Here is a 115,343-nt window from a genome sequence, read left to right as displayed (position 1 = left end):
TCGCGTCCTTGAATTCGATGAGAATGGCCAGAGCACCATTAGCAACGACCCATGCAATCGGGTTGAATTGTCCGATATGGTTGTGGTGACCGAAGATGCCCAATTGTCTGTCGGCATGGCCTTGACTGCCACGACAGGTGCTTATGTGCTCGGTGCTTGTCGGGGCCCAAAACCGTGGCAGGGTCGTCTTGCGTTGAAACTGACCCCACAGGTAATGGCTTCGGGACTGGGCATAGAGTTTCTGCCTGATTCGATCGAGTTATCTCGCCCGGATAGCACCCCCGGCCTTTTGAGTAAACCGGTTCAGCTCATTGCCGATAAACTGGTACTGCCGCGCATGAAGCGGGTGCAAATTGACCTGGCCGGGCCGCTGAACAGCCTTGATGGATTGATCGTGCAAATGATGGGGGCGGGGAGTGAGCAAGGTGGTGAGCAGTCCCTGCTTCAGCGAACTCATATTACCCGCCTCCAAACGGAAGAAACAGGCGTCAGAGCCTGGCTGGCGTTTCAGGTTCGCCCCCCTGAACCAGCCGAACAAGCATTTGAGCCAACGTTTGACGACAGTGAGTTGGCACAATGGCAAACGCTTGAAGATGAGTTAGATGGCTTTCTGACCACTATTATTTCGGCGCTGGCCTACTCGACGGAGTCTCGTGCCTTACGTCTGGAATTACTCGCCGTGCTGCTGGACGCGCGACACGCGATTGCTGAAGCGCTGACGGTCGATGATCCTGCATATGATCCGGTTCGAGAACTTTTCCTGACGACATGGGAGCGGTTGCGGCCACTGATGAGCGAACTGGAAGGCCTGAAGACTCCGGGACTGGAAGTGGATTTCAAGCTTGCCGCGTTTATAGCGGGTGGTGACGCGCTGCGAGCACTTGACGCCCTCGGGCCGGAGTATGGTTTTGAAATTACCCGTGACGGACTGCGCCGGCTTGCCCGCTTGCTGCTCGCCGAAGCGGTGCCTCCGAGTTTTACACCTTTGCCGTTGGAGGTTGATCCAGAGTTTCGCGATTTGTTTGGATTTAATGCCAAAGACGAGGCCGTATTTACACCAGCAGAATTGACGGGACAAATCTCCGGTGGTTTTGGCTGGATAGGGTCTTGGCTGATGTCGAACGCTCATGCTGAAAGTATCCAACCAGCCGAGGCTCTAAAGGGGGTGGTCCCGCGACCGGATAACCTTAATGATTACCTTGAGCTGGTCGACAGCTTACTGGAGGAAGAAGCCAGTGCCTGGCTGGCTAAAAATGATAGCGTACCTGAGATGATGGCGGAGCGACTGGATCCTTTGGTTCGTGCCACAGCATGGAAAGAGTCCTGCTGGCGCCACCTCGTAATTTCGAGTGGCGAGCCTCAAGTGTTGCGTTCAGCCGGAGGGGCGGTGGGCATGATGCAGATCAACGGTCGGGTCTGGCGCAAGGTCTACGATCTGGACCGTCTCGTGGATGAGGTTGATTACAATGTGAACGCCGGTATCGATATTTTGACCCATTACATGCTTGATTATGCGATCCGTAAAGGCGAGCACGAACAGCCCGGCGGTGCTGACAATTTGGTAAAGGCAACCTACGCCGCTTATAACGGCGGTCCTGGGCAGTTGGCACGATACCGTCGCGAAGACACCTCAGCCCAATTGAAGGCCATCGACAATGCATTCTGGCAACATTACACGACCATCAAGGCCCATAAATGGCCGGACATCTCAAGCTGCTACTCGGTCGGTGGTTGACACCAGAGTTCAAGGTTTCAGTCAGATTGATTTTGCTTTTCTCAGAGCGGTGCCTTTACTGCAGTAAACTCTGAGCACCTTCAATCAAAATAAAGCCCTGTTTACAGAGAACAGGGCTTTATGTCCTAGCATTTTATTGATTGATTATTTCTGTCTAAAGCTATCAAAACGTGCAATATGTTCTTCCAGATTTTGGTTGAGCATTTCTGCGTAGCGTTGAGTGAAGTATTCAATGGCGGCTTGTTTTTCGGCTTGTAGATTTTCTGCACTTTCAACCGAACGGGCGACACTGAAGGCATTAAAGCGTGCAGCTGAAAATAGAATAGATGTATTGGCGTCGTCTACACTGCTGTCTGATGCTTGTTGATTAGCAAGGGCAATGAATTCATCGACACGTTGTTGAAATGTTTTTGTTGGTGAATTTTCACTCATTCTTTCTCTCTCATTAATGTTATGGGTTTGAAATTTGATAGCAGTCGTGATGAGGTTGTTATTGGCTATGTAAGCCAATTGAACGCAACACATAATATCAGATAGAAAAACCTGAGCAGTTTTAGGTTCACTAAAGACAGTAAAACGCGACAGAGTTTTTGGACTAGCACTCATCAATTAACTCGATCTGTCTTCCTTATGAGTCCTCTATTAAATCATTAGACTGAATATGAACTATGCGTAAAACTGATAAAAAAATTGATAACGAACTTCGACTGAAATTGACCGATGTATGTGAACAAGGATTAAAAAATATCGCTGGTTTCCAGTGGCTAACGCACTTGGTGAACTATGATGATTATCCAAATAGCTTAATGGTTGTTTGTGTATTTGATACCAACGAGAATTTGAAAAATTACCTCCAATCAGATGACAGCCAAGCATTGATATCTCTAATTGAAGCTGAATTTAAAACGATGGATATCAAGCTCAAACGCCTTGGTGATCATATCGCATACGATTCTGAAGATAACTGTAATCAATACCACAATGGTAATTGGGCACTTAGGTTGGGTTAACCAATATCAATCAACTCTTACCTCTATTTATTAGACAAACAAGCAAGCATCAGTCACCAACTAATTTAAACAAGCGGCTGTAGTTTATACTACACGGTATCTTTTACTGGATACGTTTGAGCGATAAAAACCGAATAATGAAAATACCAAAACAAATTCAGCCGCTTGTTGATGATGGCCTTGTGGATGAAGTGATTAGTCGCTTAATGAGCGGCAAAGAAGCCGATGTCTATGTAGTGAGATGTGGTGATGAAATACGCTGTGCCAAGGTCTATAAAGATGCGGTCAAGCGTAGCTTTAAAAAAGCCGTTCAATACCAGGAAGGACGAAAAGTACGCAATAGTCGCCGGGGCCGGGCGATGGAAAAAGGCTCTAAATTTGGTCGTCAGCAGCAGGAAGAAACCTGGCAGAATGCCGAAGTCGATGCACTGTATTTGCTTGCCAGTGCCGGTGTGAGAGTGCCTCAGCCCTATGACTGCCTGAATGGCGTGTTATTGATGGAGTTGATTACGGATGAGGAGGGTAATGTCGCGCCGCGCCTCAACGATGTCTCCATGTCTGCCGAGCAAGCCATCGAAGACCACATGATGGTCATGCATTCGGTGAAAAAAATGCTTTGTGCTGGCTTAGTTCATGGCGATTTGTCAGAGTTTAATGTTCTGGTCGATGCGCATGGCCCGGTGATTATCGATCTGCCACAAGCGGTGAATGCGGTGGCGAATAATAATGCACAAGCTATGTTAACTCGTGATGTGCAAAATATGACCCGTTACTATGCTCAATTCGCACCCGAACTTCGTAAAACGCATTTCGACAAAGAAATATGGTCGCTCTTCGAAAATGGGGAATTACTACCTGATACAGAACTCACTGGTCTGTTTGAAGAAGATACTCAAGCCGCTGATGTGGATGGGGTTATGCTTGAAATTAAAGCGATCCTGGAAGAAGAACAAGAAAGGCAATTGTGGTTACGTGATAAGGATGATTAAGGTTTAACCGTATTATTTTTAGAAAAAATCAAGTTGGCTGATCCTCTGACTGCTTCCCATGCCGCTGAAAATAGTCCCGCGCAGCGCGGTTGACCTTAGGGGCGAGCAGCAGTGCGGAAATCATGGTCGGTATCGCCATGGTCGCATAGAGTCCGTCAATGAGGCCGATGATGGCCGGCAGACTGGTCACGCTGCCAAAAACCACCAGTGCGGCGTAAATCCAGACGTAATGGTGCTGATGTCGCGCCCCAATCAGAAAGCCCAGACACTTGCTGCCGTAATACCAGAAGGTAAAAATGGTGCTCAGTGACAGCAGCGCCACGACAACGGTAAGCAGATAGGCACCGATACCGGGGAAGGCGGTTTCAAATGCTTGTGATGTCAGGGTCACACCATCGATGTCGCCATCAACTTGCCAGCTACCGGTCACCAGAATGGCCAGAGCAGTACAGGTACATACCAACAGGGTATCGATAACTGGCCCCATCATAGCAACCAGACCCTCACGAATGGGTTCATTGGTACGTGCCGCACCATGGGCCATTGCCTCGGTACCAATTCCGGCTTCGTTGGAAAAAGCCCCGCGGCGCACGCCCATCAGAATGACGGTGCCAATAGCGCCCCCCGCGACGGCGTCACCGGAAAAGGCATCGGTAATAATCAGCTGAAAAGCGGCCGGAATTTCGCTGGCGAAACGCATCAACAGCAGGGCGGTCATCCCCAGATAAAGCAATACCATAACCGGTACCATACGTAACGTAACGCGGCCAACGCGTTGGATATGGCCTGTCGTCACCAACAATACCAGGGCGGCAATGAGTACCCCCATCACCAGATCAAATGTGAAATGACTTTGTGACGTGGCCCAGCCGGCAGGTTCAGCCACCACTTCACGGACAATTTGTACCAACTGGTTAACCTGAAAGGCGGGCATGGTTCCCATCAGCCCGGCGACTGCAAACAGCGCGGCCAGTGGCCACCAGCGCTTGCCCAGACCTTCGCGTACGACATACATGGGACCACCCTGAAGGTTGCCCTCACTGTCTTTGCCGCGAAACATTACACTCAGGGAGCAGGTATAAAACTTGGTGGCGACACCGATGATGGCTGTCACCCACATCCAGAATATGGCGCCTGGGCCGCCCATGGTAATTGCCAACGCTACACCGGCAATATTGCCCAGTCCCAGCGTCCCGGACAGGGCAGTGCTCAGTGCCTGAGTATGGGGTATATCACCTTCATCGCCTTCACGATCAAAGCGTCCTGTCAGGATTTGTAAGGCATGTCTGAAATGGCGATAGGGCAGGCCACCCGAATACACCACAAAAAACAGCCCACCTCCTACCAGCAATATAACCAGCGGCAGGCCCCACATAAAATTGGCGAAGGCGGTAAAAAGCGCTTCCATGTTGTTATCCTGATTGTGTTCAGGCTTTTACCCTAGCGCTTTGCCGGTACAGATTCAAAAGACATTCGACAAGAGTGGGGAGGCTTCCCTTCAATTGGTTAATATTCTAGTCTATTGCTATGCTCGAAATAGCCGACATATATTTCAAAATTCCATACCTCATTACCCAGTTAGATAATTGACGTGATGATGTATTTTTTCTTGATGATGACAAGCAACGCTATTTAGAGTGCAACACTTACTCTTGTTAAAACATCAGGTAACGTTTTTTGGCATATTCCTTGATGGATAATAAAAGGGAATCTTCCCTTTTTCGACTGAGAATGAATATAAACAATGCTCTTAGATTATTCATTATGTATGCCTTAATTTCAGCGCATGTTATTTGAATGGCCAGAATATCTACAGGATAAAAATTATTATGGCGAGTTTGGATACTCAGCAGGGGATTATTGAAAACAGCAAGGTCACAATTGGACCATGTACCTATGGTTATGAGTACTTGCAAGTATTCGGCTCGGAAGGCGTTTCGTTGACAATAGGCAGTTTCTGTTCAATTGCAATGAAAACCACTATATTTCTTGGCTCAAACCATCGAACTGATTGGATCACTACCTTTCCATTTGGTCATCAAATGGCTGATGAGTTAGGAGGCCGGGAAATAAAAGGCCATCCGGCTAGTAATGGTGACGTCGTGATCGGCCATGATGTTTGGATTGGCTATGGCTCAACTATTGTATCTGGCGTAACAATTGGAAGCGGAGCTGTTATTGCTGCCAACGCTCACGTTGTTAAGGATGTTGCTCCCTATGAAATTGTCGGTGGAAACCCTGCAAAACACATTCGATATAGGTTCGATGAGGAAATAAGAGCGTTACTTTTGGAGTTAAGATGGTGGGATTTGCCTATCAGCGTAATTAAAGAGCTGAGCCAAACCTTATCTTCAGAGCCGACGGTTGATTTACTGAAGTCACTAGTTGCTTCGTTTAGAGCCTGATTATGTTTGATGTGCATTGCAATTTAAAACCTACTGTTCTGATATAAGGATGCTTTGGTTTGGCGAGAAATTAAGTGGCAGACATCTAACTTACTGGTTATGCGGGGGAAGTTTCTTTCTTTATCAACTTCATCTATTGTTTACTTTGCTTTATAAACGGGGTGAGGTCACTGGACGTCTAGTGGATTCCTTCATCCGAATAAATGCAACAAAACGCGTCAAAGGCGACGCTCATAACTCGCACGCTTTAATGCGAGTGTTATCAACCTCTATTAATGGAAGAGAGACCATGAGCATCATTGAAGCCTTTCCCAACGGAACGCCAATAGATAATCAAAACATCTTTGAAAGTATTTCCAGCCGCATGTCTGGCTTTTTGTATCGTTGCCGCATGGACAATGACTACACCATGCTGAACATGTTCGGCAATGTCCAGGAGCTGACCGGTTATAAACATCAGGAGTTAATTGGCAACAAACTTACTTCCTACGTGAATCTGATCCACGAGGAGGATGCACAGGCTGTCGATGATGCAGTGGCGGCAGCTATTGAAGAGCGTAAGAACTGGGATGTGGATTACCGCTTAAAATGCAAAACGGGTGACCCCATTTGGGTGAATGAAAAGGGCGGCCCGGTATTTGACGACAATAATCAAGTGGCGTTTCTTGAGGGGGTGGTGACCACGATACAAGCCAGGAAATTGCAGGAACTGGAGCGTCAATCCAGAATGGATGAAGTGGAAAGCCATAGCGAGGACATCATCAAGCAAACCCATACCATTTTGGATATGTTGAAAACCCTCCGCCTGCTTAGCTTGAATGCCAGTATTGAGGCCGCACGTGCTGGAGACGCGGGTCGAGGTTTTGCTGTAGTTGCATCCGAGGTAAAAAAACTGGCCGAGAATACGGGGCATGCCACTACCGAAATCACCCGATTAACCAAAGAGCTCGACGCACTGCTTAAGTAATTATTTATCCAGGCGATCAGATAAAGGCAATGCCATAACATGCAACCCGAAGAAATTAAGGACATTTTCGATCAGCAAGCTTCAGGCTACGATCAGCAATGGGCCAGAATGGCGTCCATCAATAATGGTTTATATTTTTTGCTGGAATCTGTTTTTGCGGGGTTAGCTGAAGATGCTCACATTCTTTGTGTGGGAGCTGGCACAGGCAAAGAGTTGATTCATCTTGCCAGGAAATTTCCCAATTGGCAGTTTACGGCGGTAGAGCCTTCAGGTGCCATGCTTGCTGTCTGTCGTCAAAAGGTTGAAGAGGAAGGGATGACGAGTCGCTGTCATTTTCATGAAGGCTATCTTGACTCTTTACCTGACAAACAGCTTTATGACGCAGCAACCTGCTTTCTGGTTTCCCAGTTTATTCTGGATCAACAGCTGCGCACAAAGCTGTTTGGTGAAATTGCTCAAAGACTGAAACAGGGTGGAATATTGGCAAGTGCCGATTTAGCTTCACAATTAGGATCGGATGAATATGAAGCCTTATTGCATACATGGATGACAATGATGGCGGGGGCTGGCATTACAGCTGAAAAACAAACCCAGATAAGAGATGCCTATGCCAAAGATGTAGCGGTTCTGCCTCCCACCAAGGTCGCTGACATCATTAAATCAGCAGGTTTTTGTATGCCTGTGCAATTCTTTCAAGCAGGATTGATTCATGCCTGGTTTGCCAAATTGCAAACGTAAAAATAACTAAAATAGCAGCGTCCTCTTATACAAAAGTCTGAGTAGAAACAGCTTCAGTCGGTAAGTAAATAAACTCAAGTTGCTTAACCATTCTGTTATCACATCTTCAGTTTTCATTTAGCGTCCTGGTTCACATTAATTGCAACATTCATAGAGTTGTCACAATAAATCACTATCTTCAGTCCCGATGTTCATTATCTGACTTGGAGGTAACGTGAAAAATACGCAAAAATTAGTACTCGCTTCAATACTGGCAGCTCTGTATAACGTGCCAGCAATGGCGGCAACCTGTATTCCTGGTGGCACGAGTGATTCACCGACGCTGATCTGCACCCCAACAGACAGCGGCAGTATCAATGACAACAGAGACAACCTATCAGTGACCGTTGAAAGCGGAGCACAGATTGTCCGTGCAACTGGACGTCCGGTGCAATTGGAAGGATCCAACCAGACGCTGAATAATCAGGGCCTGATTGAAAGTGGCGATGATGATGCGATTCGTGGCAAGGGTGTAAACCTCACAATCGACAATTCCGGCACTATACGTGGCGGTGACCGGGGTATCCGTCTTCAGGATGACGCCGATAATTTCACACTGATCAACCGTGAAACTGGAAAAATCTTCGCGGAAAACCAGGCCGTCAGATTGGACAATGATGCCGAACTGGAAAACGCACATATTACCAATTATGGCCTGATTCAAAGTACTGATGGTCGCGCCATTCAGAGCCGTGGACCAGGTGGCACTGTGATTAACTACGGTACGTTGCTTGGCGGTGAGGAAGTGATTGAAGCGAGAGAGAATTTCACGCTTGAAAACCACGGCACTATCGCGTTGAACGGGTTGTCATGGGATGCTGGCACGCAGACTTGGATGAATACAGGTGCCACTGACGATGAAGACGGTGTTCAATTTGCCAGCGGGGAAGCCAATAACTACGGCGTGATCCTCGGTAGCGATGATGGAATCGACATCGACGAGGGTAAGGTGCACAACCACGCCTCGGGCGTCATTGTCTCCACCGGATCGGCGAGTAATCCATTGGAAGGCGGTAATGGCATCGACGTAGATTCATTGTACGAGCCTACGCAAGGTGAGGTTCGCACTGCAGGTCCACTGACCATCGTAAACGAAGGCTATATCGAAGGCGTCCACGCGATTGGTACAGATGTGGCCAGCACTTCTGAGATCACGATTGAGAACAGCGGTACCTTGGTTGGCCGGTCAGGTACTGCAATCCAGTTTGCACCCAATCAGGGTAATAGTAGCTTGCAACTAAGTGGCAACAGCGAGATTATCGGTGATGTTATCTTTGGCGCTGGCGATGACAAGCTGATTGTGGATGGGCTTACTTCAACTTCAGGTATGCTGAGCACCGGCATTTTTGATGGCGGCTTGGGAGAGAATAGTGTTTTCTTCAATGATTTTTCACTGTCTAATATTTTGTCATTTGATATCACCGACACGTTGATATACATGTCCTTCGGTATTGCGAGTGATGAACTGTTCTCAGGAAAATTCACTAACTTTTCATCATGGACATTTGGCACTGATGGCTCTTTCTCGACAGAAGCGCTTGCAAGACAGTTTATGAATCCGAGTGCGGTGCCACTACCTGCGGCATTACCGCTTTTCGCTTTCGGCCTTTTCGGACTTTGGGCTGGCCGAGCACGTCTTTTGAAATAATCATCGACGTAGGGGCAACCCTCATTGCGTCGAGCCAATGTCTTTTGGATCAAAAGGGTCAGAGTCTGACTCTGGCCCTTTTGATTCAGCTGTTTTACACTCGATTTAAGCTATATTTTGCATTAGGATTTTATTGTCCTAGAAGTATCTGAACATCCACAGCCCCATCGCGATCATCATCAGGTTTTCGGTGAGCGATACAAATCCCAGTGGTACATTGCTGCCACCACCTACGCAGGCGCATTTGAGTTCGCGTTTGTCTATATACACTGCCTTGAGCACTGATACCGCGCCGACCGTGCCGATAAATAATGCGACAGGGATAGCCAACCACAGCATTGCTCCTGCCACCATGAGAACGCCTGCCAGCAATTCACCAAAAGGATACACATAGGAGTAGGGCACCACCCGACGTGCCAACAGGTCATAGTTGAGAAACATGGTTGAGAAGCTTTCAACATCCTGTAATTTGAGCAGCGCCAAAATGCTCATGCTAATGGCGATAAACAGCTCGGCAGTACGGATGCTCAGCAGACCTTCGCCCAACATCCAGCTTATCGCCAGAGCCAACAGGGCGGCAACGCCGAATACTGCCAATACAGGCTGATAACTGGTTTCGTCCTTGGCTTTTACCTTCTTGCCGAAGTGCTGCCGCAACGCGTCATATCCACCAATACGGGTTTCGTTGATAAATGTCTGGGGTGTCGTTTCCACATCATGCTGCTCTTTGAACGCATCGGTTTGTTCGCGTGAAGTCAGCCATTTATCTTCCACTTCATAACCTTCACGTTTAAGCAGATCCAGGGATTTCAGGCCAAACGGACAAACATGCTTGTCCATGACCATACGATAGAGCGTTGCTTGTTTTGTTGGATCAGATGACATCGAATTCTTCTCCTTGTTTTTATAAATGGCTTTATCTTTTGGGGGGCTTGCAGAGCGAAGAAGTTCCTTTCGCTACTTGCCCTTTACTATACGGTAAGACTTCTTTGATTGTTTTTTCAAAATAATACCATCCTGTCGGCTCTGATTTTATTAGCGATATTCACTGGAGGGATTAACGGATATCTGTTTCAGGATAGTTGGTTATTGTTTCAAAAGGGTATAGGTTAACTTTTACACAAGAATACTATTTGCGTATTTGGTCGTTAGCCAGGAGCTTTATTTTATATGTTGGCATTCTCAAATCCGGTTGGCTCAGGAACCCTTTGGTTCCACAATCTGACCACTGCCGAAGGTACACCCGTAGCCTATGATCCCCAGGCGCGGGCATTCCTGCCCATGCCGCCATTCTGTGCAAACCGTGAGATTATTGGTTGCAACTGGATAGCACCCGAAGAAGGTGCTTTTTGCCGGTCATGTGCGATGACTGCGTTGGCGCCGGATCCGGAAATTCCCAACGCTATCTCAAATTGGGCAGAAACCGAAGCAGCAAAACGCTGGGTACTCGATAACCTTGGCCGCTGGCACTGGTTCCGGCCGGAAGATCCCGGAACGCGGCCGGTTTTTCATATGCTTGCTGATGGACATACGCTTGCTGCTATGGGGCATGGCAATGGCGTCGTAACCATTAGCGTATCCGAGGCCGATCCAGTAGTGCGGGTTACCCGCAGAGAAGCCCTGGACGAGCCTTACCGAACGATGATCGGCCACATGCGCCATGAAATTGCACACATGCTTTGGTGGCGACTGAGCCTGCGTGAAGACTTTCTGCAGGCGTTTCGGGTGATGTTTGGTGATGAGCGAGAGGACTACACAGCGGCACTTCAGCGACATTACCAGCAAGGTGCACCACAAGACTGGGAGCTGTTTTACCTGACCAGCTACGCCTCGGCGCATCCTCACGAAGACTGGGCTGAAACGACGGCACATTTGTTACATCTGACAGATATTACCGACAGTTTTGTGGCAACTGGCCTAAGTTCTCCAGAACTGCCTCACCATAGCTGGGATCCCTATTCAGAGCCTGACTCTGTTTTGCTAATCAACGTTGCTACCGCCCTCGCGACACGCGTCAATCACATTAACCGCTCAATGGGGTTATCAGACGTCTATCCCTTTGTTCTATCGGAAACTGGCCGGCGCAAGCTTGCATTCGTACACGACTGGTTGCGACGCGGGGCTCAGGGGCGCTGATCTGCTGCTTTTTTGTCACGAATGGCAGGGATACCACCAAACCCTTTTGTCTTTTTGTGTTATGTTTGAACTGACAGTTAGTGGTCAGTTGTAATGAAGCCGACTAGCTCAATTCTGAAATTAGGAAGCTGATAAAGCCTCCCTATCAATGATTTATTCAATCTCCTCTAAACAATACTGACAAGCTCAGTTCATTTTGTGTGCTTTTTCCAGTAAGGCTTCTCTGAGGAGGCTCAACAGGAGAATGTTCTATGTCGATTACCAGTGAAACTGAATTATCTGAAGAAGTATTATCCTGGCGCGATCCCAATATGGACTCCGTTCGCGGAACAGAAACCCCCAAAGATCCGAACAAAGGCTACATCGCACTGCTTGGCTGGAGTGTCAATGCAATAAAAGCTGCGCAGCAGTTTGACCGCCGCTATATCGTTGTTGCGCCTGAATGGGCTGCAGATTTTTGTACCGCTAACAACATACCTTTCATCTCATGGGATTTTATCCGTCTCAATGATAGGTCCCTGGAAATTGCCGAAAAACTGAAGGCGGAAGGAGTCGATGTAGCTATACCGTTATTCGAGGAAACCGTTGAGTGGTCCGGTGCCATCAATTCTGTTCTGCTGAATAATCCGCGCATGTACGGTCAGTCTATTCTGTTCCGTGACAAGGCGTTGATGAAGCGTCGTGCTCAGCTTGGTGGTATTCGCGTGGGGATTTTCGAAGAAGCGCATGAGAAAGAAGATATTGTTCGCTTTATGAAACGCGTTAATCAGACGCTGCTCAAACTTGATGGTGATCCGGATGATCCGATTCACGTTAAGGCATTCGACAAGGCCGGTTGCCTCGGTCACCGAATGATCCGCACGATAGATGAAATCGATAACATTCCGGCCGAAGAGTACCCGTTGCTGATGGAAAGTCACTTGGATGGCTGGGAGTTTGCGGTTGAGGCCTGGATCCACGATGGCAAAATCCAATTCCTCAACATTTCTGAATATGTCACCTTGGGTTACTCTGTATTTGTACCGGCTACCGCGGAACTTGAAAGCTGGCGGAATGCGATCACCAAACAGATCGAATTGCTGATCAAAACCTTCGACATCCAGTTTGGCCTGATTCACCCTGAGTACTTCGTTACGGCTGATGGCGAAATGTACTTTGGCGAAGTTGCCTATCGTCCGCCCGGCTTTAAAGCTTTTGAGCTGATCGAGAGAGCCTACGGATTCAATGCTTATCAGGCTTCGATGCTGGTATTCGATCCGAAAAGCACCAAACAGGAAGTGGCTGCATTCTTCCCCAAAGAAGTGGTCGATGCCAAGGGGTACGCTGGCTGCTTCGGCGTCTACCCACGCCGTCGTGTGGTCAGCAAGCTGGAAATGCCCAAAGAAACCATTGAGCATCCTTATTTTGAGTCACATGAACTGGTGGCACCGGCAGAAGAAACCGTTCCTGACCGGGCGGCTTTTGGTACGCATTGGGGCCTGATCTTCTTCTTTGGTGATGATCCCATCAAAATGCGCGATTTGCTAAAAGCGCAGGAGGAGTTGGACTTCTACGTCTAATTTCATATGCATAGCGACCTGCCTGCGAGGGTAGGTCGCTATGACTTTTTAGGGTTTGACGGTAAGTTGGGCTCTCCATTACAAAATAGCTGCTTTTCTAAGCAGAGGATAATTGTTTAAACTCAGGATTAACCTATAACAAACTTCACGGACGATATACGGTGCCTGCCACTCAGTAAGCCGTTAGGCCTTTGATGGCAGTCAGATTCGATTAATCTACGCAGATCAAAACTGTGAGGAAGATTATGAATGAATCAACTAATCGTAAGACCGTTTCTCTTTCATCGATCAAATATTTGTTGACGCAGATCCATATGGACCTCCGAGGTTTAATTTGGTGTGCGCTGCTGATATTTTCGTACCTTCCCACCGTTGCTTTTGCTCAAACTCCATGTCCTGGAATTCATGTGAAGATTCTCGATATCAGAAATAGCAAAGGAGCTGTCGCGTGCGCGCTTTTCGAGGCGCCAAATGGTTTCCCTACTGAGTTTCTGCGCTATGCAACCAATATTATGATGATAAAAATTCGGGATACAAAGGCACGTTGTGACTTTTTAGATATTCCGCCTGGAACGTATGCCTTGGCTGTTATTCATGATGAAAATATGGACGGCGAGCTTCGTACTAACTGGCTGGGGGTGCCCAAAGAAGGCTACGGTTTTTCAAACGATGCAAAAGCCTCAATGAGTGCGCCTTCATTTGAGGCTGCCAGTTTTACTTACGATGGCCAAAAACTGGATTTGACGATCAAGTTGAATTATTGAGCGATCGTTGAATAAATTCGACCAGAAAATGGATTGAGTTTAATCCTGTGAAAAACCAAGCTTCAGTAGCTGGTATCTTGATGCAGCCTTTGGCCGAAAACCTCAGGAAAGCAGTCGTTCGTTTCAGCAAACGACTGCTTTTGTTTTAAAACTGCAATGTAGGAGTTACCGGGTAGGTGTCGAATCTATTCGTCATTTCCCCAGAATTTCCACCACCTTCTCCGATGCTCTTCTTGTGATTTCTGGCCCTGCTCCGAACCTTTGCCTTGCTGCTTCGGTTCTTGTTCCATTGTACGTTGCCGATCCATGTCTTCCGGATCGTGTTCCCGCTTGCGTTCACGTGTTTGTTCACCTTCGCCGCCATATTGCTGCATCTGTTCTTGCTGCTTTTTGCCTTTACCGTCACCTTGCCCTTGCCCACCGGCAAAGTTAGTTGTCGAGAAAGCTGTTAAGGTCATCAGGGATAGAATTAAAATTAACTTTTTCATGACTTCATACCTCATAAAGATGGAATATGTATGACAGTTAACTTCCTGTTTACTGGATATTTAGTATATGGCTTGGAAATAAACTTACATTGAGCCAGATCAAAGATACGGTTTACAAAATTCTGTCCTAGGGCTAAAAAAAGTAAAAGGGGCGGAGTCAATTGAAAATTTAAGCAAAAAGCACAGATTATTTATGGATTAAAAGGTTTGTCTCCAGTTGCCACGTGCTTTATTCCATTTTGAGAGCTAGTATGCTCTGGTGTCATAAATTTTTATTTAATACTAGTTTGTTATGAAATTCATTCTGTTCTGTTGATTAACTGTTGTTCCTCATTTTGCTATTAATAGCTCAAAGTGCTTTGTAATCGGAGATTTGGATGGATACAGTCGATAAATTGTTTAATGGCAGCTTTATGCCCCATGGCCATTGTTTGCAATGGCTACCGGATCTCCTGTTCCTTCACGTCAGTGGTGATCTATTAACCTCTATTGCTTATTTTGTTATTCCTATTGCCCTTGTCTATTTAGTTAAAAAAAGAACTGATCTCGCTTTTAACTGGATATTTATTATGTTTGCCGCCTTTATTTTTCTGTGTGGTGTTACCCATCTCACTGGTTTAATAAATATCTGGCAGGGTTTTTATTACATTGAGGGGCTTGCTAAGTTTGCAACAGGTTTAGTCTCTATCCTGACCGCAGTTATGATTTGGCGATTAATACCAAAAGCCTTGGCTATTCCAAGCAATGATGAATTTCGAAATAAAAATGCAGCCTTACAGCAAGCTCAACGAGAGTTATTGGAATCCAACCAGTTACTCGAACGACGAGTGTTAGAACGTACCAAAGAGCTTGAACGCTTAACGACAACGGATCCGCTCACGGGTGTGATGAATCGTCGTGGGCTTATAGACAATTTGACAGCAGAAATTGATCGGGCAGAGCGTTACCATCACCACTTAAGTTTATTAATGGTCGACATGGATCACTTTAAAGACGTGAATGATAAATTTGGTCACCTTTCTGGCGATGCCGTTTTAATAGAAGTGGCCAATATTTTGTCTGATACCTGCAGAACCAGTGACTTTCTGGGCCGCTATGGTGGGGAAGAGTTTCTTTTGTTACTTCCCGAAACCGGTACTGAAGAAGCCAGTCAGCTTGCAGAACGTATCAGGGCCGCCATTGAACAGCATCGTTTTTGCCAGGATGATGGCGTCGATATCTCTCTGACATGCAGTATTGGCGTTACAGAGTTTCGAGTTAACCAAACCCAAACCAGCTTGCTTCAAAGCGTTGATCGCATGTTGTATAGCGCCAAAGAGTCCGGTAGAAACAGAGTAGTGGTAAATGATAACTCAGAAAGTTAACCGATAAATGAGCAGCTCTCTCAATCTGCCCAGACGTTCAATATTATTTCCGTCGGAAATAATATTGAGACGAAAACTGAATATAAATATTAAAAGTTTATTTACTTGATACCACTTATCTTATTGCCACATACTCAGTTCTTATCATGACAATAAAACCTTCAGAAAGAGTACTGAATCGCATTTGCCGCATTGCGCTAGCCTTGTTTTCGTTAGCGTTGGTTTGTAGTACCGCAATTCCTTTAATACATACCGATCAATGGTGGATACGAATATTCGATTTTCCTCGCGTACAAATTTCCGTATTGATGGGTTTGGCTTTAGCCGCCTATGTGGCTCTGAGTTTTTGGCGTCGGATGCGGATATGGGAATATGCGCTTGCTGCGATGGTCGTCCTGTCATTGATCTGGCAGCTTATAGCCATTGCTCCATACACCGCGTTTTATCCCAAGGAAATGTCTGAAAGCCGACAGGATAATGATTCCAATCGGATATCGTTACTGATTTATAACGTGCGTTACGATAATCGTGAAGTGAAAGCGCTGCTGAAACTGATACGTGATAACGATCCCGATATAATTTTATTAAGCGAAACGACCAAATGGTGGTTAGAACAACTGGAGGGTCTGGAAGACGACTATCCTTTTACATTATTCCAGCCGCAAGATAATCATTACGGTATGTTGCTTTTCTCCCGACAAGAGCTGGTGAATCCAGAGATCCGCTTTTTAATTGAGTCAGAAATTCCATCAATTCGCACCCAGGTTCGGCTTCCATCGGGAAAACTTGTAACCCTTTATGGTGTGCATCCACGACCTCCTGGTCTTGATCTTTCTGAAGAAGAGGAGGCTGAAGCGGATGGAGATGAACGCGCAGACTCCGATATGCGGGATGCCGAATTGATGTTGGTTGCCAAAGAGGTTAAAGAGTTAGGAGAGGTTCCGGTCATCGTGGCTGGCGATTTTAATGATGTGGCTTGGTCACATACCACACATCTTTTTCAGCGAACGGGTGGTTTACTCGATCCGCGTGTAGGGCGTGGCTTAATGAATACTTTTGATACCAGAAGTCGCCTGTTACGCTATCCACTGGATCATGCTTTCGCCTCAGAACATTTCCTTCTCGTTGAGCTACGACGTCTTCCCGATATCGGATCTGATCACTTTCCCCTATTTGTTGTGCTCGATTACGATCCTGATGCGTCCATTGAAAACGAAGAGCCCCAGTCTGATGCGGATGATGAACAAGAAGCTGAGGAGGCCATCGATAAAGGCAAGAATAGTGAATGAAAGAGTAGCCTTAAGACGTTCTTGAAAAGTTCAGTAACAGCAGATTTGATAGCTATCGTAGTCAGTCATACCAAAATCTGTGGGGATAGATGATGAAGCATGCAACTGCAATTGTTTTAGGGGCGACAGGCGCTGTGGGTAAGCAGTTAGTCAATCAATTAAGCCGACGAGAAGATGTCGTTAATATCATTTTGATTTCGCGTCGCGAATTAGACATATTGAGAGATTTTCCCGATGCGATTGCTTCAAAAATAAACAATCAGGTTGTGGACTTTGAACAGTTGGAACAACAGGTAACTCCCCTGATTCCGCCAAAATCTGTTGCTTTTATTGCATTGGGAACAACGCAAAAACAGGCGGGTAGTAAGGCGGCCTTTCGTCATATTGATCATGATTTGGTGATCGCGTTTGCACGAGCATGTAAATCTGCTGATGTTTGCAGACTCGGTGTTGTCACTGCACATGGGGCCAATGTGGATTCTGCTAGTTTTTATAATCATGTCAAAGGTGAGGTTGAGCGGGATATTAAATTACTGGGTTTACCTAGTGTGTTTTTTGCCCGTCCTTCACTACTGTTAGGCCGACCGGATGATGGTCGTTTTGCCGAGAAACTGGGTGAAAGTTTGCTCGCCCCCATATCCTCATTTATTCCCAAAGCTGTGCGTCCAATTTCAACAAAATGCGTGGCAGCGGCGATGATTAAAGCAGCCTACGATGCTGAAAATAAAAGCTCGTCTTTTGTGCTGTCGAATGCTGATATGCATCAGCTTCAGATTATTGAGTAATGGTTCGATCCTGCCAAAGATTGACCATTCAAAGGCGATCCTTATTTTAGAAACCCCTTCAATTTCGTGGTTGCTACATTAATAGTCAGAATATATGATCTGTATACGTTTCGTATATTAGGATCTGTTATGGGTATTGTGAAAATAAATGATGATTTGCATGAGGAAATTCGAAAGTCCAGCTCGGTTATGGTTCGTTCGATCAATGCTCAGGCTGAGTATTGGATAAAAATAGGTATGCTGGCCGAGGCCAACCCGAGTATGTCTTTTTCGGAAATTATCAGTGCCCAGATGAAACATGCCGACGTTGAAATAAAGAAAATTGTCGGTGGCTAGGGTAACACTCAAAACCACGGACGAATTGCAGGTGATGCGTGAAGCCGGCAGACTGCTCGCATCCGTTTTCAGCTATCTTGATAAGTATGTAACAGTTGGCATATCCACGATGGATATCAACAATTTGGCTGAACGATATATTGTTGATCAACTGGGTGCCCACCCTGCAAGTAAAGGGCAATATGGTTACCAGTATGTGCTCAATACCTCAGTCAATCATGTGGTTTGTCATGGTGTTCCTGCAGACAATCAGAAACTGAAGTCGGGTGATATCATCAATGTGGATATCACGCTGGAGAAAGGTGGCTATATCGCTGATTCCAGCAAAATGTATCTGATCGGTGAAGTCACACCACTGGCAAAACGTTTAGTCGATAAAACCTACGAAGCGATGTGGCAAGGGATTCGAGCCGTGAAGCCAGGTGCCACTCTGGGCGATATCGGTTACGCGATTCAACATTATGCTGAGAAACATGGGTATTCTGTGGTTCGTGAATACTGTGGTCACGGCATTGGTCGAGAAATGCACGAAGAACCTGCAGTTTTACATTTTGGCCAGCCAAAAAAAGGACTGGTTTTACAGGAAGGAATGACCTTCACCATCGAGCCGATGATCAATCAGGGAAAGGCCAAGGTGAAACAAAAGAAAGATGGATGGACCGTGGTAACCAGTGATAAAAAGTTATCTGCACAATGGGAACACACCATTGCGGTTACTTCGAATGGTTACGAGGTGCTTACGCTCCGGGAAGAGGAATGTAACTGACCTGCAGATCACCTGAACAACTCTCTAAAGGCTATTTAGAATGTTGCACAAATCGCTAATGTCATCCAACAAACATGTAAGTCCGGGCACGTTATTTGTGGTGCTGGCGGCAATGTGTTGGGGACTTGCAGGTGGGATAGGTGGCATCCTCACGGCAGAAGGCTGGAGCTCGTTAGTGGTGTCTTTCTATCGAGGTATTATAGGACTTCTGTTCGTTTTCTTATGGCTGATATTACGTCCGAACAACAGCGGATTGGCAAATTGGCGATTATGGTTTTGGTCGGTTATTGCTGGGGTGGGCGTCGCTGGTAACTTCGCTTTTTATTTCAGGAGTATTGCCGAGGGAAGCGTTGCGGTTGCTGTAACGCTGATGTATTGCGCACCTGTGTTCGTTTTTCTAATTTCTTTTGCATTCAAACTTGAAAGAGCTTCTTTATTTAAATGGTGCGCCATGGCAATGGTCATTATGGGGGTGATGTTACTAACGGGGCTATATGATATTGATACCGATGATGTCACACCTGTCGCCGCTGGAGCCGGCCTGCTCTCCGGCCTTTCCTATGCGATATTCATTTTTGGTTTCAAATATGCAGTTCCACACGGTAGCCCGCAGGCGATTCTGTTTATAGCCTTTGGGGTTCTGGTCAGTATACTAATCGGGTTTGTAGATATTGAACAGACAGTGTCAGTATTGAGCTCACCAAATTGGTTTCTGTTTGTGCTGTTGGGAGTGCTTGGCGCAGGGATCTCATTCATTCTCTATATCGTCGGACTGAAATACACCGCGCCAACATTGGTCGCTATTGTGGCTATGGTCGAACCGGTAACAGCATCTCTATTCGGGATAGTGGTTTTAGATGAAAACTTATCGGCACTACAGTTTTTCGGTATGGGACTGATAATTGTGACTGTTACAGTACTGAGCAGATATACAAGCTCGCAGAATGAGCCATCTGAAACAGGCGATCAGCCAACTTAATTTAAACTCACATTTACGTTAAAACAGAAAAGAGAAGACGGGTTTCTTAAGGACATTGAATTTGCCCGGGCCTTTGAAATTAGCGGTGATAACGGCAGGCCGTTACCAGCATCGTCGTCAGGACATCTCTACTTTCCATGCTTCACCTCCGGTTGGGGAATGGTTTGCTCGCTGGAATTTAATAGGGATATTAGTTGTGCATTGGGGCGTTCTGAATGAGAGAAACTAGCTATCCCACAAACGTTAAAGGGATAGATTGTTGTAATCTGAAGTTAACACTACACGTCTTTTGGGTGAGGAATGAATCGACGGCTTGGCAAAAAAGCGATTATTTGGCTGGTCCTATTGTGTATTGCTGTAGCTAGCATTGGTTGGTATTTAGCTTTATCCAATCAAACCTTGTGCGGTGCCAGCACTGAAGACGCTATGGTGATGCTTTCCATTGGTTTGGGGCTGGGGTGTGTGCCGTTTATTCCCGGTACAGCAGGTGCTCTTGGGGGCGTTATACTCAGTTTATTGATTAGTCGACTTAGCACCATAAAACAGTTGGTGGTCATCGCTTTGCTGATTCTTGTCGCTATTCCAATAAGTGAACATGGTGAAAGATTTTTTGCTAGCAAAGATGCTTCAGTTATCGTAGCGGATGAACTGCTTACCTTTCCACTGGCAACTATTGGTCTTCCCGTTCATCAACATCCAGTAATGCTGGCCGGTATTTTTATGACTAACCGCATTGTTGACTGGACCAAGCCACCACCGGCTCGGGCGGCTGAATCCATACCTGGAGGCGTGGGGATAGTGCTTGATGATGTGGTGGCAAGCTTGTGGACATTGCTTATATTCACTATTGGTTGGCGGTGGTATCGTCGACAATAAAAGACGGTTTTAGTAAGGTTGAAAATAAAAACAGCCTATTTATTAAATTGTTTTTATATAATCAGAAAACAACATAAACATTAAAACGTTTAGCTTTACGCTATAAGGAAATTCAAAAGTGTTGAAGAATCGCTCTAATTATTCGCTTGCCGCTGTTGGCCTTATGGTGGCCTTAGGTACAATTACTGCCGCACATGCTCAGCCACAGGACTATGATTGGTCTGGAACATATATAGGTGTAAGTCTTGGGGCGGCTCATAGTCGTGCCTCATTTGATGCTTCAACTTCTGATGGTTTTCCGGGGTCTTATTTTACGACGCCCGATCCTGAGCAAATTGCCGAAGCGGCTGATAAAAGTGCTTCGCAATCCGAGCTAAGTGCGGGTTTGTTCGGGGGCTATGGTCAGCAATTTGATCGTTTATATCTCGGGGTGGAGGCTGGCGTGAACAGTTTAAGCTTTGATGACTCCTCTTCATCAGGCGGCATTTATGAGTCGGCTCCAATAGCGACCTATAACAATAAAATCTCCGTGAAGGCTGACTGGCAAGCATCACTTCGTGCTCGTGTAGGTTGGGCCGAGAAACGCTGGCTTGCCTACCTTACCGGTGGTGTAGCAGCGACTAAAATCAGAATGGATGCAACATTTTCTGATGACTTGTCCGGGACAGGCGCTTTTGGTCGTGATTCAGATAATGAAACCAAACTAGGATGGGTTATCGGTCTGGGTGGGGAATATGCTCTTAGCGAAAGTTGGACAATTCGAGGAGAGTATCTCTACGCGGATTATGGAAAAGCTGATACAACAGCATTGGTCACCAATCCAGCTTTTCCGACGCTTGCGAATGACTTGAAAAGCTCTGTCGAACTTAAAACCCAGATTCTTTCAGTGGGTGTTTCTTATCGTTTCTAATGGTTTGGTAGCTCAGCCTTTGACAGCATAGAATGCCTTGAGGACTCTTTAACAAGCGCTAAGCCCATTATTTCGGTTAGTTATTTACAGGAATGCGTCGGATTCAAACTGTAAATATCGGATGCTATGGCACAAAATGTGAGAAACTCCTTTTATTGCCCGAAGTAAATTGTTGGCATCTTCCTCCCTATTTTCCTACCCGAACGTGAGCCCAAATATGCAGATGAATAATGCGATTAGCTGATTTTATCCGAGCAGAAATAGAGCCGATTCTGCAGGATTGGGAAGCGTTTGCCAAAACACTGCTGAGTGGCAAACATATGAGCAAATCTGGGCTGCGTGATCATGCCAGAGATATGCTGTTGGCGATTGCAGACGATCTTGATACCCCACAGAGCGAAACAGAACAGACTGCCAAATCGAAAGGGCATGAACCTGAAGATGAAGGAGAATCTTGGGCAGAAGTGCATGGTGGTGACCGCCATATCAGCGGTTTCAGCGTGATGGAGACGGTTTCAGAGTTCAGGGCGCTTCGGGCCAGTGTGGTTTCACAGTGGACTAAAGCATATAAAACTACTCAAAACCATGATCTCGAAGATCTCACCCGGTTTCATGAAGCGATTGACCAGGCCGTTGCTGAGTCCCTCGAACATTATGCTACTGCAAAAGAGATGGAAACCCGATTATTTGGTGCCATTCTGTTAGCATCGCCTGATCCGATTTATGTGCTCGATCTCGGAGGCAAATTTATCTATGCAAACAAAGCCACCGCGGATCTTTTCGCGTTGGCACCAAAGGAGATCATTGGCAAATCTACTTTTGATCTTGGGTTTCCGTTTGCATCTGATTTTCAGCACAATTTGGAAAAGGTGATAGCGGATCAGTCAACCTATCGTGGAAAGTTTGTGCATAGGTTTAGCTCTGGTCATGGTGAAAGATTTGAGTATCTTCTGGCACCCGTACTGGATGAACAACAAAATACTGAAGCCACTGTATGCATTGCCCGGGATATCACCGAACAAGCGCTGGCTGAAGAAAAAATATGGCACAACGCTCATCATGACTTACTAACCGGGTTGCCCAATCGACGTCTTTTTCTGGATCGTCTGGAACAAGAGGTCAAACATGCAAAGCGTAGCAAAATTCCCTTAGCTGTACTGTTTATGGATCTTGATGGCTTTAAAGAGGTAAACGACACACTTGGTCACGAAGCGGGAGACCGCGTATTAGAGCTTGTTGCAGAGCGGCTGATTAAATGTGTCCGAGAGGAAGATACCGTGGCCCGGCTGGGTGGAGATGAATTTACCGTCATTCTCACCGGTGCTCAGCAGCAAAAAGATATTGAGCTGGTGGCGCAATCGATAATTGACGCGATTGCTGTGCCGTTTAGTCTTGTGCAAATGCCCGTTCAGATTTCTGCCAGCATAGGGATCTCAACATTTACTGATACGACGATTTCTTCGATTGCTATGCTGGAAGCCGCCGACCATGCCATGTATAAAGCCAAAAAATCCGGTTCAAACCGTATTTATTTTCACGAATAATTAGATTAAACAGACATATAATTGGACTAGATTTGTTGAGCTTATATGGCGACCACTGCTGATTTTGTATGAGTAAAAAACGCAAGAAAATAAAAAATGAATCGATAGTCGATAGCGATAATGTCTTGCTAAAACCAGCGGGAAAGGTGCTGGCAGAGCTGATTCTGGAAAAAGAAGCGGCGTTTCTTGCTTCCTGGATGCATTTTAAAACGGCAGAAAATGATCTGGATGCATTACATAATATGCGTGTTGATCTGCGACGATTACGGGTGTGGGTAAAACTGACACGCGATGAAGTTAAAACCAATCAAAAAGCTAATAAACAGCTCAAGGCCCTGGCAAAGGCGAGTAACCCCTTACGAGATCATGAAGTGATGCTTAGTTGGTTAGCTTTGGCAAAAAATCAGATTGGAGGGGTGTCCGCCCTCGATAACCTGATTGAATATGGCAAACAGGCTTATAAACAACAGTCAACGCAACTGATTTTTTCTACTAAGCAGTCACTTGCACCACAACCCAAACAAAAAATCAGTGTCGGTTTAGAGCAATGGCTTGAAAAAACCGTGGAGCAGCGTATTAAGTTGATTGATCAACTTTTACATACGGGGATGGGGGACGCTCACCTCGCGCGAATTGAAATCAAATATTTACGCTATCTGCTCGAACCCTTCAGTAGTAGCGTTAAAAACTCAAAAGAGCTGGTAAGCTGGTGCAAAGAGGTACAAGAAATATTGGGTGATTTTCACGATTTGCAGGTTTTTCGAAGCCACCTGCCGGATTTTGCTCGATGGGTCATCGACCATGAGTTGGTAGAAGTTACTTTATCATCTGGAAAACAGAGCAGAGCTATTACAAAGGTTTTTGCGAATGCTCGCGAATCAATAATTGCTCTATCCGGCTGGCAGGATCAGGAACTCTCTCGTCAATGGTTTAAATGGCTGGACCGGCGGGATAATTATCTACTTCTGCTACAAACGCTTCGAAAAAATCAAAATTCAACCCACTTGGTTTGAGCTTTAAAAATGTGTCCAATAAAGTTTTTACTGTAACCCATCAAGTGTAGCCTGGATCTGAGTTCAGGCAATTTCCGATAAAAATAGTAATTCACTTGATTATCAAAATAGATTTGCTAGGAGAAAACCATGGATCCCTTACCTGAAAATAGCGGCAGTTGCCTTTGCGGTTCTGTAAAAATCAGTGCAAAACCAAAAAGTAATCATGTTGGGGCCTGTCATTGTGATATGTGTCGGAAGTGGGGTGGCGGACCATTTTTAGTGGTTGAATGTGAAGACGATGTGCATTTTGAAAGTGACAGGGATATCGGTGTTTACAGTTCATCCGATTGGGCCGAGCGGGGCTTTTGTCAGCAATGTGGCACACACCTGTTTTACCGCTTCAAGCAAGGTGGTTTTTATGCCATTCCAGTAGGATTGTTTGATGAAAAGGAAAAATGGCAATTGGCTGAACAAGTTTTTATTGATAATAAACCCAGTTATTACTCGTTTGCCGAAAAGACCAGAAACTTCACCGAAGCAGAGATTATTGCTCAATTCAGTGACAAGTGACTGAGCAATAAATCCTCTGCTTTTAAGAAATAACCATTTGTTCTGACGTTTGTAAAATGCACGTCCAGCTTTTCCACAGACATTGCATTTTGCTTTAGGAATACTATATTTCGTCTACAGCTTCGACACACTCCGGTAAGGTTTGTCCACCATCCACTACCATTTGCTGGCCAGTGATATAGGCCGCTTCATCTGAAGCAAAAAACAATGCAGCATTGGCGATATCTTCTACGGCACCGAGTCGTTTTAATGGAATCGCTGCAGCCATGCTGTTGAGATAATCTTCTCCCAGACTGGCTAAACCTTCAGTAACAATATTGCCGGGCATAACGGCATTAATGGTGGTGTTGTAACGGGCCAGTTCCATTGCTGCAGTTTTCATAAAGCCTAGTTGACCCGCTTTGGTCGCGCCATAATGTGCCCAACCCGGGTAACCGGTAATGGGGCCTGTTATCGATGAGGTGACCACAACGCGACCTTTACCCAGTTTTTCAAAGTGTGAGATACAGGCTTTGACACACAGAAAGGTGCTTTTCAGATTGGTCGACATGATGTCATCCCACTCTTCGGGGGAGAGGTCGACAATTTTCTTTTGCGGGAAGGTGCCGGCATTGGCGCAGAGAATATCGACAAGTCCAAACGTGTTTGCTGTGTGTTCAACCAGTGCCTGAACCTGATCCCAGTTTGAGACATCACATAAATAATATTCAGCGCTGCCACCCGCAGCTTTGATTTCTTCGACGGCCTCTTTTGCTGCGCTCTCGCCACGGGCGGCAATCATCACGTTGGCTCCCTGCTTAGCAAATACACTGGCAATCCCTTTACCAATCCCTTTTGAGCCACCAGTAACAATAACCGTCTTGTCTTGAATGGATGTGAGCATGTAATACCTCCAGAAGTTGATTGAATCAATTAAAGGTATTTTTAGCATAAATCTTTTTCTTTGCAACAAAAATATTGCAAGTCGGACATTTTGGCGTTATAAATAATTTCACCACTGTTTATCTGGGTTTGAGTTATGACCGGTTTATATAACAACGATTATCTGCAGCAATTGTCTGGGGAGGTCGAAAAATTACTGGGGCATTGGAATATCAATGAAACTGCTAATATCTCGCTGCTGACGGTTTCTGAAAATGCCACCTTTATGGTGACCGATGAAAAAAACAATCAACGTTTTATTATTCGTGTACATCGCCCTGAATATCATTCCAAAAATGAAATTCTTTCCGAATTACGCTGGATTCAATCGCTACGCGAGCAAGCATTGCTTAATACCCCAGAACCGTTAACCCGTCGTGATGGTTCAATGGTGGCTTCATTCAGTGATGATGGAGTGGAACGTTATGTGGTGGCTTTCGAGTTTATGCCCGGTACACAGCCGAATGAAGATGAATCACTGATCGAGGGTTTCGAGATATTGGGGGCAACCTCGGCCAGATTGCATCAACATGCAAGACAATGGTCTTTACCGGAAGGTTTTACCCGTAAAAAATGGAATTTTGACAGTGCTTTTGGTGCAAATCCTTTATGGGGAGACTGGCGTGATGCACCGGGGCTAAACAAAGAAGGGCAAGCGGTATTAGAACAGTTATGCGAAGTGCTGGAAGCAAAATTACAGCACTATGGTGAAAGCCCGGATCGCTTTGGTCTGGTGCACGCCGATCTACGATTAGCGAATTTGCTGGTCGATGATAAACAGCTAAGTGTGATTGATTTTGATGATTGCGGGTTTAGCTGGTTTATTTATGATTATGCTTCAGCCGTTTCTTTTCTGGAAACCTCACCTTTATTGCCAGAGTTGGAACGTGCCTGGGTACGTGGTTATAAATCGATAGCGCCGTTATCTGCCGAAGATGAAGCGATGATTTCAACCTTTGTGATGTTTCGGAGATTGTTGCTGACCGCCTGGGTGGCAAGTCACCCTGAAACAGAAACAGCTGCTGAAGCCGGTTATGAACAATTCACCTTCGGCACCATTGAACTGGCAAAAAAATATCTGCAGCAACAGACTGAAGATCGTAATGGATTAACTGAAAAACGTATTCTGGATATGAATGCCTTTGAAGCCAATCAGGGCAAACATCAGCAAAATGTGACGCGGCGTTTGAATAATCTGGGTGCGGCATCGGTGTTGTTTTACCAGGAGCCTATTGAAATGGTTTCGGCTCAGGGAGCCTGGATGCAGGCTTCTGATGGCAAAAATTACCTCGATTTTTACAATAATGTGCCATGTCTGGGTCATTGTCATCCCAGGGTGGTTGAGGCGGTCTCAAAGCAAATTGCTACGCTAAATGTGCATACCCGCTACCTGATTTCGGTAGTGGATGATTATCTTGAATCGTTAAAGGCCACTTTGCCTGACTCTATTACCAATATTGTAATGACCTGCTCGGGCAGTGAGGCCAATGATCTGGCGATGCGTCTGGCAAAACAGGCTTCAGGTGGTGAAGGTTTTATTGTCACTGAAGATGCCTATCACGGTAATACCAGTTTGGTCACCGAGGTGTCACCGTCAATTATCAAACAGGGTAAGTTGCCGGATCATGTTGTGGCAATACCGGCCCCATCTGTTGAGGTATATGGTGACGATATTGAAGCCGGCTTTGCTGCAAAAGTCACTGAATCCATTGAGCTTTTATGGGAACGAGGATATAGAGTCGCGGCTTTATTAGTCGATACCATTTTTTCATCAGACGGTATCTATACCGAGCCCAGAGGTTTTTTAAAAAAAGCTGTGGATGTGGTGCATAACGCTGGTGGCGTATTTATCGCCGATGAAGTGCAGCCTGGCTTTGCCAGATTAGGTGAGACCTTCTGGGGCTTTGAATTCCACGGGGTAACACCGGATATTGTGACGATGGGAAAGCCGATGGGTAATGGTTTTCCAATGGCGGCGGTTGCCACTAGATCAGAATATCTTGATTGTTTTTGTGCTGATGTCGGTTACTTTAATACCTTTGGGGGGAATCCGGTTGCCGCTGCTGCCGGACAGGCTGTTCTCGATACAATCAAACAAGAGAACCTGCAGGAAAATGCCCGGAAAATGGGGCTTTATTTAAAAACGCAGTTGAGCTCTATCATTAAACAATCCGCTTACGTTAATGAAGTGAGAGGGCAGGGACTGTTTCTGGGAATCGATATCGGCAAACGAGATAATAAACACGTTCCCGATCCTGTTAAAACCAAACAGGTAATTAATGATTTAAAAACGGCAGGTGTTTTGATTGGAGCGGCAGGACGATTTGGTGCCACCTTGAAATTAAGACCATTGTTAACCCTGAGGCAATCAGAAGCCGATTTCTTTTTGGAGGCGTTTTCCCAGCAGGTTTAATATGCATCGGCAACAAGCATTATTGGAGCGGCGCCTCAATAATTTTAACCTGTTCGCTGGATAATGCTTTTTTCAATGGCCCACTGGGTTTTTGATCAGTGATTAAATGGTCAATTTCATTCCACTTTGCATACCTTGCCGTTGCCATGCGATCGAATTTGCTGTGATCAGCGACAACCATGTTGTGACTGCTTTGCCGAATCATCTGTCGATAGACATCTGCCGCATCAACTAACGCATCAGTTGGGCCGGTAGGTGCTAGACCACTAGCCCCCAAAATCGCCCAGTCAGCAGTGTAATTTGCCAGAAACTGACAAGTCACCGAACCATGGGTAGCGCCTTCTTCTGCATGATAAACACCTGGCGCCATGATCACCTTAATGGTCGGATTAAATGACAACACCGTGGCGACGCCAAAAGAATGGGTAATAACCGTAATATTGCTCATTTCATAAGCGATACGTTTGGCAACTTCAACCGTGGTTACCCCTGAACCTATCATGAGTACTTTGGCATCTTTTAAGAGTGGAGCCGCTTTTTTTCCAATCGCTGCCCGTTCAGCCAGGTTGGCTTTATGCCGTTCATTGAGTACCGGCTCAACCGCCTGACGCAATAAGGCTCCACCATAAGTGCGGCTGATCAGGTTTTGTTCGGCCAGTTCTTCTAGGTCACGCCGAATGGTTTCTGTGGTCACGTGTAATGCCGAAGCTAATTCACTAACGCGCATTGATGGATGAATTGTCAGTTCATCAATAATTGATTTATGGCGGGCAGCTTTTTTTCGTGACATGACTGGTACTCATTGTTGATGGCTGAAAGGTACCATATTCGTCAGTGATTTCGTACATTCACCGCTGCGGCAATAGCTGTTATTTACGAAGATCTCTCGCACAATAAATGCCCTTATCTAATGCGAGGCATTAGCAACAAAAAACTGACCTGTGATCATTAGAATACAAAGTGTGGCACCAACATAAGGTACCCATAATGGAACACTGAAACCGCTATGGGCTGGTGTCTGCTTTTTAAGGCGGATCAGCGCGAAATTTGATAAGGCAAATACTATCAGGATAATGAATGATGTGGCTTGTGCTAATTTTTCGGTTGGCAGAAACGTTACTAGTAAAATGATAATAAAAACAATGAGTAATGTGGCCATTAATGGTGTATGGGTATGATGGTTGATGCGTGACAGCCACTTTGGAACCCCATTGAGATGCCTGCCCATATCATGAAACACTCTTGAAGCCATCACAATCTGAGCCAGTGCACCATTAACAATAATAAATAACGAAAGTGCGCCCAAGATATTTCCTGAATAACCTTCTGCTTTCATGACATCAACCAATGGTGCTTTAGAGTCAGCAAGTGCTTCAGCAGATAGGGTCAGTACTGCGCCCATCGAGACAGTAATATAAAAGAATAAAGAGACAATCAAAGCAAACAAAATGGCCAAAGGCATGGCTTTACTGACATTTTTAGCTTCTTCGGAGACGTGAACAATATCTTCAAAACCAATATAGGCATAAAAAGCGAGAAAAGCCCCCAGAACAATGCCACTCAAAGCAGTGGTGCTGGATAAAGGTTGTGCTTCAGAAAGTCGACCCGGCAATTCCGAAAAATTACCAGCGGTTACCACGAGTATGATGATTAACCCCGACAGGCCTGCAACAGTGGTGATCCCCATAAACCATGCCGTCCCCTTCATGCCAACAGCGGCAATAGCACCGAGTAACAGAACCAGGCCAATCATCAATGGAAGCTCCGGCCATGATAGAAAAATCTGGAAATATCCCGCAAAACCTGTAGTGATAGTGGCCGCTGAAACAATGCCGGTAGCGGCAATCATCCAACCCGTGGTTATTGAAAGCCATCTGGAGCCAAAAGCGGTACTTACATAGGCAACCGGACCACCACTTCTGGGCACTCGAACAGCCAGTTCAGCAAAAGAAAAGGCAGTAAACGCCGCCACTATGGATGCAACTAAAAAAGTGAGCGGGGCATAGATTCCGGCTTTACCAGCAATCTCGCCTATCAATACATAAATTCCAGCGCCCAATATGGTTCCCAGACCATATAAAGCAAGAAGCGGTGCGGGGACGTTTCGCTTTAATTCTGCATCAGTAGTTTTGTTCATCTAATAGTTTTCCAACAAGAAATGAGTTGAGTCTGGGGGGATAGGCAGATCTCAGCTAAGCGTTTATGGATGTTCAAGAACCTATCATGAGTAAAACCGGTTAGCAAAATGGCTAAAAAGCAATAAATGATATTTTCCTGTTATTTATTATGTTTTATTCCGTATTCATATGTAGTGATGGAGGTTTATTCTGCAAGACCTTTACTGGCTGATTGCCCAACTTGAAATAAAAAAGCGAAACCTTTATGAGTGAGAGAGATAAGGCCTTTTTTGATAGAGCGGATGCTTTTATTAAACTGGCTAATGAACAAATGGAGAAAAGCGTAGAGGCCGGTGAAGTAAGTGCATCGTTTATGTATGGATTAGCCAGGTACAGTGCGTGGTTTAGCGCATCTGGCTGGACCAATGCCAGGGATATGGCGGATGCACGTGATGAAACTGTCGATTTTTTTGTGAATGAATATCGGCGGATGTTGGAATTGAATATGGATGATTATATTCAGAATTTCAACAATTACGTTCAGGCCTCTGAACAATTGCAAAACAAAGGGTAAGTGTTCGCTTACCCTTTTTATTATGACCCAGCTGAGGTCAGTTTTTACCATGGCTTTGACCGCCCTTTACGGTCTGCACTCATAACTGAGTTTTACTCCAGCTCGTTATTTTTATACGTTAATCAGCGATATACCGTGTTCGGGAAAACCGGGCAGAGTTCGGTTAATTTAAAACCTTGAGTTCATCGCCTCAGACTTTTCAGATGAATTCTCATCATCGACCAAATCGTTGTAGTATTCAGTTTCATCCACGCGATCATTTCATAGATGATTTACCTTGTTTTGGGCGAATAACGTAAGGTCTGACCATGAGAATATATTTATCTTTTTGCACTGCATTGGTTTTACTTAGTGGTTGTGATGCTGCTGAGCCGGTAATGGTTTATGAGAGTCGAAATGCGCTGCAATGTGAAACCACAGGAATCTCACCCGCCGACAGTGCAGCGAAATTAGCGGCCGAAAACATTGAGGTGACTGAAACATATTGTGGACGGAGAACCGGTGTTGTCTATCCAGCAGCTTGTGGGATGGGAACAGGCACTATCTTGATTCATCAGATAGCTGAGGCAGAACTGGTTACGGCGAGAAATATTGGCTTTCAGGAAGTATCGGAACTGGTAGATCTCGACGCAGGTACTGGCTATGAATTCGTGGATTGTGAAGATGAATAAAGGCCCGCTGGAAATTCGTTAACAGTTTTTGTCAGCAACTAAAAAGTTAATCGATGCCAAACCGAATTACACCTATATTTTATCTTTTATTGATACTGCTGTTACTGGTGGCAGGTATCGTAATGCTGACGAAGATCGAAGAGGTGCCGGATTCAGCACCATCTGTTGCTGATACCAGCACCACAGAGGTAATTGAGCAGTCGAGATCGATGCCGAATATTTACATCGATCAGATTATTGCGCCTGCTAACGCTGAAAACCGCAAGGAGTTGTATGCCGATTTACTGACTATCTGCCAGGAAGAGGGCGTTTCAATCAAGGCACTGACGGATACTGAAATGTCACAACTGGGTACGATTCGTTTGCAACGCTGGATAGATGAAAACAGAACAGCCTATCGTCTGGAATCATGGGATTATCAGCTGGAAGAACCACAACAGCAACCGCATTGCCACTTTCAGCTGATCAGTAGTGGTCGTCATGTCATGATAGATGCGGAGGGACTGACAGGGATCAATCTGAATGATAATCAGCCTTATGAGATTGCGCCACTAACCAATATGGATGCCAGTTTGTTGTTACGTTCTCCAGCGCGACAAGACAAAATATCGACTGGTCAACTGAGAGAAGTCGCTGGTCAGCCATGTGTTGAATCCACTATTGCCGATTATGAAGAAGCGATAACATGTACATGGACTGGAGGTGTTGCATGGGGCTTTGAACCGGAATCAGATGGTATCGAGTCGGTTTCAGATACGCATCACTATGCCTTATTCAGATCGATTGTTCTGCAGCAGGATCCGGCCGGAAATGTGTTGGATAAAATCAGTACGGTGACTTTCAACATTGGTGACAAACTTGATGAGGCAGCGATGCAACCTGCCCCTGCCACAGCGTCTCCTGCTGAGCAGCCGTAACCCTGAATCTTCCTGCTGTTAACACTTTTTTAACGTGGCACTGTCAAGATGAGACTATTTTGACATATTGGGCGATTCAGTTATTTCGCTGTCGTTTTATGTTTAAATGCATTCGGTTTCAAACCTTGTCGAAAAATGACACTCTATAACGACTATGTCTTTACAAAACGTAGTGAAGGAAACGCAAGTGATGGAAAATCACATCATTGATGTGCGCAATCTGAGTAAAAAATATCCTTCCGGATTTCACGCTTTAAAGCAGGTCAATCTGCAAATCAAACGTGGTGAAATATTTGCCCTGTTAGGTCCTAATGGCGCAGGTAAAACCACGCTGATTAGTATTATCTGTGGCCTGGTCAATGTGGACGAAGGCCAGGTAGTGGTAGGTGGCTTTGATGTGGTTAAACAATATCGGCAGGCGCGTAAACAAATTGGTCTGGTGCCACAGGAATTAGCGATTGATGTGTTTGCCTTTGTCTGGAATACCATGGTGTTCAGCCGTGGTGTGTTTGGTAAGCCGCGTGATGACGCCTATCTGGAAGAAATTTTAAAGGCATTGTCGTTATGGGATAAACGCCATGCCAAAATTCAATTTCTGTCCGGTGGAATGAAACGTCGTGTGTTAATTGCCAAGGCCTTGGCACATGAGCCGGAAGTTTTATTTCTCGATGAACCGACCGCTGGTGTCGATGTGGAGTTACGCCGTGATATGTGGCGTTTGGTGGAAAAGCTACGCCAGCGAGGCACCACTATTATCCTTACTACCCATTACATTGAAGAAGCCGAAGAAATTGCTGATCGGATTGGCATTATTAATCATGGTGAAATTCTGCTGGTGGAAAACAAGCAGGATTTAATGAAAAAACTGGGACGCAAGCAACTTATCCTGCAATTACAGCACCCGATTACACAGCTCCCAGATGAGCTTAACGGGTTTGTTCTGCAACTCGGTGAGAATGGAAAAACGCTCACTTATGACTATGTCGATAATCAACCGACCAATCATGTGACGGAGGTGCTGGCGGCGATCCATCGCTCAGGCATCGAGCTAAGTGATGTGCAAACCAAACAAAGTACACTGGAACAGATTTTTGTCAGCTTGGTGGAGGATACAAAATGAATTGGTATGCCATTAAAGCCATTTATTTATCCGAGCTTCATCGCAGCTGGCGTACCCCGCTACAAAGTATTGCCTCACCGGTTTTGTCTACCTCGCTTTATTTTATTGTGTTTGGTTCAGCAATAGGTTCGGCGATGACTGAAATTAATGGCGTCAGTTATGGTGCCTTTATTATTCCGGGTTTAATCATGCTGATGGTATTAACTGAATCCACTTCCAATGCTTCATTTGGTATTTATATGCCCAAGTGGTCTGGTGCTATCTATGAAGTTTTATCCGCCCCGGTGTCAGCTTTTGAGATTGTAGTGGGATATGTCGGTGCGGCAGCCACCAAATCGATTATTCTGGCAATGTTGATTTTGCTCACCGCCAAATTATTTGTGGATTACTCGATTCTGCATCCGTTATGGATGCTGCTGTTTCTGGTATTGACCTGCATTACCTTCAGTATGCTGGGCTTTATCCTGGGTGTGGTGGCGGATGGTTTTGAAAAATTACAGGTCATTCCATTGATGGTCGTTACCCCGCTGGCGTTTTTGGGCGGTACATTTTATTCAATCAGTATGTTGCCGGAGTTCTGGCAGAAAGTGACCCTGTTTAATCCTGTGGTCTATCTGGTAAGCGGATTTCGCTGGAGTTTTTATGGCACGGCAGATGTCAGCATGACATTGAGCCTGGTGATGATTTCCACTTTTCTGATTATGTTTATGGTGTTTATCTGGTGGATATTTAAAACCGGTTATAAGGTAAAAGTCTGATAAATGGTTTAAATTCATTTCTTTACAGCTAATTGAATTAGTCTATAGCGCCTTAACCTTCACTGCCATAGCTGGTCCAGATGTTTGAAATGCCATTTTGAGGGATCTTCTGGGCCCTCAATGGTCTCCTTACAACTGGGCAAAGCGAGATCGATGACCTGTATTTGAATGGGCGCTTTTGAACGTAATGAAAAAAAGACTTTCACTTTGGGTTTTACCAGTGATGTCACGCCAGGTTCAATCACCACGGCCAACCTCTTGGAGGCGAGACGTACTAATGAGCCAACGGGATAAATGCCCACCATCTTTACAAAAATATTAAAAATTTGTTTATCAAAATGACCTTCCCATTTTGCCATTTCCCGAATGGTTCCAGCAGGATCCCAGGCTTGTTTATAAGCGCGTTCAGACGTAACCGCATCATAGACATCACAAATGGCTGCCATTCGGGAAAACAATGAAATTTCCTCACCTAACAGTCTATTCGGGTAGCCCAAACCGTTGATTTTCTCGTGATGATGTAAAGCGATATCGATGACCTCTGGTGCGGCACCTGAGTTTTCTAATAGCTTGGCTCCGGCAGCTGGATGCTTTTTCATGATGTTGTATTCTGCGTCAGAAAGCTTTCCAGGTTTGTTCAGTATTTCCAATGGCATCAGGGATTTCCCCAGATCGTGCATTAAGCCGCCTACACCAGCCAGCTTAACCTGATCTTCCTCCAAGTTGAGTTGGCGAGACAACGATATCATCAATGCACAAACAGCTAATGAATGCATGTAGGTATAGTCATCGTGGGTTTTCAGGCGAGCGACACTGAGTATGGCCGCTGAATTTTTTTGTACCATCAAATCAATTTCATTCACTAGCGGTAAAGTTGTCTGCGGATCAATTGCTTTGCCGAGCCGGGCATCTTTATACATTGCCATAACCTGTGGTTTAGCATCATTAAAGAGTCGACGTGCGCGATTAATATCGTCTTCCATTGATGATTCAACGACGCTTTGATTTTCAATGGCTTGGGATGTTTCTAAAGCATTCTCTGGGGATTCTTGCGTAGGTGATGGCGTTAAGGTAACTGTATTGTGTAAAGCTTCACCTTTTTCCTCATCGATCCAGACATCTGTAATGCCTGCTTCAAGAATGCTTTTAATATCTTCGGGATTGGTTAATAAAAAACTGCTGCGAAAAAACGGATGCTTTAACCATGAACCACCCAGTTTTTGTATATACATGCCCAGTCGGAGATCAGTTGAGGCAATGCGTCTATTCAAAATTTAATACCTTTCTTGTGTTCATTTTTGAGCGCATTGTATATAGCTTATATGTGAAAAAAATGTGTTTTATCACCAATTTTTTTGTTTTAGCGGTACTTTCAGGAAAATCCCTGGCACCATGATTCGGTATCCTGGATCAAGGATTACCATCAGGGGTGTTAGTGGTATTTCTCTGAACGTTTTTGAACACATTCTGAATGACTATTTGAGATGCTGTCGTTGTAAGACTGAATTCAGCAGTTTACAACGTTAGAATAGACGCAGAGAAATGATGGTGCTACTTTGGGAATGCAATACAAGGCAGGTTTTATCTAGGTCGCCAGGACTCTGGCAAATATTTATTGCTAAGCAGTCTGAATGATGAAAAGTTGTATTAATACAAACATAACAATAGATATTAATTACCGATGGATAGAGAGATGCAAAAAGATAGTCAACACAGCGAAACGGAATTGGAAAATCTCTTAAAGCAATCAATCGCGGAAGGATTTGTAGAGGTTCCTATCCTGCCGGAAATTGCGAATAAAGCTTTTATGCTGGCCAATAATAAAGAGTCAGATGCTAGTCAGATGGCCCAGTTAATTCAAACTGATCCCTCACTGGCCGGTCATGTGATGCGTATTGCCAATTCCGCAGCTTATACGCCGATGGCCAATCTGACTTCGCTGCAACAGGCCATTGCCCGACTGGGCATGACAACTATCAGTGAAATCGCCATTAGCGCCGTCATCAATGCAAAATTATTTAATACCCCGGGCTATGAGGACTATGCAGACCTTATTTGGCAACAGTCACTGGCGACATCACTGTGGGCTAAGGAGGTTGCCAGCCATTGCAACGTGAATGTTGAAGTGGCTTTTCTTGCGGGATTGATTCATTCAATTGGTCGCCCAGCCGTACTCCAAACGCTGATTGATCTTGCCGAGCAACGCAATTTGCCTTTGAACGATGAAATTGTTCATCAGCTGGAAGATAACTATTGGCTGATAGTTTCGCAGATGATCGTTATTCGCTGGCGTATGCCGGCTTTGGTCATTGAGACAATTCAGCATATTGAAACACCATCGACTGACAAAGAGGCAGGTCAATTGGCAGCAGTAGTAAACATGGCCAGATATGCTGCTGATGCTATGCTGAATGATGAGTTGGCGGATAATTTTCCTCAGGCAGCCATCGATATTGTTGAATTTGAGTCAGCAGATATTCAGAAATTATTAACCAAGAAGGAACAGATCAGCGAACGACTCACACAGCTGATGGCTTAATCATGGTGATTTCGGTATTCGTTTTTTAACGCCACATAATTCTGGCAAGCATAGTGAAAATAGTTCAGTTCGTCTTCAGTTAGCGGTCGAATTTGTTTAACCGGCGAGCCCAGATAAAGATATCCGGATTCAAGTTTTTTCCCCGGTGGCACTAAGGAGCCGGCACCGATAACCACTTTGTCTTCCACGACAACACCATCCAAAATGGTCGACGACATACCCACCAATACCTGATCACCGATTGTGCAGCCATGCAGCATCACCATATGACCGATGGTGACATCATTGCCAATGATAAGTGGATGGCCTTCGGGATTAAACTCACTGGCATGTGTAATATGCAGACAGGAATTATCCTGAATACTGGTGCGAGCACCTATTCTGATACGATGCATATCGCCACGAATCGACACCAGTGGCCAGACGGAGCTGTCATCGCCAATTTCAATATCGCCAATCAGTGAGGCCGTATCATCAATCCAGACCCGTTGACCCAGTTTGGGGCTGTTGCCTCGAAACGCTTTGATGACCATCAGACTAACTCAGCAGAGTTATACCGCATAACACTAGTAACGCGACATTCGCCAACAGGCCAATCATGAAAAACCAGGTTCTGGGACTGGGGTTTTGTTCTGTGGCAATCGCGTAATAAAGGACCATGTGAAGAATACGGGCGATGGCAAAGACCCAGACGAAAATACCCGTCCAAAAGCTATTGGCTCCGATAAGAACCGCCATAAAAGTCGTACCGAGCATCAGTGGAAGATTTTCCAGTGAGTTCATAAACGTACGATGTGCTCTGAACACAAAGGATTCATGGCTGAGGTTTTCCGGAATTTTGCCTGGAATAGCACCAGCTTGGGAAGCTTTGGTTTTACTGGCAACAAACCATTGAATCAGCAACGTGAGCAAAATGATAAACAAGCCAAGAAAAGTCAGATAATAAATAACCCCCATAGTCATTCTTTGCCTCGTAAGTTAGTTTTGAGATTATCGGCTTCAGTTGGAATTTATTTTCCCTGACAATCGCCGACCCGTTCCGCTTTATAATCTGTTTTCATGATCATCGGACCTATCGGCGTATTCATTTCACTGGTCATCTTGCCTTCCAGGTGGGTGCCATGAAACGTAGCGTAACCTTTAAATACTGTCGTCATGCCTTCAACATTACAATTTGCGGCGAAATCCACTCTCTCCCGGGTGATATCTGTTTGCGTCACATCACAGCTCTTCGGAATATTCAGTACATTAATACCTTTATCTAACTGTGATTGGGTTAAACACTCCTGATTGTTACTGGTTTGAGGCGGGACATTCATTGGTCCTTCCATTGTCGAAGTACTTTTGTATGACCATAAACCGGGTTTTAAATTTGGGGTTTCAGCCAAAGCGGGCAAAGCCAGGGCTGCAGTGATACATAAAGTTGAAAAATAAATGAAATAACGCACAGTGGTGTTCCCCTGATGTTTTGCTATGGTGGTCGTCATAAACTATGCCGATATTAAAGAATCTTGCCTGTGTGTGAGGGAGAGCGCAATAGCCTTAACAGGATCCAGATACTTATCCGTCTATTGGGATCAGTAGAATAATGCTGCAGAGTGAAAATTATGCGTTTTACTGAAAGTAGTGTTGGTGTATTTTTTTAATTATGTGTATACGCTTTTTTATACTTTCGAATATGCTGACGTCATTGAAAATAAGTCTTCCAGCTTGATAATGACTAAAGCTAAAAACAAGCGTCGCTAATATCGATTCGATTTTACATTGCTCAGGATTTGTTCTCGTATGATTGCATGATGATCTAAAACACAGAAGGGAGATAATTATTATGTCTTCGAAATATGTTTTAACTGATTTTCAACATTTACGTGATGAAATGGTTCGCAAGCAATTAATTAATCGAGATATAAGTTCTTCAAAAGTTCTTGAGGCCATGAGCGCTGTACCCCGCGAGCAATTTTTACCACTTGAAATGCGGGGATTTGCCTACGAGGATTCCCCTTTACCTATCGCTGAAGGCCAGACTATTTCCCAACCGTATATCGTGGCGCTAATGATAGACGCACTCAATTTGCAAGGTGGTGAACGGGTGCTGGAGATAGGTGTCGGCAGTGGCTATGCTTCGGCCGTCCTCGCTGAAATTGCCGATCAGGTTATCGGCATTGAGCGAATACCAACCTTGTCTGACCAGGCCAAAACAGTGCTTAATCAGTTGGGTTATAACAATATTAAGATTATCAATGCGAACGGCACTATCGGCTATGTTGAAGCAGCTCCTTATGATGCGATTCTGGTCTCTGCTGGAGGGCCGGAAATCCCCACAACATTAAAAAAACAATTAAAAATCGGTGGTCGACTGGTCATTCCGATAGGAAACCGTCTGTATCAGCGGTTATTGCGAGTGACACGTATTGATGAAAACCAGTTTGATGAAGAGGTGATTAGTCAGGTTCACTTTGTGCCGCTGATCGGGCAGGAAGGCTGGAGTGATGATCTGAATACTTCCTCAACAAAGCGCAGCTCCAGCGCTAGTCTGTCTGCGGGCAAGGATCAGTCGGAAAATGCTGTTCGTCATAAAACGCAAACAATTGAAGCCTTAATTGCTGAGGCAGCACAACCAATCGATACAATCGAAACGGTGGATCTCAGTCCACTACTCGATCGAATTGGTGAGTCTCGTCTGGTGTTATTAGGGGAAGCCACCCATGGGACATCTGAATTCTATCGGTTCCGTGCCCGCCTTACCCAACAATTGATAGAGCAAAAAGGCTTTAATATGGTGGCAGTTGAGGCCGATTGGCCAGATGCTGCCCGTATCGATCATTATGTTCGTGAACATTCGACACCTCCTTCAGAATGGCGGGCATTTGCGCGTTTTCCGACGTGGATGTGGCGCAATACGGATATGCAGGAATTTGTCGAATGGCTGCGTCGACATAATGCCATGCAAGCTAAACCAAATTTAAAAGTGGGTTTTTACGGACTCGATCTGTACAGCATGTTTTCATCAATTGATGAGGTGATTAACTATCTTGAAGCAGTGGATCCCCAGGCTGCAGAAATTGCTCGTGAACGTTATGGTTGTTTAACACCATGGCAATCGGATCCAGCCACTTATGGCCGAGCAGCTGCTTCGGGAGAATATAACAAGTGTGAAGATTCCGTGGTGGATATGCTGGTGAGCATAATGGAAAAACAGGCCGAATATATGGCAAACGATGGGGAGAGCTTTCTGGATGCGATGCAGAATGCCCGATTGGTGGCCAATGCCGAAGCTTACTATCGCAGCATGTATAAAGGTTATACCTCTTCCTGGAATATGCGCGACAGCCACATGTTTGACACCATCTGCTCCCTGTTGGATTTCAAACAGCAACATGATGAGAAGCCGGCGAAAATAGTGATCTGGGAACATAATTCTCATATTGGCGATGCCCGTGCTACCTCAATGTCAGCGAGAGGCGAGCATAATGTGGGGCAGTTATGCCGCAGTAAATTTGGCGACGACGCTTACCTGATCGGTTTTGGTACGCACGGGGGAACTGTGGCGGCTGCTGATAACTGGGGTGAATCAATGCAAGTAAAAACCATTCGTCCATCAATGGAAGGCAGTTGGGAACGTGTTTGCCATGACACCGACATTCCAGCCTTTATGCTCGGTCTGCGTAAACCTGAATCCAAGGAATTGAAAAAACACCTGCTTGAAGAGCGACCAGAGCGGGCTATTGGAGTGATTTACCGCCCACAAACCGAATTAACCAGCCATTATTTTCAAGCACGTCTCAGAAAACAGTTTGACGAATATATTTGGTTTGATCAGACTGAGGCCGTTACTCCACTGGATTATGAAGCGATGCAGGGTATGCCTGATACCTATCCTTTCGGTTTATAAAACATCTGCTCATACTGACAGATCGGGGTGGAGCCAAGGTGCCAGTGCATTGCTTCATGTAGACGACGACTTACAGACAGGCCACCTTTACAGGAGTACCCGTTTGCAATTGTAGGGATTCAGGTTCTAAAAAAACCAATTAATGGAGGGGGCAATGAGTGAGTTTGTTAAACCCGCAGCTGAATGGATAGCAGCGATTATCGAATTGTTGGGCGTGAGCATAATACTCGTTCTCGCTGTTTATGCTCTGACATCAGCCATTTATCAGCTGACACGGAAAAAAAATGAAATTGAATTCATCTACCGTCAAACACGACAGCGTCTTGGACGAGGTATTCTGCTGGGACTCGAGTTTCTAGTAGCTGCCGATATTATTCATACCGTGGCGGTTGAGCTAACCTTTAAAACAGTAGGAGTTTTAGCCATTATCGTCGTTATTCGGACATTTTTAAGCTTTACGTTAGAAGTTGAGCTTACGGGAAAATGGCCGTGGCAGGAAAACGGTAACAAATAACTTTACGGTATTAATGTCGAATGCTTAAAGCTTGCCAATAATGCCGTGACCAATAGGTATTTTTAAGGCTGGAAATCATTACGCCCCGGGTAGTCGATGCATGTAAAAATTTATGGTCTTCCAGATAAATACCGACATGACGACCATTACGGAAAAATACCAGATCACCAGAACGTAGTTCAGCCCTGGGTATCTTTCGCCCGCTACGAATTTGCTGGTCGGTACTTCTGGGTAAATCGATACCAAACAGATCACGAAAAGTGATTTGTACAAAGGCAGAGCAATCGATCCCTGAGCGACTTATGCCTCCCATGCGATATGGTGTGCCATGCCATTCGTTATGCTGTTGATATAGCAGCAACATCGCCTGAATTTCATCATAATATTGAGCATCAGTCTCAGTTTGAAAAATGTGAGCTCTGTCTGGTGATTTGCTCGAAAATTTGGGGGCCGTTCCACAGCCCGAAAGCATGACAAACATTGGCAAAAAAACTATGCAAAATCGCCAATGTAACGTCATAAAAAATTTGTAATGTATTCTGATCATTAAGTGTATGGCTTCAAATTCTTAACTATTCACATAGATTAAAAACCATATAGTTCTATATTTACAGGATATTTTCATGTTTTTTGGCTAAATAACGGAAAAAGGGGGAGGATGTCTATTGAAAATATGATTAATTCTCTTCTAACACAATGTTAATCTCTCAAAATGAATGGCTGTTGTGTCGGCTTCACAAGACAAATTTGACTATGTTTAGGCAGAAATTTTAGCGCTGTCATAATTTTGCCATGAACTATCAGTAGGTTTTAACTACCAACACTCTATTTGCTGCACAGACAAATCTGTTTATATTTAGTGACTTGAAAAAGGTAATTGAATGACGGATAAATTTGCTGAATTAACGCTGCTAATCCTCATAGTTGGAGCAGCTCTTGCCTTATTTTCCAACATGAGTAAGCGATCTTTTTTAAATGATAATCATTGGAATGGTGAAATTGTTGCACTGACAATTATTACGCTGATCAGTATGGTGAGTTTTCCACTGATTGATGCCACGTTGCCCTGGCTGGAATTTGCAGATCTGCGATATTATAATGGAATAGCATGGCTAGGCCTTATAAAGGGCATTTTAGGATTATGGCTACTACATAGAGCTGTTCGTGATTACAGTGATATAGGCGAACCGCAGAAAAAATTTGTGGCTAAAGGAATTTATCGATTTATACGCTATCCGTTTTATTCTGCGCTTTTAGCCTTGGTTCTTGCCCAGCTTCTGTTAACACAGAATTGGCTGGCCGGCTTGGCCGGTTTAATCACATTCGCTTTGGTTTATTGCTTAAGAGTGCCACGTCAAGAAGAAGATGGGCTTGAGAAATATGGACATCATTATCTTGAATATATGTCGCAAACGGGGGATATCTGGCCAAGGCTCCCTTTTAAACACTAAAGTTGGGATAATATTTTCTTCAGCCTGGATGGCTATAGAAACCAATGAATTTAAAAACTGTTATGGAAAACAGTAATGCTTAATATTCGTCCGCTCTCTAGGGAGCGTTTAGCTTCCCTGATGGAAAATGCGACTGTCATTGAAGCGGACAAAAAAGGTATTAAAGTGGCAGTTTTGCCTGATGGGCAATACTTAAAATTTTTTTACCGCAAACGCTTTCTAAGTAGAGAGCTACTTGCACCAGCAGCAGTTAAGTTTGCCCGCAATGCTTATCATCTGACACAACTCGACATTCCTACATTGCAAGTAAAGGCTTTGCATCGCATTATCGGCGAAGCCCACACTGTAGCTATATACTCTCCCTTACCCGGACGTACCTTACGAGACATTGTTAACTCCAATGAAGCGGATGCAAATTTGATGTATCGCCTGGGAGTGTTTTTGGCGAGGGTACAGCGTCAAGGGATATATTTTCGTTCAATTCATCCGGGAAATATTATTGTAAACGGGATGGATTTTGGGCTTATCGATATTCTTGATATGCGTGTCCATTGGTGGTCTTTAAGTCGCTGGGCGAGACGTCGAAACTGGCGACATTTTTTCCGCTATCCTCATGAGTGGGAAAATCATGGAGACTTGATCCAAGCGCTTATCAAGGGCTATCGGCATTCTGCCGATCTGCCTTTGCGCGAGCTGAATTGGTTAGAACGAATTATTGGTAAACTTATTTCTATCTGATTTTTAGCCCTAACCAACTTATCGGTCAGATAAGGCATTTTTGCGTAAAATGCCCACACATGACGATCCTAAATAAAGCTTCCAACGAATATGATGTAATCATCATCGGTGCCGGTGCGGCTGGATTGATGTGCGCTATTGCTGCTGGTCAGCGTGGCCGGCGTGTGCTGGTAATTGATCATGCCAATAAAGTCGGCAAGAAGATCCTGATGTCTGGTGGCGGACGCTGTAACTTCACCAATATGTACTCCGCTCCGGAAAACTTTATTTGCAGCAACCCTCACTTCGTTAAATCGGCATTGAGTCGGTATACACCCTGGCATTTTATTGAATTGGTCGAGAAACATCAGATTGCCTATCACGAGAAAAAACTGGGGCAGTTATTTTGTGATGAGTCATCGAAAGAAATCGTACAGATGTTGCTGGCAGAGTGTGCATCGGCTGGGGTGAAAATTATGACTGATACGCCGGTTAAGGTGGTTGAAACCGGTGGTCAAAAATTGCTAGAAACCCCTCAGGGTAAATTACAGTGTGTATCGCTGGTGATTGCAACCGGAGGATTGTCGATTCCCAAAATGGGAGCAACCGGTTTCGGTTTTGAATTAGCCAGAAAACTTGATATCCCGGTGTTGCCCACACGAGCAGGGCTGGTACCAGTGGTGTTGGATGATCATAAACTCAAACCGCTTGCGGAGCTTAGTGGTATTTCATTGGATACCATCACAGAGGCTAATCAAAATTCATTTCACGAGAATATTCTGTTTACTCATCGTGGTTTGAGCGGTCCTGCCATATTACAGGCATCAAGCTATTGGCAGCCTGGCGAGACACTGAAAATCGATATGTTTCCTGGAATTGAATTGGCCGGTTATTTAGCTGAAATGCGTGTTGAAAAATCCAAAACAGCCCTGAAAACCATTCTTGCCGAAAAACTGACCCGCCGGGTAGCCCAGCTTTGGTGTGATCAGTGGCTTGAAGATAAACCGGTCGGTCAGCTTTCCGATGCAGATATCGAACATGTTGTATCACAGTGCCAGCCCTGGATATTGAAGCCATCCGGTACAGAAGGTTATCGAACGGCTGAAGTGACATTGGGCGGTATTGATACTGATGCATTATCTTCCAAAACGATGGAGTGCCGTAATCATCCGGGACTATATTTTATTGGGGAAGTGGTCGATGTTACCGGTCATTTGGGAGGGCACAATTTTCAATGGGCCTGGGCTTCAGGCTATGCCGCTGGACAGTTTGTCTGAAGAATATTGTCAGAAGTTTGAGACCCTATCTAAAAAAAGTTAATGTTCTATAACGAAAAGTTGCTTTCAACAGTGATTGAAATCGTTTATCACTATCACACTTATTCAATTGCAGGAGAGCACCATTGCTGGAATTTCTGACAGACGCTCAGGTTGTTACCGTGTTAGTGACCGCACTGGTGGTGGGACTGGTTGTGGTTTTTCATTATGAAGTGATTCAGCAATTGAATCGTTGGTGTCCGAATCATCCTTCCAGGACTGCAAAGCACCGTCACCGGCCGATTATATTGGCTACTATGTTTGTTTTGTTATTTGCACATATCATTGAAATCTGGTTATTTGGCGTGGCCTTTTGGGGTTTACTGAGTCAAACGGGGTATGGGTACATCAGTGGCTATGAGCATATTAGCCTGTTAGATAGCGTGTATTTCTCTGCCGCCACCTATACCACGGTTGGTTGGGGCGATTTGGCCGCTACCGGTCATATTCGATTTCTCGCCGGTACAGAAGCCTTAGTGGGCTTTATGATGATTACCTGGTCAGCTTCTTTCAGCTATCTTATTATGGCGCGGGCCTGGGGGAGTGAAAACGATTAAAATTAGCTAGAAAAATTAAGTATGTTATTTCAACTGTTCTGAAGAATAGTAATTTTTAAGGTGGTCGCTTTCTTTTCCTGCATAATTCTATTTGCTTACGTAGAAAGCTTCAGGAAGCTGATTTATTTTCACCTAAAACAAGCAAGGCTGTTTTGTCTGGATAATGATGGGTGGCCTTAGATAAGATTCTGTTCAGATTGATAATTTAGAATACGACAAAGATAAATTAAGGCTTGCGATACGCTTAAAACTGTGAAATATTTCACAAAAAAGTTTTAAGGATGCGACTGATGCGTATCGAACTTTTCCTTTCAGATGTTGCTGGACCCTGATGGTTCATAACACATCATTTTGGCTGAACAGCCTGCTTTCAACGCATTGGCTATGCCTTTACATACCCATTTCCCCCGATTGTCTGTCAGGACAATTCATCTCTTGCGGTTTTTCCCTGTTCTTTGAAAAGGAGTTCTATAAATGAATCCTAGAAAGCTCTGCGTGATTCTGATGCTGGCGGGTATGGCATTGCTGTTGTTATCACTGGTGTGGTTTTTTGTAGCCTATGCTTCCACTTTGGATACCATGAGCCGTTATGGTGATAGGGATGTCACTTTACAGTTGATGGCTTGCATCTATTCCACACCGCCGATTTGTCAGGGAGCAGCATCTTTAGGTGATGGTCCATCTTATAGTCCTATGTTGTTTTGGTTGGGTCTGCTTTTGTTTATTGCTGGTGTGATTGTATTTTTTGCGTTGAATAAACAGATAAACCAAACGTCTTTTGATCCTAAAACTGGGCAAAACATTACCAGTGACAAACTCTTGGGATTTATCGCGAGAGAAAAATACACCTACTACACTTATATTCTTTTTCTGGTTGGGGCCGGTGGTGGATTGTTATTACCGCCTCTGGCCATAGCGGCACTGCTGGGCTTTGTATTGGCAGTATTAGGTTATTTTCTCTATCCACAACAGTTAACCAGTTTGGATAAAAATCATCTAGCCGCGCTAAGTGTGGTGTATCTCGCATCGACCCTGTTGCTTTTGCTGACTATTGGCAGTGCTTTATTTATTCTGATTGCACTCGCTCAACTTATTTTGTATTACATCGGTTTTAACAGTTATCGGCTTGGCCACATTATCAATGCTAATAACATTAAAGAAGAAGCCATCCTTGCATTTAAACCGATACGAGAGCGTTTTTCCTCTGGGGAGAAAGGCTAATTTTGTCGTTTTTAATGATCGAGTATTAGAGGTAGCTTTATGAAAACTTTAAAAAGCGTATTGCAACCATTCAATTCCACACGTCTAATCCCTTTGCTATTGGCGATAACACTCACGGCCTGTGGTTCTGATTTTCAAGAAGGCGCCTATGTTGATCCACAATATGGCACAGGCTATGAATTTAATGCGGAAGGTCAGGGCCAGTTGATTGGTGGCGTTCCGGGCTCATATAGCTTTACTTATAAAGTGGATAGCGATGAAGTAGTAACGTCTGGTGATATCAATCTCACCTTTAAACGCATTGATACTAAAACCCTGGAACGACCTGATGGCACCCGGCTAATCCTAAAAGAAGATTAAGTCTCATGGAGGTCAGCATGGAAGCTGTTATTCAAATCACAGGTTTGCTGATTTGAGCTGGGTTTTTTCTTCAAATCGTTGGATCCGCCAGACGAAGAAAATGCCAGTGACCATGACCGCTGCTGCCATCCATAATGCTGAAAGATAATTACCGGTCAGCGTGGATAAATACCCCGCCAAAGCGGGGGCGATAAGTTGAGCGATGCCATAACTTATCGTCAGTTTGGCCATGGCTTTAGCGGGGTTATGTGGAAATTTATGCCCGACATAGACCAGCATCAGGCTGACAATTCCAGCAAAGGTGGCACCAAATAACAACGCGCCAATCACATTGAATAGCAGCGATTCACTGAATAAGGGAATCAGGATAGAAAGCAATATAATCGAATAAGCGGCGATGATGGCACTTGTCTCACCAATGCGCTCAGCCACTTTGTCCCAGATTATGCAGGATGGAATGGCGGCTACCCCCAGCATTACCCAGATAAGATTGCCATGTCCCGACAAACTGGGCATCTCTTCCAGAATCGCAACAATAAATGTCGCACTGATAACATACCCCACGCCAGCACAGGCATAAGCTGCGATCATTAATCGCATCCATTTATTGTTGGGCGCTGCAAAATCAGCAGTGGGAGCCTGTTGCGTTGCAGGTGCCGGCATCAGAAACCAGGCGGGCAGGAAAAATAAAATACCGAAAAGCCCCATGATCAGCCATTGCTCAGCCCAATTGAAATAGGGCGTTATCAGAACAATAACGATCCCAGGTATCGCAATACCGAACCCTAAACCGGAAAAATGAATACCTAATGCTGATTTGTAACCATTTTGTTTGAGCCAGCCCATCACAAATCCTGCTGCCAGAATTATTCCCGCAGTACTGGTCAGGCCACCAATAAAGCGCAAAATACTCCATAAAACAATATCCGTGGTAACAGCCATTAAGACCGTGCTTAACACCGCCAGAATCAGGTTGATTCGGTAGAACAGGAACTTGATTTTGAGGCTGGTTAAAAATGAGATCAACACCACGCCTGACAGGTAACCAATGTAATTAAATGTGGCCAGCCAACCTCCGCTTAATGTGTCCAGTGAGGTTTCATTTAACATGATAGGCAAAAAAGGCGTGTAGGCAAAACGGGCAATGCCGACGGTTAAAATCAAAGCACAGATCCCAGCCAGAATGACCTGATGTCGGGGGGAGAGTGGAAATCGATTTGTGCTCATAACCAGAATATTACCTGCGGTAAGTTAATGCCCTACCTTTTACCATAAGTCTTTATTGGATGTGTTGTCGTGATAATTTCAAATAGCGATGTATAAATAAATACAGAGCATTTTTAATTGAAAGATTGTCATCTGCACTATTAATCCCCACTTAATCCTTCTGAGTTACAGTTTCAACGCAAATGCCTTCCGGAGTTATGAATGAAGAAAATTATCGTCCCTGTAGTCTTATTGGTTATCGGATTTGGCAGTTATTTTGCCTTGGCAGAACAACAGGAACCCGAGGTCATCAGCTACATCAAACAGCAGGGAGTGACCATCATTGACAGTTTTGAAACTCCTGCAGGATTGACTGGGTATGCCGCCAGTGTAGAAGGGCAGCCGCTGAGTATTTATCTGACAGAAGATAAAAAATATGCGGTGATTGGAAACCTGATTAACGCTCAAGGAGACGATTTGGGTCAGGAAGCACTTTATGAACTAGTCAGTGCTCCTCAGAATGAAAAGATTTGGCAGCAACTCGACACGGCTAAGTGGGTATTGGATGGTGATAAAGATGCAAAACGAATTATTTATACCTTTACCGATCCCTATTGCCCGTATTGCCAGAAATTACGTGAAATCGCTGATCCTTACATTGCCAAGGGTGAGGTGCAGTTGCGCCACATTATGGTGGGAATTCTGCAGGAGGACAGTATCAAAAAAGCGGCTGCTATTTTAGGGGCTGATTCACCTGAAAAGGCTTTGCAACAACATATCCAACCTGCCGATAACCCTACAGAAAATATAAATGAAGAGGCGTTAGCAAACGGATCATTGCTGGTAGAGGAAAATAACCTGCTGATGGAACAGCTTGGGTTTATGGCAACACCGACCAGCATTTACAAGGATGAAAAAGGTCATGTGCGGCTGATTGAAGGTATGCCGATGCGTGATGATATCGACAAGCTGTTTGAACAGTGATGTCGATTAATCTCGGACCCTTCGCTTTACCTCTCGAGCCGTTATTGTTATTTGGCTGTGCTCTTTTGGGGATATTGGTGGCATCTGTTCTGGCCAGAAAAAAAGCAGGCTCGGTCACCGATCCATTATTGATGATGCTGTTATTCGGTCTGGTTATCGGACGCATCGTGTTTGTCATTAAATTTGCCGATCAATACGACTCTTTCTGGCAGATGCTCGATTTTCGCGATCGTGGGGTGGACTGGGTGTCCGGCACGATAGCAATGGCACTGTTTCTGTTATGGCAAATCAAACGCCTGCCACAGCAACGTGTTGCCTTGTTCGGGGGAGCCTTATCGATTTTGCTGTTTTTTTCGCTAACGTCCTTATTAATGAATGCAGGTCGGGAACAGGTTTCAATACCCGATATTGCCTTAGAGCAATTGGACGGCGAGCAGATTTCACTGGTTCAAGTGGCTGAAAATAACATTACCGTGGTGAATTTATGGGCAAGTTGGTGCCCACCTTGTCAACGTGAAATGCCTGCCTTTGAAAAGTCAGCACAACAGTATCCTGATATTCGTTTTGTCATGATCAATCAACAAGAGTCAGCTGTAAAAGTGAATGACTTTCTGGCTGAGAATAAGCTGACATTTGAACACGTGCTGCTTGATAAAACCGGCAAAGTTGCCGATAAATTTGATGCCTATGGCTTGCCGGTGACGCTGTATTTTGATCAACAGGGCTCCTTGGTTGAGAGCCATATGGGAGAAGTCTCCGCGGCATCGTTAAGCGCTACATTAGAACGGCTTTCACAGTAATCAGCAAGCAATGAATATCTTGTTTAATTAACGATCTTAGGGGAGTTTTTATGGATCTGCAACTGAAAAATAAAACGGCTTTTATAAGTGGCAGCACGGCGGGCATTGGTTTTTCCATTGCCAAATCACTGGCCGATGAAGGAGCGAATGTTATCGTCAATGGGCGTTCTGAAGCTTCAGTTAAACAGGCTATTGAATCCCTTAAATCGACAGCTAAAGGCAACGTAGATGGATTTGCAGGGGATCTTTCGATAGCGGCTGAAGCCGAGAAACTGACAAAGCAGTTCCCCGAAGTCGATATTCTGATTAATAATCTGGGTATCTTCGAGCCAGTGCCGTTTGAAGAGATAGCGGATGAAGACTGGCGACGTTTTTTTGATGTAAATGTGCTCAGTGGCGTGCGTTTGACGCGAGCCTATCTGCCAGCGATGAAACAACAAAACTGGGGTCGGGTGATTTTCATCTCCAGTGAAAGCGGGGTGCAGATCCCCCATGAGATGATTCATTACGGCATGACCAAGGCGGCTCAGATTGCTATTGCTCGTGGTCTGGCTGAGCAGGTTGCCGGTACCAATATTACGGTCAATTCAGTCTTGCCAGGCCCAACCAGCTCAAGAGGTGTTGAAACTTTCGTCAGTGATCTGGCAGAAAAAGAAGGCCAAAGCATCGAAGCGTTTGAAAAAGACTTTTTTGAACACGTCAGACCGACTTCTTTGATTAAACGTTTTGCCACCACCGATGAAGTTGCCTCAATGGTCTGTTATCTCTCCAGCCCATTGGCTTCAGCGACAACCGGTGCGGCAGTTAGAGTGGATGGCGGGGTTATCAAAAGCGCTTTTTAAAAATTTATCCGATTTCTAACCGTTTCAATATCCAGCCCTAGAAATATTTTTGAATTTTATTCTTTAACAAGAGATTTTTATGACAGCATTGTTTACTGAGTTTTCACTGAAAGATATAACGTTACGCAATCGTATTGCGGTTCCACCGATGTGCCAATACAGTGCCGATGACGGCCATACCAATGATTGGCATCTGGCGCATTACACTCAATTAGCACGCGGTGGAGCGGGTCTGGTGATTGTTGAAGCCACCGCAGTCAGCCCCGAAGGAAGAATTACTCCAGGATGCACTGGCATATGGAATGACGAGCAGGCTGAAGGCATGGCAAAAATTGCTTCGGCTATTAAAAAAGCCGGTGCTTGTGCTGGTATTCAGATTGCACATGCTGGTCGTAAAGCCAGCGCCAATCGTCCTTGGGAAGGCGATGATCATCTTGCTGACAGTGATCCACAAAGTTGGCAAACCATAGCGCCTTCTGCTGTGGCATTTGGTGCTAATTTGCCGAAAGTACCTCAGGCAATGACGCTGGAAGATATAGAACGGGTTAAAGCTGACTTTGTCGCTGCTGCCAAACGTGCCAAAAAAGCCGGATTTGAATGGCTGGAACTGCATTTTGCTCATGGCTATCTGGCACAAAGCTTTTTTTCAATCCACTCTAATAAACGTGATGATCAATACGGTGGCGATTTGGCTGGTCGTAGCCGATTTTTACTGGAAACTTTACAAGCCGTGCGCGAAGTCTGGCCGGAAAATCTGCCCTTAACAGCCCGCTTTGGCGTGATTGAATATGATGGTCGTGATGAAGAAACATTAAGTGAGTCAATTCATCTAACCCGGCAATTCAAACAATCCGGTCTGGATATGCTTAGCGTTAGTATAGGGTTTTCAACTCCTGATGCGGATATTCCGTGGGGACCAGCTTTATTAGCACCGATTGCTGAACGTGTGCGTCGTGAAGCTGACATTCCAGTTGCTTCTGCCTGGGGAATTGATGAACCTAACACGGTGAACCAGGTAATTACGGATAAACAAATGGATTTGGTCATGGTGGGACGTGCGCATTTAGCTAATCCTCACTGGCCGTACCATGCAGCTAAAACCTTAAAAATTGAAGATCCAGCCTGGGTGTTACCTGCACCTTATGCACATTGGTTATCGCGTTATCATGCTCCAGATAGTTAAACATTAAACAAGCGCCAGCAATGCAATGATCACTAAAATAGCAAACACCCAAATTCAGCCTCACCATAAAGGCAGTTGCCATTGTGGGGAGGTTGAGTTTGTTGTGCATTTGCCAAACGGAATAAATGATCCTCGTCGCTGTGATTGTTCCATGTGCCGGAGAAAGGGCGCCATCGCAGCCTATGTTCCATTGTCGGCTCTACAAATTACCAAAGGAACCGATAAACTATCGATTTATCAGTTCAATACGATGACGGCAAAGCACTATTTTTGTTCAATTTGCGGGATTCATACTCATCATCAAACCAGAGCAAATCCTGAACTCTATGGCTTTAATCTGGCCTGTCTGGAAGGTGTAAACCCTTTTGATTTAGGTGAGGTGAGAGTGAATGATGGAATCAATCACATTTCGGATCAGCAGACTGAATTAAACCCTTAAGAAAATTGTTTTGCCAAAGTGGCTAGCTAAGCGTAATTTGCTGCTACTTAATTTACTCTCTCCACTAATCAGGATTTATCTTGTTAAGCTACCGCCACTCATTTCATGCCGGCAATTTTGCCGATGTGCTTAAACATATTGTGCTGATTGAGATTTTGCAGCATCTGGCTAAAAAAGATAAAGCCTTTGATTACATAGACACCCATGCTGGTGCGGGGCTTTATCATCTGGCTTCGGCTCATGCAGAAAAACTGCAGGAATATCAAAATGGTATTGCTAAATTAAACCGTTCTGACTGGCCGGAACTGGCTGCATATTTTGCGGTAATTGAGGCGGTGAATAGCGGAAAACCGCTGGAATATTATCCGGGTTCCCCATTTATTGCCATGCACTGTATGCGGCGTCAGGATCGAGCCTGGTTATATGAGTTACATCCGGATGATGCGGGTCTGTTACTGCAAAATACCCAGAAGGTTAAGCGGGTTCGGGTTATGCGTGAGGATGGTTTAAAAGGCCTATTGTCGTTATTACCGCCTGTATCAAGACGTGGACTGGTGTTGATTGATCCATCTTACGAAATCAAATCGGATTACGATTTAGTATTTCAGACCATTGAAAAAGCCTATGCCAAATTTCCTACCGGTACTTATGCCATCTGGTATCCGGTAGTGGAACGCAGCAGAATTAGCCGATTGGAAAAACACTTTATCAAGAGTGGTATCAAAAATATTCAACGCTTTGAGTTAGCGATAACAGCTGATTCGGATGAGCGTGGTATGACCTCCTCCGGCATGATAGTGATTAATCCGCCCTGGCAACTAATCGATACCATGAGCCAGTTACTGCCTAAATTGGTTAATGCATTAGCGGTTGATAGTGGGGCTTTTTATAAAAGTGAAGTATTGGTAGCCCAATAAGTTATAGCCGCTGACCAGGCTGACATAATCTGCATTAAAGTCATAAGTCATCATCTCATGCCATGATAGCGCCGAATTTCGTCTTACGGATGTGGAGTTATTATGAGCAATCCGGTCATTTACAGAAAACCCCATGGCAAAACGTTCAGTTATTGTTATGCCAATGGCAAAACTGTTAAAAATGCTGCTTTAAAACGCTGGATAAAAAGTCTGGCCATTCCGCCGGCATGGCGGGAAGTGGAAATCCAGCAGGATCGTGATGCCAAGGTACTGGTGACCGGCCGGGATAAAGAAGGTCGCAAACAATATATCTACAACCCGGACTGGGTTGAAACTGCCAGTGAGCAAAAATTCAAACGCATTTTACGTTTTGCTGAACAGCTGGAAACCATGCGGCGGGTAACCGGCCAACATATTCAACGAAGACCAATTGATCAGACTTCTGTTTTAGCCTGCATGACACGTATGTTGGATGACGCTTTTTTTCGTCCCGGCAGTGCCAGCTATACCCGACAGAATCAGACATACGGTTTGACGACGTTACGGGCCAAGCATATGACCATTAAGGATGATCGTGTGGAGTTCGACTATGAAGGTAAAAGTCATCAGCAGCAGTTTCGCACAGTGACTGATGAACAGGTACGTGAGGTGCTGATAGCGCTGGAGAATATGTCCGGTTATGAATTATTTGATATTACCCTGCCCGATAAAAGCCGTAAAAAAATAACGGCACAGGATTTGAACCAGTACATCTCCGATGTGATGGGGGAGGATTTTAGTGCTAAGGATTTTCGTACCTGGGCAGGAACAGTTTTGATGGCGGTAGCTCTGGATAAATTGGGGCCAGCTGAAAATGAAAAGCTCAGCAAAAGTAATATTGTCGAAGCAGTGAAAAACGTTGCTGAGAGGCTTGGCAATACACCCGCCGTATGTCGCAGTAATTACATCCATCCGCAAGTGATTTTGCAGTATGAGAGTGGTCGTACACTGGATTATTTTCGCCGTCAGTTCAAACGCTATCGAGGCAAATATCTCAGCCTGGATGAAAAAGCCACGATGAAGCTGTTAACAGTGTTGATTAAACATTAAAACCGCTAAGCCAGTCGATTAAAAGGCTGTTTATAGACTTCGGCTCGCTGTGTATTTTGTCAGAATTACTGCTAACATCCTCTGAGTTCTGTCGAAGAACTATTAAACGTTTTATACCTATAATCAATAATTTAACTATTAATTCAGTCTAAGGAGAGAGAGCAATGGAAAACTTTTTTATAACGTGGCAACCACGTGTGTTGAGCATCTTACGCATCGTCACAGCTTTTATGTTTATGCAGCATGGTGGTCAAAAGTTATTTGGTTACCCAGCCCCACAGCGGAATGAGTTTGATTTATTTACCCTGTCTGGTGTGGCCGGCGTGCTTGAACTTGTCGGTGGTTTTTTAATCCTTATTGGCTTGTTCACCAGACCGGTAGCCTTTATTTTGTCAGGCCAGATGGCGGTAGCGTATTTTATCGCTCATTCCCCTCAGGGATTTTGGCCTTTATTAAATAATGGTGAATTAGCCGCTTTGTTCAGCTTTATCTTTTTATATCTGTTTGTTGCGGGTGGCGGTGCATGGAGTGTTGATAATCTCGTCAAGCGTAACCCTTAACATCCATTATTATCGCGATAACAACATTTTCACATTCATCGGCTTGAAAAGCCGATGGTTGTGAAGATGGCTATGTAGAAAATGCATGTCTGAACTGGATGAAATAATTTGGCAAGTGGTTGCTGCCATCCCCATAGGCAAAGTGATGACCTATGGACAGATAGCCAAACAATGTGGTTATCCTGGTTATGCGCGCTATGTGGGCAGTAGCTTAAAAAAATTACCAGAGGATTCCTCTTTACCATGGCACCGGGTAATCAATGCGCAAGGGGAAATTTCTTTTCCGCCGGACAGCGAAGCTTATCAGCAGCAGAAAGCTTTACTGCAATATGAAGGTGTTCAGTTTCAGGGAAAACGAATCAGATTATCGGTTTATGGTTGGAAATGATTAAGCGCCAAAGGAGCAGATAGATGAAGCCCTATATTTCAATGATTACACTGGGAGTTGATGATTTACACCGATCCATCAGGTTTTACCAGGACGGCATGGGGCTGCATACCGAAGGCATTATTGGGGAAGAGTTTGCCCAGGGTACGGTGGCATTTTTTGATTTGCAGCCAGGTTTGAAACTTGCTTTATGGCCGCGACAAAGTCTGGCGGCAGATGCCGGATTACCGTTAACTGCAACAGCGACAGCGATGAGTCTTGCTCACAATGTTCTTAATGAAACTGATGTGGATGCCATCATGCAGCAGGCATCTATGGCGGGTGCCACGATAGTAAAGTCCCCACAAAAAACATTTTGGGGTGGTTATGCCGGTTATTTTCAGGATCCGGATAGCCATTTATGGGAAATTGTATGGAATCCAGATTTTTTGCCTTAAAAAAAGCTATCCGAAGATAGCCTTTTTAATAATCTGCTGCAGATTTGTTTTTACATATTCTGGAAAAGTGCCAGAGCAGCGGCATATTCTTCACTGTTTTCATCCAGTTCAACCACACTGATACCCGTATCAATATTCAGTTTACGGAAAGCGAGAACCTTGTCGCGCGTGTTGGGATCCAAAGCTTTGCTGGTATTAAAGTAGCTTTGTAAATTGGCTACCTGAACTACGTCAGTCAGATCGGGGCCGTTTTGACTATTACGATTAAGGTTTGCATGTTCAGCGGCGACGGTTATCAGATTTTCCGGAAAATCCCAGCTGCGCAAAATAGCTTCGCCGATTTTTGGATAAAGGTTGTCAATGAGTGTGTCCAGACGACGGGTATCTTCCAACAACTCAGGAGTGTCGGCGGCTTTCATCAGAATAGGCAGCGCACCTATCTCATGTATTAACCCCGCCAGCATTGCTTCATCATTCGCAATATTAGGCTGCTTGGAAGCAATGACCTGACTTGCGGCAGCGACCTCGATACTATGCTGCCAGAGGTCTCGCATACGTTTTTCCAGCTTTTTATTGGTCGGACGGAACATCTGTTCCATCACCAGACTGGTCACCAGGTTACGAACCATTGGAATACCCAGTCGAGAGACCGCCGTCTGCACCGATTCGACCTCAACCCTGCCTCTATATAGAGGACTGTTGGCGACTTTTATCAAACGGGTTGATAAGGCCGCATCGGTCGTAATGACCTCAGCAAGCTGCGCTGCAGAGACATCCGGATTGTTGGCAACTTCACGAACCTTGAGGGCAACCTCAGGCAATGTGGGCAGTACCAGTTTTCCTTTTTGGAGATCATTAATGATCGTCGTGTACAATTGGTCTTGTTGACTCATATTAATCCACTATATTAAATCAATTTGAAGTGTGAATGATTTTCAGTTATTTTGCTTGGTTTGCCAACCGTTTTAGCTAATAGCAGGTGCTCAGTTGAACGACGAATTTCCCAGAATCAAGCGTCTTCCGCCATACGTTTTCAACATTGTAAATGATTTGAAGGCAAAAGCGCGTGCGCGCGGCGAAGATATTATCGACTTTGGCATGGGGAATCCGGATAAACCGGCACCAGCGCACATTGTGGAAAAACTCGTCGAAGCGGCACAGCGTCCTGATACCCACCGATATTCTGTTTCCAGAGGTATTCCACGTCTGCGAAAAGCGATTTGTGACTGGTATCAGCGTAAATATGATGTGACATTGGATCCTGACTCAGAAACGATAGTCACTATTGGTTCAAAAGAGGGCCTGGCGCATTTGGCACTGGCAACGGTGGGCCCGGGCGATGCGGTTTTAGTGCCAAACCCGGCTTATCCGATTCATCCTTATGGTTTTGTGATTGCCGGTGCGGATATTCGTCATGTACCGCTAACCCCGGATGTTGATTTTTTTGCCGAGCTGGAAAAGTCGGTTAAAGATTCATGGCCAAAACCTAAAATGCTGGTGTTGAATTTCCCAGGCAATCCAACCACCCAGTGCGTTGATCTGGATTTCTTCCAGCGGGTTGTTGATTTTGCCAAAGAGCATCAGATTTGGGTTATTCATGATTTGGCGTATGGTGAGATCACCTTTGATGGTTATAAAGCGCCTTCCATTTTGCAAATCCCTGGCGCAAAAGACGTTGCGGTTGAGTTTTATACCTTATCCAAAACCTACAATATGCCAGGCTGGCGCGTAGGCTTTATGTCAGGCAATCCGACATTAGTTGCGGCATTGGCCCGAATGAAATCCTATCTGGATTACGGCATGTTTACCCCGATTCAGGTAGCCGCCATTACGGCTCTGGATGGTCCACAGGAATGTGTGGCAGAAATTGTCGAAACCTATAAACAACGTCGTGACGTGTTGTGTGACGGGCTAAATGCGATTGGCTGGCCAGTGGAAAAACCTAAAGCGACCATGTTCGTCTGGGCCAGAATTCCTGAGCAATTCCGTGAAATGGGTTCGCTGGAGTTCAGTAAGAAATTGCTTAAAGAAGCTAAAGTAGCTGTATCGCCAGGCATTGGTTTTGGTGAATATGGCGATGACTATGTGCGTTTCGGACTGATTGAGAATCAGCACCGTACCCGGCAGGCAATCCGTGGTATCCGTGACATGATGAAAAAAGGGTAGGGGGCAAAAAGTGCAATCAGTCAAAATTGGTATTCTTGGCTTAGGCACTGTTGGTAGTGGTACTGTCAGTGTTTTAAAGCGAAACTCAAAAGAAATAAGCCGCCGTGCAGGCCGTGGAATTGAAATTTTGCGTGCCGCGGATAAAAATCTGGATTCAGCTAAAAGCTGTGATTTGAACGGCATTGATTTAACGGATGATGCGTTTTCAGTGGTCAATGACCCGGAAATTCAAATCATTGTTGAGTTAATTGGTGGTACCGGTATCGCCCGAGATTTAGTGATGCAGGCAATTGAAAACGGTAAACACGTCGTCACTGCCAACAAAGCCTTAATCGCAATGCATGGCAACGAATTATTTGCCAAGGCGCAGGAAAAAGGCATCACGATTGCTTTTGAAGCCGCCGTTGCTGGTGGCATCCCGATTATCAAGGCTATCCGTGAAGGTCTGGCCGCTAACCGTATTGAGTGGCTGGCAGGCATTATTAACGGAACTGGTAACTTTATCCTGACGGAAATGCGTGATAAAGGCCGTAACTTTGCCGATGTTCTGGCTGAAGCTCAGGCTTTGGGCTATGCCGAAGCCGATCCGACATTTGATGTGGAAGGCATTGATGCAGCACACAAGCTGACCATCATGGCGTCGATTGCATTTGGTATTCCTTTACAGTTTTATAAAGCCTATACCGAAGGCATCAGCAAAATTTCCCAGGAAGATGTGCAGTACGCAGAAGAATTGGGATACCACATCAAACATCTGGGGATTGCCCGGAAAACACCTCAAGGTGTTGAACTACGAGTTCATCCGACATTAATTCCAAAACGTCGTCTGATTGCCAACGTCAATGGGGTAATGAATGCCATCGTCGTGAAAGGCGATGCAGTTGGGCCAACCTTGTATTATGGTGCTGGAGCAGGAGCTGAACCAACTGCTTCTGCGGTAGTAGCAGATATTGTTGATATTGTTCGTGCGCTGACTACTGACCCGGAAAATCGGGTGCCACATCTGGCCTTCCAGCCTGATTCATTGAAAGATACACCGATTTTACCGATGTCTGAGGTCATTACCTCTTATTATTTGCGGATTAACACAGAAGATAAGCCGGGTGTGTTAGCCGACATTACTCGTATTTTCAGTGAGCAGGACATCAATATTGAAGCGATCCTGCAAAAACAACCGGAAGAAGAAGAGGGCACAGTGCCCATCATTATGCTGACCCAGCCGGTGGTTGAAAAAAATATGGATGAAGCGATTGCCCAAATCGAAGCATTGGATACTGTCAAACACGCGATCATGCGTATCCGCATGGAATCGCTGGGCTGAAAAAACGCCCGTTAAAGAATTAAAGAGGAACTACTTATGCCATTTCGTCCACGTTATACCGGCCTGATTGACCGTTATCGTGACCGTTTGCCGGTCAATGATGACACCAGACTGATCAGCCTTGGTGAAGGTAATACACCATTATTGAAATTGAACAATATCCCTAAGTTAATTGGCAAAGATGTTGATATCTACGTCAAATATGAGGGATTGAATCCGACGGGGTCTTTCAAAGATCGCGGTATGACCATGGCCGTGACCAAAGCTGTTGAAGAGGGTAGTAAAGCCATTATTTGTGCTTCTACCGGTAATACGTCAGCAGCAGCGGCTGCTTATGCTGCACGTGCTGGTATCACTGCTTTTGTTATTATTCCTGATGGCAAAATTGCCCAGGGTAAACTCGCTCAGGCTATGATGCATAACGCAGTGGTTATCCAAATCAAAGGTAACTTTGATGAGGGGATGCAACTGGTTAAAGACGTTGCAGAGCATGCTCCGGTCACCATTGTAAATTCAATTAATCCTTATCGTTTGCAAGGTCAGAAAACTGCTGCGTTTGAGATCATTGAAGAGTTAGGTCGTGCTCCGGATTATCACTGCCTGCCAGTCGGTAACGCCGGTAATATCACCGCCCATTGGATTGGCTACTGTGAGTATTCATCAGCCAGTGGCGATCATGTCACTGAAGCCTGCGCTTACTGTCATGGCAATTGTAAATATGCAGGTGGCGCGATTGTTGGTAACCGTCCGAAAATGGTGGGTTATCAGGCGAATGGCAGTGCACCGTTTATGCGTGGTGCGATGGTAGATGATCCTGAAACAGTCGCTACCGCGATCCGTATTGGTCATCCGCAAAGCTGGGATATGGCCTGGAAAGTGAAAGAAGAGTCACAGGGCTGGTTTGATGAGTGCTCTGATGACGAAATATTGGCTGCCCAGAAATTATTGGCCGAAAAGGAAGGGATTTTCTGCGAACCCGCTTCCGCAACTTCAGTCGCCGGCGCATTGCGGGATATTCAATCTGGCAAGATTCCTGAAGGCAGTACCGTTGTTTGTACGTTGACAGGTCACGGTCTGAAAGATCCTGATATTGCTATCAAACAAAGTAGTTCACCAGTCATTACTGTAAATGCTACATTAGACTCAGTACGCGAGGCGATTATCAACAACTTGGCCAGATAAATATGACTGAAATGATGGCACCACAGGATCATGAAAGAGCGGCAGCCAGAATGCCGCACGATATCTTTTTAACGAACCTGATTGCGAATCATATTCTGTTGTTCACGGCGATTGCTGCAACAGGGAAGAGTTATTTTGAGTTTATCGTATTGGTGCCGTTGTTATCATTTTCGTTTGTTGGGTATACCTTTATTCGCTCCAGCAGAATCAAACGTGAAGACAGTGAGTTTGTCTATATTCACTGGCAAATCGCCCGCCGCTGGAGTTTCTTCTTTGCCATAGTGTTATCCGTCGTGGTGACTGTGGCAATATTAGGCTGGTTAAGTTACACCTACTTAGGACTGATGAAAGAAGCCGCTTTTGCCTTGGTAGGTGGACTAAGCTTTTTACCGACCCTGGTCAGTGTTTTGATATTGATCGTGATTGAAATGGAATCACTGCATCATGCCAGAGTGGGCACCTTACCAGAGTGGGCAAAACGGCGATTTCAAGGAGTTTAAGCTATCCTTGTGTTACTCGGATTTCCGCTGAACCACCGAGTGGATCACCAGCTGATTTTCAAAATACACATCAAACTGTGGATATTGCCAGCGAGTAATTGCCGGTGTGCCTTTTGGCGCGTATTTCTGCTCTGCTATCCCATATTTTTGTTCAACCTGTTGCATTGTCATGCCCCGAGTAGGACGCAAGATACCTGACTCACTGTTAGGCGTTTTATAAGTCGGTTCGGCAATTGATAAAGTGTCCGCCTGTATTGGCAAGACCATAAATAAAGACAATCCAGTTGCCAGGAGATGGCGTTTCAACATGATGGTAGCTCCCTTAACGACCTGCGCCAGCATATTATTGCGGCAAAAATAATTCAATTAAACTGTTTAAATACCGTTGACCCAACTCGGTAGGTCTAATCCACTTAACCGAATAATCAATCAATCCGCGTTCCTCGGCTTCAGCTAATGGTTTTTTAATGGTCGCCAGCGGTACACCACACTGCTGCATAAATAACGATGTTGCAAAACCGTCCGTTAAACGTAAGGCATTAAGCATAAACTCAAAACCGATTTCATTAATGCCAACCGGTTCCTGTTTCATAACACGTTGTGCACTATTGACCTTGTCCAGGTAAGCTTGAGGCTGTTTTTGTTTAACCAGCCGCTCAATCGACTGCGTGGCGGCACTGGTTAATTTACTATGAGCCCCGGCCCCAATACCCAGATAATCACCAAACTGCCAGTAGTTGAGATTATGGCGGCTCTGACGACCATTTTTTGCATAGGCAGAGACTTCATATTGCAGATAACCGGCCTCGGCCAGACGTTGTTGATTAGCAATCTGCCAGTTATCAATCGGTTCGTCATCAGGTAATTGTGGGGGAGACTGATGAAACAACGTATTAGGTTCAATGGTGAGCTGATAATACGAAATATGTGTTGGTTCTAGGGCGATGGCTGTTTCTACATCTTTTCTGGCGAGTTCAGCCGTTTGTTTGGGCAAACCAAACATCAGATCCAGATTGAAATTATCAAACCCCGCCTGGTGGGCAATTTCGGCTGCTCGAATGGCTTGCTTTCCATCATGAATCCGGCCTAATGCGGTTAATGAATCACCATCAAAGCTTTGTATGCCAATCGATAGCCGATTAATGCCAATAGCACGATAGTCTGTAAAACGTGCTGCTTCAAAAGTACCTGGATTGGCTTCCAGGGTGATTTCTGCATCGGCACGGATAGGTAATAACGCACGTAAGGCAGAAAATAAACGGTCATATGCTTCTGCACTGAACAGGCTGGGGGTGCCACCACCAATAAAGATTGTCTGGATAGTGCGTCCCCAGACCAACGGCAGATCCTGCTCAAGATCCCGGATAAGCGCATCGATATAGGCCTGCTCAGGAATCTCGTCTCCGGCCTGATGTGAATTAAAGTCACAATAGGGGCATTTGCGTACGCACCATGGCACATGGATATACAGGCTTAATGGCGGCAGAGCAGTAAAATTAAACATGGTTGTACCAGCTGGGAATGATTTAAATAACTAGCAACCGTTAGGGTTGATGACGGGTATATTTAAATTCTTCCATAAATTGACGCATGGCTTTGCCGCGATGGCTGATTGCATGCTTCTGTTCCGGCGAGAGCTCGGCCGCAGTACAGTCTGTTTCAGAAACCCAAAACACCGGATCATAACCAAATCCTTCATCGCCGAGCGGTGATTGCAAAATTTGCCCCTGCCAGCTGCCCTGACAAATCAGTGGTGTTGGATCTTCTGCATGACGCATAAACACCACCACACATTGGAATCGTGCTGTGCGTTCCGTTTCCGGAACGTCTTTCATCGCCTCCAAAAGGGCCTCAATATTGTCCGTATCGGAGGCATCCGGTCCGGCATAACGTGAAGAATAAATTCCCGGTGCACCATGCAAAGCATCGACTTCAATCCCTGAATCATCTGCTATTGCCGGTAATCCCGTGTATAAAGCGGCATTGCGAGCTTTGATAATGGCATTTTCCACGAAGCTGAGGCCGGTTTCCTCAGCCTCAGCAACATTCAGATCAGATTGCGCAATAAGCTCCAGACCAAGTGGACTGAGGATCTGCGATAATTCACGCAGTTTTCCAATATTACCGCTGGCCAGAACGATTTTAGACATCAGTCTGCCAATGCCTCGCGTTGTTTGATCATCAATTGTTCAATCCCAATAGCAGCCAAATCCAGCATGGATTGTAATTCATCTGCTCTGAAGGCATGGCCTTCCGCAGTCCCCTGTAGTTCAATATATGCGCCTGCATCATTCATGACAACATTCATATCGGTTTCAGCCGTTGAATCTTCAGCATAATCCAGATCCAGTACGGCTGTACCATTGTGAATCCCAACGGAAACAGAAGCGACCTGACCATGTAACGGGCTTTTTTTGATTTTACGTTTTTTAATCAGATAATCGATCGCATCCTGCAGCGCTACAAAGGCGCCGGTGATGGAGGCCGTGCGAGTGCCGCCATCGGCCTGAATAACATCACAATCAATGGTAATCGTGCGTTCACCCAGCGCCTTTAGATCAATTGCTGCCCGTAAAGAACGACCTATCAAACGCTGGATTTCCATGGTACGGCCACCTTGTTTACCGCGGCTGGATTCACGTTGCATACGTGAGCCGGTAGAGCGTGGCAGCATGCCATATTCGGCCGTGATCCAGCCTTCGCCCATCCCCCGTAAAAAGGGTGGAATACGCTCTTCAACAGAAGCAGTACATAGCACTTTTGTGTCACCAAACTCGACCAGTACGGAGCCTTCCGCATGTTTTGTGTAATTGCGGGTGATGGTGATCTCACGAAGTTGATCAGGTTGTCGGCCACTTGGACGCATCTGTTCTATCCTTTACTAAAAATACGATGATTATACTGATGCATCTCAATTCCCGCGTGCTTTTTACCTTTGGTTTTCGTTAATATGGGGGCTTAATAGCTATAGGAAAACCATTGTGATACGAAGCATGACCGCCTTTGCCCGCCATGAGCAAGTAACTGAACTCGGCACTCTGATCTGGGAAGTCAGATCGGTTAATCATCGTTATTTAGAACTCGCTTTGCGACTGGAAGAATCATTTCGACCTCTGGAAATGGACATCCGCAAAATTTTTGCCGAGCGTATGGCACGTGGCAAGATCGAAGCTAGCCTGCGATATCATCCTTCCCAACAGCAAAACGCATTACATATCGATGAGAACCTGGCGCAATCAGTGATAGATGCCTGTGAGCAATTAACCCAAATGGCCAAACAAGCTTTGCCGATTGATCCTTTGCGACTGTTGCAATGGCCTGGTGTGGCAGATAGTGAACAGGTCGATTTAACCGCACTGAAGCAACAGGCCATGGATGCTCTTGATATGACGCTTGCAGACTTTATCAGTGGCAGAGAAAGAGAAGGGCAGGCCTTGGCTGATATGATCCTGCAGCGTTGTGAAGAAATATTGCAAATTGCTGAAGCGGTGAAACTTCGTATGCCCGAGATTCTCGAACAACAACGGCAACGTCTGTTACAAAAAGCTGCTGAACTGGAAGTGACTCTGGAACCGGAACGACTGGAACAGGAAATTGTGTTGATCGCCCAGAAAAGCGATGTGGCTGAAGAGCTGGATCGCTTACAAAGTCATGTAGATGAGGTCAAACGTGTACTGCAGCGTGATGAACCTGTCGGTCGCAGGCTCGACTTTCTGATGCAGGAGCTTAATCGAGAAGCCAATACCCTCGGTTCGAAATCCATTGATACCGACACCACACGTTATTCAGTTGATCTGAAAGTACTAATAGAACAGATGCGAGAACAAATCCAGAATATTGAATGATTCACAATGTGAACGAACTCTCCTGGCAGTTAACTGGCCGCCAGGGTTTTTGTCATTGTTGGATTAATAGCATTATCCCCCCCTAAAGAAACCATGCTTTCGGCCGTTACGGACGTGTATCTTCAGAACGCTCATGATGAGGTTTTGCCTGCAAAAGGGCTCAAAGGGATGAATGAAACGAGCACCTGTTCTATGAGCATCGAATGAAAAAAATAACTGTTTGCTTCCTGGGTCTTTTTGCTGGCACCAGCCATGCTACGAATGGTATCAATCTGATTGGATTTGGCGCCGAATCTACATTAATGGCTGGGGCAGATATTGCTGTGGCACGTGATACCACTGCGCTCAATACCAATCCGGCCGGACTGACTCAAATTAAAACCAAACGTTTTGATGCGTATGGTTCATTACTGCGGATTACTGATTTGTCGCATGAAGATCAGTTTGGTAATGATAGACATGCAAGTAACCTCTATACCGGATTAGGCGGCATGGGGTATGCACAAAAACTGGAAAATGTGGCATGTACGGTGGGGGGCGGACTGTTTGCACAAGGCGGTTCTGGTGGCGTATTTGAAAATATGCAAACCGCTTTTGCAACAGAGGATGAATACTCGGGTTTGTTTGCTGTGGGCAAACTTACCGGTGGCGTAGGCTGTGAAGTCAATGATAAATGGTCAGTCGGCGGCAGTTTTGGCCTGGTCTATGCGCAGGCTGAACAGAAGATCTTCCCTGATACCTCAGCACCGCCTGCATTTGCGGGAATTGAGATAGACGACGCGACCAGTTTACGCACCAGCTTTAAATTGGGTATTCAGTATCGGGCAACTCCCAAGCTTACGCTGGCAGCCAGTTATACCGGTAAAACAGAGCTGCCGTTAACCGATGGTGAACTTAAACTTAATATGACAGGTGCTGGTCTGGGGGTAGTCAAGTACGATGATGTTTCGTTGAAAGGTCTGGCCTTGCCTGAAGAAATCGGGGTGGGCGCCGCCTATCAGATGAATGAAAAACTGTTACTTTCGTTAAAAGTTAACTGGTTGAACTGGTCTGACGCGATGAAAAAAACCGAGTTACGAGCGACCGATCCCTCTGTTGCCGGTTTACCGGATATTAACAGTACCTCAACTATGAACTGGAATAACCAACTGGTGTTTGCCACGGGCATGGCCTATCGCTATAACGACAAACTGACGTTATATAGCGGCTATAACTATGGGAAAAACCCGATCCCAAAAGAACATACCAATCCTGTTGTGGCGGGGATCTTTGATCATCACCTCACTTTTGGCGGCAGTTATCAATACAATTCAGAATGGATTATTTATGGTGGTATTGAATACGATTTCCGTAAAAAAGTGGATTACACCAATAGCGAGCTGCCGTTTGGTAACGATTCACAATTGCGTAATGAAGCCGTATGGCTGCATATGATGGTCAGCCGACAATGGTAATTGTTCGCTGGTTATTCACCATTATGCAGCGTTAATTCTGCTCAGAGTGATAGCAGCCAAAATGCTTATGATGTCTTTAAGCCCATTGGCGGTTATCGTTGGTGCGTTTTTGGTGATACATACGTTCGTCAGCCAAAATTCTCAATTCATTTATATTGATGGTTTCGACCATATTAGCTGAACCATGACTGACACCGGCTTTTTCAAATCCGTTCTGTCGCATGTATTGTATGGTTTGTGAGATTACTTCTCTGATATTTTCTGCGTAGGTAATACTGTCGCTGGTGATGGCAAATTCATCACCTCCCATCCGGTGAAGTACGCCGAGATCCCCAAGTTTCGCTGACAGGACTCTGGCAAACATCTGCAGCATTTCATCACCTTTTTGGTGCCCATAGGTGTCGTTATAAAGCTTGAGGTTATCCATATCCAACAGCGTTAACATACCGTCAGCCGGTAACTCTTCCATGGAAATATCCAGGGCATAACGATTGGGCAGGCCTGTAAGTGCATCATGATGGGCAATTTGCAAACTCTGCTGGACCAGCACCAGATTATGTTCTTTTTCCCGGTAAACCTCGGCAAACTGATATCCCAGAACCAGACCGATAAGTAATACTTCAACCGTGACGGCTAACAAGCCGATATGCTCGATATAGATGGTGTATACACCATCCAGATCCTTGCTGGAAATTGCTATCGAGCCAATCACAAAAAAAGCAGCGATTGCCACCAGATAAAAATAGGCAATTTTATAGCCTTCAAATGCTCTTACCAGAGCCGCAATCAATGCATAGAGCATCATCAGACCAACACCATAACGGGCGCATTCTATGATCAGATTTTTATTGAAAATGGCCACAACGAATAATACTGCCAGCATCATTAAAAACAGTTTTGCCAGCTTATCCAGCCTGGGATGCGTTTCGGGGTGGATCTGTAATAAATGCTTGGCAAACAGAATGTAGGCAAAGTTACTCAGCAGAATGGGACCGCCGACAAAGTAAAACCAGTGGATATTGAACAGATCCGGGGTAATTAACAGCGCCGTACCGTTGTAGAGCACATTCATCATGATAAAAAAGGTGTACATGATTTCGGTGGTACGCCGTCTGACCAAAGCCAGAATGGTGTAATACACGCCAAGACTTATCAGAATGCCCATACTGACCAGGGTAATAACAGTGCCCCATTTTATGGCTTCACGATAATGCGGCAAGCTGTCCCAATAAGGCTGAGGCTGGGCAATAAAATAGGGTGAAACCAGTTGGGTGGTGAGCTGATACTGACCCGGAGGCAATCTGAATTCGCGTCCATGACGCATAAAAAAAGTGTTTTTGACCTCTGATTCGATTCCACCCCGGGCTTCTGCAATGAAATTACCTGAAATGTCAGTTATATAGTGATGAAAATGTCCTAATACGCTGCCATTTTTAAAATCAATAACGATTGTTTCATCAGCATCAGTGATATCAAATACGGATTGAAAGACGTAATGCCCGCCAGTTAAAGACGGAGCATTGACAGTGGTTTCAGGCGGATCTGGAAAGATCCAGTTGGCACTGACTTCATACCACTGACCAACAAATGATTGTTGTGCAAAACTGGTAATGGGAAGAAGAAAAAGAACAAAACATAATGCATATCTGAGCAGATACAATGATCGATCCGCCCCAAATTGCTGAAGCAGCAGCATGTTCAGTTAATTTCCATACTGAAAAGCTCCATTATTTTCATATGATTACGTATCTTTATTATTATTGGCAATTAGCAGGGAATTTAGCATATTTACCTTGTGATTGTAACAATAAGATAGCGCAAGTATCAGGTGTGGGGTGGGGGGTAACAACACCTTCCAGGTAGAAGTTCTTTAAAAGTACGTAGGTAAATTAAGTTGTCTGCCTAATAATATTTTGAAGTAATTCTTGGGATCGAAATAGCTTCCTGACCAATCAATTAAATGCTTTTATGCTCTTTTTTTTCATTGTCTGTTTTAGTAAGAAAATTAGTTTTTTTGAATATCCATTGCTTTATCAGCCAGCTGAGAAACAGAAAGTGGTTTGCTGAGGTAAAAGCCCTGGACGCCCTGGCAGCCAATATCACTCACCGTTTGCATAGCATGCTGATTTTCAATCCCTTCAATGACGGTTTCATATCCCATTTCGTGCAACATGGTCAGTAATGCTTTTACTTTGCGACGTTTTTGCGGGTCTTTCTCGAATTGATAAATAACCGAACGATCCAGTTTTACTACTTTAACTTCACTGAGTTCCGTAATATAACCAAAGTTTGAATAACCTGAACCAAAGTCATCAATGGCGATGGAGACCCCCAGATCGGTGAGGTTTTTCAATGCCAGTTTTGCATTTTCAAAATGGGATAAAAGCGCCACTTCTGTGACCTCAATAGTCAGCCAGTCAAGTGGAGAAAGCGTTAGCAGCTTTTGCAAAAGTTCACTTTTGTCAGGGTCATGCAAACGATTTAAATGTGTCGGGTGCATATTGATGGAAATGCTGAGTTTTTCAGCTTTTTCCGGATGCTCCTTTAACCATTTTTTGCGTTGCTGAACGACCTGTTCGATGACCCACTCATCCAGTTCTGTGGTGAGTTTTGACATCTGCACAATTGGGATAAGTTCATGAGGCATAATGTGCCCCAATTCGGGGTGATGCCAACGAATCAGTGCTTCCAAGGATGCATTTACATCGGGCTCGCTGCAATGGAATATCGGCTGATAAACTAAATGTAAACCGATATCTTCCCCCTCAACCAAACCTCTTTGTAACTCGGCTTCAATCTGCAATTGCTTTCTAAGTTCATCTGAACGATCCGGGTCAACAAAGCCAAAATAGCCTTTGCCATTTTCTTTGGCACGGTACATGGCAATATCCGCATTTCGCAGCAGAATATCCGGTAAATCGCCATCTTCAGGGTAGATGGCAATACCGATACTGGAGGAAATAAATAGATTCTGGTTAGGGGTATGAAAGGGTTGTTTCATACTTTCGATGATTCGTTGTGCAAATAGTTGTGCATCAACTTCAGATTCTATGTCCTCCAGCAGAATGACAAATTCATCACCACTTATTCGAGCAAAAGTATCACTCTCACGGACCAATCTCGAAACAATATGAGTGAAATACTGCAATACATCATCACCAACAGCATGCCCTAACGAATCATTAATGCGTTTGAAATTATCCAGATCCAGAAATAACACAGCGAACTTACTTTCTTTGCGATGACTTCTGGCAACGGTGTCTTTCAGGATCTGATTAAGATGCATCCGGTTTGGCAAGCCGGTCAGTTCATCAAATAAGGCCAGTTGATGTAATTGCTGTTCACGTCGTTTTAATTCAGCAATATCGCTGGCCAATAGCACGTAGCACGCATCACCGTCATGCTGATCTTCTACACGACTGATGGAGACCATCTGGGGTTTTAATTTGTCATGGATATAAAAGCTGAGTTCGCCACGCCACGAGCCTTGTTCTGCTAACGTCTTCCATAGCTGTTTTAAAGATAATTCACTTTCTTCATCGCATCGCAGAAAGTCATTCACATTAGTCGCCAGAATTTCATCATTTTCAATATTGAGCGTAGTCAGCATTGCCTGATTGGCATACAGAATATTTTGCCGGTCATTAATCACCAGAATATTGTCCTGCGTGTTATCAAATACCGATTGTGCCAGTGACATTTGTCGATTATTTTTTATTGTCTGAGTAATGTCAGATTGCAGGCCAATAAAGTGAGTCACTTTATTATTGTGATAAACCGGTGCGATGTTGAGCTGATTCCAAAAAGTTGTTCCATCCTTACGATAATTCAATATCGTGGTTTCATAATGACGGCCTTCTTTGATCGCCTTTTTAATGGATTGAACGGCTATTTCAGGCGTGGCTTCACCCTGTAATATCAGACAACTTTGACCGATTACTTCCTCGCTTTCATAACCGGTCATTTCAGTAAAAGCACGGTTGGTATATAGAATCGGCATATTCTCAGCCAATGCATCCACAATAACGATGCTTTGCTGAGCGGCTTCCATTGCTCGCGCCTGCAGATTATTATCAATTAAGGATTGTTTCAGACGGTCATAGGTATGAATTAATTCGGTGTTATCCCAGAATAATAAAACGGCACCATTAATATTTCCCTGATTATCCATATAAGAATTAACCGATAACAGATACTGGCGTTCACCGGAAATTTGGAAATTTACGGTTTCCCCGGTTTCACGCGCTTTTTCAATCAGTTTGACCAGATCCGGCAGGTTATGGTCACTGCGTAACTGAGTGATTCGTAAACCCACATTGTCAGTATTCAAATTGAACAGTTGCTCTGCAGCGGGATTAAAGTGCGTCAGTAATAAATTGTCATCTATTACAATCAACGGGTGGGACAGGCTGTTTTGCATATTCTGCAAGTCGGCATTAAGCGTAATAATTTCATTACTTTTTACCTGCAATTCTTCATTGACGGTTGTCAGTTCTTCATTAGTTGATTGCAATTCTTCATTAGCCGTTTCCAGTTCTTCGTTAGTCGATTGCAACTCCTCATTGGCCGACTGCATTTCTTCATTAACTGATTGCAGCTCTTCGTTTGAGGTTTCCAGTTCTTCAATCACTGTCTGCAAGTGTTCCTTGGTGGAGGACAACTCCTGTTGCAATTGCACGATACGTTCATAATTTGCCGAATCGGTTTCTTCTTCAAAATTGTCATCGAGCGTCGTCTGTTCGAACCTGACCAGATATAACGCATCATTGATATCTTTGATCTGCAACGGGATGACTTCAAACATATACGCAATATCGCCCAGGCGAATATTATGACTGCGGTAAGCTTGCGTTTCATTTCTGGCCTTATAGACCAGACCTTTGATTTCCAGCTGAAATTCGCTGCGAATCATGCTCTGGATATTCAGGCTGGCACGGCCACGACCTATTTGAGTGATGGGTGAGATATCACCATAAATAAACCGTATTTCCATACTGCTATCGACGACAAACGCATTGCTAATGATGTGTTGGGTAACTGCTTTAAACACCCGTTCGTCCATGGTTTCCACATCCTTCATAACGGGCGGTTTTATCGGGGCGGATGGCTTGCTTAAAGATTGCTGTTTCACCTTGTTTCTTCGGTAAAACTCCAAACTGTTTACATTTCGACGGGAAAAGGTTCGACCGGCATTAGAATCAATATCAAACAACTCATTATTGGTTAATGATTCTGATTGTCCTAAAAACAGGAAGCCATCCTGATTCAAAGCATAATGGAAAGTGGCCTGAATCTGTTTTTGCAATTGGGCTTTCATATAGATCAGGACATTGCGACATGTCACCAGATCAAGCCGCAGAAAAGCCGGATCCTCGACCAGATTATGTTTAGCAAATAACACCATATCGCGTATTGATTTGTTGACTTCATAACCATCGCTCATGTGCGAAAAATGCCTATCCAGCCGTTGTTGGGATAATCCTTTTATGGCTGCAAGTTCATATTTCCCTTTACGGGCAATGGTTAACGCTTTGGTATCAATATCCGTGGCAAAGATCTGTGCACGATAATCGACAAGGTCATTTCCCAGAATTTCACAGAGTAAAATGGCGATGCTGTAGGCTTCTTCACCTGTTGCACAGCCAGCGACCCAAATACGGATTTCATCACCTTTACTTTTTCCTCGCAGGATTTTTCTGAGTAGTCGTTCGAGTTCATCAAAAGCGTCTGCATCACGAAAAAATGCAGTTACCGAGATCAGTAAATCCTGATACAGATAATCCAGTTCTTGTGGATACTCCTGTACATATTGTTCATATTCAATCCAGCTGGCCGTATCGGTCGCCACTAATCGCCGATGAATGCGTCGGCGCAGGGTATTATCTTTGTAATTAAAAAAGCTGACGCCAGTATGCCTGGCTAACGCTTGCAAAATAGTATCGAAAGAATCTAATTGATTATCGGTATTTTTGGGTAGCTTGCTAATGGCTTCATAATTCGCTAAACGAATCAATTCCTCAGCGATTTTGGCCACATTCAATACACGGTCAATGCATCCTGTTTCAATCGCGGTTTTGGGCATACCCTCATATTTGGCTTCATTGGGCTGTTGAGCAAACACAAAACCATCGCGCGCTTTGATTTCCCGACATCCTCGAGCGCCATCACTTCCAGTACCCGACAAAACGACACCAACAGCTCGGTCCTGATAGGCCTCAGCCAGGGAAATAAAAAGATCATTAGCCGAGGGTTTAGGCACTCCCGGTTTGCGATTGGATTGCAGAAATATTATATCGTCACTGACGGTGCCGTTATAACCCGGCGGAATGACAATGGCAGTGCCTAACATTAAGGGCATACCATGTTTGGCGTTAATGACGGGTAAGTTACTTTCGCGCGAGAGCAAATTGGCCAACAGGCTTTCATGATCAGGGGAAAGGTGTTGCGCAATGACAATACAGATACTGTCATGTTTAGGCAGGTTTTTTAATAAACTGGTTAGTGCTTCCAATCCGCCCGCTGAAGCCGCTAAACCCACGTAAAGTGGTTTTCGACTAACACTTTTAAGCATGAATGACTCCGATAGAACTGCCGATACTGTTTCCGTAATTTGGCACTGCTGATCATCGGATAGCAGGAAAAGAGGTTATCTTTGAAGGGCAGTTTTGTTGATTTTTCAGCACATTAACATTTGGCAAAACTGATAAGCCTTAACTTGAATTAACCGGGTTTTATCGGGTTAACAATCAGCAGGCTCAGATAATGTGTTTGTTATATTTCACCGGAAGACTTGATTTAATAAATTGTAGGCAAAAAAAAGCCATGCTATGCACGGCCTTAAAATTAAAATTGGTTTGGCTTAGCTGGCAAAACGCCGTCTTAAACCTAGGAAACCTATCAATGTAGGTGCAAGTAACCATAGCGCTGCTGGTAGCGGTACCGCTGACGTATTGAAATAAGCAATGTGTGATACGTCCTGACCAGTATGAGTGGTATAACTCAATTGAGTGATAGGTGAATTAAATAAGCCAACCATCGTGAAGTTCGAATATTTCATTAAAAAACCCTGGAATGCGATTCCAAGTGATGAAGAGTCAAATATATTGCCCACAGGAGGCGGTTCAATTTTTGTAAAATCAGTCACTATAAAACCGGCGCCTGCTGCATTCAAAGCTGTTTGGAGTTGACTCGCATCAACCGCATTAGGCAATGCGTCCTCAATTAAATAGCCACTAGATGCACCTGGCATATAATCAGTAATGTTCACTACAGTGGAGATCGTACCTTCATGGCCAGGAGGTCCCGCGGGAGTTAAATAGTTAACTGGATTGGTAAGTGATAATGTGGCTGCATTTACAGCAAATGACAAGGTTGCCATTCCTGCTATTACTAGTGATTTAATGTATGTATTCATAATGCACACCCCCCCTAGAAATGTGAATTATTTGTGAACTACGTCTCACAATCTAGGCCTGAATAGATTTTCTGCATATTGTACTTTGGTACAAGTTTTCGATTTTTTATGAGAAAAAGTCATGGCCTTGTGTGGGGGGACGCACTTATTAGTTTTAGCCAGGCATTGGTAATAGAGAAATAAAGCCTTTCACGAATCACGAAAAAACCAAAAAAAAGCCGTGCATTGCACGGCTTTTTTCAAAAAGATTCTTTGTTATTTTTTCAGACGACGTCTTAAGCCTAAAAGCCCCATCATTGCCGGGGCAAATAACCATAAAGCTGCCGGAACGGGCACTTCTGAAACAGACGTATTGAAATAGGCGATATGTGAAACGTCTTTTCCATTATGGGGTAAGAAATCCAGGCTGGAGATCGGCGAGTTGAACAGACCTATTAGTGTGGTTGTACCATATTTCATCAGGAAACCACTGAATGAAAGGCCCAAAGGGGCTGTATTCAAAGTGTTGCTGGCAGGACTGTTGATTTTGAAAAAATCCGTAACCACAAAACTTGAGCCGATAGCAGATAAAGCCGTTTGAACATGTGCCGCACTCATGGCGGTTGGATTAGGTTTTGGAACATAAAAACCTACTGACGCATCTGGTATGAAACTATTAATATTAAGAATCTCAGAAATAGACCCTTTAAAGCCATTGGCATTGTAGGAAGTTGTACCCGCCAAAGATAATGTTGCTGCCTGAATAGAAAAGCTAAATGATGCCGCTAATAGGACTAACAAGCTTTTAATAAAGGTAATTTTTTTCATACAGAAGTGCGCCTCCAGAGGTGCGAAAGACATAATTAAAACCTACGTTACGTAATATAAAGATAAAACTCGCCAGCGCCTATAGTACCTTGGTACTACTTCCTGTTATTTGTTGGGAATTATTCCTGAAAATCTGAAAATACCGCCAGATGGTCAGCTTCTAGCCTTATTCCAAGGTATTCACCCACCTCATGTTGATGATGACTCTGCACTAAACACAGTATGTGTTGCCCACTTTGTAGCCTCAAAGTATAGAGATAAACTGCTCCCCTGAACGCCCTGGCAACAATTTCAGCTTTTAGCGGGCTGTTATCGTCATGAATAATGTCATCCGGTCTGAGTAATAAGTTTACTTGTTGACCAGTACTCGCATTTGTCGTCATTTTGCCGCTGACAATGCCCAGCTCAGTGCTGATTTTATTATTTGCAATAATTTCGCCAGGGATCAATACACCTTGCCCGATGAAATCCGCGACAAATCGACTGCTCGGTCGGTGATACAAATCATAACCGTTACCCCACTGCAGCAATTTTCCTTGACCTAACACACCAATCTGATCGGCCATGGCAAAGGCTTCATGTTGATCATGGGTCACCATAATCGCTGTTACCCCATCGCGACGCAGTAAATGACGTACCTCCCGGGCAAGTTGTTCGCGCAAGTCGGAATCCATACTGGAAAATGGCTCGTCCAACAACAGGATATCGGGACGTGGCGCCATCGCTCGTGCCAGGGCAACACGCTGCTGCTGCCCACCGGAAAGTTGATGCGGATACTGGTTTTGGGCCCCCGTTAATTCAACTAATTCAAGTAATTCAGCTACGCGTTGCTGCTGTTGTTTTCGTGGCAGTTTTTGTAAACCAAAACCAATATTTTTGGCGACTGTCAGGTGTGGGAACAAGGCAAAGTCCTGAAACACCATACCGATATGGCGTTTTTCCGGAGGCAGGGAAAACTCAGCAACGCTGACGGTTTTACCGTGCAACACGATGCTGCCCTGCATTAATGGTTCAAATCCGGCAATAGCACGCAAGACTGAGGTTTTCCCACATCCTGACGGGCCAAGTAAGCAGGCAATTTCACCCTCTTTTAAGTGAAAGGAAATACCTTCAACGACTGGCCTGCCAGCATAACCAATGCTGATATTGTCGACGAGTAATTGTGGAAGTTGCATAGTGCTATCAGTTTTCATCAATCGCCAATTTTAACTTGCGGGATCGGGTAATGGTTTTACTTAACAGAATAACCGGAATGATGCCGGCAATCACAATAGCCAATGCTGCCGGAGCGGCTTCGGCCAAACGTTCATCAGATGCCAGTTCGTAGGCTTTTACGGCTAAGGTATTAAAATTAAAAGGACGTAAAATAAGCGTCGCGGGGAGCTCTTTTAATACATCGACAAATACCAGTAATAATGCCGTCATCAATGATGCACTTAACATCGGTATATGGATTTGTCTCAGTATCTGTAATGGTCGAAATCCAAACGAACGACCTGCTTCATCCATCGAATGGGTGATGCGTGTTAAGCCACTGTCTACGGTTTGTAATGACACAGCAAGAAAACGGGTCAGATAGGCAAATGTGACTGCGACCAATGTGCCACTCAATAATAGTCCAGTGGAATAATTAAACTGACTCCGCGCCAAATCATCAATGGTGTTATCAATCCAGGCAAAAGGAATCATCACACCAACGGCAATAACAGCGCCAGGTACGGCATACCCCATTCCTGCCACTTGAACAGCTCCGCTCACCAGTTTGCCTGGATAAAGTCGCTGGGCATAAGCCATAACAAGCGCCAGTAACAAAGCGAGTACGGCAGCAAACGCGGCAAGCGACAGGCTGTTGACCAGTAATCTTAGAAACTCTGCATCAATCACGGTATCCGCTACATGGATGGTCCAGCTAAGCAGTTGCAATGCCGGTAATAAAAAACCCAGTCCAAGGATAAACAGGCAAAACAGGAATGCCAGAAATGCCCGGCCACCGGTCAGTGGGAAACGACGCAGATCCTGATGACGACGACTGGTGTGGTGATAGCGGGCTTTACGACGGGAATAACGTTCGATCAGAACCAAGGCAAAGACAAATACCATCAGTCCAGCGGCGAGTTGAGCTGCTGCCGCAGCACTGCCCATACCGAACCAGGTTCGGAAAATGCCGGTGGTAAAAGTGCTGACGCCAAAGAATTGAACGGTACCGTAATCGGCTAAGGTTTCCATCAATGCTAATGATAAACCGGCAATGATTGCTGGACGAGCCAGCGGAAGCGCTACCTTCCAGAACGTTTTCCATGGCCCATTACCTAAGGTCCGACTGACATCCAGCACACAGATTGATTGATTCAGAAACGCCGCGCGGCTAAGCAAATAGACATAGGGATAAAGCACCAGAGTCAGCATAGCAACTGCGCCGTTTAGCGAGCGGATCTGAGGGAACCAGTAATCTCCGTATTGCCAGCCAAACCATTCACGCAGGCTGGTTTGTAACGGACCGGCAAAATCCAGCATTCCGGTATAGGTATAGGCAATGATATAGGCAGGCATTGCCATTGGCAGCAACAAGGCCCACTCGAACACACTGCGACCTGGAAATTGACACATTGTGGTGAGCCAGGCCGTTGTGACACCGATTAACAGCGTACCCATAGCGACGCCAAGCATTAACAGCAGAGAATTACGAATATAGTCGGGAAGCACCGTACTACTTAAGTGCTGCCAGATATCACCACTGGGAACAAAAACATGCGCCAAAACCACTGCCACAGGCATTGACAGGGCCACTGCCAGTACAAAAATGAATGCCGGGTAGGGGCGAAATTGGTTTATGAAGGACATGTAATTGTAAAGTTGGCAGTTGATAGGGCAAAACTGCCAACTTTACGCATGCAATTGCTTATTGCCAACCCGCACGGTCCATCAGCCGCAACGCATCGGCGTTAAATTCACCTAATTTATCCATGTCCAGTGAATCGGCACGGAAGTCTCCCCACTGTTCAAGTACTTTGCCTCTTTCAATATCGTCTCGAACTGGATATTCACCATTGGTTTCTGCATACCATTGCTGAGCAGTATCGCTGGTCAGAAACTCCAGCAGTTCAATCGCATTTTCGCGATGTTTGGCATCTTTAATAATGCCCGCTCCGGATACATTAATATGCACACCACGGTCATCCTGATTTGGCCAGAAAACCGCTAACTTTTCTGCTGCTGCTTTTTCATCGGCATCGTTGCTGGTCAACATACCTGCCAGATAATACGTATTGGCAATAACAATATCGCACTGGCCCGCCGCTGCAGCACTGATCTGATCGCGATCTCCACCTTGTGGCGAACGGGCGAAATTGGCGACCAGTCCTTTTGCCCATTCTTCCGTTGCAGCTTGACCATTGGCCACAATCATTGAAGCAACCATTGACTGGTTATAAATGTTACTTGATGAACGAACACAGATTCGGTTGTTCCAGCGTGGTTCAACCAGCGCTTCATAGGTTGAAAGTTCTGCAGGATCGACACGATCTTTCACATACATAATAGGACGAGCACGCAGCGACAAACCAAACCAGTAACCTTCCGGATGACGATAGAAAGAGGGGATGCGTTGCTGCAGAATTTCAGAGTCAACGGGTTGTAACAAGTCTTCTTCCATAGCACGGTGTAAACGACCCGCGTCTGTGGTTAACAGCATATCGGCGGGAGTATTGCGACCTTCATTCTGCAGACGTTGCAATAGCTCATCTGCGTTACCAGTGACCAGATTGACTTTAATTCCGGTTTCTTCAGTGAATTCATCCAGTAAAGGTTTGATCAGCGATTCAATTCGGGCGGAATACAGATTGACTTCTTTTATCTCGTTTTCAGATTCATTGCTACATCCCGAGATAAACAACAGACTTAAACCCAAACAAACACTCAGAAAAATACCTGCTTTGCGCATAGAACACTCCATGGTTGATGACATTAACAATGATAATGAGATTTATTTTTGTTTGGAATAGGGGGAATTAAAGTTTTCTTGGGTTATTAACAAGAAGAATCATAATATGACGGTAGTTAGCTCGCACAGAGCCTGCTTTTAGCTTTGCAAAAAACTGGCACAAAAAAGCGTAAACCAGTATTGTTTTCACAAACGAAATTCAGGTTTCAAAACTGAAACTGCGCAATCTGCAAGGTATCAAAATGTCTGGAAGTTTATTTATTGTGGCGGCACCCTCCGGTGCAGGGAAAACCAGTCTGGTTCGAGCATTGGTCAAACAGGACCCGCATGTTCGCTTATCGGTATCCCATACAACCCGTGCTGCAAGAGCGGGAGAGGCTGACGGCGAAGATTACTTTTTTGTCAGTCAGGATATCTTCAGCAAGATGCGTGATGCAGGAGATTTTCTTGAATCCGCAACAGTATTTGATAACAGTTATGGTACTTCGGCTGCTGCAGTGCATCACCAGTTACATGCCGGAAATGATGTGATTCTGGAAATTGACTGGCAGGGGGCTCAGCAAGTAAGAAAAAACTTTCCCGACAGCAGCAGTATATTTATTTTGCCGCCATCCAAACAGGCACTTGAACAGCGTTTGAGAGGCCGCGGACAGGATGATGAAGCAACGATTTCGCGCAGAATGCGAGACGCAGAGAGTGAAATGTCACATTACGTTGAATTTGATTATCTGATTGTGAATGATGACTTTGATCATGCGCTCGCCAGCCTGACTGCGATTGTGGTCGCGAGTCGGCACAAACTGGCTGTTCAACAGTCAAATTACAGTACCTTGTTAGCGGACTTACTGGCTTAAGCTGCGTATCTCTCGTAAAATTACATCTTTTAACCACAGGACAAATTAACATGGCACGTACTACCGTTGAAGATTGCCTCGAAAATGTAGATAACCGTTTTCAATTAGTGCTGGTTGCGGCAAAACGCGCTCGTCAGATTGCCATGGGTGATGATGCAATGGTGCCGGTCGATAACGACAAACCTACTGTTCTGGCACTGCGTGAAATTGCCGCAGGTCTGGTTGATCGCACTATTCTTACTAAAACCTCAGCTCGTCAACATGCCGAAGAAAGCATGGTCAGCGATGAAGAGCTGCAAAGCGAAATCTAATTTACCGTGAGTGCAAAACCATCTGTTGCGTCTGAACTTGACTTCATCCAGGAGTCCGAGCCCAAACTCACGATAGATGATCTGTGTTTTGCCACTTCAAATTATTTAGAAAACAATCAGGTCGAGTCGATTCGGCGAGCTTATCACTTTGCCGAGCAATGCCATGAAGGGCAGACCCGACGCAGTGGTGAGCGCTATATCACGCATCCGCTAGCGGTAGCGCATGTACTGGCGATGATGCATATGGATTATGAATGCATCATGGCCGGTTTGCTGCACGACGTTATCGAAGACACGGAAATGTCCAAACGTGACGTAATCGCCGAATTTGGTGAACCCGTTGCCGAGCTGGTAGAAGGTGTCACCAAGCTGGCGCAGGCGGCATTTGAAACCAGACAACACGCCCAGGCTGAAAATCTGCGAAAAATGTTGCTGGCGATGTCCCGTGATATACGGGTTATTATCGTCAAGCTTGCTGATCGTTTGCACAATATGCGTACTCTGGGTCACCTGCGACCGGAAAAACGCCGCCGCATTGCCCATGAAACCCTCGAAATCTATGCTCCTATTGCCCAGCGTCTGGGAATGAATCTGATGCGCTGTGAACTGGAAGATCTTGGCTTTCACGTTCTTTACCCTATTCGTTATCGTGTGTTGGGTGACGCCGTGCGTAAAGCGCGGGGCAATCGCAAGGAAATCGTCAGCCAAATCACCGCTTCCATCCTCAATAGAATGGAGCAGGAAGGCCTTAGCGCCGATATTCAGGGCCGCGAGAAAAATCTCTATAGCATTTACAAAAAAATGGTTAGCAAACAGCTATCATTTTCTGAAGTCATGGATGTGTATGCCTTCAGGATTATTGTCGACGACGTGGATGCCTGTTATCGAATGCTGGGTGTAGTGCATAACTTATACAAACCAGTGCAGGGTAAATTCAAAGACTATATAGCGATTCCCAAAGCGAATGGTTATCAATCATTGCATACCGTTTTATTTGGTCCCTATGGTGTTCCGATAGAAGTCCAGATCCGTTCTCGCGATATGGATCAATTGGCTGAAGCGGGTGTGGCCGCTCATTGGCTTTATAAAACCGGTGAAGTTGCTGGCAATACGCTGGCGCACCGTAAAGCCAGGCAATGGTTGCATGGCATTCTGGAAATGCAGAAAAGCTCCGGTGACTCGATGGAGTTTCTGGAAAATCTACGTATCGATTTATTCCCTGATGAGATTTATGTTTCAACGCCAAAAGGAGAGATCCTCACCTTACCGAGAGGATCCTCAGCAGTGGATTTTGCCTATGCAGTTCATTCTGATGTCGGTAACAGTTGCGTAGCAGCCAGAGTTGGCCGCCATCTGGTGCCATTAAGTTCACCACTGGAAACCGGCCAGTCAGTTGAAATCATTACCTCGCCGACCTCGCATCCTAATCCGGCCTGGCTTAATTTTGTCGTGACGCCAAAAGCGCGGACCAATATTCGTAATTACCTCAAGCATCTGCAAGGCGAAGAGGCAATTCAGCTTGGATTACGACTGCTGAACAAACATCTGACAGCCTTTTCAACAGCATTGGAAAATATTCCCACCAAGCGAATTACGGCACTTTTGAAAGAGTATGAGCTGGAAAACTTTGATGAATTATTGAGCGATCTGGGTCTGGGCAACATATCTGCCTTACTGGTCGCACAAAAATTGTTACAGGAAGAAACTCCTGATAAAGAGCCACAGGCACTGCTGATTGCCGGAACTGAGGGCATGGTTGTGAATTTTGCTCGCTGCTGCCATCCGATTCCGGGTGATCCAATCCACGGATTTGTCAGTGCCGGACGCGGTATCATTATTCATCAGCGAAGCTGTAAAAATACTACTCATTTACGTGAGCAGAATGAAAAGTGGCTGGATGTTGCCTGGGCAAAAGAGATCAATCGTGATTTCCCTGTAGATTTGATGATGCATTTGCGTAATCAACGTGGTGCACTGGCGACAATTGCTTCGGTGATTTCTGAAGCTGAATCGAATATTGATAATGTTATCGTTGATGAGCGCGATGGTGGCTATACCAATCTGCGACTGACAATTGAAGTCACTGATCGTCAGCATCTTGCTCGCATTATCCGCCGTTTACGCCAACTGGAAATGGTCGAACGGATTAACCGTATTAATAACTGATTTGTTTAATCTGTCGTCTACTGGGCGACTTAGCCGGAGTTTTTATGTCCCGAGAAATTATCCATACCAGCAATGCTCCTGAAGCTATTGGTACCTATTCACAAGCCGTAAAAGTTGGTGATGTTGTTTATCTTTCTGGTCAAATCCCACTGGTACCGGAAACCATGACAGTGATTGAAGGCGATTTCGCTACTCAGGTTCGCCGGGTATTTGATAACTTGTCAGCGGTTGCTGCGGCATCAGGTGGCAGTTTGCAGGATGTGGTTAAACTGAATATTTATCTCACCGATTTAGCCCATTTCGGCACCGTCAATGAAATCATGGCCGATTACTTCCAGCAGCCCTATCCAGCTCGTGCAGCAATTGGCGTAGCCTCTTTACCCAAAGATGTGCCGGTAGAAATGGATGCTATTTTGCATCTAGGCGCTTAAACCCGACTATATTAGTGGCCGTAGCAGGTGACTGAACTGGCCATAACTGATCCGGTCACCTCACTGAAAGGTGTCGGTGAAAAACTGGCTGAAAAGCTGGAGAAACTGGGGATCCGCTATATTCAGGATCTCCTGTTTCATCTGCCTCTGCGTTACCAGGACCGCACGCGTTTAATGCCAATTGGCAGTTTGCGACCACAACAGGAAAAACTGATTGAAGGGGTTATTCAGCTCAGTCAGGTTAAGTTCGGTCGGCGTCGTTCATTGCTATGCCATGTCAGTGATGGCACCGGTGCACTGGTATTACGCTTCTTTCATTTTTCCAAAACCCAGCAACAGCAACTCGCTCGTGGGCAACGTATTCGTTGCTTTGGCGAAGTGCGCAGTGGTCCATCAGCGCTAGAAATGGTGCATCCTGAATATCAGATAATTCAGGGTGAGGCGCCATTTGCTGTGGATGAAGTCTTAACGCCGGTGTATCCGACAACAGAAGGGCTGCATCAATTATCTTGGCGGAAACTGTTGAATCAGGCAATCAAATTGCTGGAACAGCAAGCCATGCCATCCTATTTACCAGAAGCATTGTTAGATCCCAGAGTGGCTCATTTTGATCTGACGCAAGCCTTGAAATACGTTCACTTACCTCCGCCCGATAGTGATGTCGGTCAGTTAATCGCTCGTGAACATCCGGCACAGAAACGCCTGGCATTTGAAGAATTACTGGCTCAGCAGCTCAGTATGCGTCAAATCCGCTATCGCACTCAGCAACATACAGCGCCTATGTTTGAAGCCGATAGTTTCAGTGAAACGTTTTTACAACGGCTACCATTCCCGTTAACCGGTGCTCAGCAACGGGTTATCACAGAGATCCGTAACGACCTGCAACAGAATATTCCGATGCAGCGGCTGGTGCAGGGGGATGTCGGATCAGGTAAAACAGTGGTAGCTGCTTTATCAGCATTAATGGCAGTATCAAGTGGCTATCAGGCAGTGATGATGGCGCCCACCGAATTACTCGCAGAGCAACATTATCAGACCTTTCGTAATTGGCTTGAGCCGTTAGGCATCGAGGTTGGCTGGTGTGCTGGCAAGCAAACAACAGCACAGCGTCGACAGGTTATTGCTGCGCTGGCTGCAGGCGAAATCAATATTGCCGTTGGCACCCATGCGTTATTTCAGGATGAAGTGACGTTTAATCGGTTGGGTCTGGTGATAATTGATGAGCAGCACCGGTTTGGCGTGCATCAGCGTATGGCGCTACGCGATAAAGGTAAAGCGGTGGATATCCTGCCACATCAATTGGTGATGACCGCTACCCCTATTCCCCGAACATTAGCAATGACAGCATATGCTGATTTGAATGTATCAATAATTGATGAACTGCCGCCTGGCAGGCAACCGGTAACCACCGTGGTGGTGGCCGATAACCGTCGCCAGGAAGTAATTGAGCGCATTCATGTGGCCTGTCAGCAAAAACGTCAGGTTTACTGGGTATGCACCTTGATTGAAGAGTCTGAGCATTTACAATGTCAGGCAGCGGAAGATACTGCTGAACAATTGCAACAGGCGTTGCCTGACTTACGGATTGCACTGGTGCATGGCCGAATGAAGTCAGCTGAAAAAGAACAGGTGATGCAGGCGTTCAAACAGGGTGAAATTGATTTGCTGGTGGCGACTACGGTGATTGAAGTTGGGGTTGATGTGCCCAATGCCAGTTTAATGGTGATTGAAAATGCTGAACGTCTGGGGCTGGCACAATTACATCAATTACGTGGCCGGGTAGGGCGTGGCACGGTGCAGAGTCATTGTGTGTTGATGTACCATCCTCCGCTGTCGGAAAATGGTTTGGCACGGCTGGCCTGTTTACGCGAAAGCAATGACGGATTTGTTATTGCCCAGCGCGATTTGGAAATTCGTGGTCCTGGCGAAGTGTTGGGAACAAGGCAGACCGGTTTGCCCCAGTTTCGGGTGGCCGATTTACTGGCTGATCAGGATTTGTTGCCAGCGGTCAGCAAAGCGGCTGAGACTTTAATAAAGCACTATCCGGAAAACGTCACACCTTTAATTCAACGCTGGTTTGGTACCAAACTGAACTTCGGACAAGTATGAGTCACCAGAATCAATGTTAAAAAGCCAAACACACTGGCATCCCGCGCCAACTGCAAAACTACCAGGCGAACTGGCTGGATGGTTAACGGACAAAGGATCGTTAACGCTGCGTCTGCAACAGACCAGTCAGCAGCAATTCAAAGTGGATCTGCAGCAAACCGGTTGGCAAAAACCTCTGACAGAAGAAGCTTTGAAGCTTGAACAGCCGTTATATGAACATGCCTATTGCCGAGAGGTGATATTACGCGATGGTGATCAGCCACGCGTATTTGCCCGCACCATTGTGCCGCGCGCCAGTTATCAGGCATTGCAGGCACACCTGCATATTCATCACCTGGGTAATCGCTCTCTGGGTGAAATCTTGTTTACTGACCCGGCGATTAAACGCGGCCCACTTGAAGTGGCCAGTCTGCGTTCAGGACAAAGCCTGTTTGAATTGGCAAAACACAGCAGTAATGAACTCAACGATAGTTCAATAATGTGGGCAAGACGGTCATGTTTTTATTTTGCTGAGAATAGTTTACTGGTCTGTGAAATATTTTTACCGAATCAGGACTGGTCTTGATGACAAATTTAGCCACACAACTACGCCCTTACTGGCAATTAACCAGAATGAATCGGCCTATTGGCATTTTATTGTTGCTCTGGCCCACCTTGACAGCATTATGGATTGCAGCTGACGGCTTGCCGGATATTAAGATCCTGCTGATTTTCATCGCTGGTGTTGTGCTGATGCGTGCGGCTGGCTGTGCAATTAATGATTTTGCCGACAGGCATATTGATGGTCAGGTGTGGCGTACTGAGAATCGTCCGCTGGCAACCGGTGCATTATCGGCAAAACAGGCAGTACTGACGTTTGTGGTATTAGCCTTATTCGCGTTTATGCTGGTGTTGTTGCTTAATACTTTCACGATAGCACTATCGCTGGTGGCGGTATTACTGGCCGCGGTCTATCCGTTTATGAAACGTTTTACCTACCTGCCGCAGCTGGTATTAGGCATGGCATTTGGCTGGGCCATTCCGATGGCATTTGCGGCCCAGACCAACGCATTGCCGGCTATTGTCTGGTGGTTGTTTGTGGCCAATATTATCTGGACAACAATGTATGACACCTTCTATGCCATGGCCGACCGTGAGGATGATCTGCAAGCAGGTGTGAAATCCACTGCCATTCTGTTTGGACAGAAAGATTTATTAATACAAGGTATGTTACAAATCGGGTATCTGTTGATCCTGTTGTTCATTGGATTGCAGTTGCAGTTTGGAATGCTGTTTTATATTGGGTTAGCAATCGCTGCGGTGTTATTTGTTTACCAGTTATGGCTTAGTAAAGATCGTGAACGCCATGCCTGTTTAAAAGCCTTTCTGAACAATAATTGGGTGGGAGCAGTTATTTTTATCAGCATCGTTTTGCATTACAGCCTGAGCTGACATGGCAAGATATTTATCTTCTGTTTTTTTACTGTTTTGGCTAATTGGTACCGTAAGCGCCACAGAAATTTATCAGTGGACAGATGACCATGGACGACAGATATTTTCTGATCAACCTGCAGATCCAGCAGCGGAAACCGTTGAGTTAACCCCCAGCTCAAATCGCTATTTATTTAATGTTAAACGGGTCTATGACGGCGATACTTTGGTTTTGGAAAATAATCAGCGGGTCAGATTACTCAGTATAAATACCCCGGAAATAAGTTCTCGTTATCGCGAAGCCGAACCAGGCGGCATTGAAGCGAGGGATTGGTTAAAAAAACAGTTATCAGAAAACCAGGTCTATCTGCAGTACGATACCGAAAAACGCGATCGTTATGATCGGTTGCTCGCGTATGCATGGACACCGGACGGTGACTTTATCAATGAAAAATTGTTACAAAAGGGATTGGCTGCACTGACTCTAAAGCCCCCTAATCTGCAGTATGCAGATCAATTGATTGCCGCCCAACGACAGGCAATAAAACAACAGCAGGGTATCTGGGGAGATAAACATTATCAGCCCCGCAAAGTCTCCAGTCTCACTGAAACAGCCTATCTTGGCTGGCAACGATGGCTTCTAACTGCTAAATCACGCTCACAGACCAGGGATTATTGGATATTAAAAGTTAATGACAAAGCGAGTCTGAGGATAGCGAAGAAACAGCAGGATTTGTTCCCGCCATTGGGGTCGTATTTGAATAAGTCACTGGAAGTCCGTGGCTGGATGTCCAAACGAGGAGATCAATATAGTCTGTTTGTGCAGCATCCCAGCGCCATCACGTTATTGGATTAAGTTTTTATTCTATTTCGCTTAACAATTTTTCCATGATGTCGTTCATCGCCACCATACCAACCAAATCATTGTTATGAACTACCAGGAGTCGTTTCACCCGATGCGTTGTCATCAACGTGGCAACGTGTTGAATCGCTAATTCTTCCCCAACGGCTATAACCGGTTTGGCGCAGATGTCATACACATTCAGCAAATCAATATCGCCTTCCTCAGCAATAACCGTTTTCAGAATATCCGAGTAGGTAATTAACCCAAAGGCATCGTGTTGATTCTGCTTATCCACGACCAGCGATTTTATTTTATGGCGCTTCATCAGGCTTAATGCTTCACGCATTTTGGCAAAGGGTGAAATGGTGACTACATCAGTAATCATGACATCTTTAACTAATCGCATTGGTGGCATCCTTGAGGGTTAGAAAGAATCTCGTAAATGTTGCTGGAATTGTTCAACCTGAGAGGTATCGATACCTGCCAGATGCTCCAATGGCAGAGTAAATACCAGACCTTTGGAGTCCTGATTATCCGGCATCAGAATTTTTTGAATGGCTTTGAGCACCTGTAATGACAGGCCTTTTTCCAATACCATCAGCAACACACTTTGACTGCCATCGTAACTCAGACCAAAAAAGGTTTTTTTGACGTTATTACTGATTCCCCGGGCTGACATGACGGTTATGCCACCGGCACCGAGATCCTTGGCGGTATCAATCGCAGCCTGTTCATTTTCTTCGGGAACAATTGCAACAAGAACAGAAAACTTCATGGGTTTACCCTTTGCAATGACGTCATGAAATGCATCGTAATAGCATAGAGCATGACGGTAATGATTGGAAAGATTGAGGCAAAGGCTATTAAGCCAAAGCCATCCATCAGAATGTTTCGACCTTCAATATGGGTTGCAAGGCCGATACCCAGTGCCGTCACCAAAGGCACTGTGACTTCTGAGGTTGTCACACCACCTAAGTCATATGCCAGCGGCACAATATATTTGGGGGCGATTAAGGTGAGTACGATAACGATTAAATATCCGCCGATAATATAATGGTGAATTGAGTCGCCGGATATAATACGGTGGACGCCGATAGTGATGCCTACTGCCACACCCACTGCCACCAGAAGCCTGATGACGTTACCATTTATCCTTCCCGAAGCGGCTTCTTCTGCCTGTTGGCCGATAGCAATCAAGGCGGGTTCCGCCATGGTAGTCGCAAAACCAATCGCAAAAGCGAACAGATAGACATAGACAATATGCTGATTTTTTATCAGTTGTTCAGCCATGCTGCTACCGATGGGGAATAACCCCATTTTTAAGCCTACAACAAATGCATACAACCCGAATAACACCATGGCAAAACCTAAAATCACTTTGCGTGGGTTCGTTAACGGTCGTTTTAACACCAGATACTGGAAAAACAGGATAGTGATAATGATAGGAAGCACATCTCCCATCATCCCCAACAAATCCATCAGCATGGCCATCGGGCCAGAGATTGCTTCTTTCTGCGCCGTGTTGATACTGAGATCTGCTGCGGGAGCAGTTTCAGACCCACTGAAGACGACAATCCCATACAGCTGAACTGTTATCATCGGTACCATCACTGCCATGGCTACAATACCAAAGCCATCAATAAGTGGGTTACGGCCACGAATGGATGAGGCTAAACCAATACCTAAGGCTGCTATCAATGGAACAGTCACAATATTGGTGGTAACACCGCCTGAATCATAAGCCAGTCCGACGATTTCAGCCGGTGTGAAAAATGTGATCACCACGACAATCAGGTAACCAATAATCATGAACCAGTGTAGCGGGTAACCAAACAGGATTCGAAATACACCGAGGGCAACCACAAAGCCAACAGAAACGGCCACCAGAAAGCGTAGGATCAATGCATCGATTCGGCCTTCACTGATCTCCTGAGCTTGTTCGGCCACGGCAATTAACGCCGGTTCGGCAATCACCGCCGAAAAGCCTAATGCAAAACCAAATGCGAGCAAAATCGATAACGAACCCCGTCGAGTAAACTGATTAGAGAGACTTTTACCGACCGGAAAGATACTTAATTCAAGGCCCCGCAGAAATAGGGCGACTCCGATGGCAACGACAAACAGACCGAGACTGATGCTCAGACTGTTTTCCGGGACGCGTTGCAATACAAAAGCTTGAAAAATAACCACAACGACAACGATTGGCAGCAAGTTTTTCAACGCGTGTAAAAATGCAGCTGAAAAAGCTTTCAGTTGATTCACTGTGGCCTCTTTATTGTCGGTTAAAGGTTACGGGCTTCAGTATTTTCAGGCCTCAGCGCTGACTTTTACCTGATTGCGTCCGGATAGTTTGGCGCCATACACAGCCTGATCAGCTGATTGTAACAGACGCTTGACGGTCATTTTACTGCCTGGCTCCAGAGTAGAAACACCCACCGACAGGGTGACCTGTAATGTCTTGCCTGTTGGCGAGGTGAAATGGGTTTCAGCAACAGTTTTTCGCATACGTTCTGCAATATCCGCCGCCACAGAGCGCGTCGCATCGGCCAGTAAAACCACAAATTCTTCCCCACCATAGCGTGCTAATATATCCCCTTGTCGCAAACTGTCATTGAGCAGCTGTGCAACATGTTTGAGTACCTGATCGCCTGTCTGATGGCCATGACTGTCGTTGATGCGTTTAAAGTAGTCCAGATCGACAAACAAACAGGACAAGGGGGTGGCATTCCGATTAGCGCGGCTGAATTCTTCAATGATGCGTTGATCGAAAAAGCGGCGGTTATTTACCCCGGTAAGCGGATCTCGTAAGCCAACCAGTTTCACTTCCTCATGTAGCCGGGCATTTTCGATACAGGCTGATACTACCGCCGCCAGATGTTGCAAAAACTGCGTCCCGATGTTGGATTGAAAGCGATTAGGGTTTCGGCTGCCCAGATTGAGACTGCCTATCAATTGATTTTGACGAATCAGAGGGAGTAACGCGACGGAGCCTAATTCATTATAGGAGGGAAACAGTTGCTGGTGTTGATGAGAAGAAAATCTGGTGAGCCGGGGTATCCGTCGTAAACTGAAAAACTGTTCCAGACGTTGTACAGACTCAGTAAACAATAAATTTTTCTGCCAAAGTTCGGTTTCCGATAACGAATCCAGCAGGCGTTGGAATTCATATTCCGGATCATGCAGCATCAAAGTGACTGCCGTCAGTTGAAAACGATGTTTATGTTCTTCCAGGATCAGTTTCAGTAACGGTTCTAAACCGCTGCTGTTGAGCAAGCTTAATTCATATTGCTGAAAGTTGAGCTGTTTTCGCTCATTACTTTTGGCAATACGAATCAGATCATCCAAACGATCTTGAAGCGTCGTCACGTCTTTTTGAGGCATGCAACAGCCTTGAGCACTGAAATTATGTGTGGTGGCCCTAATAATGGCGCATTGCGCGGGCAATTGTCCATACTTCTACTGTATCGACACCATTTTGCTGCAAACAGCGAGTTGCTTCTGCTACGGTATGTCCCGTGGTATAGACATCATCTATCAATGCCACATGGTTATATGATGTCGCCATTCTTATAGCAAAAGCTTGTTTCAAATTACGTTTGCGTTGTTTGCCACTCAAGCCTGTTTGGGGAGAAGTATTGCGCTGTCGAATAAAACTGGTTTTATCCACCGCAATATCAAGCTGATTTCCCAGAGCGTCCGCTAACTGAGCAGACTGATTATATCCACGACTGCGCATGCGGCTTGGATGTAAAGGAATGGGAATCAGCACTTCGGGTAAAGCATTATTCCGTTGTCTGGTTTTATCAGCCAGCAGCCTGGCATATAGTTTGGTAAAGACCAGTTGCTGATGATATTTGAATGCAGCAATGCAATGATTGACAGGCGTTTCATAACGAAATAATGCCAGACTCAATTGCTGAGGTGGGGGTTGCTGCAGGCATTGTCCGCAAATTCCTGCCTCATTCAGTGGCAGTGCACATCGCTGACAACAATGGCCCAACCATGGCAGGTCGTTGATACAAGCTTTGCAAAGTGCATCCTGCTGACTAAACTCGCCACAGAGGAAGCAGGGAATCGGTAACAGTTTGCTGTATAATTCCGCCAAACGATGCGTCAATACGGCACTAAAGTTTCTGGCCATCATGTTATTAATCCATTAAATCTGATGAAGAAGCCCATGACTGAAAATATAGCAGAAAAGACCGCACCGCTTCGCCATGACTGGCAGCAGGCGGAAATTGAAGCCTTGTTTGATTTGCCATTTGCGGATCTGATGTACAAAGCTCAAACCATTCACCGGCAGAATTTTGATGCCAATGCTGTGCAAATCAGTACATTGTTAAGCATCAAAACGGGTGGCTGTGCTGAGGATTGTGGTTACTGTCCCCAAAGCGCACATCATCCATCGGCAGTAAAAGCTGAACCGTTAATGCCTCTGGATAAAGTACTTGAATCCGCTGCTCAGGCTAAATCCACTGGGGCCAGCCGTTTTTGTATGGGTGCCGCCTGGCGTAACCTGAAAGATCGTGATGTAGATCGTGTCGTCGCGATGATTGAAGGCGTTAAAGATATGGGGCTGGAAACCTGTGTCACGCTGGGCATGCTGGAAAATCATCAGGCCAAACGTCTGAAAGATGCCGGTCTGGATTATTACAATCATAATCTTGATACCTCTCCGGAATTCTATGGTGAAATCATCTCTACCCGTACTTATCAGGATCGTCTGGATACCTTAAGTCACGTTCGCGAAGCGGGTATTCATGTCTGCAGTGGCGGCATTGTCGGCATGGGTGAAAGCCGTAAGGATCGGGCCGGTCTGTTAATCAGTCTGGCCAATTTGCCAAGCCATCCTGAGAGCGTACCAATTAATCTATTGGTTCAAGTCGAAGGCACACCACTTGATGGCATCAACAACCTGGATCCATTTGAATTTGTTCGTACCATCGCGGTAGCGCGAATTATGATGCCACAGTCTTTTGTCAGACTTTCAGCCGGCCGTGAAAACATGACCGATGAATTACAGGCAATGAGCTTCCTGGCTGGTGCCAATTCGATTTTCTATGGTGAAAAACTGCTGACGACAGACAATCCGGATACTGACCATGATCAGCGTCTATTCAATCGTCTGGGTATTACACCGTTACAGGTCGGACAGCAACAATCGGAAGATAAACACTGTTCAGCGGCCTGAAGGTTAAATTAAAGATAATGCTCTGTGTGATGCTATCGCACAGAGCATTTCTGTTAATAAAGTCTGTCGGTTCCATCGCTCAAGATTACTGATTTCTCGAGGCGCTTTAGTGTCACAACTTCCCTGGCATTCACAACTCCAACAAACATTAACCGATCGTAAAGCCGCCGGCTTGTATCGTCGCACACGGTTGCGTGATGGTGAACAGGGCGTTGAGGTCGTGTTGGATGGTCGTAAAATGCTGTCTTTCAGCAGCAATGATTACCTGGGACTTGCTGCACATCCAGCATTAAAAAAGGCCTTTATCGACTCGCTGGAGCAGGAAGGCGTCGGCAGTGGCGCAGCGCATTTACTAACCGGTCACAGCCGTTATCATCATCAGCTTGAAGAAGCCCTGGCAGAATTTACTGGCCAGCAACGCGTTCTTTTGTTTTCCACCGGTTATATGGCCAATATCGGGGTAATTGATGGACTGTTGGGTAAAACGGATGTGGTGGTACAGGATAAATTGAATCACGCCTCCTTACTGGATGGCGGACGCCTCAGCGAAGCGCAGCAATTACGCTATCCCCATGCTGATATGGCTTTACTGCATCAACGACTACACACAGCCGCCAACTCCCGAAACAAACTGATTGTCAGTGATGGTGTGTTTAGTATGGACGGCGATGTTGCGCCATTAACAGAAATCATGGCATTGGCCGAACAGCACAAAGCTGGCGTATTAATAGATGATGCACACGGTCTTGGTGTGCTTGGTCAAAACGGCGGCGGTGTGATTGAGCATTTTGAATTAACACAGCAAAAACCGATTTTAGTCGGTACCTTTGGCAAAGCCTTTGGCACTGCAGGGGCATTTGTTGCAGCTGATGAAGTGGTGATTGAAACTCTGGTGCAACAGGCTCGCAGTTTTATCTACACCACTGCCCAGCCCCCGGCGATTGCAGCAGCAACGCTGGCAAGTTTAAAACTGGTGCAACAGGAAACCTGGCGGCGTGACAAATTACAAAAACTTATCAAACAGTTTCGTGATGGGGCGGATCAACTGGGATTACCTCTAATGCCATCGCAAACGGCGATTCAACCGCTGTTGATCGGTGATGATAAAAAAGCCCTTAAATTAGGACAGGATCTGGAACAGCACGGCATTCTAGTCGGCATTATTCGGCCACCGACTGTGCCGAAAAATACCGCCAGATTACGTATTACGCTTTCTACAGCTCACGATGCCGAACATATAAATAAATTGCTTGGTGCTCTGGAGGCCAGTTATGGACATTAAACAAATGGGCCAGGGACCTGATTTGGTTTTACTGCATGGCTGGAGCATGCATAGTGGCGTCTGGCAGCCGCTGGCTGAATTACTGGCGGAAAAATTCACCTTACACCTTGTTGATTTACCAGGACATGGTACTTCTGAATGGCATTCCGACGCACTGCAGATCAACAATATCCTGGATGAATTAGAACGCAATGTTCCAGAAACTGCTTTTTGGCTGGGCTGGTCGTTGGGTGGTCAATTAAGTCTGGCATTTGCCGCAAGGTTTCCCCAGCGGGTCAGCAAACTTATCCTGATGGCGGCAAATCCGAAATTTGTGACGGCGGATGATTGGTCAGAGGCGATGGATGAAGCTGTGTTTTCGGTATTTTCTGGTCAACTTGATCAAAATCAACGGGAAACCCTGAAACGCTTTGTGATGTTACAGGCCCGTGGGGCGGAAGGCAGTCGGGAAACTATTCAGCTACTGGCTGAACAAACTGCGGATAATGTGGCGCATCCCGAGGCGTTAAAGGCTGGACTGGAATTACTGGAAATCCTTGATTTACGTCTGGCGCTCAGTCAATTGAGCCAGCCGGTACAGTGCATTCTTGGGGAGCGTGATCAACTGGTCCCCATTTCACTGGCTGAACGTTTGTCAGAGTTAAATTCCAATATCGTGATTGAACGTATTGCCGGTGCAGGTCATGCGCCTTTTATCTCGCAACCACAACTTTGTGCGAACCACATATACGGATTTCTGCATGACTGACCAGGCATCAGGACCGGAAAAAAATCGTGTAGCACGCAGCTTTGGCAAAGCCGCCGTCAGTTATGATGATGTGGCGATATTGCAGCGCGATACCGCAGATGAAATGCTGGAGCGTCTGGATCTGGTCAAAATCAATCCACAGCATATTCTGGACTTGGGAACCGGCACAGGACGCAATCTGCATTTGCTGCAGCAGCGGTATCCGGCTGCCCGGCAAGTGGCAGTTGATATTGCACCGGCGATGCTTAACCAGGCCAGACAGCGTTATCTTAAAGATCAAGGTTTACGTCGCTGGTTACCGGGGCAAAAATCACCTTTATTTATTGCCGGTGATGCTGAGCAATTACCCTTGGCCGATAATAGCGTGGATTTAGTGTATGCCAACCTTGCTTTGCAATGGTGTGATCTGACATCAGTATTCGCAGAGATACAACGCGTTTTGCGCCCCGGTGGTTTACTGATGTTCAGTACGCTGGGACCTGATACCTTGCAGGAGCTACGTCAAAGTTGGGCGGCAGTAGATAATTATCCGCATATCAATGTATTTCTGGATATGCATGATGTGGCGGAAGCCATGTTTACGGCCGGGCTTGCTGATCCGGTTTTGGATAGTGATCGGCATACATTGCAATATCCCGATCTGGTCAGCATGATGCGTGATCTGCAGCAATTGGGAGCGCGCAATGTCAATCATGGACGGCGCCGTGGCTTAACGGGTAAAAACACTTTGAAAAAAGTAACCCATGCCAGTGAACAATTCCGGATCAATGGGCAACTTCCAGCCACTTATGAAGTAATATACGGACATGCCTGGGCAGGGGAGAATTCACTGCAGATGACCGAAGATGGCTGTGTGGCAGTCAGTCTCGACCAATTGAGAAGCAAGCTCTGATGACTCAGCATATATTTGTTACCGGCACCGATACCGAAGTCGGTAAAACCCGTATCAGTGTCGGACTGATCAAAGTTTTACAACAGCAGGGCCTGAGAGTCGCGGCAATGAAACCGGTCGCCAGTGGCTGTGAGTGGCGGGATGGGCAATTGCAAAATGAGGATGCACTGGCCCTCAGCCAGCAGGCAGATATCAAGTTACCGTATTCGCAGGTCAATCCTTATGCCTTTGAACCGGCGATTGCCCCACATCTTGCAGCGGAACAGGTAGGCGAAACCATTTCACTGACGGTTATTGAAAGCCAATTTGCTGCGATGCGGTTACAGGCAGATGCCGTCGTGGTCGAAGGGGCAGGTGGCTGGCTGGTGCCATTAAATGATCAGCAAACAATTGCCGATTTGGCGAAAGCATTGAAATTACCAGTAGTGCTGGTGGTGGCGATAAAGCTGGGCTGCATTAACCATGCTCTGCTGACGGTTCAGGCGATTGCCGACTCCGGTCTCAATCTGGTGGGTTGGGTCGCCAATGATTTTCTTAATGATTCACAGTCAACCGCGATTATCCAAAGTCTGAAGCAACGTATCACGGCGCCCTGTCTGGGGATTGTGCCCAGACTAGCCCAAGATGAAGATGCCAGCGCATATCTGACTTTATAACGTTTATTGTTGCTGCGTTACCGGGAAAACAGTGATTTCATCTCCTGTCTGCCATTGCGGATATTTATGCATCACTAGCTTGAACAGGTCGGACTGAAGAAAGCCATTCAGCCAGTTCTGCAGTTTTGGATAATTCGCATGGCTAAACCATTCCCAATCCACCAGAGCAAATTGTCTGATAAAAGGCAACAGAGCAAAATCTACTAACGTAAGAGAATCAGTCATTAAGCCGGTTTGCTGGTGGAGACGCTTTTCCAGTTTGGCTAAAAACTGTTCGCCTTGTTCGCGGTAGTAAAGCTCACTATGTTCTGGATAACGATCGGCGTATTTGTAGCGATCCAGCATCTGTTTGAAACTGACGTCATTTTCTTCAATTAACATTAACGCTTCCTTACGTTGCTGTTCGTCCAAAGATTGCCATATGGCATGATGTGCAGCAGCCCAAAGCATAATGTCGAGACTTTCCTCTATGACATTATTATTGCTGTCCAACAGTACCGGCACCGTGGCTTTTGGTGAGATTTCCAGCAATTCAGCTGGTTTATCTTTTAATACGACTTCCCGTATTTCTACTTCACAACCGGCAATGGCAATGGCCAGACGCGCACGCATTGCGTACGGGCAACGGCGAAAACTATAGAGAATTGGGCGTTTGATTGACATATCACGCTCTTGCTAAATTGGGCTGCCTGCTAGGCAGTCATCAGGCAGGCGGTGCGTTGAACAAGATATTTGCGTGAACAGTAACGCTAAGCTTGTTTGCTGTTCCGCAGTTCTTCTGCCTGACGGTTTAACGTATGTTTGACCAGAATGTTGCGATCGGTTTCACTCATATGGGTAAAGGCTACCCGCAGATAAAAACTTTTCCCGCCAGTACTTTCAATCATTTGATCACAGCCAATGACTTTGGCAATTGCCCGGATATGCAAACCACCAGGTAATAGTTGCATTCTGATTTCGAGTGGTGACCGGGCTTCAAATACGGTATCGGTCATCAAAGCCAGTCCGCCTGCACTGAGATTCACTTCATTGGCGGTTTCCGGGTTTAGCGGTGTGTGTAATAACTGGACATTCTGAGCCAGCAGATTCACCTTATCATCAAGCATTCGCAGGGCTCTGGCGATATCTCTGTCAGAATGACCGATTTGATCGGTCAGGTGATTAAAACTTTTCTGGATGGTTGAAAGTTGCTGTGTCAACTGTCCGGCCTCAGGTGTGGCATCAATAATAGACTGACCAATGTGTTCTGCTTCTGCTTCAGTTAATGGAATGAGGGACAGGACAAGTCGATCATTAATGCGGAAAAATGCGCGACGATCGGCGCCTGTAGCGGTGGTTTCGTTCATCATTTGCTTTCCTGTCTGCCCATGATTCATTTAATGAATCACTGCCATTACCTGTTAAAAGTCGAATCATTTTAAAACATGTACGGCACAGAAAGCATATTTTCTCTGTGCCGTACATGTCACTTTTGTTAAACAGATTACAAGTTTTCTGAAGCAAAGTCAGCCAGACGTGATCGTTCCCCTCTCAACAGGGTGATATGCCCGCTATGTGGCCAGTTTTTAAAATGATCCACCACATAAGTCAGGCCCGAAGTGGTCTCACTCAAATACGGCGTATCAATTTGCGAAATATTACCCAGGCAGACAATCTTGGTGCCTGGACCCGCCCTAGTAATCAGGGTTTTCATTTGTTTCGAGGTCAGATTCTGCGCTTCATCAATAATGATAAAGCGATTGAGGAAAGTACGGCCACGCATAAAGTTCAATGAGCGAATTTTAATCCAGCGCTGCAGTAAATCATTTGTAGCCTGACGACCCCAGTCGCCACCATCAGTTTTGTTGAGCACTTCCAGGTTATCCATTAATGCGCCCATCCATGGTGTCATTTTTTCTTCTTCAGTACCGGGCAGAAAGCCGATATCTTCACCCACTGGCACCGTGACCCGGGTCATGATGATCTCACCATAACGTTTGTGTTCGATGCATTGGGTTAACGCAGCGGCCAGCGTCAGCAGGGTTTTACCGGTACCGGCCTGACCCAGCAGGGTGACAAAATCGATTTCCGGATCCATTAATAAGTTCAAGGCAAAATTCTGTTCGCGGTTGCGAGCGGTAATGCCCCAGACCGAATGATTTTCCCGGCGATAATCATGGATTAATTCGATATCGGCGGTGGTTTCATTGTTATTACGCACTACTGCTTCAATCGCCCGTTCTTCACCGGGTGAATAAATCAATTGGTTGGGGTACCAGTCTTTGACGACTTCGCCTTCCACTTGATAGAAAGTACGGCCATCTTCCGTCCATGATTCGAGGCGGTTCAGGTCTTCCCAGAAGTCGGCTTTAAGTTCGCTGGACCCGCGATATAACAGATCCACATCATCCAGCACTTTATCGTTGTAATAATCTTCGGCGCAAATACCTAATACCGTGGCTTTGATACGCAGATTAATATCTTTGGAAACCAGAATAACGTTGGTATCAACCTGAGCCTGTTGCAGATTGATTGCAACAGCCAGAATGGCATTATCAGCGATTTGGCCGGGTAACTCTTTAGGTAACTCGCCGGACATTTGTCGGGTCTGGAAAAACAAGCGGCCACTGGCCTGAGGCACATCACTATTGGTTACACTGGGTAACGGAATGCCCAGATTTATGGCATCGTTGTCTGCGGCCTGTTCCAGTAGATCATCCAGAAAACGACTGACCTGGCGTACATTGCGTGATACCTCGGATAGACCTTTTTTACCTCTGTCGAGCTCTTCGAGCACCACCATTGGCAGAAAAATATCATGTTCATCAAAACGGAAGAGAGCAGTGGGGTCGTGCATCAGCACATTGGTATCAAGTACAAACAGACGTTTTGTCGCGTCGGGTCGTTTAATCATTCGGAAGAGATCCTCTTGTTATAGTGACGTACCTGCATTTGATTATGATCGAAGAATACGCATCTGCAAAGAGGCTCCAGAGGGTTTTCTACAGGGAAACTAAATAGGTTATTGAAACCACTGTAAATAATGCTTTGTAATGGAGGTATTGCGAATGATTTTGCTAAAAGTGATTGAGCTTCAGCAAGGGATGAACAATTTGTCTGGCGACATTATTTGTCGACCCAATGTAAACTCATTATTGAGAGGTCTAATTTTTATCGATAATGTTAATTACAGCAAATCAAGTTATAACGCATCCCGCCATCTGAAACAGGCTATTTGAATGAACGAAAAACTTGGAATTTCACAGGAAACCTTTGCGTTTTTTTTGCCAATCATCAGTTTGTTTGGCAGCACTGTTATCCTGTTGCTTGTGGTGCTGGTTTTAAACTCCCTTGCGTCGCGATTTATTCGCCGGACTGTCGACTCCAGTGAATTACGGCGAAAATGGCTGGTGCAGACCCGCAATGGCATTATTCTCATCTTCATTCTGGGATTGATCTTAATCTGGGGAGAAGAGCTCAGAACCCTGGCGTTATCCGTTGTAGCGATTGCCGTGGCATTTGTGGTGGCGACTAAAGAACTGATCCTTTGTGTGACAGGATCACTACTGAAAACCGGTGCAGGCTCTTTTGATATTGGTGACAGGATTCAAATCAGGGATTTTCGTGGTGATGTTATCGATCAAACCTTGTTGGCCACTACTATACTGGAGGTTGGCCCCGGTAAATTGACCCATCAACGCACCGGGCGTATGGCGGTAATTCCCAATGCTTTATTTGTCTCAGAACCCGTTATCAATGAAAGCTATACCCGACAATACGTTTTGCATGTATTCACGGTGCCGTTTAAAAGAACGGATAAGTGGCAGGCTGCTCAGCAAGCTTTATTGGTAGCTGCTTCCAAGCACTGTCTGCCCTATCTTGAGAATGCCCGGTTATATATGCAGAGACTCAGTGATGAACGGGGACTGGATGCAAGTTCAGTGGATCCCCGCGTTACCATTCAAGTCCCAACCGCGGCGGAGATTCATCTGGTGGTACGTTTTCCGGTGAGAGCGTCGCAACGCAGTTATATCGAACAGTTGATTCTTTCAGAGGTATTTACGGAAGATTATTCCGGTAAAGGTAAAAGCACTGACGAAGAGGAAGCAGAGAAAGAGGAAAATTAATTTTCCTCCAGATCGCAGCTAATAGCTGACACAACTATTCTTCATACTTTGGTTTATCCGTGTTGTCGTCTTCGTCATTTCTTCTTTCATCATTGACAAGATCATCGGTGATAGCCGACCCCGCCCCGGATTGATCGCCGGTTTGAGATTCTTCAATAGTGACGGATTCTTTACCGTTTTCACTGTCGATGATGACTTGTTTGCCTTCACCATCATCCTCAGCAAACGCCATGGTCATAAAACCTGACGAAAGTACGATGGCAATAATGGGTTTAGTAAAAAAATTTTGCATAAAGTGGATCCTTGTTCGAAGGAAAAGATCTGATTAACGTGCTGGCTTGCTATTTTATTAGCACTATTAGTAAATGATAAAGCTTCATGATGCGTTAACTTCAGTTAATCGACTTTGGGGAAATCTCAGCTTTGACTCGGCTACAGTTAGAAAAAAATCAGCTGTTCATTTATCTGGTGGCGATATCACTGGGCTTGATATCAGGTGTAATGTATCCGCATCTAAGCAGCTATGTGGAGGTTTTAGTCTGGCCATTATTAGGGTTGCTGTTATTTTCAACTTTTACCCAGGTATCGTTAACGCATCTGCGTGAGACGTCCTTCAATCCCCGGTTTTTGATTGCAGCCATAGTGGGTAATTTTTTGTTCATTCCAGTTGTTGTGGCTGGTTTGTTGATGTTGGCTCCAGATGATCCGGCGGTACGGCTGGGAATTTTGCTAGTGTTATTAGTGCCCTGTACCGACTGGTTTATTACCTTTACTCAGCTTGCTGGCGGCGATACCCGGCAGGCCATCACTTTCGCGCCGATTAGCTTGTTGTTGCAAGTTATATTGTTACCATTTTATCTGTATGTTTTTCTGGGCAATGAATTCACTGTCAGTCTGGCGCACAGTGAGATGCTATGGGTTTTTATCGGCTTAATTGTCGTGCCATTGATATTGGCCTGGGCAACACAGAAATTTGCCGAACAGCATCCATCAGGCGAGCAGTTCATAAACTATCTGGCATGGTTCCCCGTCACCGTCCTGGCATTGGTTATGTTTATTATCGCCAGCTCACAAGTGGCAATTGTTCTGGGTTCGTTAGCGCTGCTGCCCGGTTTGTTGCTGGTGTTTGTTTTATTTCTGCTGATTGTCGCTCTGATGGCCAGAGTTTTATCGAGGTTATTACATCTGTCATCTGCACAGGGTAGAGTGTTGGCATTCAGTTTTGGAACCCGCAATTCATTTGTCATGCTGCCATTGGCTTTGGCTTTACCAGCGAATTACGAGCTAGCAGTGGTGGTAATTGTGTTTCAGTCACTGGTCGAGTTGATTGGCATGATGGTGTTTTTATGGTGGGTACCGAAGCAGCTTTTTCCTTAGACAGGTAAATATCAATGGCTAAGCATCAACAACTAACCAATCTTGAGCAATTGTTTGATTGCATTGGGGAAGCTGCTGAGCAAAAACGCAATGAAAAGGTTTCCATCGATAGCATTATGGATATGATTGGCCGCCGTTCATTTGGACCGTTATTGCTGTTGGCAGGCCTGATTATATTGGCACCAGTGATAGGGGATATTCCGGGTGTTCCCACTATTATGGGGTTGTTTATTTTATTAGTTGCTGTTCAGTTAGTTATTGGTCAGGAACATTTCTGGTTGCCCAAATGGCTATTACAACGCGCTGTACCCAGTGAAAAATTACTCAAAGCGGTTGAGTGGTTACGTAAACCTGCACACTTTATCGATAAACTGATTCGCCCAAGATTATTGATCTTCGTCAATGGAACAGCCAAATATGTCATTGCCATTGTCTGTATTTTCATCGCATTGATGTTACCGTTTATGGAGGTCGTACCTTTCAGCGCCAATGCAGGAGGTCTTGCAATAGTGGCATTTGGTCTGGCACTGATTGCCAGCGATGGGTTGCTATCGTTATTTTCGTTTATTCTGACTGGTCTGACGGCATGGCTTATTATCGCTAATCTGTTTTGAGTTGGACAGATAAGATTTTTGACTGCTCATTTTGCTTTAGCGAGACAAATTTTCCTTGATAGCTGTATTACATGAAGGTTTGAGCTAAAGATGCAGCGACGCACAAAATTACGAATTATCTATTATCTCAATGTGGCTTTGATTCTGCTGCTGGTGGGCTATCAGTTTTATTTGCATCTATCTGAAACAGACTTTAAATCGCTCCATTCCGAGCAAGTCAGCAGAATTAAAACTATTGCTCAACAGGAGCAGTTTAATTTTGCAGTGGTGGGGAACATCAATAATTCGACGCATATTTTTCAAAAACAGCTCATTCCTTTGATCAATGCTTCTGATAACCGCTTTCTAATTTCTGCCGGAAATGCCGTCAGTAGTGGGGCAGAAGAAAATTATCGTTCATTGTTCAAACTGCTACATGAACTGGATATTCCCTGGCTGCTTACATACGGAGAAAATGAGGAAAGTGATTTTGGTGATGTCAGGTTTTATAAACATTTAGGGCCACATTTCTTTTCATTTATTGCTGGTGAAAATCATTTCTTATTTGTTGATAACACCGGAAATTCACCTTTGCAATGGCAGCTGGATTGGCTGGATCGGGAACTGGAATCATCTAAACAAGCTAACCGATTTGTGTTTATCGGTCTGCCACTGCATCAGGCTTTGGAGGAAACTCCAGCTTTTGAATCAGAAAATTACTTTGGTGATAGCATTGTCCGTAAAGCATTCATAGAACTTTTCGAGCGACATAAAGTTGATGTGGTGTTTTCAGCCAATTTGTCACTGTTTCATCAACAGCTGAAAAATGGCGTGCGTTATGTCACAACAGGGGGGGCAGGCGGTTTGATAGTAAATGATGAAGACAGCTTTCATCATTACGTTCAAGTGACTGTAAATGGTGATGAGATTGGCATAAGTCCAGTAAGGTTGGATATCAGTAGCTATTCAATACTTAACACGCTGGACAGCGTTTGGTCAGCGATTTATACATTTATTTATGTAAGCTTTGGTCGGTTTTTGTTTGTAGTAAGCCTGATGGTGTTGATTGGGTTGAAACTGCGCGAATTTATTTATCAAGAACGTGATTACTACACCCAATTTAATATTGATGACAGTGCCTATCGCGATAAACCAAAACGTATTGCCATGTTTACTAATAACTATTTTCCGTTTATTTCTGGAGTCACGATGTCGATCGAACGTCTGGCTCGCGGTTTGACAATGCTGCATCACACGGTCCAGGTTTTTGCCCCGGATTATGAGGCAGTTACTGAATTACAGCCTGAATGTGAACGTGTTAAAACCCTTCTAGCATTCGGTCATAAGCGTGAATTTCGTTTAACGAATCCTTTACAGTTTTCTATTCGCAAGCGTTTTAGAGAATTTAAACCAGATCTGGTGCATTTGCATCACCCATTCTGGCTGGGATCGGTGGGGCATTGGTTGGCAAAGCGACACAATTTACCTACTGTCTACACTTATCACACTCGTTTGGAAATGTACGCCCATTATGTGCCTTTGCCAGGGGTGTTTTTTCGAAATGTTATCTCCCATGCCATGATCAGACGTTTCTGCAATCGTTGTGACGGGGTAATTGTACCCACCTTTTCCACAGAAGAATATTTACGTCTGATTGGAGTGAAATCAAGGATATGTGTCCAGCCTACTGGAGTGGATTTTGACAGATTTAATCAACCACATGCTATCGGTTCTGAGAGTTTGCGAAAAAATCTGGGATTACAGCACGATGATATTGTCCTCCTCAGTGTGTCAAGGTTGGGCAGGGAAAAAAATATCAAATTTTTACTGGATGCACTGGAAACCTTACCAAGATTTATTCAGCAAGAGGTCAAATTGATCCTGGTTGGAGAAGGTGATGATCGAGAGTATCTAGAAAATCGTATTGTACACAAAGCCTTGTCAGGAAAAGTGCAACTTATAGGTGAAATTAATCCTGATAATATTCCTGCTTACTATCAGATGGCGGATATTTTTGTGTTCGCATCAAAATCTGAAACCCAGGGAATGGTTATATTGGAAGCCATGTCGGCAGGGTTACCGGTTGTGGCGATTCGTTCCAGTGGTATTGATGATGTGATTGAACATGGTAAAACCGGGTATAAAACATTGGATGATGTGGAGGTATGGACTAAGAAACTTGCAGATTTAATTAGGGATACAGCTCTGCGTGAACAGTTTTCTCACAATGCGATCATTTTCGCCAAACAACACGATATCGGCGAATATGCTGAAAAAATCGATTTGTTTTACAGCGAAATTTTAGCTACGCATGCCCAGCAAGAACGACACTAATCATCAACATGTTCTTTTTTCTTTACCCAACGAATAATTGCCATCAACACACTAATTAAGGTCACAGCAATTACAAGTTCGCCCCAAAATTGTTGGTTATCGGTAGCCGAAACAATTTTATTTAATTGTCCCCCCAGAAGGGTGACTACTATGAGACCAGGGATGATGCCAATCGCAGAACCAATCATATAGCGAGAAAATTTTAGCTGGAATGCTCCAGCCATCATATTAGTCATGGTAAACGGCGCGATAGGTAGTAAATTAATAACCACCATGCTATGAACACTATTTTCCTGCATAAACCGACTTACAACACGCAGGTAATGGCTGCTATGTTTTTCAATGGTGCTGCGTCCTAGCACATGACCAATCCAATAACTCAATGCAGAGGAACATAAAGTCGCTACTGTTGCGTAAAAAATCGCCCACCAAGGACTGAACAAAAAACCAGTCACAACGACCAGTATGGTTAACGGGAACATGACCGTCAGTAGTAATAAATAACTTAGAAGAATGGCTGGAAATAACCAAGGGGCGTGTTTGATTTGGGCTACATGAGTTAATAGCTTTTCGATTCTTGAAGTGGTGATAAAACCGCTCTCAATTAAGTAGCGCCAGGACAAAGCTAACATTATCATTAGGCCTGCAAATAGCAAAAGCTGAATCACTGGACGAGGCACGTTGGTTCCTTACTTTTTATCGAATTAAAGTATTAAGTTTTGATATTGAAATGGTCTTAGGTCTTGGTAGTAATGCATTTCAGCTTTAGTCTGGAACTACTGCTCGGCCAATGGTATTGGCGTCAGTGCCAAACCATAAGGCGTTGGTACCATCATCGAACACCATATTTCTGACTGTTAATCCACCAGATGGTACTTCATCTATTGCAATAAATTGTTCTTTTTTGCTATCAAAACCGATAAAACGATTTGGCTGCAGCCCTGTTTCGACATACCATATACGATCCTGACTATCGACAGCCATGGCATATAATCCGGCGGCTTCACCACCCGGGGTCTGCCATTGCTGCATGGATTTATCCTGCGGATTATAAACACCGAGATAGCCCATACCTGCATCTACCCACCAGACCCGGTTATCGGACGTCAGTCCGATCCTGCGAATAATGCTTTCTTCGTGTGGAGTGGAGATGATTTCCAATTGCATTGAATCTGGATCAATTGTGCCAATCGCGTTGCTGCCCATAAAGGCAATCCAGGGACGATCCTGATTATCGACCACCAGTCCATAAGGACGCATGTGGTTTCCTGGTACCTCAACGATTTGCACTTCACCCGAATCAGTAGCCAATTTTCCAATAAAACCGGCTTTTCCCGAACGCTGTACGGTGAACCAGATATTTCCGTCCGATGTCCAGGCCATTGTATGAGGATCATTGACGCCCTCGGGCATCTCAAAACGAGTCACATTGCCAGTTTCAGGATCAAGGCGGCCAATATGTTGGTCTTTATTACCTGCATACCATGGATAACCCTCGTCATCGACAATGACTGTATGTGGGCCGGCTTCGGGAATAGCATAACGTTGCATATCGCCTGACTGGGGATCTAGCCTCGCAATATAATCTCCTACCTGACCTACAAACCAGACCTGACCATCCGGACTGATATAGGGATCACGAGGTCGGCTGTTTTGCCATTCGACTTTCCATTCGGTGAAATCCAGAGAGACCATTTTGTCAGGACTCGCCTTGTTTTCACTTTTAGATTTATCAGCTGTAGCGTGACTGATGAACAGCATGCAGCTGAAGACGAATAGGCAACTGGTCTGAATAAAATGTTTAGCAGAGAACGTTTTAGTACTTGTCATATTTACCCTACAGGGTTGCTTTTGGGAATCAGTAAGGTGTTGACTATAGAGAAACCCAAAAGTGCTGATTAACTAAAGATAAACAGTCCCTAGAAGAAAGAGGAAAAAATGAATAGTGAATCCGTGTTGAAAATTATTTTACTGACAACCGCTGCAGGAATTTGTATTCCGATAGGTGGCTGGGTTGCCTCATTTGAGCGGGTGCATTCTCAGTGGCTGGAAAGAGAATTAAGACATTTCATCATTGCTTTCGGTGGTGGGATTTTATTGGGCGCAGTAACGATAGTGCTGGTCCCGGAAGGTATCAATAATATGCATGACTCGCTCTGGAGTATTCCGGTTATTTTGTCAGGTGGCCTGATTTTTTTCGGTGTGGAACGGTTAATGGGAAGCCATAATAACGAATCTCCTCAACTTATGGGCATGATATTGGATTACATTCCTGAGGCTATCGCGCTGGGAGGTTTGATGGCCTTAAATCCTGCCTCCGGGCCTTTGCTGGCATTATTGATCGGGTTACAAAATTTACCTGAAGGGTTTAATGCCTACCGAGAACTAAAACACCACAATAAACACGATAACGTACTGCTCAAAATGGCAGGATTAGTAATACTTGGCCCGATTGCTGGGTTGGTAGGATATTGGTTTTTATCAGAACATCAATCGTTACTGGGGGCCATTATGTTGTTTGCATCAGGTGGGATTTTATATCTCATTTTTCAGGATATTGCCCCCCAGTCGAAATTGGAAAAGCACTGGGCTCCACCGTTAGGGGCGGTATTGGGTTTTTGTCTGGCCTTGTTTGGACATTTACTGATGGCAACGCATTAAGTAATTACATTCAATTTGCTTCTCAATCAAAAATAGCAAGTGACTATTTGTTCAAACTTTAACCTATGTAATATCAGTTGGCAGATTAGCTTGCTACCTTAAACTCACTAGTGTCATAAACAGTCATTTCAACGTAGGCACTACGGTGTTTTTTTCCATGTTGGTACATGGCGAGAAGTATCCGTTGGGATTCTGATTTATTCATCAGTGGCTGTTGATCTTTCATAGCCGCCTCTGAAAGATCAACAGCCCCTAGGCCGGGATTAAATCCGGCCACATACTTAAACGATATTTCCCTGGTAGTCATACCAAAATACTTTACTTACAAAAAACAAATCCGGATTTGAAAGCTTATTATAAGGAACGCAATATGGAAACTCTCTCAGCAAATAATAGCAGCGTGTCATGGGCAGCCATTTTCGCTGGTGCTGTCAGTGCAGCGGCCATGACGTTAATCATGTTAATACTTGGTTTCGGTCTGGGCTTTTCAGTTATTTCACCTTGGCAGAATGAAGGCGTCACAATGGAAACCATTGGATGGTCGACCATTACCTGGTTAACCATCACACAAATTGTGGCAGCAGGTTTAGGTGGCTATATCGCTGGACGACTCCGAACCCGATGGACTGATATCAATATTGATGAAATTTATTTTCGTGATACCGCGCACGGCCTGATCAGTTGGGCTGTGGCAACGCTGTTGGTCGCACTTTTAATTCTCTCAAGTGTGGGTGCTGTTATCAGTGGTACAACCAAGGCAGGTGCCTCTCTGGTACAAGGCGCATCTTCAGTAACCCCTGCCATTAGTGAAGCGGCATCTGAATCCTCTGATTATTTTACCGATGCACTATTACGTACAGCGCCAGGGACTGAAATTGCTCAACGTGCTGATGGCAATGTTCGTGATGAATTATCCACCATATTGGTTCAAGCCTTGCGTGACGGCGAGCTAAACGAAGACGATAAACAATATGTCGTTGGATTGGTGGCGAACTATACCGAATTAGATGAATCCGAAGCAGAGCAACGTGTTGATAATGTCATCGAACGTGCAGAGCAAGCGTTAGCGGATGCTGAGCAGACTGCTCGTGAAGCAGCCGATACTGCTTTGGAAGGCGCTACCTTCGCATCATTATGGATATTTGTCGCGTTATTGATTGGCGCATATATCGCCAGCTTTATGGCGACAGTTGGTGGTCGCCAACGCGATTCCATCATTCATTAATTGTAGTGGCATGATGACAAATATTTTTAAGGAGAAATAACATGCGATCCATTCTTTTATGGTTTTTAGGTGTGCCAATTCCCATCATTATTTTATTGGCGATCCTGCTTTAAATTTAACAGCAAAAAAGTTAGCGGAGTCGCTAATACGACTCTGCTAACAGTGCTAAATGAACAAGGTTTATCGCCGATGCAAGCCGCAGGTGTTTGCTATTGAGCTCTTCGGCTCTTAAGTTAACCAGCTTATCGCGACTTCAAAAGGTCAGGTGGTTGATAAAACCCAATATGGAGTTGAATCAATGACAAGAAAAAATAGTGCAATAGACCCAACTGTATTTGGGCAAGTAAATGAAGAACTCGAAACTTCTTTACAGGAAGCGTTTATAGAAGTCCGCCAACAAACGGAAAAGATTTGTGCCAATCTGGAAATTGAAGATCTGGTCGTACAGCCAGCCGCTTATGTCAGTCCACCAAAATGGCATTTGGCCCATACATCCTGGTTTTTTGACTGTTTTGTTTTAGCACCACTTCAGCTAGCGCAAACCAGCAAATCGCCTCAATATCATTTTTTATTCAACTCGTATTACAAAAGTCAGGGTGCCCATTGGCAGCAGTCCAATCGTGGTCAACTGTCTCGGCCGACAGTGAAAGAAATCATGCTTTATCGACAGCAGATTACCGAGGCGATTGTTGATCTTTTTGAATCGCACGCTCTGTCTGAACAACAACTGGAAATAATTGCCACCGGAATACAACACGAGCAGCAGCATCAGGAATTGTTGTTAATGGATATCAAATTTATTCTGGGTAATCAGCCTTGGCCTGCTGCCTATGAACAGACTGCTGATGCCGATGATATTTTATTACCTGCCAGAGCCCTGGGCTGGTTGGAATGGACAGAAAATATTTCTCTGTTTGGTGCGCGTTTGGATGAGTTCTCCTATGACAATGAACGTCCCCGCCATCGGCGTTGGATTAGTGGTTTTCAGTTGGCTGATCGGCTGATTAACAATGGCGAATATATGGATTTTATGACCGATGGTGGCTATCGTCGTCCAGAGCTATGGTTAAGTGATGGCTGGGACTGGGTGCAGCAAAACCAAATGACCCATCCGCTATACTGGCGTAAACAAAACCATCACTGGGATGAATATCATCTCCGCGGTCTGCAACCTTTAAACCCGAATTTACCGGTGAGTCATATCAGTTTTTATGAAGCCGATGCCTATGCGCGATGGATGGGGGCACGACTGCCTACTGAGTTTGAACTGGAGTCGTATACTTCTCGTAACAGACAGTTGTTTGAGGCTGAAAACGCTTTCTGGGATCCGGAACAATCAATTTATCCTTCTCCTGACAGGGCATGTGATGAATTTGATACAGGTCTGCTCTGGCAATGGACTAACAGTGCTTATTCACCCTATCCTGGATACAGAACATCTAATACGTCGCTCGGCGAATATAACGGTAAGTTCATGGCGAATCAGTATGTTTTGAAAGGTGGTTGTGTGGCAACGCCTAAACATCACATGCGTGCCAGTTATCGAAATTTTTACCGCCCATATGATCGCTGGGCTTTTACCGGTATTCGTTTGGCAAAGGATTTGTAATGACCTATCTGGTTCTGGATTCAATTCGAAATCAAACGCAAGATGCCCTTAAAGAGCAATTTGCTTTTGATGTTTTAATGGGATTCTCAGCACCCACCAAATATCTGCCAAGTAAATATTTTTATGATGCCAAAGGCAGTAAGTTATTTGAACAGATCACCGAGTTGGAGGAATATTATCCAACACGTTGTGAATTTGAAATCCTTAGTAAGGTTGGATCTGAACTTGCTGGATTTATCCAGGATAAGCCATTTGAAATTGTCGAGTTGGGCGCCGGGGATGGCTGTAAGACTAAAGTTTTGCTGAGCAAACTATTAGAATCCACTGATGCGTTTTCTTACATACCCATCGATATTTCTGAATCGGCGATGGCAGATCTGATCAGTTCATTAAATCAATCTCATCCGACGCTAACTACTCACGGTATTGTCGGTGATTATTTTGCCAGTATCCGCCACCTTGAAAACACATCTGACAGTCGCAAACTGGTGCTGTTGCTGGGCTCCAATATCGGCAACTTTGACTTTCCAAGTGCCAAACGGTTTTTGCACAGTATCTGGAAGTGTCTGAATCATAATGATTTATTGTTAATTGGTTTTGATTTGAAAAAAGATATTGATGTACTAACCCGGGCTTATAACGACAAAAAAGGCATTACCCGCGCTTTTAATTTGAATGTATTAACCCGTATTAATAATGAGCTGGATGGTGAGTTTGATTTAAACCGATTTTCGCATCATGGAATGTATAATCCGCGGCATGGGGCGATGGAGAGTTATTTAGTCTCGCTGGAGCAACAGGAAGTACATATCGGGGCGCTGGAGAAAACGTTTGAATTTAACCCCTATGAAGCCATCCATCTTGAGCTGTCACATAAATACCTGCTATCAGATATGCATAAAATGGCCAATGAAACCGGCTTTAATGTGTTGAAAAACTGGCAAGATTCCCAAGGCTATTTTGCTGATGGGCTTTGGCAGGTTAATAAGGATTTCCCCGAATCATCATTATAGGAAATTTGTCCTTTGAGATTTTCAAGCGTCTAATAAGCGAAAATACATCCCGACAGATTCATACCTTCAAAGGCAATAATGATGAAGCTCAATATCAGCGATTTTCAGGCCTTGCCAGACAGCAAGATTAATCTGAAGAAATGGCCTACTCTGATTGATCCTTTATATACCTCAAAAAAACACTACCAAAAAATACTGAAACAGAATGTTGAGGCATTAAGTGAGTTGCAGCATATGCTTTATGCCGATAATCATTATTCGATACTGCTGATTTTTCAGGGCATGGATGCCGCGGGAAAGGATGGCGCTATACGGCATGTGATGTCAGGTATTAATCCACAGGGTTTTCAGGTATTCAGCTTTAAACAGCCCAGTGCAAACGAACTGGAACATGATTTTCTTTGGCGAACGGCACGTTGCCTGCCTGAACGGGGACGGATCGGTATTTTTAATCGCTCCTATTATGAAGAGGTGCTGATTGTTAAAGTGCATCCTGAGTTTCTGGTGTCACAGCGCTTACCCGATAAACTGCCCCCCAAAAAAAGCTTCTGGCAGAACCGTTACCGTTCCATTCTGGAACATGAAGCACATTTGCATCGAAGTGGCACCCGAATCATTAAGTTCTTTTTACATCAATCCAAGGATGAGCAGGCCAGACGTTTTATGCAGAGAATCGATGACCCCGATAAAAACTGGAAACTGACTACTGCAGATATTGAACAACGTGAATTCTGGGATGACTATACCAAAGCGTACGAAGAGTGCATTAATGCTTCAACAACGAAAGAGGCACCGTGGTACATCATCCCTGCTGATGATAAAAAGAATGCCCGGTTAATTATTTCGGAAATCTTTTTAAACACATTGAGTGCGTTGCCATTAGCCTATCCTCAGGCGACTGATGCCCATCGACTTGAATTACAGTCTATTCGTGAGCATTTAGAGAAATCCTGACAGTAAAGCGACCTGAACGGAGCATTAATCTAATGGTAATGCCGTCGATTTTATCGGTGATTTCATCACAAACGACGTATGCACACCAGTCACTCCTTCAATTCGAGTGAGTTTCTGCAACAGAAACTGCTGATAGGCATCCATGTCCTTGACGATCACTTTGAGCAAGTAATCTGCTGATTGACCGGTAATCAAGTGACATTCCAATACTTCCGGGTAACTGGCGAGCTTTTCTTCCAGACCACTAAAGCGTTCCGGGGTATGTTTATCCATACTAATGCCTATAAAAGCCATCAGTGTCAGCCCCAGCTTACGTGCATTTAATAACGCCACATAACCATCGATCAAACCATTCTCTTCCATCTGTTTGACACGTCGAAGTGTAGGGGAGGGAGATAGGTTAATCGCTTCGGCCAGTTCCTGATTGGAAATGCGGCCCTGCTTTTGCAGAATATCGAGAATCATATGATCATATCGATCCAGTTTTTCAGTCATGATTTACTCCAATAAAATACATTAAAAGCATTTTATGCTTAAAAAATAACTTTATCAGCAATTATATTTGTATTGGAGACGTTTTCATGAAACTTTAGCAATTTAATTCTGCAGCTGTCTCTTTATACTATTCCACATGCCTGAACCGGTAGTGTTATAAGCCACAAGCTTTGTTTAACGCAGTTCTCTCAAGTTCATCACAAGTGAATGGCGGAAACTGAAAAAGATTGGTTACCCTCCAATCCTTGTTAAATAAACCTGCCGGAAGCGTCCCTAAAAAAACTACGCTCTCAGGCACTCTATTTTGCTTATCCAGACTCAGGAGTCAGAAGATGATTGCCAATCCCGCTCAAAAATATCGTCGCTTTGAGCCAATTCAATTACCGGATCGCCAATGGCCGAATCAGGTGATTGAAAAGCCGCCTATCTGGATGAGCACCGATCTGCGTGATGGCAATCAGGCATTGATTGATCCGATGTCGATCGAAACCAAAATGCGTTATTTCAAAGCCCTGGTGGAAATGGGCTTTAAGGAAATCGAGGTCGGATTTCCGTCTGCCTCGGAAACTGACTTTAATCTGGTCCGTCGTCTGATCGAAGAAAATGTGATCCCGGAGGATGTCACTATTGAAGTATTGACCCAGGCCCGTCAGGATTTAATTGAGCGCACTGTAGAGTCACTTAAAGGGGCTCGTCGGGCCATTTTACATATGTACAATCCGATTGCTCCGGCGTTTCGCAAAATCGTTTACAACACCGATAAAGCCGGCGTGAAAGAGATTGCCGAACGCGGCACGCGCTGGGTTAAGGCGTTAACAGAACAACACCCGGAAACCGAATGGGTTTACCAATATTCACCTGAAGTGTTCTCCAGCACGGAGGTGGATTTTGCCAAAGAAGTTTGTGATGCCGTGTCAGCCATCTGGCAGCCAACGCCAGAGAAAAAGATGATATTCAATTTGCCGGCAACGGTTGAAATGTCGACACCCAATACCTATGCCGACCAGATTGAATGGATGCATCGTAATTTAAACAATCGAGACAGTATTATTCTGAGTGTGCACCCGCATAATGATCGCGGTACTGCTGTTGCAGCTGCTGAGTTGGCAGTGATGGCTGGTGCTGATCGGGTGGAAGGCTGTTTGTTTGGTAATGGCGAGCGTACCGGCAATGTCGACTTGGTGACGCTGGCGTTGAATTTATATTCACAAGGTATTCATCCCGGTTTGGATTTCAGCCAGATTGATCAGGTTCGTCAACTGGCCGAAGAGTGCACCCAGTTACCGGTGCATCCTCGTCATCCCTATGCCGGTGAATTGGTGTTTACCGCGTTTTCGGGATCCCATCAGGATGCCATTAAAAAAGGCTTGGCCAAACAGGATCCGGAAGGTTTCTGGGAAGTACCGTATCTGCCAATTGATCCGGCGGATTTACATCGAAGTTACGATGCGGTGGTCAGGGTGAATAGCCAATCGGGTAAAGGCGGGGTGAGCTTCCTGTTACAACAAAATGCTGGATTTGAGTTGCCGCGTCGCTTGCAGATTGAATTCAGTAAAATTGTGCAACAGCACAGTGACAGTAGTGGCAAGGAAATTAATGCTGCAACTATAGCGCAATTGTTTGATGAAGCTTATCTCGCTGTCAACACGCCTTACCGTTTCAGAAGCAGTAGCGTAGTGGATGATTCACAAGATATTGCCAGCGCTGAGGTTCAATTGGATCACGGGACAACACCCTTCACACTTCAGGCCAAAGGGACCGGACCAGTTGATGCGGTTGCAAAGGCCTTGTCTGAACATATTCAGCAGGATATTTCTGTTGTTGATTACCATGAACACGGCATCGGAAGCGGTTCAGAAGCCATAGCGGTGAGTTATGTTGAAATGAAAGTGGGTAATGCTCAACCGGTATTTGGTGTCGGACAGGATAAAAATATCAGCCGGGCCGCCATTAAAGCGCTAATCAATGGGGTAAATCGTTTTCTCACAATGCAGCGTGAAGCAGCATAACACATTGAAAGTAATGAAAAATGGTTGATAAGCAAAGGTAAGGAAGTTTTTCACCTTATCTATGGTTAGAATACTGAATTTGGCCTAAATTAACAGTTAAACTGTTGATTTAAAAGGGGTTGGTTATATTTTTCGTCAGTTTGATGTGAGTGGTGATATTCGTTAGGGTGTATGTAACAGTAAATGGTTAGCAGCCATTTTATTTAAGCTGTTTTTAACCACTATAAAAGGAGGCCGCCATGTTAAAACAATGTTTTTACACAGTCGCCCTGACAACTCTTTTTGCCAGCACCTCTGCGTTTGCTGCCAATGAAAATACTAGCAAGCATCCTGCTCATAAAATGGATAACTCCGTCTCGCCGACAGCTGCGGAAATAGATCAGCAGGCCGATTATCAATGGGAAAAAGATAAAGCCGCCAATAGTTCGGCAGATATATCGTCGGATGGTAATCATCCAGCCCATGATATGGGCGAGTCTGCTGAACGTATTAATAAAGAATCTAAAGATGCGTATCAGGAAAATCGTTTAAATGCTGTAGAAGAAGATAATGCGATGCATCCTGCTCATGAAATGGATGAGGTAGAACCTGTTCAGAAGCGCGGGCAATAACACTTTTATCAGTCCATTTTTAATCAAGCGGCAGTTCTGTTGAGTAAGCTCAATGGTATGTCGCTTTTTTCTTTGAACCAATACTATCTGTATGGTTTAGACTTACTTTTTAACGCCAGAATGGAAATGATATGTCACTGCTAAGAACGGTTTGTCTGATAACCATAGCTTTCTTATCTGGTTGTGCCAGTTGGTCGCCCAACTATGAACAGCCACAGGTCAATATCACCTCATTTTCATTTGCACCTGAATCGAATGGTCTGGCGCCGAGATTTATTATTGGATTGCAGATCATTAATCCAAACCGGAATGCCTTACCGTTAAAAGGCATGAGTTATTCGATTGAAGTGGAAAATAATCGGGTTTTAAGCGGTGCGACACCGGATTTACCGCGTGTTCCAGCCTATGGTATGGCTGATTTTACCATTGAAGCCAGTCCAGATTTACTGGGTAGCGCCCGCTTACTGAATCGATTGTTTTCCGGGCAGGCAAAAAGCCTTGATTACCGCTTCAAGGCAAAACTGGATATGGGAAGGTTCGTGCCTTATCTAAACATAGAAGAGAGCGGCCAGTTTGACTTGTCGAACACTGCGGGAAATTAGTTTTTGCTAGGGCTTGTTGAGCTCTCATCTCCACCTCTATTGTGAGCTGAAAAAGCGTCAATCAAGGCACGAGGGGTGCCTTTTGTGAGATACATCCATGTCCCCATTGGGGCTTACGCTCAAAAACGCTCCCGGCGTTTTTGTAGTCATTCTAAATAAGTGACGAGCAAAGCTTCCGCATCCTGCTCACGCCCCTGACCTACATCCATGTAGGCCACCCAGACCGGCGCACGCCTCCCTGGCGCGCCAGTATACCGCCCATCCGTGGACATAAGTGACGCTTTTTCAGTCGCAACCCGAAGGGCTCCGACTATTTTTGCGAGCGCCTGCGTTGTCAATCAATTATGTAGTAAGGCTACAAGGTGGGTTTTCCGCCTTGCCAGACACAAAAATAATCGCCAGCACTGGTGGAGATGAAAGATCAACAAGCCCTAAC

General features: G+C 45.1%; 115 protein-coding genes (1 of these 115 cut by a window edge). 78 read left to right on the top strand and 37 right to left on the bottom strand.

The window, feature by feature from the left end:
* On the top strand, window positions 1-1,735 hold the 3' portion of the coding sequence (locus B4F66_RS12875; protein WP_292353500.1) for a lytic transglycosylase domain-containing protein. It extends 113 nt beyond the left edge of the window; 1,735 of the gene's 1,848 nt are visible here — the last part of the coding sequence; its start codon lies beyond the left edge, outside the window; it ends in the stop codon at window positions 1,733-1,735.
* Window positions 1,736-1,879: 144 nt separating this feature from the next.
* Here B4F66_RS12875 and B4F66_RS12870 read toward each other — a convergent pair whose 3' ends face one another.
* Window positions 1,880-2,167, bottom strand: coding sequence for a DUF3144 domain-containing protein (locus tag B4F66_RS12870; protein WP_292411468.1), 288 nt, complete (start codon window positions 2,165-2,167; stop codon window positions 1,880-1,882).
* Between the two features lie 236 nt (window positions 2,168-2,403).
* On the opposite strand from B4F66_RS12870, the gene B4F66_RS12865 reads away from it, so the two are divergent.
* Together B4F66_RS12865 and B4F66_RS12860 are read left to right on the top strand one after the other, a co-directional pair.
* Window positions 2,404-2,745, top strand: coding sequence for a Fis family transcriptional regulator (locus B4F66_RS12865; protein ID WP_292353502.1), 342 nt, complete (start codon window positions 2,404-2,406; stop codon window positions 2,743-2,745).
* A 137-nt stretch (window positions 2,746-2,882) separates the two neighbouring features.
* Window positions 2,883-3,734 (top strand): PA4780 family RIO1-like protein kinase, encoded by an 852-nt coding sequence (locus tag B4F66_RS12860; protein WP_292353503.1) that lies wholly within the window; start codon window positions 2,883-2,885, stop codon window positions 3,732-3,734.
* Between the two features lie 28 nt (window positions 3,735-3,762).
* Here the strand turns inward: B4F66_RS12860 and B4F66_RS12855 are convergent, their stop codons facing one another.
* On the bottom strand, window positions 3,763-5,142 hold the full coding sequence (locus B4F66_RS12855) for an alanine/glycine:cation symporter family protein (RefSeq protein ID WP_292353504.1): 1,380 nt from the start codon (window positions 5,140-5,142) through the stop codon (window positions 3,763-3,765).
* A 421-nt stretch (window positions 5,143-5,563) separates the two neighbouring features.
* Between B4F66_RS12855 and B4F66_RS12850 the strand changes: the two genes are divergently transcribed.
* The 4 genes from B4F66_RS12850 (at window position 5,564) to B4F66_RS12835 (ending at window position 9,531) form a co-directional block, all read left to right on the top strand.
* Window positions 5,564-6,139: a CatB-related O-acetyltransferase gene (locus tag B4F66_RS12850; protein ID WP_292353505.1), complete on the top strand. Its 576-nt coding sequence runs from the start codon at window positions 5,564-5,566 to the stop codon at window positions 6,137-6,139.
* 289 nt (window positions 6,140-6,428) lie between these two features.
* The gene (locus tag B4F66_RS12845; RefSeq protein ID WP_292353506.1) at window positions 6,429-7,106 is read left to right on the top strand and encodes a methyl-accepting chemotaxis protein; all 678 of its coding nucleotides are present in this window, start codon (window positions 6,429-6,431) and stop codon (window positions 7,104-7,106) included.
* Window positions 7,107-7,145: 39 nt separating this feature from the next.
* Window positions 7,146-7,844 carry a class I SAM-dependent methyltransferase gene (locus B4F66_RS12840; RefSeq protein WP_292353507.1) on the top strand — a complete coding sequence of 233 codons (699 nt, stop codon included), beginning with the start codon at window positions 7,146-7,148 and terminating at the stop codon, window positions 7,842-7,844.
* A gap of 214 nt (window positions 7,845-8,058) precedes the next feature.
* Entirely contained in the window at window positions 8,059-9,531 is a 1,473-nt protein-coding gene (locus B4F66_RS12835) for a hypothetical protein (protein ID WP_292353508.1), read from the top strand.
* A 138-nt stretch (window positions 9,532-9,669) separates the two neighbouring features.
* Here the strand turns inward: B4F66_RS12835 and B4F66_RS12830 are convergent, their stop codons facing one another.
* Window positions 9,670-10,416: a glutaredoxin family protein gene (locus B4F66_RS12830; protein WP_292400367.1), complete on the bottom strand. Its 747-nt coding sequence runs from the start codon at window positions 10,414-10,416 to the stop codon at window positions 9,670-9,672.
* A gap of 285 nt (window positions 10,417-10,701) precedes the next feature.
* On the opposite strand from B4F66_RS12830, the gene B4F66_RS12825 reads away from it, so the two are divergent.
* From B4F66_RS12825 to B4F66_RS12815, 3 genes are all read left to right on the top strand, one after another.
* Window positions 10,702-11,667 carry a zinc-binding metallopeptidase family protein gene (locus B4F66_RS12825; RefSeq protein ID WP_292353510.1) on the top strand — a complete coding sequence of 322 codons (966 nt, stop codon included), beginning with the start codon at window positions 10,702-10,704 and terminating at the stop codon, window positions 11,665-11,667.
* Window positions 11,668-11,918: 251 nt separating this feature from the next.
* Window positions 11,919-13,226 (top strand): ATP-grasp domain-containing protein, encoded by a 1,308-nt coding sequence (locus B4F66_RS12820; RefSeq protein WP_292353511.1) that lies wholly within the window; start codon window positions 11,919-11,921, stop codon window positions 13,224-13,226.
* A gap of 245 nt (window positions 13,227-13,471) precedes the next feature.
* Complete coding sequence (locus tag B4F66_RS12815) at window positions 13,472-13,990, top strand: DUF2141 domain-containing protein (RefSeq protein ID WP_292353512.1); 519 nt, start codon at window positions 13,472-13,474, stop codon at window positions 13,988-13,990.
* Window positions 13,991-14,175: 185 nt separating this feature from the next.
* On the opposite strand, the gene B4F66_RS12810 is transcribed toward B4F66_RS12815, so the two are convergent.
* Complete coding sequence (locus B4F66_RS12810; RefSeq protein WP_292353513.1) at window positions 14,176-14,478, bottom strand: hypothetical protein; 303 nt, start codon at window positions 14,476-14,478, stop codon at window positions 14,176-14,178.
* 377 nt (window positions 14,479-14,855) lie between these two features.
* Here B4F66_RS12810 and B4F66_RS12805 point away from each other — a divergent pair, with 377 nt between their 5' ends.
* From B4F66_RS12805 to B4F66_RS12750, 12 genes are all read left to right on the top strand, one after another.
* Entirely contained in the window at window positions 14,856-15,842 is a 987-nt protein-coding gene (locus B4F66_RS12805) for a GGDEF domain-containing protein (protein ID WP_292353514.1), read from the top strand.
* Between the two features lie 146 nt (window positions 15,843-15,988).
* Window positions 15,989-17,131 (top strand): endonuclease/exonuclease/phosphatase family protein, encoded by a 1,143-nt coding sequence (locus B4F66_RS12800; RefSeq protein ID WP_292353515.1) that lies wholly within the window; start codon window positions 15,989-15,991, stop codon window positions 17,129-17,131.
* Window positions 17,132-17,220: 89 nt separating this feature from the next.
* On the top strand, window positions 17,221-17,916 hold the full coding sequence (locus tag B4F66_RS12795; protein WP_292400353.1) for an NAD(P)H-binding protein: 696 nt from the start codon (window positions 17,221-17,223) through the stop codon (window positions 17,914-17,916).
* Window positions 17,917-18,045: 129 nt separating this feature from the next.
* Window positions 18,046-18,252 carry a ParD-like family protein gene (locus tag B4F66_RS12790; RefSeq protein ID WP_292353517.1) on the top strand — a complete coding sequence of 69 codons (207 nt, stop codon included), beginning with the start codon at window positions 18,046-18,048 and terminating at the stop codon, window positions 18,250-18,252.
* Entirely contained in the window at window positions 18,245-19,018 is a 774-nt protein-coding gene (gene map / locus B4F66_RS12785) for a type I methionyl aminopeptidase (RefSeq protein ID WP_292353518.1), read from the top strand. Before B4F66_RS12790 ends, map begins: the two co-directional genes overlap by 8 nt.
* Window positions 19,019-19,058: 40 nt before the next feature.
* Window positions 19,059-19,997, top strand: coding sequence for a DMT family transporter (locus B4F66_RS12780; RefSeq protein WP_292353519.1), 939 nt, complete (start codon window positions 19,059-19,061; stop codon window positions 19,995-19,997).
* Between the two features lie 61 nt (window positions 19,998-20,058).
* Entirely contained in the window at window positions 20,059-20,226 is a 168-nt protein-coding gene (locus tag B4F66_RS12775; protein WP_292737491.1) for a hypothetical protein, read from the top strand.
* A gap of 71 nt (window positions 20,227-20,297) precedes the next feature.
* The gene (locus B4F66_RS12770) at window positions 20,298-20,873 is read left to right on the top strand and encodes a phosphatidylglycerophosphatase A family protein (protein WP_292353521.1); all 576 of its coding nucleotides are present in this window, start codon (window positions 20,298-20,300) and stop codon (window positions 20,871-20,873) included.
* 118 nt (window positions 20,874-20,991) lie between these two features.
* Window positions 20,992-21,783 carry an outer membrane protein gene (locus B4F66_RS12765; RefSeq protein ID WP_292353522.1) on the top strand — a complete coding sequence of 264 codons (792 nt, stop codon included), beginning with the start codon at window positions 20,992-20,994 and terminating at the stop codon, window positions 21,781-21,783.
* 230 nt (window positions 21,784-22,013) lie between these two features.
* A complete protein-coding gene (locus B4F66_RS12760) occupies window positions 22,014-23,327 on the top strand; it encodes a diguanylate cyclase domain-containing protein (protein ID WP_292353523.1) in 1,314 nt (437 codons plus the stop codon).
* A gap of 68 nt (window positions 23,328-23,395) precedes the next feature.
* The gene (locus tag B4F66_RS12755) at window positions 23,396-24,340 is read left to right on the top strand and encodes a CHAD domain-containing protein (RefSeq protein ID WP_292353524.1); all 945 of its coding nucleotides are present in this window, start codon (window positions 23,396-23,398) and stop codon (window positions 24,338-24,340) included.
* 129 nt (window positions 24,341-24,469) lie between these two features.
* Window positions 24,470-24,892: a GFA family protein gene (locus tag B4F66_RS12750; RefSeq protein ID WP_292353525.1), complete on the top strand. Its 423-nt coding sequence runs from the start codon at window positions 24,470-24,472 to the stop codon at window positions 24,890-24,892.
* Between the two features lie 103 nt (window positions 24,893-24,995).
* On the opposite strand, the gene fabG is transcribed toward B4F66_RS12750, so the two are convergent.
* Window positions 24,996-25,775, bottom strand: a complete 780-nt coding sequence (gene fabG, locus B4F66_RS12745) for a 3-oxoacyl-ACP reductase FabG (RefSeq protein WP_292353526.1) — start codon at window positions 25,773-25,775, stop codon at window positions 24,996-24,998.
* Window positions 25,776-25,910: 135 nt separating this feature from the next.
* Between fabG and B4F66_RS12740 the strand changes: the two genes are divergently transcribed.
* Window positions 25,911-28,226 carry an aminotransferase class III-fold pyridoxal phosphate-dependent enzyme gene (locus B4F66_RS12740; protein WP_292353527.1) on the top strand — a complete coding sequence of 772 codons (2,316 nt, stop codon included), beginning with the start codon at window positions 25,911-25,913 and terminating at the stop codon, window positions 28,224-28,226.
* A gap of 19 nt (window positions 28,227-28,245) precedes the next feature.
* Here B4F66_RS12740 and B4F66_RS12735 read toward each other — a convergent pair whose 3' ends face one another.
* On the bottom strand, window positions 28,246-29,016 hold the full coding sequence (locus tag B4F66_RS12735) for a DeoR/GlpR family DNA-binding transcription regulator (protein ID WP_292353528.1): 771 nt from the start codon (window positions 29,014-29,016) through the stop codon (window positions 28,246-28,248).
* A gap of 117 nt (window positions 29,017-29,133) precedes the next feature.
* Complete coding sequence (locus B4F66_RS12730; protein WP_292353529.1) at window positions 29,134-30,363, bottom strand: APC family permease; 1,230 nt, start codon at window positions 30,361-30,363, stop codon at window positions 29,134-29,136.
* 245 nt (window positions 30,364-30,608) lie between these two features.
* Here B4F66_RS12730 and B4F66_RS12725 point away from each other — a divergent pair, with 245 nt between their 5' ends.
* The 5 genes from B4F66_RS12725 (at window position 30,609) to B4F66_RS12705 (ending at window position 34,383) form a co-directional block, all read left to right on the top strand.
* Window positions 30,609-30,917, top strand: coding sequence for a DUF3144 domain-containing protein (locus B4F66_RS12725; protein ID WP_292353530.1), 309 nt, complete (start codon window positions 30,609-30,611; stop codon window positions 30,915-30,917).
* A 308-nt stretch (window positions 30,918-31,225) separates the two neighbouring features.
* Window positions 31,226-31,588, top strand: a complete 363-nt coding sequence (locus tag B4F66_RS12720) for a putative periplasmic lipoprotein (RefSeq protein WP_292353531.1) — start codon at window positions 31,226-31,228, stop codon at window positions 31,586-31,588.
* A 53-nt stretch (window positions 31,589-31,641) separates the two neighbouring features.
* Window positions 31,642-32,505 carry a hypothetical protein gene (locus tag B4F66_RS12715; protein ID WP_292353532.1) on the top strand — a complete coding sequence of 288 codons (864 nt, stop codon included), beginning with the start codon at window positions 31,642-31,644 and terminating at the stop codon, window positions 32,503-32,505.
* 190 nt (window positions 32,506-32,695) lie between these two features.
* Complete coding sequence (locus B4F66_RS12710; RefSeq protein ID WP_292411465.1) at window positions 32,696-33,625, top strand: ABC transporter ATP-binding protein; 930 nt, start codon at window positions 32,696-32,698, stop codon at window positions 33,623-33,625.
* Complete coding sequence (locus tag B4F66_RS12705; protein ID WP_292353534.1) at window positions 33,622-34,383, top strand: ABC transporter permease; 762 nt, start codon at window positions 33,622-33,624, stop codon at window positions 34,381-34,383. The genes B4F66_RS12710 and B4F66_RS12705 overlap by 4 nt, the downstream gene beginning before the upstream one ends.
* Before the next feature lie 59 nt (window positions 34,384-34,442).
* Here the strand turns inward: B4F66_RS12705 and B4F66_RS12700 are convergent, their stop codons facing one another.
* Entirely contained in the window at window positions 34,443-35,654 is a 1,212-nt protein-coding gene (locus B4F66_RS12700) for a cyclic di-GMP phosphodiesterase (protein ID WP_292353535.1), read from the bottom strand.
* A 422-nt stretch (window positions 35,655-36,076) separates the two neighbouring features.
* On the opposite strand from B4F66_RS12700, the gene B4F66_RS12695 reads away from it, so the two are divergent.
* A complete protein-coding gene (locus tag B4F66_RS12695; RefSeq protein WP_292353536.1) occupies window positions 36,077-36,922 on the top strand; it encodes an HDOD domain-containing protein in 846 nt (281 codons plus the stop codon).
* Here B4F66_RS12695 and B4F66_RS12690 read toward each other — a convergent pair.
* Genes B4F66_RS12690 through B4F66_RS12680 form a run of 3 tightly spaced genes read right to left on the bottom strand, consistent with a single transcriptional unit; the run spans window position 36,919 to window position 38,409 of the window.
* Complete coding sequence (locus B4F66_RS12690) at window positions 36,919-37,455, bottom strand: gamma carbonic anhydrase family protein (protein ID WP_292353537.1); 537 nt, start codon at window positions 37,453-37,455, stop codon at window positions 36,919-36,921. The two genes, B4F66_RS12695 and B4F66_RS12690, sit on opposite strands and share 4 nt — an antisense overlap.
* Before the next feature lie 4 nt (window positions 37,456-37,459).
* A complete protein-coding gene (locus tag B4F66_RS12685) occupies window positions 37,460-37,885 on the bottom strand; it encodes an MAPEG family protein (RefSeq protein WP_292353538.1) in 426 nt (141 codons plus the stop codon).
* 47 nt (window positions 37,886-37,932) lie between these two features.
* Window positions 37,933-38,409, bottom strand: coding sequence for a DUF3617 domain-containing protein (locus B4F66_RS12680; protein WP_292353539.1), 477 nt, complete (start codon window positions 38,407-38,409; stop codon window positions 37,933-37,935).
* A 341-nt stretch (window positions 38,410-38,750) separates the two neighbouring features.
* Here B4F66_RS12680 and B4F66_RS12675 point away from each other — a divergent pair, with 341 nt between their 5' ends.
* The gene (locus B4F66_RS12675; RefSeq protein WP_292353540.1) at window positions 38,751-40,814 is read left to right on the top strand and encodes a protein-L-isoaspartate(D-aspartate) O-methyltransferase; all 2,064 of its coding nucleotides are present in this window, start codon (window positions 38,751-38,753) and stop codon (window positions 40,812-40,814) included.
* 154 nt (window positions 40,815-40,968) lie between these two features.
* Window positions 40,969-41,328: a DUF1622 domain-containing protein gene (locus B4F66_RS12670; RefSeq protein ID WP_292353541.1), complete on the top strand. Its 360-nt coding sequence runs from the start codon at window positions 40,969-40,971 to the stop codon at window positions 41,326-41,328.
* Between the two features lie 10 nt (window positions 41,329-41,338).
* Here B4F66_RS12670 and B4F66_RS12665 read toward each other — a convergent pair whose 3' ends face one another.
* Window positions 41,339-41,692 (bottom strand): NlpC/P60 family protein, encoded by a 354-nt coding sequence (locus tag B4F66_RS12665; protein WP_292353542.1) that lies wholly within the window; start codon window positions 41,690-41,692, stop codon window positions 41,339-41,341.
* A gap of 517 nt (window positions 41,693-42,209) precedes the next feature.
* Between B4F66_RS12665 and B4F66_RS12660 the strand changes: the two genes are divergently transcribed.
* The 6 genes from B4F66_RS12660 (at window position 42,210) to B4F66_RS12635 (ending at window position 46,950) form a co-directional block, all read left to right on the top strand.
* On the top strand, window positions 42,210-42,779 hold the full coding sequence (locus tag B4F66_RS12660) for a methyltransferase (protein ID WP_292353543.1): 570 nt from the start codon (window positions 42,210-42,212) through the stop codon (window positions 42,777-42,779).
* A 75-nt stretch (window positions 42,780-42,854) separates the two neighbouring features.
* Window positions 42,855-43,517, top strand: coding sequence for a BUD32 family EKC/KEOPS complex subunit (locus tag B4F66_RS12655; RefSeq protein WP_292353544.1), 663 nt, complete (start codon window positions 42,855-42,857; stop codon window positions 43,515-43,517).
* Between the two features lie 59 nt (window positions 43,518-43,576).
* On the top strand, window positions 43,577-44,773 hold the full coding sequence (locus tag B4F66_RS12650; RefSeq protein ID WP_292353545.1) for a BaiN/RdsA family NAD(P)/FAD-dependent oxidoreductase: 1,197 nt from the start codon (window positions 43,577-43,579) through the stop codon (window positions 44,771-44,773).
* A gap of 125 nt (window positions 44,774-44,898) precedes the next feature.
* Window positions 44,899-45,369: an ion channel gene (locus B4F66_RS12645; protein WP_292353546.1), complete on the top strand. Its 471-nt coding sequence runs from the start codon at window positions 44,899-44,901 to the stop codon at window positions 45,367-45,369.
* Between the two features lie 474 nt (window positions 45,370-45,843).
* A complete protein-coding gene (locus tag B4F66_RS12640) occupies window positions 45,844-46,590 on the top strand; it encodes a hypothetical protein (protein ID WP_292353547.1) in 747 nt (248 codons plus the stop codon).
* 39 nt (window positions 46,591-46,629) lie between these two features.
* Window positions 46,630-46,950 (top strand): hypothetical protein, encoded by a 321-nt coding sequence (locus B4F66_RS12635; RefSeq protein ID WP_292353548.1) that lies wholly within the window; start codon window positions 46,630-46,632, stop codon window positions 46,948-46,950.
* Between the two features lie 36 nt (window positions 46,951-46,986).
* On the opposite strand, the gene B4F66_RS12630 is transcribed toward B4F66_RS12635, so the two are convergent.
* A complete protein-coding gene (locus tag B4F66_RS12630) occupies window positions 46,987-48,177 on the bottom strand; it encodes a YbfB/YjiJ family MFS transporter (RefSeq protein WP_292353549.1) in 1,191 nt (396 codons plus the stop codon).
* 201 nt (window positions 48,178-48,378) lie between these two features.
* Here B4F66_RS12630 and dsbG point away from each other — a divergent pair, with 201 nt between their 5' ends.
* From dsbG to B4F66_RS12580, 10 genes are all read left to right on the top strand, one after another.
* Window positions 48,379-49,140: a thiol:disulfide interchange protein DsbG gene (dsbG, locus tag B4F66_RS12625; protein ID WP_292353550.1), complete on the top strand. Its 762-nt coding sequence runs from the start codon at window positions 48,379-48,381 to the stop codon at window positions 49,138-49,140.
* Window positions 49,140-49,940 carry a TlpA family protein disulfide reductase gene (locus tag B4F66_RS12620; RefSeq protein WP_292353551.1) on the top strand — a complete coding sequence of 267 codons (801 nt, stop codon included), beginning with the start codon at window positions 49,140-49,142 and terminating at the stop codon, window positions 49,938-49,940. Before dsbG ends, B4F66_RS12620 begins: the two co-directional genes overlap by 1 nt.
* A 50-nt stretch (window positions 49,941-49,990) precedes the next feature.
* The gene (locus B4F66_RS12615) at window positions 49,991-50,782 is read left to right on the top strand and encodes an SDR family NAD(P)-dependent oxidoreductase (RefSeq protein WP_292353552.1); all 792 of its coding nucleotides are present in this window, start codon (window positions 49,991-49,993) and stop codon (window positions 50,780-50,782) included.
* A 79-nt stretch (window positions 50,783-50,861) separates the two neighbouring features.
* The gene (locus B4F66_RS12610) at window positions 50,862-51,965 is read left to right on the top strand and encodes an NADH:flavin oxidoreductase/NADH oxidase (protein WP_292353553.1); all 1,104 of its coding nucleotides are present in this window, start codon (window positions 50,862-50,864) and stop codon (window positions 51,963-51,965) included.
* Between the two features lie 25 nt (window positions 51,966-51,990).
* On the top strand, window positions 51,991-52,404 hold the full coding sequence (locus B4F66_RS12605; RefSeq protein ID WP_292353554.1) for a GFA family protein: 414 nt from the start codon (window positions 51,991-51,993) through the stop codon (window positions 52,402-52,404).
* A gap of 80 nt (window positions 52,405-52,484) precedes the next feature.
* Complete coding sequence (locus B4F66_RS12600; RefSeq protein WP_292353555.1) at window positions 52,485-53,321, top strand: 23S rRNA (adenine(2030)-N(6))-methyltransferase RlmJ; 837 nt, start codon at window positions 52,485-52,487, stop codon at window positions 53,319-53,321.
* 102 nt (window positions 53,322-53,423) lie between these two features.
* A complete protein-coding gene (locus B4F66_RS12595) occupies window positions 53,424-54,410 on the top strand; it encodes a DNA topoisomerase IB (RefSeq protein WP_292353556.1) in 987 nt (328 codons plus the stop codon).
* Between the two features lie 164 nt (window positions 54,411-54,574).
* Window positions 54,575-54,970 (top strand): DoxX family protein, encoded by a 396-nt coding sequence (locus B4F66_RS12590; protein WP_292353557.1) that lies wholly within the window; start codon window positions 54,575-54,577, stop codon window positions 54,968-54,970.
* An 85-nt stretch (window positions 54,971-55,055) separates the two neighbouring features.
* The gene (locus B4F66_RS12585; protein WP_292353558.1) at window positions 55,056-55,358 is read left to right on the top strand and encodes an MGMT family protein; all 303 of its coding nucleotides are present in this window, start codon (window positions 55,056-55,058) and stop codon (window positions 55,356-55,358) included.
* 23 nt (window positions 55,359-55,381) lie between these two features.
* Window positions 55,382-55,795 carry a VOC family protein gene (locus tag B4F66_RS12580; protein WP_292353559.1) on the top strand — a complete coding sequence of 138 codons (414 nt, stop codon included), beginning with the start codon at window positions 55,382-55,384 and terminating at the stop codon, window positions 55,793-55,795.
* Between the two features lie 50 nt (window positions 55,796-55,845).
* Here the strand turns inward: B4F66_RS12580 and B4F66_RS12575 are convergent, their stop codons facing one another.
* Window positions 55,846-56,688: an HDOD domain-containing protein gene (locus tag B4F66_RS12575; RefSeq protein WP_292353560.1), complete on the bottom strand. Its 843-nt coding sequence runs from the start codon at window positions 56,686-56,688 to the stop codon at window positions 55,846-55,848.
* Between the two features lie 94 nt (window positions 56,689-56,782).
* Between B4F66_RS12575 and alaC the strand changes: the two genes are divergently transcribed.
* From alaC to B4F66_RS12555, 4 genes are read left to right on the top strand one after another with little or no spacing between them, the layout of a single operon-like run.
* Window positions 56,783-57,961, top strand: coding sequence for an alanine transaminase (gene alaC / locus B4F66_RS12570; protein WP_292353561.1), 1,179 nt, complete (start codon window positions 56,783-56,785; stop codon window positions 57,959-57,961).
* Between the two features lie 10 nt (window positions 57,962-57,971).
* Window positions 57,972-59,282: a homoserine dehydrogenase gene (locus B4F66_RS12565; protein ID WP_292353562.1), complete on the top strand. Its 1,311-nt coding sequence runs from the start codon at window positions 57,972-57,974 to the stop codon at window positions 59,280-59,282.
* Window positions 59,283-59,318: 36 nt separating this feature from the next.
* A complete protein-coding gene (gene thrC / locus B4F66_RS12560) occupies window positions 59,319-60,464 on the top strand; it encodes a threonine synthase (RefSeq protein WP_292353563.1) in 1,146 nt (381 codons plus the stop codon).
* Window positions 60,465-60,466: 2 nt separating this feature from the next.
* Window positions 60,467-60,964 (top strand): hypothetical protein, encoded by a 498-nt coding sequence (locus B4F66_RS12555; protein ID WP_292353564.1) that lies wholly within the window; start codon window positions 60,467-60,469, stop codon window positions 60,962-60,964.
* A 12-nt stretch (window positions 60,965-60,976) separates the two neighbouring features.
* Here B4F66_RS12555 and B4F66_RS12550 read toward each other — a convergent pair whose 3' ends face one another.
* From B4F66_RS12550 to rph, 4 genes are read right to left on the bottom strand one after another with little or no spacing between them, the layout of a single operon-like run.
* On the bottom strand, window positions 60,977-61,273 hold the full coding sequence (locus tag B4F66_RS12550) for a hypothetical protein (RefSeq protein ID WP_292353565.1): 297 nt from the start codon (window positions 61,271-61,273) through the stop codon (window positions 60,977-60,979).
* Window positions 61,274-61,307: 34 nt separating this feature from the next.
* Window positions 61,308-62,468 carry a radical SAM family heme chaperone HemW gene (gene hemW / locus B4F66_RS12545; RefSeq protein WP_292353566.1) on the bottom strand — a complete coding sequence of 387 codons (1,161 nt, stop codon included), beginning with the start codon at window positions 62,466-62,468 and terminating at the stop codon, window positions 61,308-61,310.
* A 40-nt stretch (window positions 62,469-62,508) separates the two neighbouring features.
* Window positions 62,509-63,114, bottom strand: coding sequence for an RdgB/HAM1 family non-canonical purine NTP pyrophosphatase (gene rdgB, locus B4F66_RS12540; RefSeq protein ID WP_292353567.1), 606 nt, complete (start codon window positions 63,112-63,114; stop codon window positions 62,509-62,511).
* Window positions 63,114-63,830, bottom strand: a complete 717-nt coding sequence (gene rph, locus B4F66_RS12535) for a ribonuclease PH (RefSeq protein WP_292353568.1) — start codon at window positions 63,828-63,830, stop codon at window positions 63,114-63,116. The genes rdgB and rph overlap by 1 nt, the downstream gene beginning before the upstream one ends.
* A 115-nt stretch (window positions 63,831-63,945) precedes the next feature.
* Between rph and B4F66_RS12530 the strand changes: the two genes are divergently transcribed.
* Window positions 63,946-64,809: a YicC/YloC family endoribonuclease gene (locus B4F66_RS12530; protein WP_339640137.1), complete on the top strand. Its 864-nt coding sequence runs from the start codon at window positions 63,946-63,948 to the stop codon at window positions 64,807-64,809.
* 203 nt (window positions 64,810-65,012) lie between these two features.
* Window positions 65,013-66,263 (top strand): OmpP1/FadL family transporter, encoded by a 1,251-nt coding sequence (locus tag B4F66_RS12525; RefSeq protein WP_292353569.1) that lies wholly within the window; start codon window positions 65,013-65,015, stop codon window positions 66,261-66,263.
* 76 nt (window positions 66,264-66,339) lie between these two features.
* On the opposite strand, the gene B4F66_RS12520 is transcribed toward B4F66_RS12525, so the two are convergent.
* The 7 genes from B4F66_RS12520 to B4F66_RS12490 form a co-directional block, all read right to left on the bottom strand.
* On the bottom strand, window positions 66,340-67,959 hold the full coding sequence (locus B4F66_RS12520; RefSeq protein WP_292353570.1) for a GGDEF domain-containing protein: 1,620 nt from the start codon (window positions 67,957-67,959) through the stop codon (window positions 66,340-66,342).
* Window positions 67,960-68,268: 309 nt separating this feature from the next.
* Window positions 68,269-72,834: an EAL domain-containing protein gene (locus B4F66_RS12515; RefSeq protein ID WP_292353571.1), complete on the bottom strand. Its 4,566-nt coding sequence runs from the start codon at window positions 72,832-72,834 to the stop codon at window positions 68,269-68,271.
* A 288-nt stretch (window positions 72,835-73,122) separates the two neighbouring features.
* Window positions 73,123-73,677 (bottom strand): VPLPA-CTERM sorting domain-containing protein, encoded by a 555-nt coding sequence (locus B4F66_RS12510; RefSeq protein WP_292353572.1) that lies wholly within the window; start codon window positions 73,675-73,677, stop codon window positions 73,123-73,125.
* 255 nt (window positions 73,678-73,932) lie between these two features.
* Window positions 73,933-74,484 (bottom strand): hypothetical protein, encoded by a 552-nt coding sequence (locus B4F66_RS12505; RefSeq protein ID WP_292353573.1) that lies wholly within the window; start codon window positions 74,482-74,484, stop codon window positions 73,933-73,935.
* A 119-nt stretch (window positions 74,485-74,603) separates the two neighbouring features.
* The gene (locus B4F66_RS12500) at window positions 74,604-75,677 is read right to left on the bottom strand and encodes an ABC transporter ATP-binding protein (RefSeq protein WP_292353574.1); all 1,074 of its coding nucleotides are present in this window, start codon (window positions 75,675-75,677) and stop codon (window positions 74,604-74,606) included.
* Window positions 75,667-77,325 carry an ABC transporter permease gene (locus B4F66_RS12495; protein ID WP_414673321.1) on the bottom strand — a complete coding sequence of 553 codons (1,659 nt, stop codon included), beginning with the start codon at window positions 77,323-77,325 and terminating at the stop codon, window positions 75,667-75,669. The genes B4F66_RS12500 and B4F66_RS12495 overlap by 11 nt, the downstream gene beginning before the upstream one ends.
* A 58-nt stretch (window positions 77,326-77,383) precedes the next feature.
* The gene (locus tag B4F66_RS12490; protein ID WP_292353575.1) at window positions 77,384-78,424 is read right to left on the bottom strand and encodes a Fe(3+) ABC transporter substrate-binding protein; all 1,041 of its coding nucleotides are present in this window, start codon (window positions 78,422-78,424) and stop codon (window positions 77,384-77,386) included.
* Between the two features lie 242 nt (window positions 78,425-78,666).
* On the opposite strand from B4F66_RS12490, the gene gmk reads away from it, so the two are divergent.
* From gmk to B4F66_RS12450, 8 genes are read left to right on the top strand one after another with little or no spacing between them, the layout of a single operon-like run.
* Window positions 78,667-79,278, top strand: a complete 612-nt coding sequence (gene gmk / locus B4F66_RS12485; protein WP_292353576.1) for a guanylate kinase — start codon at window positions 78,667-78,669, stop codon at window positions 79,276-79,278.
* Window positions 79,279-79,328: 50 nt separating this feature from the next.
* Entirely contained in the window at window positions 79,329-79,589 is a 261-nt protein-coding gene (gene rpoZ, locus B4F66_RS12480; RefSeq protein ID WP_292353577.1) for a DNA-directed RNA polymerase subunit omega, read from the top strand.
* A gap of 6 nt (window positions 79,590-79,595) precedes the next feature.
* Window positions 79,596-81,755, top strand: coding sequence for a RelA/SpoT family protein (locus tag B4F66_RS12475; protein ID WP_292353578.1), 2,160 nt, complete (start codon window positions 79,596-79,598; stop codon window positions 81,753-81,755).
* Between the two features lie 44 nt (window positions 81,756-81,799).
* Window positions 81,800-82,186 (top strand): deaminase RidA, encoded by a 387-nt coding sequence (gene ridA, locus B4F66_RS12470; protein ID WP_292353579.1) that lies wholly within the window; start codon window positions 81,800-81,802, stop codon window positions 82,184-82,186.
* 27 nt (window positions 82,187-82,213) lie between these two features.
* Window positions 82,214-84,295 (top strand): ATP-dependent DNA helicase RecG, encoded by a 2,082-nt coding sequence (gene recG / locus B4F66_RS12465; RefSeq protein WP_292353580.1) that lies wholly within the window; start codon window positions 82,214-82,216, stop codon window positions 84,293-84,295.
* A gap of 13 nt (window positions 84,296-84,308) precedes the next feature.
* Window positions 84,309-84,860: a chorismate--pyruvate lyase family protein gene (locus B4F66_RS12460; RefSeq protein WP_292353581.1), complete on the top strand. Its 552-nt coding sequence runs from the start codon at window positions 84,309-84,311 to the stop codon at window positions 84,858-84,860.
* The gene (ubiA, locus tag B4F66_RS12455; RefSeq protein ID WP_292353582.1) at window positions 84,860-85,726 is read left to right on the top strand and encodes a 4-hydroxybenzoate octaprenyltransferase; all 867 of its coding nucleotides are present in this window, start codon (window positions 84,860-84,862) and stop codon (window positions 85,724-85,726) included. The genes B4F66_RS12460 and ubiA overlap by 1 nt, the downstream gene beginning before the upstream one ends.
* 1 nt (window position 85,727) lies before the next feature.
* Window positions 85,728-86,561 carry a thermonuclease family protein gene (locus B4F66_RS12450; protein WP_292353583.1) on the top strand — a complete coding sequence of 278 codons (834 nt, stop codon included), beginning with the start codon at window positions 85,728-85,730 and terminating at the stop codon, window positions 86,559-86,561.
* A gap of 4 nt (window positions 86,562-86,565) precedes the next feature.
* On the opposite strand, the gene B4F66_RS12445 is transcribed toward B4F66_RS12450, so the two are convergent.
* The 5 genes from B4F66_RS12445 to B4F66_RS12425 are packed head-to-tail and all read right to left on the bottom strand — an operon-like array spanning window position 86,566 to window position 90,693.
* Window positions 86,566-86,955, bottom strand: a complete 390-nt coding sequence (locus B4F66_RS12445; protein WP_292353584.1) for a CBS domain-containing protein — start codon at window positions 86,953-86,955, stop codon at window positions 86,566-86,568.
* Between the two features lie 18 nt (window positions 86,956-86,973).
* A complete protein-coding gene (locus B4F66_RS12440) occupies window positions 86,974-87,324 on the bottom strand; it encodes a P-II family nitrogen regulator (protein ID WP_292353585.1) in 351 nt (116 codons plus the stop codon).
* Window positions 87,321-88,811, bottom strand: a complete 1,491-nt coding sequence (locus B4F66_RS12435) for a DUF1538 domain-containing protein (protein WP_292353586.1) — start codon at window positions 88,809-88,811, stop codon at window positions 87,321-87,323. Before B4F66_RS12435 ends, B4F66_RS12440 begins: the two co-directional genes overlap by 4 nt.
* A 45-nt stretch (window positions 88,812-88,856) precedes the next feature.
* Window positions 88,857-89,930 (bottom strand): DUF484 family protein, encoded by a 1,074-nt coding sequence (locus B4F66_RS12430; RefSeq protein ID WP_292411640.1) that lies wholly within the window; start codon window positions 89,928-89,930, stop codon window positions 88,857-88,859.
* A gap of 37 nt (window positions 89,931-89,967) precedes the next feature.
* Window positions 89,968-90,693: a ComF family protein gene (locus B4F66_RS12425; protein WP_292353588.1), complete on the bottom strand. Its 726-nt coding sequence runs from the start codon at window positions 90,691-90,693 to the stop codon at window positions 89,968-89,970.
* A gap of 33 nt (window positions 90,694-90,726) precedes the next feature.
* Between B4F66_RS12425 and bioB the strand changes: the two genes are divergently transcribed.
* The 5 genes from bioB to bioD all read left to right on the top strand — a co-directional run bounded on the left by bioB (window position 90,727) and on the right by bioD (window position 95,318).
* Window positions 90,727-91,740 carry a biotin synthase BioB gene (gene bioB / locus B4F66_RS12420; protein ID WP_292353589.1) on the top strand — a complete coding sequence of 338 codons (1,014 nt, stop codon included), beginning with the start codon at window positions 90,727-90,729 and terminating at the stop codon, window positions 91,738-91,740.
* Window positions 91,741-91,849: 109 nt separating this feature from the next.
* Window positions 91,850-93,022 (top strand): 8-amino-7-oxononanoate synthase, encoded by a 1,173-nt coding sequence (gene bioF, locus B4F66_RS12415; protein ID WP_292353590.1) that lies wholly within the window; start codon window positions 91,850-91,852, stop codon window positions 93,020-93,022.
* Complete coding sequence (bioH, locus tag B4F66_RS12410) at window positions 93,012-93,770, top strand: pimeloyl-ACP methyl ester esterase BioH (protein WP_292353591.1); 759 nt, start codon at window positions 93,012-93,014, stop codon at window positions 93,768-93,770. The genes bioF and bioH overlap by 11 nt, the downstream gene beginning before the upstream one ends.
* Window positions 93,763-94,662 (top strand): malonyl-ACP O-methyltransferase BioC, encoded by a 900-nt coding sequence (bioC, locus tag B4F66_RS12405; protein ID WP_292353592.1) that lies wholly within the window; start codon window positions 93,763-93,765, stop codon window positions 94,660-94,662. The genes bioH and bioC overlap by 8 nt, the downstream gene beginning before the upstream one ends.
* The gene (gene bioD, locus B4F66_RS12400; RefSeq protein WP_292353593.1) at window positions 94,662-95,318 is read left to right on the top strand and encodes a dethiobiotin synthase; all 657 of its coding nucleotides are present in this window, start codon (window positions 94,662-94,664) and stop codon (window positions 95,316-95,318) included. The genes bioC and bioD overlap by 1 nt, the downstream gene beginning before the upstream one ends.
* A gap of 3 nt (window positions 95,319-95,321) precedes the next feature.
* Here bioD and B4F66_RS12395 read toward each other — a convergent pair whose 3' ends face one another.
* From B4F66_RS12395 to B4F66_RS12385, 3 genes are all read right to left on the bottom strand, one after another.
* Window positions 95,322-95,981, bottom strand: coding sequence for a glutathione S-transferase (locus tag B4F66_RS12395; protein WP_292353594.1), 660 nt, complete (start codon window positions 95,979-95,981; stop codon window positions 95,322-95,324).
* Window positions 95,982-96,067: 86 nt separating this feature from the next.
* Complete coding sequence (locus B4F66_RS12390; RefSeq protein WP_292400200.1) at window positions 96,068-96,667, bottom strand: PilZ domain-containing protein; 600 nt, start codon at window positions 96,665-96,667, stop codon at window positions 96,068-96,070.
* A 134-nt stretch (window positions 96,668-96,801) separates the two neighbouring features.
* Complete coding sequence (locus B4F66_RS12385; protein ID WP_292353596.1) at window positions 96,802-98,211, bottom strand: PhoH family protein; 1,410 nt, start codon at window positions 98,209-98,211, stop codon at window positions 96,802-96,804.
* A gap of 325 nt (window positions 98,212-98,536) precedes the next feature.
* On the opposite strand from B4F66_RS12385, the gene B4F66_RS12380 reads away from it, so the two are divergent.
* Window positions 98,537-99,424: a mechanosensitive ion channel domain-containing protein gene (locus B4F66_RS12380; protein ID WP_292353597.1), complete on the top strand. Its 888-nt coding sequence runs from the start codon at window positions 98,537-98,539 to the stop codon at window positions 99,422-99,424.
* 34 nt (window positions 99,425-99,458) lie between these two features.
* Here the strand turns inward: B4F66_RS12380 and B4F66_RS12375 are convergent, their stop codons facing one another.
* The gene (locus B4F66_RS12375) at window positions 99,459-99,716 is read right to left on the bottom strand and encodes a hypothetical protein (RefSeq protein ID WP_292353598.1); all 258 of its coding nucleotides are present in this window, start codon (window positions 99,714-99,716) and stop codon (window positions 99,459-99,461) included.
* A 131-nt stretch (window positions 99,717-99,847) separates the two neighbouring features.
* On the opposite strand from B4F66_RS12375, the gene B4F66_RS12370 reads away from it, so the two are divergent.
* The 3 genes from B4F66_RS12370 (at window position 99,848) to B4F66_RS12360 (ending at window position 103,728) form a co-directional block, all read left to right on the top strand.
* Window positions 99,848-100,801 (top strand): arsenic resistance protein, encoded by a 954-nt coding sequence (locus tag B4F66_RS12370; protein ID WP_292353599.1) that lies wholly within the window; start codon window positions 99,848-99,850, stop codon window positions 100,799-100,801.
* Window positions 100,802-100,815: 14 nt separating this feature from the next.
* Window positions 100,816-101,415 carry an exopolysaccharide biosynthesis protein gene (locus tag B4F66_RS12365; RefSeq protein WP_292353600.1) on the top strand — a complete coding sequence of 200 codons (600 nt, stop codon included), beginning with the start codon at window positions 100,816-100,818 and terminating at the stop codon, window positions 101,413-101,415.
* A 90-nt stretch (window positions 101,416-101,505) separates the two neighbouring features.
* On the top strand, window positions 101,506-103,728 hold the full coding sequence (locus B4F66_RS12360) for a glycosyltransferase (RefSeq protein WP_292353601.1): 2,223 nt from the start codon (window positions 101,506-101,508) through the stop codon (window positions 103,726-103,728).
* Here the strand turns inward: B4F66_RS12360 and B4F66_RS12355 are convergent.
* Both B4F66_RS12355 and B4F66_RS12350 read right to left on the bottom strand, forming a co-directional pair.
* Entirely contained in the window at window positions 103,725-104,408 is a 684-nt protein-coding gene (locus B4F66_RS12355; RefSeq protein ID WP_292353602.1) for a TVP38/TMEM64 family protein, read from the bottom strand. The two genes, B4F66_RS12360 and B4F66_RS12355, sit on opposite strands and share 4 nt — an antisense overlap.
* A gap of 85 nt (window positions 104,409-104,493) precedes the next feature.
* Window positions 104,494-105,558, bottom strand: coding sequence for a Vgb family protein (locus B4F66_RS12350; RefSeq protein WP_292353603.1), 1,065 nt, complete (start codon window positions 105,556-105,558; stop codon window positions 104,494-104,496).
* Between the two features lie 108 nt (window positions 105,559-105,666).
* On the opposite strand from B4F66_RS12350, the gene B4F66_RS12345 reads away from it, so the two are divergent.
* From B4F66_RS12345 to B4F66_RS12325, 5 genes are all read left to right on the top strand, one after another.
* Window positions 105,667-106,389, top strand: a complete 723-nt coding sequence (locus B4F66_RS12345) for a ZIP family metal transporter (RefSeq protein ID WP_292353604.1) — start codon at window positions 105,667-105,669, stop codon at window positions 106,387-106,389.
* A gap of 370 nt (window positions 106,390-106,759) precedes the next feature.
* Window positions 106,760-107,614, top strand: a complete 855-nt coding sequence (locus B4F66_RS12340) for a hypothetical protein (protein ID WP_292353605.1) — start codon at window positions 106,760-106,762, stop codon at window positions 107,612-107,614.
* A gap of 298 nt (window positions 107,615-107,912) precedes the next feature.
* Window positions 107,913-109,223 (top strand): ergothioneine biosynthesis protein EgtB, encoded by a 1,311-nt coding sequence (gene egtB, locus B4F66_RS12335; RefSeq protein WP_292353606.1) that lies wholly within the window; start codon window positions 107,913-107,915, stop codon window positions 109,221-109,223.
* Complete coding sequence (gene egtD / locus B4F66_RS12330) at window positions 109,223-110,236, top strand: L-histidine N(alpha)-methyltransferase (protein WP_292353607.1); 1,014 nt, start codon at window positions 109,223-109,225, stop codon at window positions 110,234-110,236. The genes egtB and egtD overlap by 1 nt, the downstream gene beginning before the upstream one ends.
* 78 nt (window positions 110,237-110,314) lie before the next feature.
* A complete protein-coding gene (locus tag B4F66_RS12325; RefSeq protein WP_292400176.1) occupies window positions 110,315-111,190 on the top strand; it encodes an ADP-polyphosphate phosphotransferase in 876 nt (291 codons plus the stop codon).
* A 24-nt stretch (window positions 111,191-111,214) separates the two neighbouring features.
* Here B4F66_RS12325 and B4F66_RS12320 read toward each other — a convergent pair whose 3' ends face one another.
* Entirely contained in the window at window positions 111,215-111,685 is a 471-nt protein-coding gene (locus tag B4F66_RS12320; RefSeq protein ID WP_292353609.1) for an Lrp/AsnC family transcriptional regulator, read from the bottom strand.
* 332 nt (window positions 111,686-112,017) lie between these two features.
* On the opposite strand from B4F66_RS12320, the gene leuA reads away from it, so the two are divergent.
* The 3 genes from leuA (at window position 112,018) to B4F66_RS12305 (ending at window position 114,907) form a co-directional block, all read left to right on the top strand.
* A complete protein-coding gene (gene leuA / locus B4F66_RS12315; RefSeq protein ID WP_292353610.1) occupies window positions 112,018-113,694 on the top strand; it encodes a 2-isopropylmalate synthase in 1,677 nt (558 codons plus the stop codon).
* A 239-nt stretch (window positions 113,695-113,933) separates the two neighbouring features.
* Complete coding sequence (locus B4F66_RS12310; RefSeq protein ID WP_292353611.1) at window positions 113,934-114,305, top strand: hypothetical protein; 372 nt, start codon at window positions 113,934-113,936, stop codon at window positions 114,303-114,305.
* 131 nt (window positions 114,306-114,436) lie between these two features.
* Window positions 114,437-114,907 (top strand): LEA/WHy family protein, encoded by a 471-nt coding sequence (locus tag B4F66_RS12305; protein WP_292353612.1) that lies wholly within the window; start codon window positions 114,437-114,439, stop codon window positions 114,905-114,907.
* Window positions 114,908-115,343 lie beyond the last annotated feature (436 nt).

Origin of the sequence: Methylophaga sp. UBA3603 (assembly GCF_002375335.1) — a bacterium.
Classification (GTDB): Bacteria; Pseudomonadota; Gammaproteobacteria; order Nitrosococcales; family Methylophagaceae; genus Methylophaga.
The sequence above is the reverse complement of the archived record's forward strand: the minus strand, read 5'-3'. Positions and strand labels throughout refer to the sequence as shown.

What these genes read in the sequence shown, in the direction of transcription:
- B4F66_RS12870 (WP_292411468.1), bottom strand. Translation starts at nt 2,167, where the DNA reads ATGAGTGAAAATTCACCAACAAAAACATTTCAACAACGTGTCGATGAA.
- B4F66_RS12865 (WP_292353502.1), top strand. Translation starts at nt 2,404, where the DNA reads ATGCGTAAAACTGATAAAAAAATTGATAACGAACTTCGACTGAAATTG.
- B4F66_RS12860 (WP_292353503.1), top strand. Translation starts at nt 2,883, where the DNA reads ATGAAAATACCAAAACAAATTCAGCCGCTTGTTGATGATGGCCTTGTG.
- B4F66_RS12855 (WP_292353504.1), bottom strand. Translation starts at nt 5,142, where the DNA reads ATGGAAGCGCTTTTTACCGCCTTCGCCAATTTTATGTGGGGCCTGCCG.
- B4F66_RS12850 (WP_292353505.1), top strand. Translation starts at nt 5,564, where the DNA reads ATGGCGAGTTTGGATACTCAGCAGGGGATTATTGAAAACAGCAAGGTC.
- B4F66_RS12845 (WP_292353506.1), top strand. Translation starts at nt 6,429, where the DNA reads ATGAGCATCATTGAAGCCTTTCCCAACGGAACGCCAATAGATAATCAA.
- B4F66_RS12840 (WP_292353507.1), top strand. Translation starts at nt 7,146, where the DNA reads ATGCAACCCGAAGAAATTAAGGACATTTTCGATCAGCAAGCTTCAGGC.
- B4F66_RS12830 (WP_292400367.1), bottom strand. Translation starts at nt 10,416, where the DNA reads ATGTCATCTGATCCAACAAAACAAGCAACGCTCTATCGTATGGTCATG.
- B4F66_RS12825 (WP_292353510.1), top strand. Translation starts at nt 10,702, where the DNA reads ATGTTGGCATTCTCAAATCCGGTTGGCTCAGGAACCCTTTGGTTCCAC.
- B4F66_RS12820 (WP_292353511.1), top strand. Translation starts at nt 11,919, where the DNA reads ATGTCGATTACCAGTGAAACTGAATTATCTGAAGAAGTATTATCCTGG.
- B4F66_RS12815 (WP_292353512.1), top strand. Translation starts at nt 13,472, where the DNA reads ATGAATGAATCAACTAATCGTAAGACCGTTTCTCTTTCATCGATCAAA.
- B4F66_RS12810 (WP_292353513.1), bottom strand. Translation starts at nt 14,478, where the DNA reads ATGAAAAAGTTAATTTTAATTCTATCCCTGATGACCTTAACAGCTTTC.
- B4F66_RS12805 (WP_292353514.1), top strand. Translation starts at nt 14,856, where the DNA reads ATGGATACAGTCGATAAATTGTTTAATGGCAGCTTTATGCCCCATGGC.
- B4F66_RS12800 (WP_292353515.1), top strand. Translation starts at nt 15,989, where the DNA reads ATGACAATAAAACCTTCAGAAAGAGTACTGAATCGCATTTGCCGCATT.
- B4F66_RS12795 (WP_292400353.1), top strand. Translation starts at nt 17,221, where the DNA reads ATGATGAAGCATGCAACTGCAATTGTTTTAGGGGCGACAGGCGCTGTG.
- B4F66_RS12790 (WP_292353517.1), top strand. Translation starts at nt 18,046, where the DNA reads ATGGGTATTGTGAAAATAAATGATGATTTGCATGAGGAAATTCGAAAG.
- B4F66_RS12780 (WP_292353519.1), top strand. Translation starts at nt 19,059, where the DNA reads ATGTTGCACAAATCGCTAATGTCATCCAACAAACATGTAAGTCCGGGC.
- B4F66_RS12770 (WP_292353521.1), top strand. Translation starts at nt 20,298, where the DNA reads ATGAATCGACGGCTTGGCAAAAAAGCGATTATTTGGCTGGTCCTATTG.
- B4F66_RS12760 (WP_292353523.1), top strand. Translation starts at nt 22,014, where the DNA reads ATGCGATTAGCTGATTTTATCCGAGCAGAAATAGAGCCGATTCTGCAG.
- B4F66_RS12755 (WP_292353524.1), top strand. Translation starts at nt 23,396, where the DNA reads ATGAGTAAAAAACGCAAGAAAATAAAAAATGAATCGATAGTCGATAGC.
- B4F66_RS12750 (WP_292353525.1), top strand. Translation starts at nt 24,470, where the DNA reads ATGGATCCCTTACCTGAAAATAGCGGCAGTTGCCTTTGCGGTTCTGTA.
- fabG (WP_292353526.1), bottom strand. Translation starts at nt 25,775, where the DNA reads ATGCTCACATCCATTCAAGACAAGACGGTTATTGTTACTGGTGGCTCA.
- B4F66_RS12740 (WP_292353527.1), top strand. Translation starts at nt 25,911, where the DNA reads ATGACCGGTTTATATAACAACGATTATCTGCAGCAATTGTCTGGGGAG.
- B4F66_RS12735 (WP_292353528.1), bottom strand. Translation starts at nt 29,016, where the DNA reads ATGTCACGAAAAAAAGCTGCCCGCCATAAATCAATTATTGATGAACTG.
- B4F66_RS12730 (WP_292353529.1), bottom strand. Translation starts at nt 30,363, where the DNA reads ATGAACAAAACTACTGATGCAGAATTAAAGCGAAACGTCCCCGCACCG.
- B4F66_RS12725 (WP_292353530.1), top strand. Translation starts at nt 30,609, where the DNA reads ATGAGTGAGAGAGATAAGGCCTTTTTTGATAGAGCGGATGCTTTTATT.
- B4F66_RS12720 (WP_292353531.1), top strand. Translation starts at nt 31,226, where the DNA reads ATGAGAATATATTTATCTTTTTGCACTGCATTGGTTTTACTTAGTGGT.
- B4F66_RS12715 (WP_292353532.1), top strand. Translation starts at nt 31,642, where the DNA reads ATGCCAAACCGAATTACACCTATATTTTATCTTTTATTGATACTGCTG.
- B4F66_RS12710 (WP_292411465.1), top strand. Translation starts at nt 32,696, where the DNA reads ATGGAAAATCACATCATTGATGTGCGCAATCTGAGTAAAAAATATCCT.
- B4F66_RS12705 (WP_292353534.1), top strand. Translation starts at nt 33,622, where the DNA reads ATGAATTGGTATGCCATTAAAGCCATTTATTTATCCGAGCTTCATCGC.
- B4F66_RS12695 (WP_292353536.1), top strand. Translation starts at nt 36,077, where the DNA reads ATGCAAAAAGATAGTCAACACAGCGAAACGGAATTGGAAAATCTCTTA.
- B4F66_RS12690 (WP_292353537.1), bottom strand. Translation starts at nt 37,455, where the DNA reads ATGGTCATCAAAGCGTTTCGAGGCAACAGCCCCAAACTGGGTCAACGG.
- B4F66_RS12685 (WP_292353538.1), bottom strand. Translation starts at nt 37,885, where the DNA reads ATGACTATGGGGGTTATTTATTATCTGACTTTTCTTGGCTTGTTTATC.
- B4F66_RS12680 (WP_292353539.1), bottom strand. Translation starts at nt 38,409, where the DNA reads ATGACGACCACCATAGCAAAACATCAGGGGAACACCACTGTGCGTTAT.
- B4F66_RS12675 (WP_292353540.1), top strand. Translation starts at nt 38,751, where the DNA reads ATGTCTTCGAAATATGTTTTAACTGATTTTCAACATTTACGTGATGAA.
- B4F66_RS12670 (WP_292353541.1), top strand. Translation starts at nt 40,969, where the DNA reads ATGAGTGAGTTTGTTAAACCCGCAGCTGAATGGATAGCAGCGATTATC.
- B4F66_RS12665 (WP_292353542.1), bottom strand. Translation starts at nt 41,692, where the DNA reads ATGTTGCTGCTATATCAACAGCATAACGAATGGCATGGCACACCATAT.
- B4F66_RS12660 (WP_292353543.1), top strand. Translation starts at nt 42,210, where the DNA reads ATGACGGATAAATTTGCTGAATTAACGCTGCTAATCCTCATAGTTGGA.
- B4F66_RS12655 (WP_292353544.1), top strand. Translation starts at nt 42,855, where the DNA reads ATGCTTAATATTCGTCCGCTCTCTAGGGAGCGTTTAGCTTCCCTGATG.
- B4F66_RS12650 (WP_292353545.1), top strand. Translation starts at nt 43,577, where the DNA reads ATGACGATCCTAAATAAAGCTTCCAACGAATATGATGTAATCATCATC.
- B4F66_RS12640 (WP_292353547.1), top strand. Translation starts at nt 45,844, where the DNA reads ATGAATCCTAGAAAGCTCTGCGTGATTCTGATGCTGGCGGGTATGGCA.
- B4F66_RS12635 (WP_292353548.1), top strand. Translation starts at nt 46,630, where the DNA reads ATGAAAACTTTAAAAAGCGTATTGCAACCATTCAATTCCACACGTCTA.
- B4F66_RS12630 (WP_292353549.1), bottom strand. Translation starts at nt 48,177, where the DNA reads ATGAGCACAAATCGATTTCCACTCTCCCCCCGACATCAGGTCATTCTG.
- dsbG (WP_292353550.1), top strand. Translation starts at nt 48,379, where the DNA reads ATGAAGAAAATTATCGTCCCTGTAGTCTTATTGGTTATCGGATTTGGC.
- B4F66_RS12620 (WP_292353551.1), top strand. Translation starts at nt 49,140, where the DNA reads ATGTCGATTAATCTCGGACCCTTCGCTTTACCTCTCGAGCCGTTATTG.
- B4F66_RS12615 (WP_292353552.1), top strand. Translation starts at nt 49,991, where the DNA reads ATGGATCTGCAACTGAAAAATAAAACGGCTTTTATAAGTGGCAGCACG.
- B4F66_RS12610 (WP_292353553.1), top strand. Translation starts at nt 50,862, where the DNA reads ATGACAGCATTGTTTACTGAGTTTTCACTGAAAGATATAACGTTACGC.
- B4F66_RS12605 (WP_292353554.1), top strand. Translation starts at nt 51,991, where the DNA reads ATGATCACTAAAATAGCAAACACCCAAATTCAGCCTCACCATAAAGGC.
- B4F66_RS12595 (WP_292353556.1), top strand. Translation starts at nt 53,424, where the DNA reads ATGAGCAATCCGGTCATTTACAGAAAACCCCATGGCAAAACGTTCAGT.
- B4F66_RS12590 (WP_292353557.1), top strand. Translation starts at nt 54,575, where the DNA reads ATGGAAAACTTTTTTATAACGTGGCAACCACGTGTGTTGAGCATCTTA.
- B4F66_RS12585 (WP_292353558.1), top strand. Translation starts at nt 55,056, where the DNA reads ATGTCTGAACTGGATGAAATAATTTGGCAAGTGGTTGCTGCCATCCCC.
- B4F66_RS12580 (WP_292353559.1), top strand. Translation starts at nt 55,382, where the DNA reads ATGAAGCCCTATATTTCAATGATTACACTGGGAGTTGATGATTTACAC.
- B4F66_RS12575 (WP_292353560.1), bottom strand. Translation starts at nt 56,688, where the DNA reads ATGAGTCAACAAGACCAATTGTACACGACGATCATTAATGATCTCCAA.
- thrC (WP_292353563.1), top strand. Translation starts at nt 59,319, where the DNA reads ATGCCATTTCGTCCACGTTATACCGGCCTGATTGACCGTTATCGTGAC.
- B4F66_RS12555 (WP_292353564.1), top strand. Translation starts at nt 60,467, where the DNA reads ATGACTGAAATGATGGCACCACAGGATCATGAAAGAGCGGCAGCCAGA.
- B4F66_RS12550 (WP_292353565.1), bottom strand. Translation starts at nt 61,273, where the DNA reads ATGTTGAAACGCCATCTCCTGGCAACTGGATTGTCTTTATTTATGGTC.
- hemW (WP_292353566.1), bottom strand. Translation starts at nt 62,468, where the DNA reads ATGTTTAATTTTACTGCTCTGCCGCCATTAAGCCTGTATATCCATGTG.
- rdgB (WP_292353567.1), bottom strand. Translation starts at nt 63,114, where the DNA reads ATGTCTAAAATCGTTCTGGCCAGCGGTAATATTGGAAAACTGCGTGAA.
- rph (WP_292353568.1), bottom strand. Translation starts at nt 63,830, where the DNA reads ATGCGTCCAAGTGGCCGACAACCTGATCAACTTCGTGAGATCACCATC.
- B4F66_RS12525 (WP_292353569.1), top strand. Translation starts at nt 65,013, where the DNA reads ATGAAAAAAATAACTGTTTGCTTCCTGGGTCTTTTTGCTGGCACCAGC.
- B4F66_RS12520 (WP_292353570.1), bottom strand. Translation starts at nt 67,959, where the DNA reads ATGCTGCTGCTTCAGCAATTTGGGGCGGATCGATCATTGTATCTGCTC.
- B4F66_RS12515 (WP_292353571.1), bottom strand. Translation starts at nt 72,834, where the DNA reads ATGCTTAAAAGTGTTAGTCGAAAACCACTTTACGTGGGTTTAGCGGCT.
- B4F66_RS12510 (WP_292353572.1), bottom strand. Translation starts at nt 73,677, where the DNA reads ATGAATACATACATTAAATCACTAGTAATAGCAGGAATGGCAACCTTG.
- B4F66_RS12505 (WP_292353573.1), bottom strand. Translation starts at nt 74,484, where the DNA reads ATGAAAAAAATTACCTTTATTAAAAGCTTGTTAGTCCTATTAGCGGCA.
- B4F66_RS12500 (WP_292353574.1), bottom strand. Translation starts at nt 75,677, where the DNA reads ATGAAAACTGATAGCACTATGCAACTTCCACAATTACTCGTCGACAAT.
- B4F66_RS12495 (WP_414673321.1), bottom strand. Translation starts at nt 77,325, where the DNA reads ATGTCCTTCATAAACCAATTTCGCCCCTACCCGGCATTCATTTTTGTA.
- B4F66_RS12490 (WP_292353575.1), bottom strand. Translation starts at nt 78,424, where the DNA reads ATGCGCAAAGCAGGTATTTTTCTGAGTGTTTGTTTGGGTTTAAGTCTG.
- gmk (WP_292353576.1), top strand. Translation starts at nt 78,667, where the DNA reads ATGTCTGGAAGTTTATTTATTGTGGCGGCACCCTCCGGTGCAGGGAAA.
- rpoZ (WP_292353577.1), top strand. Translation starts at nt 79,329, where the DNA reads ATGGCACGTACTACCGTTGAAGATTGCCTCGAAAATGTAGATAACCGT.
- ridA (WP_292353579.1), top strand. Translation starts at nt 81,800, where the DNA reads ATGTCCCGAGAAATTATCCATACCAGCAATGCTCCTGAAGCTATTGGT.
- B4F66_RS12460 (WP_292353581.1), top strand. Translation starts at nt 84,309, where the DNA reads ATGTTAAAAAGCCAAACACACTGGCATCCCGCGCCAACTGCAAAACTA.
- ubiA (WP_292353582.1), top strand. Translation starts at nt 84,860, where the DNA reads ATGACAAATTTAGCCACACAACTACGCCCTTACTGGCAATTAACCAGA.
- B4F66_RS12450 (WP_292353583.1), top strand. Translation starts at nt 85,728, where the DNA reads ATGGCAAGATATTTATCTTCTGTTTTTTTACTGTTTTGGCTAATTGGT.
- B4F66_RS12445 (WP_292353584.1), bottom strand. Translation starts at nt 86,955, where the DNA reads ATGCGATTAGTTAAAGATGTCATGATTACTGATGTAGTCACCATTTCA.
- B4F66_RS12440 (WP_292353585.1), bottom strand. Translation starts at nt 87,324, where the DNA reads ATGAAGTTTTCTGTTCTTGTTGCAATTGTTCCCGAAGAAAATGAACAG.
- B4F66_RS12430 (WP_292411640.1), bottom strand. Translation starts at nt 89,930, where the DNA reads ATGCCTCAAAAAGACGTGACGACGCTTCAAGATCGTTTGGATGATCTG.
- B4F66_RS12425 (WP_292353588.1), bottom strand. Translation starts at nt 90,693, where the DNA reads ATGATGGCCAGAAACTTTAGTGCCGTATTGACGCATCGTTTGGCGGAA.
- bioB (WP_292353589.1), top strand. Translation starts at nt 90,727, where the DNA reads ATGACTGAAAATATAGCAGAAAAGACCGCACCGCTTCGCCATGACTGG.
- bioH (WP_292353591.1), top strand. Translation starts at nt 93,012, where the DNA reads ATGGACATTAAACAAATGGGCCAGGGACCTGATTTGGTTTTACTGCAT.
- bioC (WP_292353592.1), top strand. Translation starts at nt 93,763, where the DNA reads ATGACTGACCAGGCATCAGGACCGGAAAAAAATCGTGTAGCACGCAGC.
- bioD (WP_292353593.1), top strand. Translation starts at nt 94,662, where the DNA reads ATGACTCAGCATATATTTGTTACCGGCACCGATACCGAAGTCGGTAAA.
- B4F66_RS12395 (WP_292353594.1), bottom strand. Translation starts at nt 95,981, where the DNA reads ATGTCAATCAAACGCCCAATTCTCTATAGTTTTCGCCGTTGCCCGTAC.
- B4F66_RS12390 (WP_292400200.1), bottom strand. Translation starts at nt 96,667, where the DNA reads ATGATGAACGAAACCACCGCTACAGGCGCCGATCGTCGCGCATTTTTC.
- B4F66_RS12385 (WP_292353596.1), bottom strand. Translation starts at nt 98,211, where the DNA reads ATGATTAAACGACCCGACGCGACAAAACGTCTGTTTGTACTTGATACC.
- B4F66_RS12380 (WP_292353597.1), top strand. Translation starts at nt 98,537, where the DNA reads ATGAACGAAAAACTTGGAATTTCACAGGAAACCTTTGCGTTTTTTTTG.
- B4F66_RS12375 (WP_292353598.1), bottom strand. Translation starts at nt 99,716, where the DNA reads ATGCAAAATTTTTTTACTAAACCCATTATTGCCATCGTACTTTCGTCA.
- B4F66_RS12365 (WP_292353600.1), top strand. Translation starts at nt 100,816, where the DNA reads ATGGCTAAGCATCAACAACTAACCAATCTTGAGCAATTGTTTGATTGC.
- B4F66_RS12360 (WP_292353601.1), top strand. Translation starts at nt 101,506, where the DNA reads ATGCAGCGACGCACAAAATTACGAATTATCTATTATCTCAATGTGGCT.
- B4F66_RS12350 (WP_292353603.1), bottom strand. Translation starts at nt 105,558, where the DNA reads ATGACAAGTACTAAAACGTTCTCTGCTAAACATTTTATTCAGACCAGT.
- B4F66_RS12345 (WP_292353604.1), top strand. Translation starts at nt 105,667, where the DNA reads ATGAATAGTGAATCCGTGTTGAAAATTATTTTACTGACAACCGCTGCA.
- B4F66_RS12340 (WP_292353605.1), top strand. Translation starts at nt 106,760, where the DNA reads ATGGAAACTCTCTCAGCAAATAATAGCAGCGTGTCATGGGCAGCCATT.
- egtB (WP_292353606.1), top strand. Translation starts at nt 107,913, where the DNA reads ATGACAAGAAAAAATAGTGCAATAGACCCAACTGTATTTGGGCAAGTA.
- egtD (WP_292353607.1), top strand. Translation starts at nt 109,223, where the DNA reads ATGACCTATCTGGTTCTGGATTCAATTCGAAATCAAACGCAAGATGCC.
- B4F66_RS12325 (WP_292400176.1), top strand. Translation starts at nt 110,315, where the DNA reads ATGATGAAGCTCAATATCAGCGATTTTCAGGCCTTGCCAGACAGCAAG.
- B4F66_RS12320 (WP_292353609.1), bottom strand. Translation starts at nt 111,685, where the DNA reads ATGACTGAAAAACTGGATCGATATGATCATATGATTCTCGATATTCTG.
- leuA (WP_292353610.1), top strand. Translation starts at nt 112,018, where the DNA reads ATGATTGCCAATCCCGCTCAAAAATATCGTCGCTTTGAGCCAATTCAA.
- B4F66_RS12310 (WP_292353611.1), top strand. Translation starts at nt 113,934, where the DNA reads ATGTTAAAACAATGTTTTTACACAGTCGCCCTGACAACTCTTTTTGCC.
- B4F66_RS12305 (WP_292353612.1), top strand. Translation starts at nt 114,437, where the DNA reads ATGTCACTGCTAAGAACGGTTTGTCTGATAACCATAGCTTTCTTATCT.